Raw genomic sequence first — 111388 nt, 5'->3', positions numbered from 1 at the left:
ACGTTCTGCGAGAAGGAGATCAAGCCGCACATCGAGACCTTCATCGCCGACAAGCACGTCGACAGGCAACTGTGGAACCGCGCTGGTGACGTCGGTCTGCTCTGCCTGTCGATCCCCGAGGAGTACGGCGGCGGCGGCGGCACCTTCGCCCACGAGGCCATCTTGATCGAGGAGCAGGCACGGGTCGGCGACAGCTCTTGGGGGGCGTCTCTGCACAACGGGATCGTCGCCCACTACCTGGTCGGCTACGGCACCGAGGAGCAGAAACAGCAGTGGCCGCCCAAGATGGCGTCCGGAGAGGTCGTCGGCGCGATCGCGATGACCGAGCCCGGGACCGGCTCGGACCTGCAGAACATCAAGACCAAGGCAGTGCGCGAAGGTGACGAGTACGTCGTCAGCGGCTCAAAGACCTTCATCACCAACGGCTCGCAGGCCGACCTGGTGCTCACCGTGGTCAAGACCGATCCGGACGACCGCGCCGCCGGCATCTCACTGATGCTCGTCCCCGCCAACGCGGAGGGCTTCTCCCGCGGTCGGGTGCTCGACAAGATCGGGATGAAGGGACAGGACACCTCGGAGCTTTTCTTCGACAACGTCCGCGTCCCGGCCACCAACCTGCTGGGCCTCACCGAGGGCCAGGGCTTCGTGCAGCTCATGCAGCAGCTCCCCCAGGAACGGCTGCTCGTCGCGGTCTCCAACGTCGCTGCCATGGAGTTCTGCCTGGCCGAGACACTGGCCTACGTGCGCGACCGAAGCGCCTTCGGACGGCCGATCTGGGGGTTCCAGAACACCAAGTTCAAAATGGCAGAGGTCGCCACAGAAGCTCGCGTGGCACGGTCCTTCGTGGACGAGTGCATCCAGCTCCACGTCGGCGAGGGTCTGGACATCCCAACCGCCGCCATGGCGAAGCTGTGGTGCTCCGAACGAGCGCAGCGCGTCGCCGACACCTGCCTCCAGCTGCACGGCGGCTACGGGTACATGAACGAGTACCCCATCGCCCGCATCTGGGCCGACATGCGCGTCTCGCAGATCTACGCCGGCACCTCCGAGATCATGAAGGAGATCATCAGCCGGTCCCTGTGAGGACTGACCCCGCTCCGGCGGCACCGCCGGAGCGGGAGCCGGCGGGCCGGGTGTTGTGCGCCGAGCCCCGACGGGAGCCTCCGCGTTGGGCGAGAGCACAAGACGCCCACTCCACCGACGTGACAGCCTCGACATTCATCGTCTGAAAGGAGTGACATGAGCCAGCGAGTCGACTTCGTCTGCCGCGTGTTCCTCCCCGCCGAGAGCCCGAGAACCAAGATGCACCGCATCGAACGGCTCGATGACGTCGGTTTCGCCATGTTCATCAAGATGCACCACGCCCTGATCGACAGTCACACCGAGATGACGCTGCACAGTTGGTCAGCTCGCGGCCGTCAGTTACGCCTCGCTGCTCCTGGCTTCGATGGTGACCCACGTGGATCTCGCATCCGTCGGCGCTCTGCTGCCCGATCCCTTCAGCTTCAACCTCGTCGTCGGCGACGTCCCCAGCCCGACGGAGGACTCCTTCTTCCGCGGCAGCCGTCTCGGGGGTATGAACCCGGCATCGCCGCAGCTCGACGCCGCCACCCTCAACCTCACCCTGCTCTCGTACGCCGGAAGCAGCTGACTGCCTGCACGCAGATCCGTCAGATCGGCGGAACTGCCGGTCCGCTGCGCCGCTCGCGTCGAACCCCTCACCGAAGGATCCACATCCCATGACCTCGACCCACTACGACGTGCTGGTCATCGGCTCCGGCTTCGGCGGCTCGGTAACCGCCATGCGTTTGGCGGAGAAGGGATACCGCGCGTCGGGGTGCTCGAAGCGGGCAAGCGCTACGACACCGACGACCTGCCCGCCTCGTCCTGGGACACCCGTCGGTTCGTGCAGTCGCTCATAGCCCAACGTCAAGCGGCCTCTGGGAGGAGGGCGTTGAGTCGGCCGCGTAGGTCGAGGTTGCCGGGCATTTGGTCGTGCCAGCAGAGCCAGAGGGTACTGGTCCAGCTGAATCGCCCCGGGTTTCCCGGAGGCTCTCAATCCAGTGAAGGATGAGAGTCATGGCAGCACAGAGGAAGTACAGCCTTGAGCTGAAGGAGCGGGCGACGCGCATGGCGGTCGAGGCCCGTCAGGATCCGAGTTCGAAGATCGGGGCGTTCAAGCGGATCGGTGATCAGCTGGGTGTTCATCCCGAGGCTCTGCGAACGTAGGTCAAGCAGGCTGAGATCGATGGTGGGGTCCGGCCAGGGACCATGACCGATGACTCGCAGCGGATCGCCGATCTGGAGCGTGAGAATCGCGAGCTGCGACGGGCGAACACGATCTTGAAGCAGGCGTCGGCTTTCTTTGCGGCGGAGCTCGACCGCCCGTCGAAGTGATCGTGGAGTTCGTCGCGCAGCGTCGTGACGAGCACGGAGTCGAGCCGATCTGTGAGGCCTTGAAGGACACGGCCGCGCAGATCGCTCCGTCCACGGTCAGGGCTCGTCTCAGCCCTACCCGCCGGCCGTCGGCCCGGGCGGTCAGGGACGCCGAGCTGGTGCCGCTGATCCGCAAGGCGCACACCGACAACATCGGTGTCTACGGGGTCAGGAAGATCCACGCCGAGTTGGTCCGCCGAGGTGTGACGGTGGCTCGCTGCACCGTCGAACGGCTGATGCGGTCCGAAGGTCTGCGCGGGATCCCGCGGGAGAAGTCCCGCCGGACCACGATCAGCGACGGCGCTGAGACCGAACGGCCAGTTGATCTGGTCGATCGTGAGTTCGTCGCCAAGGCACCGAATCAGTTGTGGGTCGCGGACATTACCTACATCCGCACACACTCCGGATGGGTTTATGCCGCGTTCGTCCTGGACGTGTTCTCCCGGATGGTCGTGGGCTGGCAGGTCTCGACCCACATGCGCACCGACTTGGCCCTCGACGCGCTCGACATGGGCCTCTGGGCCCGGCAACGGGCCGGCCAAGACGTCACCGGTCTGACGCATCACTCGGACCGCGGAGTCCAGTATCGAGCGGTTCGCTACACCGAGCGGCTCGCTGAGGCAGAGGCCGTCGCGTCGGTCGGTTCCAAGGGCGATTCGTATGACTGTGAGACTGTCGATCGTCTCCTGGCGGCCTGACTCTTGCTGACGACTGACCCCGAAGTCTGGGTGTCCTGGCTGTTGATCTGTCGTCCGCCAGGAGGCGCTTCATCCATGGTGCTGGCCGGGCGGGCGTGACCTCATAGGAGCCTGATCGCAACAGTCTCATCACAGTCCCGTCCACCCGACCGGCCAGCGTCACTCACCGGTTGGAAGGGCAAGCACTATGAGCATGCAGCAGGTTCCGTCGCACCGTCGAGTCGTTGTCGGTGTCGACACCCACAAGTACGTCCACGTCGCGGTCGCGATCGATGACCTTGGCACCGTCTTGGATGACCGATCCTTTGTCGCCGATGCTGGCGGCTATGCCCAACTGGGCGGCCTCGTTCGGCGGGAAACTGATCTTCGGGATCGAAGGCACAGGATCGTATGGCGCAGGCCTGGCTGGCGCGGTCCGCCGCCGCGGGATCGGCGCAATGGAAGTAGTCCGCACCGACCGGCGTGACCGACGGCTGCGCGGGAAGTCCGACACCATCGATGCTGAGAATGCCGCCAAAGCAGTTCTCGCCGGCTTGGCCACTGCGGTCCCGAAGTCCGCCGATGGCGTGGTCGAGATGATCCGGCAGGTCAAGGTCGCCAAGGACATCGCCGTCAAGGCTCGAACGTCAGCGATGATCAGCCTCAAACAGGTCATCGTGAATGCGCCCGACACCCTGCGCCAAGAGCTGCAACCGTTGTCGAAGATGGCGTTGATCAACCGCTGCGCCGGCCTGCGTCCGGGGCGCGTCACCACCGTTGCTGCTGCCACGAAGCACACGCTGCGCGCGATTGCCCGACGTTGGCAGCAACTCAACGCCGAGATCGTCGAGCACGAGAAGATCTTGACCGACCTCACCTCCTCGGCTGCCCCCGAGTTGGCGAAGGCATTCGCCGTCGGTCCTGACACCGCCGCGGAAATGCTCATCGTGGCCGGCGACAACCCCGAACGAGTCCGGTCCGAAGCCGCGTTCGCCAGACTCTGTGGCGTCGCACCAATCCCGGCATCGTCGGGAATGACGACACGGCACCGGCTCAACCGTGGTGGTCACCGCCAGGCCAACGCAGCGCTCTACCGGGTCGTGATCGTGCGGATGCAGCACCACGAACCGACCAAGGCTTACGTCGCCAGAAGGACCGCAGAAGGCAAGACCAAAGCCGAGATCATCCGCTGCCTCAAACGGCTCCTCGCCCGCGAGCTCTGGGCGGCAATGCGCCCCATCCGCGACGCCCGTCAGAGCCTCCCGAACGCTGCTTGACGGATATAGGAGCATCAACGCGATGGCTGAGGCGCTGAACTCGCTGTTCAAGGCCGAGTGCATCCGCAACCCCGTCATGCGGCCGGCCGGCGGCTGGAAGTCCGTGCGAGACGTCGAGATCGCAGTGGCTGAATACATCGACTGGTTCAACCACCGTCGTCTGCACGGCGAGATCGGACACGTCCCACCAGCCGAGTTCGAGACCAACCACTGGGCCCGACACGGCGACCAGCACTACGCTGAAACACCCGTCCTCATCGAGGCCGGAACCAACTAAACGAGCCTCCAGCAAACCCGGGGCGATTCACATGTTGTCTGCGTCGGCGAACTGGCTGATGCGGGGTCGTGCCGTTGCCCTGATGGGGTGACGGCCAGGCGGAAGCCTGCCCAAAACCGCCCAGAACGGCCGATCAGAGGCCGGAACTGGGCCGATCAGACCACCCGAGGCCGCCACTGGCCGCGATTTTCGTCCGGCGCCCGAGGGACCCTCGATAATCAGCGGTTCCCTAATTCGCTGTGGTCCTCAACCTAATTCGCTGGGTCCTCAACGCAGCCATCGCCTGGACCCGACATCTGTCAGACATGCCCTAGATCCGTTCGACTCCGGTGCGCGGCAGACCGCTCATCACGAACCGCACCACGACCTCGGCCAACTCGCCCGCCGGAATCGCCCGCTCGGGCCGGTACCACTCCACCAGCGTGTTGATTACGCCGATCGACAAGCTCGCCAGCAACGTCGGGTTGCTGCCCTCCTGCAGGTCGCCTGTCGTGACGGCCTCCCTCAAGATGGCGGCCGCCGCGGCGTCGAAGGCACGCCGACGCTTGAGCAGGGACCGCTCGAGCTCAGAGTTCCCCTTGAGTCGAAGCAGGACCTCGACCGTCGCCTTGTGGTCCAGCCCGATCTGACACCCGCGACGCACCAGATAGGCGAAGCGCTCCAGCGGCGGAGTCTCGGTGGACTGGAACACGCCCTCCTGGAGCATCGACTCCAACGCCCCCATGGCGGCGTCGAGGCCGTGCCGGAGGATGGCCTCCTTGCCGGCGTGGTGGTAGTAGATCGCCGCTTTGGAGACACCGAGCGCCGAGGCCACCTGGTCCAGCGAGGTCGCGTCGTATCCCTGGCGACTGAACAGCTCGAAGGCGGTGGTCGCCACGGCGTTCGCATCGAGGGTCTTGCGGAGGGGATCTCGTGACCTGGAGGACGCTGCGCCTCGGGCCTTTGACGACATCTCCCGACCTTAACAGAGTTGTGGTGTTGCGCGCCGAATCCCCCATGCGGTAATCTGACTTACCAATCGGTAAGGGGTACAGCGCATGACCGTGACTGAGGAAGAGATGTTCGAGGAGATCGTCCGGACGGGTGGGCAGATCGAGCCTTCTGACTGGATGCCTGACAAGTACCGGGCGTCGCTGAGCAGGCAGATCGCCCAGCACGCCCACTCCGAGATCATCGGAATGCAGCCCGAGGGCGGGTGGATCACCCGCGCACCGAGCCTGCGGCGCAAGGCCATCTTGCTGGCGAAGGTCCAGGACGAGGCCGGGCACGGCCTGTACCTGTACGGAGCAGCCGAGACCTTGGGCACCGATCGGGCCGAGATGTTGGAGGGCCTGCATTCGGGCCGGCACAAGTACGCCATGAGCTTCGACTACGGCATGCCCACCTGGGGAGACGTCGCCGCGATGGGCTGGCTCGGCGACGGCGCCGCCATCGTCAACCAGGTTCCTCTCGCCCGGTGCTCCTACGGGCCGTACGCCCGAGCCATGGTGCGGGTGTGCAAGGAGGAGAGCTTCCACCAACGGCAGGGGTTCGAGGCGATGCAGGCACTGGTCGCGGGTACGCCGCAGCAGCGGCAGATGGCTCAGGACGCGCTGAACAGATGGTGGTGGCCGGCGCTCATGCTGTTCGGCCCGCCCGACGACGCATCGCCGCGCACTGCCGACTCCATGAGGTGGGGCATCAAGCGCTACACCAACGACGAGCTGCGTCAGCGCTTCGTCGACATGGCTGCCGCGCAGGCCGACGTGCTCGGTCTGACCATCCCCGACCCTGCTCTCAAGCTCCGCGACGACGGGCACTACGACTTCACGCTGATGGATCTCGAGGAGTTTACGGCGAACCTGCGCGGCGAAGGCCCCTACGCCACCCAGCGCCGCGAGCACCGCCGCGCAGCGCACCAGGACGGCGCGTGGGTCCGCGAGGCGATGCAGGCCTACGACGACCGCATGATGGCGTCGAGGGAGGCCAGCTGATGTCCACGTACACCGAGCCGCTGTGGGAAGTCTTCGTCCGCCCCGCGCGGGGGCTGTCGCACGTGCACGTCGGGAGCCTGCGCGCTCCTGACGCCGAGATCGCCGTGCTCAGTGCGCGAGACCTCTACACCCGCCGCAGCGAGGGAGTCAGCATCTGGGCGGTGCGTTCGACCGACATTGCCGCCTCCGACCCTGCGGAGCGCAGTGAGTTCTTCGAGACGGCGGCCACCAAGCCGTACCGCCACGCCTCGCACTATCACGTTCCGGACGGGCTGAACCTGTGAACGCCGCACCCACGCTCACCACGGAGCAGGCACTCACGTCGTACCTCCTTCGCTACGCCGACGACAGCCTCGTGCACGGCCAGCGCCTGTGCGAGTGGGTGGCACGCGCACCGCGGATCGAGGATGACGTCGCCCTGCTCAACATCGCTCTGGACCACATCGGCCATGCGCGCACGCTCCTCACCACGGTGGGCGAGCGCGAGGGTCAGGGCAGGACCGAGGACGACCTGGCGTTCGGGCGCTCCGAGATGGAGTTCTCCAATGCCCGGGTGCTCGAGCTGCCGAACGGCGACTTCGGCCAGACCGTGGCGAAGCTCGTGTGCATCGCCCTGTGGGAGACCGAGCTCTACGGCGCCTGGGCTGCCTCGGACGAGGCGGTCCTGGCCGAATTCGGATCCGGCGCCAAGCGCGAGTGCCGTTACCACCTCAGGTACGCCACCACGTGGGCCGCACGGCTGGCGGGCGGAACCCAGGAGAGCGCCGTGCGTCTGGAGAAGGGGTTCGCCGCCGTCTGGCCCCACCTGGGCGAATTGCTGGTCACCGACACCCTCGTGACGGACCTCACCGACGCAGGCGTCGTCCCGGACCACGCGCGGGTCGGTGCCGCCTGGACGGCCCGGTTGTACGCCGAGCTGGCCGGTCTCGGTCTCGCGCTTCCCGAGCTGGTGGCGCCCGCGGGGCCGCAGGGTCGCCAGGGAAACCACCTCGAGTCGTTCACCAGCCTGCTCGCCGAGATGCAGTACCTGCACCGCGCGCATCCGGGTGCGACATGGTGAGCACGACAGCGACGGCGCAGGCACGGCGCGTGGTGGAGTCCGTCCTCGACCCGGAGCTGGGTGACATCACGATCGGTGACCTGGGCCTGGTCCGCGACGTCAGGTGTGAGGACGGCCGGATCGTCGTGGAGGTGACACCGACCTATGGCGCGTGCCCGGCCTTCGAGGCCATCTGCCACGACATCGAGGTCGCCCTCACGGCCCACGGCCACCGCGACCCCAGGGTCATGCGACGAGCCCATCCGCCGTGGACGAGCGATTGGGTGACCGAGCGCGGCCGCGAGCTGCTCCAGGCCGGCGGCATCTCTCCGCCGTCGGAGCGCGCAGCCTCCGGAGCGGTGTTCGTGCCTCTGCTGTCGACTCGCACCGACGACGTCCTGCTCGACGTCGACGTCCCCTGCCCCGTCTGCGCCTCCACCGAGACCGAGACGGTCTCGTGGTTCGGATCGTCGGCCTGCAAGTCCTTGCACCGGTGCCGGTCGTGCCACGAGACGTACGAGGCCTTCAAGACGGTCGCCGCCACCTCCCCTGTCAGGAAGACCTCATGATCGACACCGTCGACGCGGCCCCAGCGCCCGGTAGCAGCACCGCCACCTTCCATCCCCTGGCCGTCGCGTCGATCGAGACGCTGACCGACGATGCGGTGGCCGTGACCTTCGCGATCCCCACGTCGCTCGCCGCGGGATACCGGTTCACGGCCGGCCAGCACGTGATCGTCCGTCGATCCGTCGACGGGGTGGAGCACCGACGGACCTACTCGATCTGCGCGCCCGAGGGTTCGGGCGACATCCGGATCGGCGTACGCCGCATCACCGACGGTGTCGTCTCGACGTGGATCACGTCTGAACTCCGGGTCGGCGACGTCGTCGAGGTCTCCACGCCGGCGGGCAGCTTCGGCCGATCGCTCGCGGATCGGGCGCCCGACCACGTCGCTATGGTCGCCGTCGGCAGCGGCATCACTCCGACGCTGTCCATGGTCGCGACACACCTGGCGACCACCTCGCACGCCCGAGCCACCCTCATCCTGGGCAATCGCAGCGCGTCCAGCACGATGTTCCTCGACGAGATCGCCTCGCTCAAGGACAGGTACCTCGACCGGCTTCATGTCATCCAGGTCTTCTCCCGTGAGGAGCGGATCGTGCCGTTGCAGAACGGCCGGATCGACCAGGACCGGACCGCATCGCTGCTGGCCGCCTTCGTGGATCCCGCCGAGGTCGACGATTGGTTCCTGTGCGGTCCGCTGGAGGCGATGAGCGCCGTGGAGACGGTGCTGCTGTCACGCGACGTCGACCCGCTGCGGATCCATCGCGAGCTCTTCCACGCCGGCCGCCCACTCGCCCGGCGAGACCTCTCCGCGTCCGACCAAGGCACGCAGGTCGAGGTCCTGTTGAACGGGAGCCGTACCGTGCTCACCGGCCGAGACCTTACCGGCTCGATCCTCGACGGCGTGCTCGCGCAGCGCGCTGACGCGCCGTTCTCGTGCCGCAACGGGATCTGCGGCACATGCAAGGCGCGGACCATCTCCGGAACCGTGGAGATGGAGTCGACGTGGGCACTGGACTCCTCGGAGATCGACGACGGCATCGTGCTGACCTGTCAGGCGCGACCGACCTCCGAACGTGTGAGCCTCGAGTTCCTGTGACAGCGACGACCGCCGGACGAGTGTCGGTCCAAACCGTGATCGGACCCTTCTCACCAGGAGCCGACTTTGGCCACCACGCACCATGAGTCGACAGGGCCCGTCGCGATGACGGGCCTGGCCTTCACCGGTATCCACGGGAACCGTCTCGTCGGCAATCGGTGGAGCCCGACGACACCGACCCTCCCTCCGCTGCTGATGCTGCACGGCGGGGGCCAGACACGACACTCCTGGGACGCGGCCGCGGCACGACTGTCCACAGCCGGCGCCGACATCACCACCTACGACGCCCGCGGCCACGGCGACAGCGACAGGGCGCCGGACGGCGACTACGGCCTCGAGACCTTCGCGAGGGACCTGGCCACGGCGCTGGAGACCTTCGCGACCCCACCCGTGGTGCTGGGCGCCTCGCTCGGGGGCCTGTCAGCGCTGCTCGCGGCCGGCGAGTTCGGTGCACCCGCCAGCGGGCTCGTCCTGGTGGACGTGGCGCCCCATGCGTCACGCGGCGGGGCACACCGCGTCCTGGAGTTCATGCGACGCCACACCGACGGGTTCGCCAGCCTCGACGAGGTTGCCGAGGCGATCAACGAGTACAACCCACGACCCCGCAAGCGCCGGCTCGAAGGCTTGCACAAGAACGTCCGTCAGGGTCAGGATGGGCGCTGGTACTGGCACTGGGATCCGGCATTCCTGGACCAGGGCAGCGACCCGACCCAGACGTCGCTGACGGACCGTCTCGACGCAGCTGCGGAGAAGCTCACGATCCCGACCCTCCTTGTCCGGGGCACCGACTCGGACGTGGTAACACCTGAGGCGGCGCAGGACTTCTTGGCCCGGGTGCCTACGGCGACGCTGGTCGAGGTCTCCTCGGGACACATGGTGGTGGGCGACGACAACGACGTCTTCACCACCAGCGTGCTGCCGTTCGTGTCGTCGATCGTCCGAGCTAGGCCTGCCAAGGGCTCAGCCGGTAGAGGTCGGCGGAGGCCTTCATGACCCACCTCTCCGCCGAGCCTGAGGAGACGCGGCGCGGAGCGACTGCCCCGCGGGATCAAGCAGCTCTGGCTCGCGATCCGTGACATCGAACACAAACGAGTCCGACAGCGCCAAGCAGAAGGGTCTGCCCAGGGGAAGCGGACCGCACCCGGCGCTCGTCGCGAGTGCCCTGATCCAGGGCTGGACCCAGCCCCTCAACGCACTCGTGATCGCCTACCCAGGCAGACTTCCGGAGTCCATCTGGAGATGATTGGAATCCGCAACCTACACAGACAACTTGACAGGCTCTGGCAAGGAGCGACTGCGGCCTCGGAACTCCACTAAGACTTCAGTCCCGCGCCGAACGGTGACGTCGTATACGCCACTGCGGCCGCGCAGAGCGCGCTCGGTCGCAGTGGCTACGAGTTCCTCGCCCTCCCGGGCCGGCGCGAGGAAAGTCACATCGGCACCGGCGCCCACCACCGGGACACCGTGTGTGTTGCAGGCGTAGGCGAAGGCCGTGTCAGCCAGCATGAACAGGTAGCCACCGTGGCAGATGCCGTGGCCGTTGACCATCGACGTGGTCACTAGCATGTGTGTCGTAGCGAGTCCCGGGGCTACCTCACTGACCCTGATGTTGAGGCTGCGGCTGACCGCATCCCCCTTCTGCATCGCGGCGGCCTGCTGCTGTGCCCGCAACACGGCGTCAGCGTCCTTCAATGGTGTTTCCCCACCCATCGACGACATCATGGGACCTCAACCGCCGCCCCCGGCTCTCGGAACCAATCGCGGATCTCGCGCTTGAGCAGCTTGCCCGTGGCGCCACGAGGCATTTGGTCGACGAAGACAATTCGCTTGGGCACCTCGAAGGTGGCCAGCCGGTCCCGGCAGAAGCGCCTCAGCTCTTCCTCCGCAACCTCGCTCTGAACGACTACGACGGCGACGACGACCTCCCCCCAGCGGTCATCCGGGGCACCAACGACCGACACCTCCCGCACGGCTGGGTGCTCGGCTAGGACGTTCTCGACGACGACTGGGTAGACGTTGTACGCGCCGGTGATGATCAAGAACTTCTTGCGGTCGACGAGGTACAGATAGCCGCGCTCGTCGAGCCGGCCGAGATCCCCAGTCTTGAGCCACCCCCCGCCGGGCAGCGCCTCTGATGTCTCGGCGGGCATGCCGAGGTACTCGGTCATGACCGCCTCGGACCGTACGATGATCTCACCGATGTCGCCGGGAGGCGACGTGTCGCCCTGCTCGTCGACGATGCGAAGTTCCGTGTGCAGCGTTGGCCGCCCGCAGGACTGCAACAAACCGGGGTCGTGTTCGAGGGCCCAGCGATGGTCGCCGTCGTGGAGCATCGCGAACCAACCGCCGACACCCTCGGTCGACCCGTACCACTGTTGGAGCGCACACCCGAACTCGTCGATTGCCCAGCGGACCAACGCCGGCGAGGCCGGGGCCGAGCCGTACATGATCATCCGTAGGCTCGAGATATCGGTCGCTGGCCGATCTGGGTGGTCGAGGATGTCGAGCATCATCGTGGGCACCAGCAATGTGGTGGTGACCCGCTCTGCTTCGATTAGCCGCAGCGCCTCGTCAGCCGAGAACTGAGGCATCAGCACGATGGTGCCGCCGACGAAGACGTTCCACGTCGCCAACAGGATCGGCACGCCCGCGGCCGGCAGACAGTGCAGGAACACGTCATCAGTGCGCGCTCCGCTCTGTAACCATGTGTTGAGTTGGGCCGCCACGACCGATCGTTGGCTCCAGACCACGCCCTTGGGTAACCCCGTCGATCCAGTGGTGTAGTGGATCGCGATCGCGTCCTCTTCCGCGATGTCCGGCCAGTCCTCCGAGACTAATGGTGCGTGCTCCGCCAGCAGGGCCTCATAGTCCAGTTCTTGGGTATGCTCGCCGTAACCGATGATCCGCCGCAAGTCCGGCAGGTTCGTCAGATCGACCTGGCTCAGGAGCTCCTCGGGACTACCCCCCTCGACCACCAGTGCGGACACCCGCGCGTCACGGAGGATATGCTCAACTTCGCGCGCCGAGTAGCGCCAGTTGATAGAGGTGCGGATCGCACCGGTGGTCGCGGCGCCGAACCACACCTCCACGGTTGGAAGGCCGTCCCTGCCGAGGGTTGCAACTACGTCGCCTTGGTGAACCCCGAGTGCGGCCAGGGCTGCGGACAGCCGACCGACCCTGTCAACGGTCTCTCCCCAGGTGCACCGGCTCTCGCCGGAAACGTACGCTGTCCGTTCCGGCCAGGTCCGCGCCTGAGCCGCCAAATAGTCCCGCAGAAGCATCGAGCTACCCTTTCACGTTGCGGTTTGGTCCCGGTCGGGACAGGAGTTCATGTCTACTGTCGACTGGTTTCATCGCGGCCGGTCGGCAGACTACCGGTACGCAGAACTGCAACCGCGAGGAAGATCCCGCCATTGGCTCGGGTGGCCAGTTGCATTTCTGTGCAGCGCCGCCCCGCGTCTCGCGCCGAGCATCGGGGATGCTGCCCCGGCTCACGCGCTGTCCGACAGGTACGAGCGCACGATCGCGTCGTTCGCCAGCAGTAGCTCGGGAGTTCCGACCATGCTGATCCGGCCTCGTTCCAACACCACGCCGAGGTCGGCGATAGACAGCCCGGCCTTAACGTTCTGCTCCACGAGAAGCACCCCCATGTCGCCGCCGCGCAAGGCATCCAACGCTCGAAACAGGTCCCTGACCATCAGCGGCGCGAGCCCCAGCGAGGGCTCATCCAGGAGCAAAATCTTAGGATCTGACATGAGCCCGCGGCCGATGGCTACCATCTGTTGCTGCCCGCCGGAGAGTGCCCAGGCCGGTCGGTCGAGGAACGTCATCAGCTCAGGGAACAGCTCCGACACTCGGTCCAGTCGCTTACGCACGGCCGCAGCGTTGATTCCGCGGGCGCTGACCAGCAGGTTCTCCCGCACGCTCAACGATGCGAACAGCCGGCGACCCTCCGGCACCCAAGCGATCCCACGGCGAGATCGGGTTAGAGCTGAAGTCGATGTGAGGTCCTCGCCCGCCAGTTCCAGGCGGCCCGCCAGGCTCGGCAGGACCCCCATGATCGACTTCATGAGGGTCGACTTTCCGACGCCATTCGGTCCAAGCACCGCGACGATCTCGCCGGGCTCGATCGCCACGTCGACGTCCTCGAGCACAGGCCGGCCACGGTAGCCACAGGCCATGCTGGTGATGCGGAGGGTCATATCGTGCCTCCTGTGTAAGCTGCGATGACGACAGGGTCGCGGGTGACATTGTCAGGAGCCCCCCCTGCGATCAGCCGACCTAAGTTCAGCACGTACATTTGGTCGGATATTCGGCGGACGAGGCCGAGGTTGTGTTCCACCAGCACGATGCCCATGCCGTGCTCGCTGACCAAGCGCAGCAGCAGGTCACCAAGCCGGTCGGCCTCGCGCGAGTTGAGTCCAGCGGCCGGCTCGTCGAGGAGCAGTAACTCGGGTCGCCCGGCGAGCGCCCGGGCTATCTCCATGAGCCGTAACTGACCGTAGGACAGCGATCCCGCGAGGCGGTCCCGCACATCCGTCAAGCCTACGGTGGCGACGGCTTCCATGGCCGCCTCGTTCATCTCCCGCTCCAGGCGACGCTGGGACGGCGTGCCTAGCATGTCCTGCAGGAATCCGAGGCGGACCCGGCCATGCGTTCCGAGGAGGACGTTGTCCTGCACAGTGCGGCCCGGCATCACCCGGCTCGTTTGGAACGAGCGCCGAATGCCAAGTCGAGCGACGCTGTGCGGGCGTCCAAGCGGGAGGTCACTGTCGTCAGCCCGCCCGCGCCCTCGCGTTGGGCGCTGCAGTCCTGACGCGATGTCGAGCAAACTCGACTTCCCCGCACCGTTCGGGCCGACCAGGCTGGTGATGGCACCAACGCGGAAGCACAGGGTCACGTCATCAAGGGCACGAACCCCACCGTAGTCCATCCCGATCTCGGTCAACTCCAACTGCTTCACCGCGCGGACCTCCGCCCGATGAGGCGTCGGCCGACCGACCAGAGGTTCGTCGGGCGCGTCATGAGAGCCCGGCGCAACCTGTTGGCTGGCCGCGCGGGCTCTTCGGACTGCACGATCATCAGCACGATGAGAAGCCCACCGAACACCAGGCCCACGTTCTCCTCCACATTCTCGAACGCGATCGGCAACCACTCGAACCCGCCCACCGCAACGACCGGCCAGACCAGCGCACCCATCCCGCCGAGCACTACAGCGACGATGAACTCGAGGGTCAGCGATAGCGAACTGAGCTCAGGGGTGATGAACCGCACCGTCGACGCGAAGATGATTCCGCCTACTGCCGCGAAGACCGCGGACAGCACGAACATTTGACGCTTGACCCGCACGACGTCGACGGCCTGAGCAGCGGCCATCTTCTCGTCCAAGCCGATGGAGCCAGCGGCTCGACCGGTGCGCGAACCGCGGATGTTCCAGGCCAAGGCGAGCCCGACAGCTAGCGCTACCCATGCGAGCGCATACGCATTCTCCGGCGTGTCCGCCGCGACGCCGCCTACCGACAAGGGTGTAACGGTCAACCCGTCGTCCCCGCCCGTGATCTCCCGGAGTGCGAAAATCACACTCTCTACGATCAATCCAAGCCCGAGCGTCGCAACGGCAAAGAAGAAGCCAGCTAAGCGCAGTAGGACCCGGCCGAGCAGCCCCGCCACCACGCCGACCGCAGTGACGGCCACAACGGCTGCCAGCCACGGAGGCAGACCCGGCTCGGGTCCAGCCAGGATGGCGTAACCGTAGGCGCCGCCGGCGAAAAAGGCGGCGTGCCCCAACTGTAATTGGTGTGTGATGCCGAAGATCAGTGCTAGTCCTACCGTGGCGAGACCGAAGGCCGGGATGACGGTCAGCGTCTTGAGGTTGTAGGTCTGCCCGAGCACTGGGACAAGCAGTGCGTAGAGAAGGGCGCCAGTGACCAAGACGCCGGTGAAGACGCGCCAAGCGCCTGGGGCGAGCATCAGTGCTGCTCCTTAGAAGAGGCGAGGATTCCGTTGGGCCGGACGAGCAGGACGAGAATTAGCAGCCCGAAGACCGACACGTCCTTCCAGTCGACTGAGTAGTAGCCGGCGGTGGCCGCCTCGGCAATCCCGAGGAGTAGCCCCCCCACTAAGGCGCCGAACGGCCTGTGAATGCCGCCGACTAGCGTGGCGACCAGGCCCTTGACCGCGAGCAAGGTTCCACCGGCGTAGTTCAGGAACAGCACGGGTGAGACGACGAACCCGACTACCGCGACCAACATGAAAGCAATCCCGTGGGCGCCTGTGACCGTGCGGCGGGCATTGATGCCGACCGCGGTGGCCACTTCGGCGTCCGAGCTCACTGCACGCATGTCCCGCCCGACGGCGGTCCTCCACAGAACGAATGCCCAAGCGCCGAAGACCACCGCGGCAAGCAGCGTCACGTACAAGGCCTGGCCCGGCACGACGCTGCGATCGAAGAACACAGTGAAGACCTTCGGCACGCCAGGGAACTGGGGCAGAGAGTAGATGTCGGTGGACCAGAAAAGCTTCCACAGGTTCTGCAGTACTAACGCAAGCCCGAAGGACAGCACGAGCACCCGCAGCGGCGACCGACTGCGCATACGTCGAATGAGCAGCATATCCGTGGCCGCGCCGATGGCGCCGCCCGCTACGGCGACGCCCAGGAGGCCGGTCCACAACGGTAGGCCAAGGCTGACTACGAGGGTGTAGCCCAACAGCGCGCCCAGCACTGCGCTCTCGCCTAGAGCGAGGTTGATCGTCCCGGTAACGCGGAAGATGAGGACAAAAGCCAGTCCCACCAGTGCGTATAGCAGACCGTTCTGAACGCCCGAGAGAAGGACGGTGAGCAGGAACTCCATACGCTCTCAATCTCGACAGGTGGGTCGCTGAGGCAGGAAATGGCCGCGCGCGACAAGGTGTCGCCGAAGAGGCGCCGCCGTGCCCTGGATCACGATTCACCTTCGGGCATGTCCAGCATCGAGTCCAAGTGGAACCGGCCGTCCCGGTAGATGCCCATGATGATCGATTCCGGACCCATGCCGCGGTGCTGTTCCGGTCCGAAATTGTATATGCCGTTGGCGCCCGGCAAAGCATCTTGACTTTCGAACCAACTGACGATCTGATCCGTGCCGCGCCCCTCCTCGAGCACAGCGCTGCCGATCTGCGTGAGGGCGTCGTAGGTGGCGGCCGAGGCGAAGCTCGGCTCCTCGCCTGGGAACTTGGCCCGCAGCGCTTCGGTGAACGCCGCAGTGGCCTCGCTGCAGGCGTAGCCCTCCGGCAGCTCATCCGTGGCTGCAGCAAGCGGACAGAAGCCGGCCACATACAGCTTGTCGTTGGAGACCGCACCCTGCATGCCCTGCTCCACGGCGGGCAGGGCCTGCGAGTGGAGGGCGACCGCAGGCATCTCCAGGCCGGCCTGCTCATAGGACGCGGCCATCACGATGCCCGCTCCGCCGGTCGCGCAGAGGACGACCATGTCCGCGTCTTCCGGTACCTTGGCCATCTGTGTGGCGGCCGACTGGGCGTCGATAGCCATCTCGTCCCGACCGAGCACCTCAAGCACGCGGGCGTCCTCGTACTCGGGAAGTTCGAGGAACTCGCGACAATCGTTGCCGGTCGCGTCGGCGGTATTGATCACGTATGCGTCGGAGTAACCCTGCTCTTTACCCCAGGCGAAGATCCCCGACATGACGTCCTCGGTTGTCGAGAGAGCGCCGAACATGGTTGGGTTTCCGCCCATGTCGCGCTCCCCGTAGCCGCCGCCAAGGTAGTAGAGGATCTTGCCGGACTGGCGCACCAGGGGGTCGATGGCGATGACCGAGGCCGAGATGGTCGGGCCGACGACCGCATCTACGTCCTCACGGTCGACAAGGCGTTCGTAACAGGCGATCGTTTTCTGGGGATTGCTGGCTCCATCGCAAGTCACCGCTTCGAATGTCACGTCACCACTGGCGCGTGCGTTCAACTCGTCGAGCGCGACTTGATACCCCTGCTTCGTAGGCTCAGAAAACACCGAGGCATTACCAGTCTCCTCGACAATGACGCCGAACTTGAAGACTCCGTCGCCCTCAGACTGGTCCGCCCCGCCGCAGGCCGCTGCGATCGATAGCGTCAGGAGGAGCAGCCCGACGGGCACGAGCTTTCCTCCCCGTGGCCCTCTTGAAGAAATCTGTGTACGCAAGGTGAACTCCTGCCTCATGGGTCGTCACGCGGTCGCATGCCGCTTTGGTACCAGCGCCATCGACTCCGCAACGACCTAACCGAACGGTCGGTTAATGATGCCCGGGGTCTCCTAATGTGTCAAGGGTCACCATACGTCCGGTCGCCGGTCGCCATCAGGCGACCGAGAAAATACAACAGCCCGTAGGGCGCTGTCGCGTGAGCACCTACGCCATTAGGTGTGCCTGGGCAATCGCGATGCGCTGACGGTTAGGTCGCAACGGGCACTCGAACGTCAATGAACGAGAACTCGGGGTTGCGTGCCTTGCTCGTGGCCTCCTCGATTTCCGGGCCCGCGCGACATCCAGGTGGACGGACCCGCCTGCGGCCGGCGGCATCTGATGCCTGTCTTCCCTTCCCGGCCATCCGATTCTTGGCCGCCCGCGCTCCACGCAATCGGCTCCGCCGCCGGCGTCGACCTGCGGGTCGTCGCTCCGTGATTCTAGGCGGCCCGCCATCACCCATTGTGCGCACCCGATGTCCCATCGACGCCATAGCGTTGACGACATGTCAGATATATCCAAAGTCGCTTGATTCGCACCCGCAAGCGTGGTGCGCGCAAAAATCCTGCAGCTCAACGGCACCGTCGACCCCTCCATCAATGCGAAGGTCGACCGAGTCGCCATCGCCCTCCGGGCCTCGAAACCTCGCGCTGATCGCATCGGGTTGCCGGCGGTTCGACAGAGCTCGGACCAACTCCCTCCTGGAGGGACGGCCTTGACGAACATTGAGAGGTCTATCGTTGCCCCCGATAGCACCGCACGATCATCCCGTCGCACCTTCAACCGCCGTCGTGTCGCCCGCTGATGTTGGAACGCTCGACCGGCGATCGCTGCGTGATCACCTTCATGCTGAACATGAAGTCGCGTGGACGGTTGACGCAGCCGTGATCGCGATCGACGTCGACATGTCCGGCCGCACGAAACCAGGTTCCCACCAGGCCCCGACTGAAGAGACTGTCGCGGGATCGCGATCACAAACCGCCCACTTGATGATCCGGTGGGGCCGCCGCAAAGTGCGCCGACTCGACCACCACGAAGGTGGCGTCGGCCGAGCCTGCCTTTCGACCTGCTGAGTCCCAAGCATCGGCGTGGAGCAGGAGCCGACGTCCTGTGCGCTCGACGACCTCTGCGTTGAACTTGTAGGGCTGGTACAGGCGGAACGGCGCTTGATACTCGACTGTCAGACTTCGTGTGACGGCGAGCGTGCCCACCGTGTACAGCGCGAACCCGAAGAGGTCGTCGAACGCGAGCGCCACCGCTCCCCCGTGCGCGATACCTGGCGCACCGACCTGGCCGTCGCCGAAGCTATGGGTCGACTCGACGCCGTTCGCTGTGCGAATGACCTGCATCCCCAGTCCAGACGGATTGTCCGGACCGCAGCCTGCGCAGTTCAGCGAGTGCGGAGGCAGCACCTGCGCCGCAAGGCCGTGGCGACGACCAGGTAGATATCGCCAGTGACGCGAACAACCGCGAGTGCGCAGACGTCAATGCTTGGTGGTCCGATCACCTTGTCTTGCTGGATTGCGTAGAGGTAGGGCCACCCCGATCGAGTTCGAGCTACTCTCCCAGAACAACTCCATCCCAGCCTGAGACCCACCGAAAGAGGAAACGAGACTGGGGGGCAGGTCACAATTTCACCTATCTGTGCTGCACTGACAGCCTGCAGGAGGAACGACTTGCTCGCGCCGTTCGCGCCCAGGAGCGCGACGCCGGCGCTCTCCGGAACACGCGTTTTCGCGAGACGGAGCGATTTACGCCCCGGTGAAGACGGCTCGCTCCTTGGCGAGGAAGGCGTGCAGTCCGGCTCGGAAGTCCGCCGTCGCCATGGCAGCGGCCTGCCCGCGGGCCTCCTGGTCCAGCGACCGCGTCACGTCGGCCCCCGCCAGGACGTCGTCCACCAGGTCCATGGACTGGGCGAACGCCCGGGTCGGGCCGGAGGCCACCTCCTGCGCCAGGGAGCGCACGGAGGAGAGGAGCTGGTCCTGCGGGACGCACCGGCCCACCAGTCCCCGGCTGAACGCCTCGGGACCGTCGATGGGCCGGCCACTGAGAATGAGGTACTTGGTCACGGCCTCGCCCATGCGCTGGGTCAGCAGCACGTGGAAACCGCAGTCAGGGATCGCACCGAGTGCGCCGAACGGCGACGCGATGCGCGTGGTCTCGTCGACGAACGTCACGTCGGCGAACAGCGCCAGACCGACTCCCGCCCCCAGGCAGTGCCCCTGCACGGCCGCAAACGTGGGCGCAGGGAACGTGTGCCACCCCAGCAGCGCCCGGTTGATCATCTCGAGGGACGCCCGGACGTCCTCGTCCGGTCCGATGCCCTTGAGGTCCCGGCCGACGCAGAACGACGTCCCCTCCGCCCGCATCACCAGTGCCCTCACCCGATCCCGGCGAGCCGAGTCGAGCGCTTCCATCAACGTCTCGAAGGCCTCGAGACCGAGGGCGTTGAGGTGATCGGGCCGGTCCAGGACGATCTCACCCACACCGCTCGCGTCACAGCTGTAGTTCACCGACATCGGCATTCCTCTTCAGCAGGACCTTGAGTCGCGAGGTCATCGTCAGGTCGTCGTGCTGATTCACCGCGCACCAGTCGAACGTCGCCACACCGGTCGACTCGTCGCGCACGCTGAGCTCGGCTGCGGTGATGACGCACCGGATGGTGTCCCCGATGAAGGTCGGCCTGGGGTACCGGACGCGATCGGTGCCGTAGTTGGCCACGATGGCCTCCGCGTCGGCCGGCACCCCCAACCCACCTGTGTAGGCCAGGACCTGCAGCCCCGGGACGAGTCGCTGACCGAAGGCGGAGCGCTTCGCGTACTCGACGTCGCTGTGAAGCACGAACCAGTCGCCGGTCAGGGCGCACCAGTTGACGACATCGGCCTCGGTGATCGTGCGTCCGCGCGTCGTCTCCTCCATGCCGATCTCGAGCGCGTCGAACCACGTGTCGACGAGCCGCCTCACCCGCGGACCGCCGTCGGCTGCCCGGATCGCGAACGGACCAGGCTCTTGACCTCACCGCGTGCGATCTTGCCCAGGGCCGTCAGCGGCATCTGCTCGACGAAGTGGATCGTCTTCGGGACCTTGTAGCCCGACAGGTGCGACCGGACGTGGTCGCGCAGCAGCGACTCCATGTCGACGGCCTCCTCGGCCACCTGCTTCAGCACGACCACGGCCGTGACCGCCTCACCCCAGCGTTCGTCGGGCACACCCAGCACGGACGCAGACTCGACGCTCGGGTGCAGCATCAGCACCTCCTCGACCTCCCGCGCGAGCACCGACTCACCGCCGGTCTTGATGCGCCCGCCCAGCCGCTCGACGTAGTAGACGTAGCCGTCGCGGTCACGACGACCCAGGTCACCGGAGTACAGCCAGCCGTCACGCCAGAGCCGCGCGTTCGCCTCCGGCTGATTGAGATAGCCCGGGATGTAGGCGTCTCCACGAAAGGTCATCTCGCCGATCTCGTCGATGGCAACCTCGTTGCCGGCCTCGTCCACCAGTCGCATCTCGACCCGCGGCTGGACCGTCCCGCAGGACCGCAGGATGTGCTCACGGTCGGGATTCTCCAGGGCCAGTCGGTGGTCGCGGCTCGACAGCGACAGTCCGATCCCTCCTTCGGTGCCGATGCCCCCGATCTGCGACAGATCGCAGTCGAACGTCTCCGAGAAGTCACGGATCTGATCGACGGGGATCGGGTTCGACCCATAGGCCACGTGCCGGATCGACGACAGATCGTGTCCTGCCCCGGCGCCGCGGCGGTGCTCGACCAGCATGCGCATCACGGTCGGGACCGAGACGAAGACGGAGACCTTCTCACGCTCGATGGCCTCGAAGACCACGGCCGGATCGGGCGAGGTGGGGACGACCAGCGGCTGCCCCAGGGCCATGGGGTGCATGGTCGAGAACTGTCCACCCTTGTGGAACAGCGGCAGCATCACGCAGAACACGTCATCGACTCGGGTCTCGGTGGCGACCACGAGGCTCGCGGCCAGTGCGAGGTCGTTACGGCTCGTGATCAGCGCGCCACGCGCCACTCCCGTCGTGCCCGACGTGTAGGTGAGCGCGTACGGCAGGTCCTCATCGCCGTGGGACTCGAACGGCAGGTCGCGCGCGGCCAGCAGCAGCGACTCGTACTCCTCGCCCAGCTCGATCGTGGGCAGGCCGATCGCCGAGGCGAGCTCGACCGCCACGTCGCGGAAGTGCGCATCGTGGATCAGGACGCGCGCCTCGCTGTCGACCAGCTGGTACGACATCTCGTCGCGATGGTGCCGCGTATTGAGTCCGGTCCACCGCATCCCCGCCCTCGAGACCGCGAACATCAACTCGACGTACTCGCTGCGGTTCTCGGACAAGATCGCCACCGTCTGCTGCTCGCCGAGGGCGAAGTGGTCCAGCAGCACGCGCGCGAGACGGTCGACGCGATGGTCGAACTCCTGCCAGGTCCTGCGCGACCGCTGATCGACGAGCGCCACGCCACCGGGGCGCCGACACGCATTAACGCGTGGAAGGTCACCTATGATCAAAGCCATCAAAAGTCTCCTAACCAATCGGTTAGTAGACTACATCTAGATCCATGCGATTGTGAAGTGGATCACCGCAAAATGGACAAAGGACGGCTCATGACGGGATCAGTGGCGATTATCGGAGCGGGCGTGATGGGCACCGGCGTCGCACGCCTGTGCCTGGAGGCCGGGCTGAGCGTGCGACTGGCCGACCATTCGCCAGACGCGCTCGCTCGCGGGGTGGACCTGGTGCGATCACGCCACGCCGCGGTCGCCGGCCAGATCGTCGGCATGGACGTCGACGAGGCGCTGGTCAACTGCAGCGTCGTGGTCGACGCCACGCCCCAGATCGCCGCCGAGAAGCAGTCGATCGTGCGTCGCGCCGTCGAGCTGGCCCCCCGTGAGGCCCTCATCGGCACCATCACGCTCGGACTTCCTCTCGAGCGGATTGATCCCGATCACGATGCCCAAGCGCGGCTGGTCGGCCTGCACTTCATGAACCCCCCTCACCGACTTCGATTCTGCGAGCTGGTGACGCGTCGCGACGTCTCGGCCGTCAACGCCCGGGCCGCCGCAGACTTCCTCGACAACCTCGGGGTCCGGCACGTCCGGGTGAAGGACGTCGCCGGCTTCATCCTCAACCGGATGTTGATCCCGTTCCTGTTCGATGCCGCACGCGCGGTGGACGCGGGCCTGGGTGAGGCGCGCGACGTCGATCTCACCTTCACCGCGGGGTGCGGGCACCCGATGGGCCCCTTGAGCATTCTGGACCTGATCGGGCTCGACGTGGCTGTCGCTCTGGGTGACGCGCTGGTCTCAGAGACCGGCGACGTCGCACGGTTTGAGCCCCCAGCCCTCCTGCGTCGCATGGCCCTGGCCGGCGAGCGCTTCGACGTCCGCCCGGTGCAGGTCGCGCCGACGACCTAGGGCGTGTCTGACAACGATCGGCTTCCTGGCCGGGGATCGTGGTTATGTCGCGATTCCAGATGCTTTCGGATGGGCAGTGGTCGTTACTCGAGTCGATGTTGCCGTCTCGGACCGGATGTCGGGGACGGCCGTTCGCGGATGCGCGGACGATGGTCGAGGCGATCATCTACCGGTCGTATCGCACTGGAATCTCGTGGCGTGATCTGATGGAAGTTTCTAGGCCGTGGCAGACGCGATGTGGACGTGGCATCGCCGGATGGCCGCCGACGGGGCGTGGGACGTGGTGCTGAACAAGCTGACGGCTGCTGCGGGCGCTACGGGGCTGGTGGACTGGTCGATTCGCCGATTGCTCGAGGGCATCAGCACGCCATCAACGTTGCCCGCCTCACAGGGGGCTGGGTCGAGTTGCACGCACCTGACCGACGAGCCGCCTGACCATGCCGTTGGTCGTTCCTGCGGCGGGCTGAGCATCAAGATCCATGAACTTGTCGATGGCCAAGGGCTCCCGCTCGTGGTGCTGCTGGCGGTTGGCCGGGCCGGGAACTCGCCCGTGCTCTTCGCCATGATGGAACAGCTGCGCATCGCAGTCCCGTCGGACCCGCCCTAGCTGTGATGTCCAGGGACGTTGTTTCTTTGGATAGGTGAATGCCTCCGGGTGAGAGTGGAGCTGTCTAGGTTCCGTTTCGCACCGAGGAGGCCTTCATGGTCCACGCTAACGCTGCCCTCACACCACGAGCACGTCTTCGTCTGGCCCGTCTGATCATCGAGGACGGCTGGAAGCCGTCGGAGGCGGCCAGGATGTTCATGGTCTCGACCGTGACCGCCCGCAAATGGGCAGCCCGGTTCCGTGCTGAGGGACCGGCCGGGATGGTCGACCGGTCGAGCCGGCCCAGGTCTTGTCCGCACCGCACTCCCGAGCACGTCAAGCGTCAGATCGTGACCCTGCGTTGGCGCCACCGGCTGGGGCCAGTGCAGATCGGAGGCCGGCTCGGACTCGCGCCGTCAACGGTGCACGCGGTGCTGGTGCGCTGTCGCTTGAATCGGCTCCGCCACATCGATCGGGTCACCGGGGAGCCGATCAGGCGTTACGAGCACCCGCGTCCGGGTTCGCTGATCCACGTCGACGTCACCAAGTTCGGCAACATCCCCGACGGCGGCGGCTGGCGCTACGTCGGAAAGCAGCGCGGCTATCGAAACAAGGCTCAGACAGCGTTGCGGACGGCCGGACACCAAAAGGCCACCCGAACATCGGCACGGCATTCCTCCACACGGTGATCGACGACCACTCCCGCGTCGCCTACGCCGAGTTCTGTCCCGATGAGACCGCAGCCAGCGCCATCGGTGTCCTGCAGCGAGCCGTCGAGTGGTTCGCCGACCGCGGCGTCACCGTCGAACGCGTCCTGTCCGACAACGGCAGCTGCTACCGGTCACACGCCTGGCGCGACGCCTGCCAAGCCCTCGAGATCACCCACATGCGCACTCGCCCCTACCGACCGCAGACCAACGGGAAGATCGAACGATTCCACCGCACCCTCGCCGATGGCTGGGCCTACGCACGGTTGTACAGATCAGAGGCAGAACGCCGAGCCGCCCTGCCGGGCTGGCTGCACTTCTACAATCACCACAGGCCCCATTCCGCACTCGGAGCGCTACTGAATCGCCCCGGGTTTGCTGGAGGCTCGTTTAGTTGGTTCCGGCCTCGATGAGGACGGGTGTTTCAGCGTAGTGCTGGTCGCCGTGTCGGGCCCAGTGGTTGGTCTCGAACTCGGCTGGTGGGACGTGTCCGATCTCGCCGTGCAGACGACGGTGGTTGAACCAGTCGATGTATTCAGCCACTGCGATCTCGACGTCTCGCACGGACTTCCAGCCGCCGGCCGGCCGCATGACGGGGTTGCGGATGCACTCGGCCTTGAACAGCGAGTTCAGCGCCTCAGCCATCGCGTTGATGCTCCTATATCCGTCAAGCAGCGTTCGGGAGGCTCTGACGGGCGTCGCGGATGGGGCGCATTGCCGCCCAGAGCTCGCGGGCGAGGAGCCGTTTGAGGCAGCGGATGATCTCGGCTTTGGTCTTGCCTTCTGCGGTCCTTCTGGCGACGTAAGCCTTGGTCGGTTCGTGGTGCTGCATCCGCACGATCACGACCCGGTAGAGCGCTGCGTTGGCCTGGCGGTGACCACCACGGTTGAGCCGGTGCCGTGTCGTCATTCCCGACGATGCCGGGATTGGTGCGACGCCACAGAGTCTGGCGAACGCGGCTTCGGACCGGACTCGTTCGGGGTTGTCGCCGGCCACGATGAGCATTTCCGCGGCGGTGTCAGGACCGACGGCGAATGCCTTCGCCAACTCGGGGGCAGCCGAGGAGGTGAGGTCGGTCAAGATCTTCTCGTGCTCGACGATCTCGGCGTTGAGTTGCTGCCAACGTCGGGCAATCGCGCGCAGCGTGTGCTTCGTGGCAGCAGCAACGGTGGTGACGCGCCCCGGACGCAGGCCGGCGCAGCGGTTGATCAACGCCATCTTCGACAACGGTTGCAGCTCTTGGCGCAGGGTGTCGGGCGCATTCACGATGACCTGTTTGAGGCTGATCATCGCTGACGTTCGAGCCTTGACGGCGATGTCCTTGGCGACCTTGACCTGCCGGATCATCTCGACCACGCCATCGGCGGACTTCGGGACCGCAGTGGCCAAGCCGGCGAGAACTGCTTTGGCGGCATTCTCAGCATCGATGGTGTCGGACTTCCCGCGCAGCCGTCGGTCACGCCGGTCGGTGCGGACTACTTCCATTGCGCCGATCCCGCGGCGGCGGACCGCGCCAGCCAGGCCTGCGCCATACGATCCTGTGCCTTCGATCCCGAAGATCAGTTTCCCGCCGAACGAGGCCGCCCAGTTGGGCATAGCCGCCAGCATCGGCGACAAAGGATCGGTCATCCAAGACGGTGCCAAGGTCATCGATCGCGACCGCGACGTGGACGTACTTGTGGGTGTCGACACCGACAACGACTCGACGGTGCGACGGAACCTGCTGCATGCTCATAGTGCTTGCCCTTCCAACCGGTGAGTGACGCTGGCCGGTCGGGTGGACGGGACTGTGATGAGACTGTTGCGATCAGGCTCCTATGAGGTCACGCCCGCCCGGCCAGCACCATGGATGAAGCGCCTCCTGGCGGACGACAGATCAACAGCCAGGACACCCAGACTTCGGGGTCAGTCGTCAGCAAGAGTCAGGCCGCCAGGAGACGATCGACAGTCTCACAGTCATACGAATCGCCCTTGGAACCGACCGACGCGACGGCCTCTGCCTCAGCGAGCCGCTCGGTGTAGCGAACCGCTCGATACTGGACTCCGCGGTCCGAGTGATGCGTCAGACCGGTGACGTCTTGGCCGGCCCGTTGCCGGGCCCAGAGGCCCATGTCGAGCGCGTCGAGGGCCAAGTCGGTGCGCATGTGGGTCGAGACCTGCCAGCCCACGACCATCCGGGAGAACACGTCCAGGACGAACGCGGCATAAACCCATCCGGAGTGTGTGCGGATGTAGGTAATGTCCGCGACCCACAACTGATTCGGTGCCTTGGCGACGAACTCACGATCGACCAGATCAACTGGCCGTTCGGTCTCAGCGCCGTCGCTGATCGTGGTCCGGCGGGACTTCTCCCGCGGGATCCCGCGCAGACCTTCGGACCGCATCAGCCGTTCGACGGTGCAGCGAGCCACCGTCACACCTCGGCGGACCAACTCGGCGTGGATCTTCCTGACCCCGTAGACACCGATGTTGTCGGTGTGCGCCTTGCGGATCAGCGGCACCAGCTCGGCGTCCCTGACCGCCCGGGCCGACGGCCGGCGGGTAGGGCTGAGACGAGCCCTGACCGTGGACGGAGCGATCTGCGCGGCCGTGTCCTTCAAGGCCTCACAGATCGGCTCGACTCCGTGCTCGTCACGACGCTGCGCGACGAACTCCACGATCACTTCGACGGGCGGTCGAGCTCCGCCGCAAAGAAAGCCGACGCCTGCTTCAAGATCGTGTTCGCCCGTCGCAGCTCGCGATTCTCACGCTCCAGATCGGCGATCCGCTGCGAGTCATCGGTCATGGTCCCTGGCCGGACCCCACCATCGATCTCAGCCTGCTTGACCTACGTTCGCAGAGCCTCGGGATGAACACCCAGCTGATCACCGATCCGCTTGAACGCCCCGATCTTCGAACTCGGATCCTGACGGGCCTCGACCGCCATGCGCGTCGCCCGCTCCTTCAGCTCAAGGCTGTACTTCCTCTGTGCTGCCATGACTCTCATCCTTCACTGGATTGAGAGCCTCCGGGAAACCCGGGGCGATTCAGTGGTGGCTTACCGTGCGACGACGCGATGTGACTAGTCGCCGCGCGCTGCCACGAACCGAGGTGCTGGTCCCTTGCCACTGTCACGCCAGGGAGCGCGGCCACATCGGCTCTGACCTGCGATGCGGCCCTCAGTTCGCGCTCCAACCTCGGGCCTCGGCACGCTTACGCGCGATCTGAGCGAGCCGATCCGACGCGGCTTGCTGGTATCGCATGGCGGCTTGGCTGGTGGAGTGACCTCCGAGCGCCATCAGCTCCGCCAGCGTGGCTCCGTGGCGCGCGGCCTCGGTGAGCGCACCGTGGCGCAGGTCGTGGAACCTCAGGTCCGAGCGGGCGGCGATGCGGCGAGCCTCGTACCAGCCGTAACCCCCGGCTGCCGGCTCGCCTCGTAGCTTCCTGGAAACCTTGCCGTAGAACGCACTCGGCGACAGATGATTGCCGTTCGCGCCAGGGAAGACCAGCCCATCACGGCCGGGCGCGGCGAACTCACGTAGATGCTCCGCTACAGCGTCAACGATGTCGGGCGGGATCGGGACGTCACGGATGCCAGCATCACTCTTCGGGGCCTTCGCCACCACTCCGGCCGAGCGTGAGCGAACGACGCCTCGACGGACCCTGATCACCGCGTTCTTCACGTCGATGTCGTGTCGGCGAAGTTCGGCCAGCTCGCCGAAACGAAGGGCGCACCCGTCGGCCAAGAGGATCATCAAGCGGTGACGGTCGGGCATGTTCGCGACGATGACCGCGATCTCCTCGGCAGTCGCTGGACTCACCCGCCGCTTCGCACCGGTCGAGCCGCCACCGGAGATGCCGCACGGGTTGAAGGGGATCAGCGGACGGCCGTTGTTCTTCGCTGGATCTGCCGCCGTGCGCAAGATCGCGCGCAGCAACGAGTAGGAATGCGCCTGGTAGGTGGGCCGATCCGAAGCCGCGGTGTCGTACCAGTGGCTCACCATCTCCGGAGTGATCTCTCGAAGGGGCGTTCTCCCGAAGAACGGCAGAATGAAGCGGTCCAACAGGTCCTGGTAGTGGTCTCGCGTGCGGTCCGCCAGGGGCTGCCCCTTGACCCGCCTGTTGGCCAACCAACGCGGCGCGTACTCCCCCAACGTCAATCCGGGCGTACGCCGCACCGCTGCCCGAACCCCGGGAGGCGTCCACTCACCACTCGAGACGGTGCGCCGCTCATCGACGAGCCACGCTTCGGCGTCAGCCCGACTTTCGAACGTGATTGGTGCCGTGTGACGAACGCGAACACCGTTGGCATGCGTCCGGCCTTCGGGGTCCGCGTAACGAGCACGGAACCGCCCGCTGGGCAGTCTGGAGATCTCTCCAAATTGTCGGCGCTCGTCCCGTCGGGCCATCCGATCTTCACCTCGGTTTCGTGGGGCACACGTGGGGCAGCGTGGGGCAGACGTGGGGCAGAAAAGTCGACATCTGGGCGTTCGTGTCCGGCATTGTCCATCCACAATTTCACTGCAATGACAAGGATAATCACGATCGCTGGATAGATCCAGCGGCGACCGCCGAAACGCCGTATTTCTGGTTCAAACCCAGTATCGCCCACAGAAAGAAGCCGCAGGTCTCACGGCCTGCGGCTTCGTCGTGTGCCGCTCTCGTCCGCGACACGAGAATGTCACCGCGTGGCTCGCGGACCTGGCGACCGGGCACGCTATCTTCTACTGACTCACCAGTAACGACACCACGGAGGAACCGGCGTGACGAGCCGTGCCCACTTGCCCCGCAGGCGCCTCGGACTTGTCGTCCTCACCGTCGCCGGCACCCTGACCGCACTGGTCACCAGCGCCGGCGCCGCCGCACCCTCCACGCCCGCCGCGGCCAGTCCGACGGTCACGCCGCTGGTCGCCCCGTCGGCGCCCGAGAAGATGCTCGTCATCGGCGACTCCTACTCCTCGTACTACGGCGACCGCCACAGCCGCTATCCCGGCTGGTGGGCGATGGTCGCCTTCCAGCTCGGTCTCGAGCCGCAGCTCGACGCCATGGGCGGCACCGGATTCCTGTCGCGCAGCAGCAGCTGCGAGCACACGCGGTTCACGTCGCGCCTCGACACGGTGCGCGACGTCGCCCCCCGGATCCTCGTCGTGGAGGGCGGGCGCAACGACTGGCGCCGCTGCACGAAGGACGGCCGGGTCGTCGAGGCCACTCGCACCGAGATCGAGCGTGCCGCCGAGGGCTTCTTCGACGAGCTCGCCGTGGTCTGGGACGAGCTCGGCCGGTCGCACGACGACGTCCTCGTGCTGACCCCGTGGGGCACCACCAAGGAGCGCAAGGGCCGGATCATCCGGCCCATCGTGCGCGAGGCCGCCGAGCGCCACGGCTTCTCCTGGGTCGAGACGCAGCCACTGACCCTCGAGCAGGCGCCCGACGGCGTCCACCCCAACAACGAGGGCAGCCGCTTCCTCAGCGAGCAGTTCCTGCAGAACTCCGGTCTCGCCGACCGTCTCCCGCGCGCCTGACGTCGTCGGGCAGGATCGAGCCATGTCGATCGAGAGCGTGCGCGAGTTCCTGACCGGTCACGGCCGGGCGGGTGACATCCTCCAGACCGCCGGCTCGAGCGCCACGGTGGCCGAGGCAGCCGAGGCGTTCGGTGTCGAGCCGGCCCGCATCGCCAAGACCCTTTCGTTCCGGGGCGACTCCCCCGACACGTGCGTGCTCGTCGTGATGGCCGGCGACGCGCGCACCGACAACGCCGCCTTCAAGGCCACCTTCGGCCGCAAGGCCACCATGCTCAGGGCCGAGGAGGTCGAGGGGCTCACGGGTCACCCCGTGGGCGGCGTGTGTCCCTTCGCCAACCCGGCGAACGCCACGGTGCACCTGGACACCTCTCTGAAGCGCTTCGACACGGTGTTCCCGGCGGCCGGCAGTGCCGACTCGGCCATCGAGCTGACTCCCGCCGAGCTCGAGGACCTGTCGGACGCCGCCGGGTGGGTCACGGTGAGTCGTCTGCCCTGATCAGGGCGCGCCGCACGCCGCGCAGTGCGGCGAACCCACACGTCGGGGCGCGCCGCACGAGGCGCAGTCCGCGATGACGTCGCGGCCGCAGCCCGCACAGTGCGGTCCGCCGTCCAGACCGGCGTCGTGCAGCGGGAACCCGCAGAACGGGCACTCCCCCTTGCGCACCCGGCGGCCGGGCACCCGAGCGGCGAGGTGCTTCTGCAGCACCCGGAACGCCACCACGGTGGCCACGACGCCGAGGGCCGACAGCACGAACGGCCCGAGGTCCAGGGGATCGACGTAGTCGGTGATGTAGTCGACCGCGAAGACGAGCGCCATGATGGCGCCGACCGCAGCGCCGGCGAACGCGAGCGTGAGATACCGGGACTCGCGTCGCCGCAGCCGGGCCATCAGCTGGTACGCGCCGAACGTCCACCCGGCAATGAAGGCGAGCCTGATGCCGGCGACCAGCCAGGCCTTCAGGCCCGAGCGGTTCTCCTGGTCGTAGGCCTCCCGCGCCTGCTGGGCCTCCTCCTCGGCCGTGCCGGCCGCCGCGGTGGCGGCCTCCAGCTCGGCGTCGACCCGTTCGTACTCGGCCTGGGCCTCCTCGTACTCCTGCCGTGCGTCGGCGGCGCCCTCCCCCTCCTGCAGCGCGACCTTGTACTCCTCCCGCTCGAGGTCGAGCTGAAGTCGTGCCTCATCGCGTTCGGTCTCGGCGTCCCACCGTGCCTGGTCCGCCTCCGCCTGTCGACTCTCGGCCTGGACCACGGCCCTGTCGTCGACCTGCGGCAGCGCGCCGTCGACCCAGGCGGGAACCTTCGCGTAGAACCACACGGCGCCCACGAGCAGGAAGGCGGCCAACAGCACCGCGAGCAGCTTCTCGCTGCGGGTGGACTCGATCTGCTCGGTGTCGACTCGGGTGCTCATCGGGACTCCTTCGTGGGGCGCGTGCGCGGGCGGAACGTGACGTCGAGCTCGCAGTCCAGTGCCGCGGCGATCCGCAGCAGCGTGTCGAGCTTGGGTGGGCGCGAGCCGGACTCGAACCGTGCGATCGCCGACTGGGTCGTGCCGCACAGATCGGCGAGCTCACGCTGGGAGAGCCGCCGGAGCGTTCGCTGCTCGACCACCTGCCGGGCGATGCCCTCGTAGAAGTCGTCGTGCTCGATCGGTCCTCGCATGCCGGGACCGTATCGCATGCGTGCTATGCCTGTCCATAGCACGGGCGCTATGCCCGCAGGCGTGTCGCCGCGAGGAATTACGGTGAGTCCATGGATCCCGTGCAGCGCATCCCCGAGAACCAGGCCGTGCCCTTCGACGACGTGAACATCGCGGCCGCCGACACCCCGCTGATGGACGCCGTCGCGGCACTCGGCGGCGCCCAGGCGGGCGAGATCCGCGAGTACCTGCAGCCGATCGGCGCGCTCGCCGGCACGGCGGAGGCGCGCGAGCACTGGCACCTGGCCAACGAGTACCCGCCGGTCCACGAGCCCGTCGATCGCTTCGGGCGCCGGATCGACGAGATCCGCTTCCATCCCTCGTGGCACTGGCTCATGGAGCGCGGAGTCGGCTTCGGCCTCACCGCTGCGCCGTGGACCTCCGACCACCCCGCCGCGCACCTGCGCCGGGCCACGGGCTTCTACACCTGGGGCCAGGTCGAGCAGGGCCACATGTGCCCCATCACCATGACCTATGCGGTCGTGCCCGCGCTGCGCACCGACCCCGAGCTGGCCGCGCAGTGGACGCCGGGGCTGGCCTCCACCACCTACGACTTCGGGCTGCGCGCGCCGCAGGAGAAGGCCGGCCTGCTGGCCGGCATGGGCATGACCGAGAAGCAGGGCGGCTCAGACCTGCGGATCAACAGCACCATCGCGAAGGCCACCGACGTCCGGGGCGAGTACCGGCTCACGGGCCACAAGTGGTTCACCTCGGCCGCGATGAACGACGTCTTCCTGGTCCTGGCCCAGACCGACTCCGGCTCCACCTGCTTCGTGGTGCCGCGGGTGCTGCCCGACGGCTCGCGCAACCCGCTGACGATCGTGCGACTGAAGGACAAGCTGGGCAACAAGTCCAACGCCTCCAGCGAGCTCGAGTTCGACGACACGTGGGCCGTGCGCCTCGGCGAGGAGGGACGCGGGATCCGCACGATCATCGAGATGGTCTCGGCCACCCGGATGGACTGCATCCTGGGATCGGCCTCCATCATGCGCAAGGCGTTCGCCGAGGCCGCGTGGCACACCCGGCACCGTTCGGCCTTCGGCGCGCGGCTCATCGACCAACCCGCCATGGTGGGCGTACTGGCCGACCTCGCACTGGAGTCCGAGGCGGGCATGCTGGCCGGCCTGCGCCTGGCCGCGGCGATGGATCGCCCCGACGACGAGCACGAGCGCAACCTCCGGCGCATCGGCCTGGCCCTGTCCAAGTACTGGGTCTGCAAGCGCACGCCGATGATGGTCGGCGAGGCGCTCGAGTGCCTCGGCGGCAACGGCTACGCCGAGGAGTCGGGCATGCCGCTGCTGTTCCGCGAGTCCCCGCTCAACTCGATCTGGGAGGGCAGCGGCAACGTCAACGCCCTCGACGTCCTGCGAGCGCTCTCGCGCGAGAACGGCACCCTCGACGCCTGGCGCACCGAGGTCGGCACCGTCCGCGGCGAGGACGCGCGCCTCGACGCCGCGGTCGACGAGGTGCTCCGCCGCCTGGCCGATCCCGCCGACGCCGAGGCCTCGGCGCGCTGGGTCGCCTCGCGCATGGCGGCGATCCTGCAGGGCTCCCTGATGATCCGGTACTCCAGTCCCGCCGCGGCCGATGCGTTCTGCGCCTCACGCCTCGGCGGGCAGTGGGCGGGCACGTTCGGCACGCTGCCCAGCGGTCTCGACCTGCGTGGCATCGTCGAGAGGGCTCAACCGGCCGTGTGAATTCAGGCTGGGATTCCAGCACTTGCCCCTCTCGCGTCTCGCGATACGGACGACAGTCCCATATTTCGAGACGTCCGTTTGTTGGACCCCCGTCTCACTGGACAGACTGTCTGCATGCTCGCCGCACAGACCACCTGGCTCGTGGAACGACTCCACGTCGACCTCGGTCGTGCGCGCTCCATGATGTGTCGTTGATCTGCCCCACCCCGCAGCCCCCGCGCTGAGCGATGACGCTCGCGCCCAGCCACGCGACAGAGAGCACCGATGACCACCACCCCAGCAGCACCTGCCCGTCCCCGCCGCCGTAAGGGCGAGGGTCAGTGGGCCCTGGGCTACCGCGAGCCCCTCAACGCGAACGAGCAGTCCAAGAAGGACGACAACCCGCTCAACGTCCGCGCCCGGATCGAGAACATCTACGCGCACCGCGGCTTCGAGAGCATCGACGGCGGCGACCTGCGCGGACGCTTCCGCTGGTGGGGCCTCTACACGCAGCGCAAGGCCGGCATCGACGGCGGCAAGACCGCCACGCTGGAGCCCGAGGAGCTCGACGACGACCGCTTCATGATGCGCGTGCGCGTCGACGGTGGCCAGCTCTCGCTCGAGCAGCTGCGCGCGATCGCCGACGTCTCGGTCGACTTCGGTCGCGGCACGGCCGATGTCACCGACCGCCAGAACATCCAGTACCACTGGATCGACGTGCGCGACGTCCCCACGATCTGGCAGCGCCTCGAGTCCGTCGGCCTGTCGACGCAGGAGGCGTGCGGCGACTGCCCGCGCGTCATCATGGGCAGCCCCGTCGCCGGCGTGTCGGCCGACGAGATCATCGACGGCCGGCCGGCGATCGACGCGATCGAGAGCCGCTACATCGGCGACCAGGCGTTCTCCAACCTGCCCCGCAAGTTCAAGACGGCCATCAGCGGCCACCCCGGTCACGACGTCGTCCCGCAGATCAACGACGTGGCGTTCATCGGTGCGGTCCACCCCGAGCACGGCCCCGGCTTCGACGTCTGGGTCGGCGGGGGCCTGTCCACCAACCCGCACCTCGCCCTGCGCCTCGGCGCCTGGGTGCCGCTCGACGAGGTTCCCGCGGTCTGGGAGGGCGTCGTCAGCATCTTCCGCGACTACGGCTACCGCCGGCTGCGGTCGCGCGCCCGCCTGAAGTTCCTCGTGCAGGACTGGGGCATCGAGAAGTTCCGCGAGGTGCTGGAGACGAAGTACCTCCAGCGCACGCTCATCGACCTCGACGCTCCCCCGGTGCCCGACACCCCGGTCGACCACGTGGGCGTGCACCGCCAGGTCGACGGAAGGTTCTACGTCGGCGCCGCCACCACGGTGGGCCGGATCTCCGGCCCGATGCTGCAGCAGCTGGCCGACGTCGTGGAGGCGCACGGCTCCGACCGCGTCGCGCTCACGCCCATGCAGAAGATCGTCGTCCTCGACATCGAGGAGGATCGCGTCGAGTCGCTCGTCGCCGCGCTGGCCGAGCTGGGCCTGCACGCCCGTCCGTCGCAGTGGCGTCAGCACACGATGGCCTGCACCGGCATCGAGTACTGCAAGCTCGCGATCGTCAACACCAAGGACCGCGCGGCCCACCTCATCGACGAGCTCGAGCAGCGCGTGCCCGAGCTGGACTCGCCGATCACGGTCAACGTGAACGGCTGCCCGAACTCCTGCGCGCGGATCCAGACCGCCGACATCGGCCTCAAGGGCCAGCTCGTCATGGACGAGGACGGCCGGCAGGTCGAGGGCTTCCAGGTCCACCTCGGTGGCGCCCTGGGCCTGGACGCCGGCTTCGGCCGCAAGCTCCGCGCCCACAAGGTCACCGGCGACCAGCTGCCCGACTACGTCGAGAAGCTCTCGCGCACCTACCTGGCGCACCGCGAGGACGGCGAGTCCTTCGCCGCGTGGGTCGCCCGGGCCGACGAGGAGGTGCTCCGATGAGTGAACGCCTCGTCCCCTATTCGTGCCCGTACTGCGCCGACGAGGACCTGCGTCCCCACGGCGAGACGCACGGCGAGTGGGAGTGCCGCAGCTGTCTGCGCGCGTTCCGGCTCAAGTTCCTGGGCCACCTGGCCCGCACCACCACCGATACCGACATCACCAGCACCGCACCGCAGGAAGGGAGGAATGCACGATGACCGCACCCGCACTGATCGCCCTGGCCCATGGCAGCCGCGATCCGCGATCGGCCGAGACCATCAACGCCCTCACGGAGGTGGTGGCGTGCATGCGCCCCGATCTTCGCGTGGAGTCCGCGTTCCTGGACCTGTGCGGCCCCAGCTTCGACGAGGTCGTCGAGCGGCTGGTCGCCGAGGGCTTCAGCGAGATCGTCGTGGTCCCGCTGCTGCTCACCGAGGCCTACCACGCGAAGGTCGACGTGCCCCAGGCCGCGAAGGCGGCCTCGGCCAAGCACGACGTCCGCATCGAGGTCACCAAGGTCCTCGGCATCGAGGGCACGTTCCTCAACGTCCTGGACCGCCGCCTGCGTGAGGCGCTGCGCGAGAACCGCGTCCGCGAGCTCGACGCCCTCGTGCTCACCGGCGCGGGCTCGTCCGACCCGATGGCCAACGCGATGGTCTCCCGCGCCGCCCGTGCGTGGGGTGCCCACCACAAGCTGCCCACGATCGCGGCGTTCGCCTCCAGCGCCCCGCCGGCGGCCAGCGAAGCCGTGCGGGCCCACCGGGCCGACGGTCGTCGGCACATCGCCGTGGGCATGCTGTTCCTGGCGCCGGGCGTCCTGCCCGACCGCGCGAAGGAGCTGGCGCTCGAGGCCGGCGCCGTGGCGGTCGCCGAGCCGCTGGGCGTGGCCGACGAGGTGGCCGAGGTCATCCTGGCCCGCTACGCCGTGGGCGCGGTGGACCTCGTCCCGATGGACGCCCTCTTCGCGGACGTCTGACCGTTCGAGAGCAGGAAGGGGCGCCCGGTCACATCGTGGCCAGGCGCCTCTTCTGCTCCTCCACGTCGAAGTCGGCAGTCGGCCAGTCCAGGCCGAGCCCCTCGAGCGTCTCGCCGAGCATCGTGGCGATGGCCCAGTTGCGGTACCACTTGCGACTGGCCGGGACGACGTACCAGGGCGCGTGGTCGGTGGAGCAGCGCTCGAGCGCGATCTCGTAGGCCTGCTGGTACTGCGGCCACAGGGCGCGCTCGTCGAGGTCTCCGACGTTGTACTTCCAGTACTTGGTCGGGTCGTCGAGCCTCTCGCCCAGTCGCTCCTTCTGGTCGTCGGCGCTGATGTGCAGGAAGCACTTCAGCAGGACTCCCCCGCCGTCGACGAACTGCCTCTCGAAGTCGTTGATCTCGTCGTAGCGGCGTTCGATCTCCTCGGCGGGCACGAGCTGGCGCACCCGACCGATCAGCACGTCCTCGTACTGCGATCGGTCGAAGACGCCGATCATCCCGGGCTCGGGCAGCTGCGGCCGGATCCGCCAGAGGAAGTCGTGCTGCCGCTCCTCCTCCGTGGGGGCCTTGAACGCGGTGATCTTGAGGCCCTGGGGATCGACGAGCCCGGCCACGTGCCGCAGGGTGCCGCCCTTGCCGGAGGTGTCCATCCCCTGCAGGAGGATCAGGACCTTCCGGTCGGTCGTCCCGGCGCGGCCGTTGGCGAAGAGCAGCTCCTGGGAGTCCATCAGGCGCTCGCCGATGCCCGGGAGCAGTCGCAGCGCATCCTTCTTCGTCCCCTCGAAGCCCGGTGTGTCATCGGCGGGCCTCGTGGACAGGTCGATCGGTCCGGTGGTCGCGAGGAGGGAGCGCAGGTCCGTCATCTCGGCAGTATGCCCCAGGTCGCCCTACCGTGGTGCCATGCCGGATTTGGACGAGCTCGCCGACCTGTACGCCTACCCCGACTCCCACAAGCCGTGGCTGCGGACCAACTTCGTCGCCTCCGTCGACGGCGGGGTCCAGGATCCCCAGGGCCTGTCGGGCCATCTCGGCGGTGAGCCGGACGCCACGGTGTTCAAGGTCCTGCGCAGCCTGAGTGACGTGGTGCTCGTGGGCGCGGGAACCGCCCGCGCCGAGGGGTACCGCCCCATCTCGGGCGACTCGATCCACGAGTCGCTGCGCGAGGGCCGCCCTCGCGTGCCACGGCTCGCCGTCGTCAGCCGCAACCTCGACATCCCCGAGTCGCTGCTGACCCCGGGACTCATCATCCTCACGCCGGCCTCCTCCCCCGCCGAGGCCCGCCAGCGGCTCTCGCAGACCGCCGAGGTCGTCGTCGCGGGTGAGAACGCCGTGGACTGGCCCGCGGTGCTGGACGCCTTCGCCGCCCGCGGCCTCAACCGCATCCTGTGTGAGGGCGGCCCCGCGCTGCACGGCACCCTGGTCGATCTGGACCTCGTCGACGAGGCCTGCGTGACCGTCTCGCCCCACCTGGTGGGCGGCCCGGCCAAGCGGATCACCGAGGGAGCGCGGGCCGTGGAGCTGCCCATGCGACTCGGCCACGTGGTCGAGCAGGACGGCGTCCTGCTGACGCGGTGGGTCCGCGACCGTCGCGCGGCCTAGGCTGGGGGCATGTACAACGTGGCCCTGCTGGTGGAACGCCAGCTCATCGCCCTGGACGCCGATCAGATCCTCGCCCTGCATGAGGGTGTCGACGACGACGTCACGTATCACATGCTGCTGCCGGTCGACTCGTCCCCGGCAGCGCTGAGTGCGTCCATGACGGCGTTCGGCGGGGCTCAGTTCGTCCCGCTGGAGGAACCGGCCGCCTACACCCGCATCGAGGACGAGCTGCGCCAGGACGGGCAGGCCGAGCTCGAGGCCTCCGCGGCCCTGCTCACCGAGCGCGGCCAGAAGGTCACCACCAAGCTCGTCGAGTACGACCCGATCGACGCGCTCGTGGACGTCGTGAAGGAGAAGTCGTGCGAGGAGGTCATCATCCTGACCGAGCCGCACGTGGTGCGTGAGTTCCTTCACCTCGATTGGACGTCCCGAGCGAGAAGAAAACTGGACGTCCCGACGTTGCACCTGTTGGAACACCTGACTTTCGACGAACAGGCGGAGATGTGAGCAACCAGACTGACAAGACCTATGCGGTCGACCGTCCCGACGACGAGTGGCGCAAGGACCTCAGCGCCGCGGAGTACCACGTGCTGCGTCAGGCCGGGACCGAGCGACCCTTCAGCAGCGACTACGAGCACGACGCCACCGAGGGTGTGTACCGGTGTCGCGGCTGCAACGCCGAGCTCTTCCGCAGCGAGACCAAGTTCGACGCCCAGTGCGGCTGGCCGTCGTTCTACTCCCCCCTGGCGGAGGACCGCGTCGAGTACATCGAGGACTCCACCCTCGGCATGAAGCGCACCGAGGTTCGCTGCGCCAACTGCGGCTCGCACCTGGGCCACGTGTTCGCCGGCGAGGGCTTCGCCACCCCGACCGACCTGCGCTACTGCATCAACGGCATCGCGCTGGACCTGCAGGCGGACTGACAACCCGCGCCCCCGGGCGCACGAGATGTGCAGCGGTGTCCACCCTTCTTCGCGCCTGGCGCGGGGATGCGGTGGGCACCGCTTGCTCGTGTCCGAGCCCTCGTCCACAGGCCTGAGACGGAGGGCTGACGTCCCCGCGGGCCGTCGCTAGAGTGCGTAACTCGAAGTGACGTAGTTCGGGGGAACGATGCGGATACTGACGTGTGCCTTCGTGGCGACACTCGCGCTCACGATGAGCGCCTGCGGCGAGGACGACCCGCCGCCTACTGAACCGACCAGCGCGGCCACGACGCCCGCGAACCCTGACGCCACCCTGCCGCCCATGCCCGCGGCGGCGCAGGAGTTCACGCCGAGTGGCCTGTCGACTTTCACGCGCCACTACGTGAAGTTGATGGGTTACGCCGCCTCCACCGGCGATGTGGATGAACTGCAGCGGCTATCCGATCCGGACTGCGAAGGATGCGCGGAGTACATCAAGTTCTTCGAAAGCACGTATGACGACGGCGGGTTCATACGGCAGGAGTGGTCCGCCCCGAGCGGCTCCAGCGTCCGATTTGACGATCGGACTGCTCCTGACGCCGAGTCGTTCGTCACCACGACCTTGGAAATCTCCGCCGGAGAATTTAAGGAGAACGCCACGGCACCACTGAAACGCACTGCGGTTTCGAACGACACGGTGACTTTCGCGCTCCGCCACAACGAGGGTTGGACGGTTTCGCAACTTTGGCTCGGAGCCTACGAGTGATCGCGATTCTTGCCGGCCTGATCCTCACTTCACTGTCTGGAGACGTCGAGGTCATACCTAATCCGACAAGCCCAGAGGTCCGCTTGGAGGACGTCGAAAGAGTGCCACCTCAGACCCCGGGGCCGATCCGCGTCCGGAACCCAGGTGGGCCTGAACCAGCCCCGACCGAGCATGTGCCGGAGCCCTTCTACTGCCGTCCCGAGGCGCCATTCCCCCAGGACGACTGCATCACGCGGCCCGAGCCGGCGGACCCTACCGAGGCCCCGGATCGGGAGGTGACGCCCGGCGACGTTGTGGAGGCGGTCGAGCGCGTCGGGCTGCCCCGATTGCGCGTGGCGGTCCAGCCGGCCGGGTCGACGCTGGTGAACCTGGAGACGATCTTCCACACCAGCGCGGCACCGTTCGAGGAGACCGTGGACATCCTCGACTCCACCGTCGACCTGCGGGCGACGCCCGCGAGCTACACCTGGCACCACGGCGACGGCACCGCCCAGACCACCACCAAGCCTGGCCGGCCCTACCCCGCGCTCGACGTCATTCACCGGTACCGGCGGGCGGGCGGCGTCAGCGCACGCGTGGACGTCACCTACCGGGTCACCTTCCGCGTCGACGACGGCGGATGGCAGGAGCTCGACACCACGATCACCGCCGCCGGCCCCGCCACGATGCTGCGCGTCCGCGAGGCACGCCCCGTGCTCACCCGCTGACTCCGCGAGTGGCGCAGAAGCGCCCGCCACTCGACGAGTGGCGGGCGAGATTGCGCCACTCGCCGAAGGTGCGGCGGGCGGCGGAGGGCTCAGGGCCAGAGCGCGGTCAGCTCGGAGACCGAGAGGGCGCGGCCGGTGTAGAACGGCAGCTCCTCGCGCACGTGGTGGCGGGCGCCGGTGGCGCGGAGCTCACGCATGAGGTCGACGATCCGGTGCAGCTCGTCGGCCTCGAACGCCAGCAGCCACTCGTAGTCGCCGAGGGCGAACGAGGCGATCGTGTTCGCGCGGACGTCGGCGTAGTCGCGCGCGGCCTCGCCGTGCTCGCGCAGCAGGTGACGACGCTCGTCGTCGGGCAGCAGGTACCACTCGTACGAGCGCACGAACGGGTACACGCAGATGTACTTGAGCGTGTTCTCGTCGGCCAGGAAGTTCGGCACGTGCGAGCGGTTGAACTCCGCCGGGCGGTGCAGGCCCGCGTTCGACCACACGGGCGCGAGGTGTGAGCCGAGCTCGGTGCGGCGGAACGCGTTGTAGGCGTCCTGCAGGGCGTCGGCCGTGGCGGCGTGCCACCAGATCATCAGGTCGGCTTCGGCGCGCATCCCGCTCACGTCGTACGTGCCTCGCACCACGACGTCGTCGAGCTTCTCGAAGAGCGCGTCGACCTCGGCCGCCATCGCGGCACGGTCGCCGTCGCCCAGCGGACGCTCGATCCGGAACACCGAGTACATCGCGTAGCGGATGGTGGAGTTGATCTGCTCAGGGTCGACCTCGTGCGAACTCATGCGTCCATTCTCACCCGGCCACGGTTCGCTCGGCCGCGGCCCTCCCGGTGGCCACGACGGCAGCGATCCCCACACCCTCGTAGGCCGCGCCGCAGACCTCGAGCCCGGGCACCGTCGCCACGTCGTCGAGCACCGTGCGCACCAGGTCGCGGTGTCCGACCTCGTACTGCGGCAGACCCCCGCCCCAGCGCTGCACCGTCGAGGCCGTGACCGAACCGATCGCTCCCCCGGGCTCGACGACCGAGCGCAGGTCCGCCACGGCCAGGTCGACCAGGGAGGCGTCGTCGCGTTGCAGCACCGCGGTGTCGCCCGCGCGCCCGATCGACGCGCGCAGCACCGTGGCGCCGCCGGCGGCCTCCGCGAGCCACGCCCACTTGCGCGACGAGAACGTCGCGGCCTTGATCTCCAGCGGCTCGACCGGGGGCACGAGGAAGCCGGTGCCCGACGGCAGGTCGGCGCCCTCGACCAGCAGCGACACGACCACCATCGAGGCGTAGTCCAGACCCGCCAGGGCGAAGGCGGCCCGCGGGGCGACCTCGGCCAGGAGCCGGGACGCCGCCGGCGCGGGAGCGGCCATCACGACGGCGTCGAAGCGCTCGCGCACGGATGCCGTCGTGGGCCCCACGACGAGTTCCCACCCCGTACCGTCGCGGCGGATCGACCGCACGGTGGCCCCGGTGCGCACCTCGAAGCCGCCGGCCTCGACGACAGCGCGCGGAACCCGGCCCACCCCGCCGCGGACCCCGACGAGCGCCGGTCCCGAGGGCTTCGGCGCCGCGGCCCGCGCGGCGGCGCCGGCCAGCAGGTCCGGACCGAGCTCGGAGATCACCGGCGCGGCCGCGCGGAGCGAGAGCCGGTTGGCGTGGCCCGCGTAGACGCCGCCGAGCAGCGGCTCGACGAGGCGGTCCACCACCTCGCGTCCCAGCCGGTCGCCCACGAACTGCGCCACGGAGACGTCCTCGTCGGGCACGGGCAGCGGCGTCGACGTGATGGGGCCCACGAGCACACCGGACGCTTCGAGCGCAGCGAGGTCGGACGGCACCCCCATGATCGTGGGCGGGAGCGCGCGCAGGGCCCCGCGGCTCCACACCATCGACGGGATCGGCTCGGGCGCCACGACGTCGGCGGAGAGGCCGACGGCATCGACGAGGTCGAGGGCCTCGGGTCGGCGGGCGAGCATCGCCTCGGCGCCCACGTCCACCGTCAGGTCGCCGAGTCGCGCCTGGCGGACCTTGCCGCCGATCTCGGGCGAGCCCTCCAGCACCACCGGCTTCGCACCCGCGGCAGCCAGGTGGAAGGCCGCGGAGAGTCCTGCGATCCCGCCGCCCACGACGGCGACGCGCACGTCAGGCCTCCGGCTCGTAGGCGTGCACGAAGTCGACCAGCCGCGTCAGCGCGTCGGCGTCGGTCGCGGGAAGCACGCCGTGCCCGAGGTTGAAGACGTGGCCCTTGGCGGCACGTCCGGCCTCGATCACCTCGGCGGCGCGGGCGTGGACGACCTCGGTGGGCGCGAACAGCAGTGTCGGGTCGAGGTTGCCCTGGACGGCACGATCGCCGACCCGGCCGATCGCCTCGGACAGCGGGACGCGCCAGTCGACACCGACGACGTCGGCGCCCGCCTCGCCCATGCGCGACAGCAGCTCGCCCGTGCCGACGCCGAAGTGGATCCGCGGCACGTCGAGGTCGGCGACGGACGCGAGGACCTCCTCGGAGTGCGGACGCACGTAGGTGTCGTAGTCGGACGGCGACAGCGCCCCGGCCCACGAGTCGAACAGCTGGACCGCGGAGGCACCGGCCTCGATCTGGAGCCGCAGGAACTGGCCCGCGATGGCCGCGATCCGGCCGAGCAGCGCGTGCCACAGGTCGGGATCGCCGTACATCAGCTCCTTCGTGCGCCGGTGGTCGCGCGACGGGCCGCCCTCGACGAGGTAGGACGCGAGCGTGAACGGCGCACCGGCGAAGCCGATCAGCGGCGTCCCACCCAGCTCGCCTACAAGGCCGCGCACGGCATCGGTGATCGAGGTGACGTCGTCGGGCTCCAGGTCACGCAGGGTGCCGAGCTGGTCGGCCGAGCGGATCGGGTCGGCCACCACGGGCCCGGTGCCCGGGACGATGTCCAGGTCGACGCCGATCGCCTTCAGCGGCACGACGATGTCGGAGAAGAAGATGGCCGCGTCGACGCCGTGGCGGCGCACCGGCTGCATCGTGATCTCGACGACCATGTCGGTGCGGAAGCACGACTCGAGCATGGGCACGCCCTCGCGGATCGCGAGGTACTCCGGCAGGGAGCGTCCCGCCTGCCGCATGAACCAGACCGGCGTGTGGGAGGGCTCGAGTCCACGGCACGCACGCAGGAACGGGCTCGTGAGGGCGCTGTCGACGGAGGCGTCGCGAACATCGTTGGTCACGTCACGAGTCTGTCACGCCTGCGTGTCGAGCCTCCCGCCCCCGCATTCCGTGCCTAAGATCACGGTGTGGGCGCCCGAACCAAGCTTGAAGGCATCCCGGCACCGTTCACGCGGGCTGTCGAGGAAGTGAAGCGCGCCGTCGCGCGCCCGGAGCTCGAGCTCGGCGAGATGCCCGCTCCGCAGCGCATCGCCCCGTTCGCCCACGCCATGACCGCCGACGTGGTCGTCGCGGACGTCGAGCTGGGCACCGGGCGCTTCATCCTGCTGCACGACCCGGCCGGCAACGACGCGTGGAACGGCACGTTCCGCTGCGTCACGTTCGCGCGCGCCGACATCGAGCAGGAGATGGCCACCGACCCGCTCATCACCCAGGTCGGCTGGAGCTGGCTGACCGACGCACTCGACGACGCGGGCGCCGAGCACACCAACCCGGCCGGCAGCATCACCGTCGTCCGCTCGGAGGGCTTCGGCGCGATGACCGACGACGAGACCGACGCCCAGATCGAGGTGCGCGCCTCCTGGACGCCCCACGGCGGGCTCGAGCCCCACGCCTCGGCGTGGATGGAACTGCTCGGCAAGCTCGCCGGCCTGCCGCCCCTGGCGCCCGGCGTCGTCCCTCTCACCCGTAGGCGCGCCTCCCGTTGACGAACGAACCCGAAGAGATCATCGACGAGGCTCCTGAGCCCGTCCTCCCCCGACTCGGCCTCCGCGAGCCGCTCACCCCGGTGGTCGACACCGACGACGCGCTGGCCCGCGCTTGCGCCGAGATCTCCCTAGGCGAGGGACCCATCGCCCTGGACGCTGAGCGCGCCTCGGGCTACCGCTACTCCCAGCGCGCCTACCTCGTGCAGGTGCGCCGCGAGGGCTCGGGCAGCTGGCTCATCGACCCGATCGCCTTCCCCGACCTCAGCGAGCTGGGCCTGGCCTTCGGCGACGCCGAGTGGATCCTGCACGCCGCCACCCAGGACCTGCCGTGCCTGGCCGAGGTCGGGCTGCGCCCCGCCTCGCTGTTCGACACCGAGCTCGCCGGCCGGCTGCTGAACCTGCCACGCGTCGGCCTGGCCGCCCTCGTGGAGCACTACCTGGGCATGAGCCTGGCCAAGGAGTTCTCGGCCGCCGACTGGTCCACCCGGCCGCTGCCCGAGCCGTGGCTGGAGTACGCGGCACTCGACGTGGAGGTCCTGCTCGAGCTGCGCGAGCTCGTGCTGGCCGACCTGAAGGCCGCCGGCAAGGACGGCTGGGCGCGCGAGGAGTTCGACGCGCTGCTGTCGTTCACCGGGCCGCCCGAGCGCAAGGACCCGTGGCGACGCACCTCGAGCATCCACAAGATCCGCAGCCGTCGGGCCCTGGCCATCGTCCGGGCCCTGTGGCACGCCCGCGACGCGATCGCCGAGGACCGCGACATCACTCCCGGCCGCATCCTGCCCGACGCGTCGATCGTGTCGCTGGCCACGCACGCCCCCGACTCGTTCACCGCGCTCAAGAACGACCCCACGATGCGCCGTCGCGGTCCGCGCCGCTTTCTCGACGAGTGGTTCGACGCGATCGAGGAGGCCCTCGGCCTGCCCGAGGACGAGCTGCCCACCTCGGGCCAGCGCTCCGACGGCCCGCCGCCGCCGCGCGCCTGGGCCGACAAGGACCCGGTCGCGGCCGCCCGCCTCGTCCGGGTGCGCGCGCAGGTCACCCAGATCGCCGAGCAGCAGAACGTCCCGGCCGAGAACCTCATCGGCCCGGCCATCGTGCGCGCGCTCGCCTGGCAGCCGCCCGCCGACCTCGACGCGGCGTCGATCGCCGAGGAGCTGCGCGAGCGGGGCAGCCGGAACTGGCAGATCGAGCTGGTGGCCGCGCCGATCGCGGCCGCGCTCGTCGACCCCTGATTCGCGGCGTACCCGCACGACACCGGACATCTGCTCACGCAGTCACCGGCCCGGGTTTACGCTCGAATGCATGGCCGACTTCCACAAGCCGTCGTTGCCCGGGGCAGCCGTGTTCGACTCGCTGCCCGACCCGGACGACCCGGCCGAACGCACCGCCGCCGGCCACCGCATCGCCTCACTGCTGGTGCGAGGGGCCCGCGACCACGCCGATCGCGACCTCGTCGAGCGGGTGCTGCACCTGGCCGACTCCGAGGGCATGGGGGTCATCGCCGAGCTCTGGGCCAAGGCCCCTCCCGAGACCGTCGCGGGCGCCCTGTGGCGGCTCTACGCCCTGCGCACGTGGGTGCACCACAACCCCGTGCAGGCGTCGCGCGAGTTCGCCGCGGGCCGTGCCTACGCACCCGTGCAGGAGGTCCTCGCCGGCGTGGTCGACCCGCCCGGACCGAACGAGGTCGTCGAGCTCGTGGACACGGTCGTGCGGGGCATCGTCGCCGCCGACTTCGACGTCTCGCTGGACCGCGCGGCGGCCTTCGCGCACATCGTCGGCGTGGGCCGCGGCCAGATGGAGGGCGGCGATGCCACCAGCGCCGCCCGCCTCGTCGACACGGCACGCCACCTGCGGGCGGCCGCCGAGGCGGAGCGTCGCGGCGAGCTGCACTGAGCCGGTTCCTGAGTTGCCCCGGTCACCTTTGAATTTGGATCCGATGCATTAAAATGGTGAGTGCGCCGGGTCGAGGTAGCCCCGGGTCCCAACATCAGCCGCTACGAGCGGCCACGCGCCGTGAGGCGCTCCCGACCCGGCGCGCCCCTCCCCCTTCACGCCCTCCGATCAGCGCGGCGCGAACGTCGTGTACGAGTGCGCCGGCGCCAGCAGGTCGTCGAGGCCGGCGGAATCCTCCGCCGTCGGGACCCAACTCGCGGCGGCCACGTTCGAGGCCACCTGCTCCGGCCGCGAGACGCCGGCGATCACCGAGGAGACGGCCGGCCGCGAGGCGAGTCCGCCCATCGCCAGCTCGAGCAGCGTGATGTCCCTCTCGTCGGCGAAGGCCTGCAGCGCGTCGATCCGCTCCCAGTCCGCGCCCTCCCACCGCGCGCGCTGTCCGGCCAGGCGCGTGCCCGCCTCGGGCTCGACGTCGCGCGAGTACTTGCCGGTCAGCAGCCCGTACGCGAGCGGGAAGTACGGCAGCAGGCCCACGCCCAGCTCCACGCACGCCGGTACGAGCTCGACCTCGGCCGCGGGGTTGTAGAGCGAGTACTCGTTCTGCGCGGTGGCGAAGTGTGCGAGCCCGGTGGTCCGCGAGATCCAGTCGGCGTCGACGAGCTGCCACGCGGTGAAGTTCGAGCAGCCGATCGCACGGACCTTGCCCTCGTCGACCAGCTCGGTCATCGCGCCGAGGGTCTCCTCGACCGGCGTGCCCGGATCCGGGGTGTGCAGCTGGTAGAGGTCGATGACGTCGGTGCCGAGGCGGCGCAGGCTCGCCTCCGCCGCGCGGCGGACGTACGCCGCGCTCCCCCGCCGCCCGCCGTCGTCGCCGTTGCGCCCCTGCATGTCCATGCCGAACTTGGTGGCGACGACCACCTCGTCGCGACGCCCCTGCAGGGCGGCGCCGAGCAGGGTCTCGCTCTCACCGAGGGAGTAGGTGTCGGCCGTGTCGAAGAACCGCACCCCGTGCTCGAAGGCCGCGTCGACGACGGCGGTCACCTGGTCGCCGTCGATGCGCGCCCCGAAGGCGTTGCAGCCGATCCCCACGGGGCCGACGTCGATACCGCTCGTTCCCAGGACATGTCGTGTGCTCACGCACCCACCGTAGGACGGTTACACTCGGCGGGTGATCCGGACCACCCATGCCGTGCGACGTCTCGTCGCGGCTCTGGCAGCCGTGCTGCTGGCCGGCATGCTCGGGCTGGGTGCCCTCGCCGGATTCTCCGGTGCCGAGCGGCGTGCCACGGGCACGACCATGTCGGCCGGGGACGAGCCCGCGCAGCCGCGGGTCACGGTCGCCAAGGCGACCTCGGACGACCACTCCGTGTCCGTCGACCTGCCCGCGGGCACGCTCGACACCACGCTGTCGCTGGTCGCGGCAGCCCTGGTGGCGCTCGCCGCCGCCCTGGTCGCCGCGCAGGTGGGCCGGGCGGTTCCCGCGCCGGCCGGGCGCGCCCCGCCGCTGGCCTGACCGGCCCCGGTCCGTCTTCGCCACCCCTCGTACTTCGCCGTCCTCGGCCCCCATCGAAAGTCACCCATGTCCTCCAAGACCAACTTCTGGCGCGGCCTCGTCTGCCTCGTCGTGATCGTCGGCTCGCTCGCGATCGCCTTCACCATGAAGCCCAACCTGGGCCTCGACCTGCGCGGCGGCACGCAGATCACGCTCGAGACCAAGTCCACCGACCGCATCGAGGCGAACGCCGAGTCCACCGACCGGGCCCTCGAGGTCCTGCGCGGCCGCGTCGACGCCCTCGGCGTCTCCGAGCCGACGCTGGCGCGCTCCGGCGACACGCGGATCATCGTCGAGCTGCCCGACGTGCAGGACCCCAAGAAGGCCGCCGAGGTCATCGGCCAGACGGCCACCCTGGAGTTCCGCGAGGTCAAGGCCCCCGCCGACGAGGCCACCAAGCCCGCGAAGGGCGAGGTCGTGCTGCCCGACGAGCAGGGCCAGAACATCCTCCTCGGCCCGGTCGCCTTCGACGGCAACGGGATCAGCGACGCCAATGCCGCGCTGCCCCAGCAGGGCCTCGGCGAGTGGGTCGTCAACGTCGAGTTCAACGGCACGGGCCGTGCGCCGTGGCGCGACCTGGTGACCTCGGCCTGCGCCAACACCGCGGCCGGCAACCGGATCGCGATCATCCTGGACAACGAGGTCATCTCGTCGCCCGGCATCGTCCCCGAGCTGTGCCAGTCCGGCGGCGGCAGCTCGACCAGCATCACGGGTGACTTCACCCAGGCCAGCGCCGACGAGCTCGCCGCGCTGATCAAGGGCGGCGCCCTCCCGGTCCCCGTCGAGATCATCGACCAGCGCACCGTCGGCCCGACGCTCGGCCAGGCCGCCATCGACGACTCCATCCAGGCCTCGATCATCGGCCTGTTCCTCACCGGACTCTTCATCATCTTCATCTACCGCGCGACCGGCGTCATGGCCACGGTCGCGCTGTGCGTCTACGCACTCGTCTCCTACGCCGCGCTGGTCCTGCTCGGGGCCACGCTGACCCTGCCCGGCCTCGCGGGCTTCGTGCTCGCGATCGGCCTGGCGATCGACGCCAACGTGCTGGTCTACGAACGAGCGCGCGAGGAATACCACGAGAATCCGAAGTCCGGCCTGCTCTCGGCCCTGACCACCGGCTTCTCCAAGGCCTGGTCCGCGATCATCGACTCCAACGTCACGACGATCCTGGCCGCGCTGCTGCTGTTCTTCCTGTCGGCCGGCCCGGTCAAGGGCTTCGGCATCACCCTGACCATCGGCGTCATCGCCTCGATGTTCTCCGCCCTGGTCGTGGCCCGCTGGCTCACCGAGTGGCTGGTCAAGCGCCGCTGGATCCGCTCGCACCCGCAGGTCAGTGGCATCGGCGGCATCTCCGGCGTGCGTCGCTGGCTGAACGAGCACGGTCCCTACCTCGTTCGCCGCGCGGGCATGTGGGTCGCCATCTCCCTCGGTGTCGCCACCGTGGCGATCGGCGGCATCCTCGTGCGCGACCTGAACCTCGGCGTCGAGTTCGCCGGCGGCCGCCAGATCGAGTACTCGACCGCCGAGGCGGTCACCCCCGACCAGGCCCGCGAGGCCGTGGCAGACGCCGGATTCCCCGAGGCGGTCGTGCAGTCCTCGTCCGCCGACGGCGGCGAGAACATCTCGGTGCGCCTGCCCAAGATCAGCGAGGACCAGGCCGAGCAGGTGCGCTCGTCGATCGCCGAGATCGGCGGCGAGACCGTCCAGGTCCGCTCCGACACGATCGACCCCACGCTGGGCAAGGAGCTGCGCAACAAGGCGCTGCTGGCCTTCCTCATCGCGGTGGCCGCGCAGATGGCCTACCTGGCCTGGCGCTTCCGCTGGACCTGGGCCGCGGCCGCCATCGTCTCGATGGCCTCGGTCGTGCTCGCGGTCGTGGGCGTCTTCGCCTGGTGGGGCAAGCCGATCGACGGCGTGTTCCTGGCAGCCATCCTGTCCATCATCGGCCTGGCCGTGAACGACTCGATCGTCGTCCTCGACCGCATCCGAGAACGCACCCGGACGCGCGACATCCCGTTGCGCGAGATGGTCAACGAGGCGATTCTGTCGACCCTGCCGCGAACCATCAACACCGCGATGGGCGCCACGTTCATCCTGGCGGCGCTGATGGTGCTGGGTGGCGACTCACTGCGCGACTTCTCGATCGCGGTGCTGCTCGGCCTGCTGTTCGGCCACTTCTCCACGGTGTTCACCGCAGCCACGCTGGGTGTCCTGCTGGAGGAGCGCTGGCCGTACAACCCGGACAAGGACCCGCGCCACAAGGCCGACCCGTACTCGCACATCCTCGACGGGCGCGGCACGCCCGACGAGGGCGCGGTGGTCTGATCCAGCGGTAGCGTGCGCTCATGACCACCCCGCCGGACGAGCCGTACCCCGATCCCGACCCGGGTGCGGGCGACCACGACCCGACGCTGCGGTTCGGCGGGCCCCCGGGCCCGCCGAACCCCCCGCCGCCCCCTCCTCCGCCGTCGTCCCCGCCGCCGCTTCCGCCGGGAGGATGGGCGGGGCCGGGAGCGCCGTACGGCATCGACCCCAAGACCGGCATCCCGTTCTCGGACAAGTCGAAGATCGTCGCGGGCCTGCTGCAGATCCTGATCCCCCTGGGCATCGGACGGTTCTACACGGGGCACACGGGGATCGGCGTGGCCCAGCTGCTGGTCACGGTCTTCACCTGCGGCGTGGGCGCGATCTGGCCGTTCGTCGACGGGATCATCACGCTCGTGTCGGATTCTCGCGACGGGAACGGGCGCCCGCTCCGGTCCTGATCGGGCGCGTCAGACCCGCGGTGCGATGATGGGGTCATGGCCATCGCGAACCACGTGGTCGACCTCATCGGCGACACACCCCTAGTCCGGCTGAACTCCGTCGTACCCGAAGGCGCGGCCACCGTCGTGGCCAAGCTCGAGTACCTGAACCCCGGCGGCAGCGCGAAGGATCGCATCGCGGTCAAGATGGTCGACGAGGCCGAGGCCTCCGGGGCCCTCAAGCCCGGCGGCACGATCGTCGAGCCCACCTCGGGCAACACCGGCGTCGGCCTGGCCCTCGTCGCCCAGCAGCGCGGCTACTCGTGCATCTTCGTCTGCCCCGACAAGGTCAGCGAGGACAAGCGCAACACGCTGAAGGCCTACGGCGCGCAGGTCGTGGTGTGCCCCACGGCGGTCCCGCCGGACCACCCCGACTCGTACTACAACGTCTCCGACCGTCTCGTGCGCGAGACCGAGGGGGCCTGGAAGCCCGACCAGTACTCGAACCCGGCCGGCCCGGCCAGCCACTACGAGACCACCGGTCCGGAGATCTGGCGCGACACCGAGGGTGCGATCACCCACTTCGTGGCCGGCGTCGGCACCGGCGGCACGATCTCGGGAGCCGGCCGCTTCCTCAAGGAGCAGCGGTCCGACCTGAAGGTCATCGGCGCCGATCCCGAGGGCTCGGTCTACTCCGGCGGCACGGGGCGGCCCTACCTCGTGGAGGGCGTCGGCGAGGACTTCTGGCCCACGGCCTACGACCCGGCGATCCCCGACGAGATCATCGCCGTCTCCGACGCCGACTCCTTCGACATGACGCGCCGCCTGGCCCGCGAGGAGGGCCTGCTGGTCGGTGGCTCGTGCGGCATGGCCGTGGTCGCCGCCGTGCGCGTGGCTGAGCGCCTCGGTCCGGACGACCTCGTCGTGGTGCTGCTGCCCGACGGCGGACGCGGCTACCTCTCGAAGATCTTCAACGACGACTGGATGGCCTCCTACGGCTTCCTGCGCACGCCGCTCGACGGCCACCCGGCCGACCTGCACGTGATCGACATCCTGCGCCGCAAGAGCGGGGCCATGCCCGCGCTGGTGCACACGCACCCGTCCGAGACGGTGCGCGACGCGATCGAGATCCTGCGCGAGTACAACGTCTCGCAGATGCCCGTCGTCGGCCCCGAGCCGCCGGTGGTCATCGGCGAGGTCGCCGGCAGCGTCAGCGAGCGCGAGCTCGTGAGTGCGGTCTTCGAGGGCCGTGCCCAGCTGACCGATGCCGTGGCCCAGCACATGGAGCCGCCGCTGCCGATCATCGGCTCCGGCGAGGACCTGTCCGCCGCGCTCGACGCCTTCAAGGGCAGCGACGCGCTGATGGTGGTCGACGAGGGCAAGCCGCTCGGCGTCCTGACCCGTCACGACCTGTTGGGAGTTCACGTATGAGCGACGGCGGCGGCTTCTCCACGCGCGCGATCCATGCCGGTCAGGATCCCGATCCGCGCACCGGCGCGGTGAACATCCCGATCTACGCCAGCTCCACGTTCGCCCAGGACGGCGTCGGGGGCATGCGCGAGGGCTTCGAGTACGCGCGCACCGGCAACCCCACCCGCCGGGCGCTCGAGGCGAACCTCGCCGCGCTCGAGGGCGGCACGTACGGACGCGCGTTCTCCTCGGGCATGGCGGCCACCGATGCGGCGCTGCGCGCGATCCTGCGCCCCGGCGACCACCTCGTGATTCCCGACGACGCCTACGGCGGCACGTTCCGGCTCATCGACAAGGTGTTCTCGCACTGGGGCATCGAGCACACGCCCGTGCCGGTCAACGATGCCGACGCCATCGCGGCGGCGATCACCGACCGCACCAAGCTCGTGTGGCTCGAGACGCCCACCAATCCCCTGCTCAACGTCGCCGACATCGCCGGGACCGCCGAGGTCACCCGTGCAGCCGGGGTGAAGCTGCTCGTCGACAGCACGTTCGCGTCGCCCTACCTCCAGCAGCCGCTGGCGCTGGGCGCCGACATCGTCCTGCACTCCTCCACGAAGTACCTGGGCGGCCACAGCGACGTCGTCGGCGGCGCGCTCGTCACGTCCGACCCCGCGCTCGACGAGGCCTTCGCGTTCCTGCAGAACGGCGCGGGCGGCGTGCCCGGGCCGTTCGACGCCTACCTGACCCTGCGCGGCATCAAGACGCTCGCGGTCCGGATGGACCGTCACTGCGACAACGCCGAGGCGATCGCGCGGATGCTGGTCGACCACGACGCGGTCAGCCACGTCAGCTACCCCGGTCTGCCCGACCACCCGGGCCACGAGGTCGCGGCGCGCCAGATGCGCCGGTTCGGCGGGATGATCTCGCTGCGCCTCGCCGGCGGTCGCCAAGCGGCACTCGACCTGTGCTCGCGCACCCGGGTCTTCACCCTCGCCGAGAGCCTCGGCGGCGTGGAGTCGCTCATCGAGCACCCGGGGGCCATGACGCACGCGTCCACGGCCGGATCGCAGCTCGAGGTCCCCGAGGACCTCGTCCGGCTGTCGGTCGGGATCGAGGACGTCGAGGACCTGCTGGAGGACCTGCAGCAGGCCCTGGCCTGACCTTCGCGGGCACCCGGAGAGGTGGGTCCGCCTCGTTAGTCTGGAGGCCATGTCTCGCAACGGCTCCTTCTCCGGACTGTCCTGGCTCCAGCTGGTGGCCGGTGCACTCGCGGCGATGACGTCGGCCTGGGTCGCGTCCTACCTCGGCGTTGCAGGCACGATCATCGGCGCGGCGGTCGGCAGCCTCGTGGCGTCGATCGCGAGCGCGTTCTACGTGCGCGGGCTCGACCGCGGCACCACGTTCATCACCGAGAGCGGCACGGTCGTGTCACGATCGGCGCCAGCGGGCGAGGAGCACGGCGACGGCGGTGAGATCCTCGTCACCGAGCACGAGTCCACCGTCGCCGTCGAGGAGTCCGAGCGCGCCCTGTCGTGGAAGCGCATCCTCGTCTGGGCCGGACTCGCGCTCGGCACCGCACTGCTGGCCATCGGCGCCTACGAGCTGGCCACGGGGGCGTCCTTCGGCAACACCGACAACCCCACGATCGGGCGGCCCTGGCAGGACCGAGGCACCGGCTCCGACCCGCAGGACGAGCCGGATCCCACCGCGTCCACGGCGCCCACGGACGGTCCCTCCGACGACCCGACCACGGCTCCGACGACCGCTCCCACCACCGCGCCGACCACCCCCGCGCCCGCGCCGCAGGCACCCGATCCCACGACCCAGCCCACCGTCGAGCCGACGCCCGAGGCCACGCCCGGCGCCCAGGACTGACCCGGGAACATTCCGCACCCCTGTGCCGTTGTAGGCGGTGACGAGAGGAGCGGAACATGACCATCTGGATGAAGCCCACGCTGACGGACGAGAAGATCGAGGCGATGGAGCCGTTGGAGGCGTTCCGCTACGCCGAGGACCTCCTGGAGTCCCGCTTCCCGCGTGAGGCAGCCCGCGTGCTGCGGCCCGTGGCCGAGCTCGAGCCGCGCAACGCCGCCGTGTGCGAGCTGATGGGCCGCGCCCACTTCGCCGCCGCCCACCTGGGCCCGGCCGAGCAGGCGTTCCGGACGCTCACCGAGCTCGAGCCGACCAGCGCCTGGGCGCAGAAGGCCCTCGGCCTGGCGCTCGATCGCCAGAGCCGCCACCGCGAAGGCGCGGTGCACCACCGGCTCGCCGCGGCCATGGGCGCCAGCGAGCGCGACGCCACGCGCGTCGAGCTGGTCGACCGCCCCGGCGCCTGATGTCGGACACGGCCCCGTCTGTTTGGATGGGGCCGTGTTCACCGTCGGAAGCACCCTGCCGGACGCCCCCGGAAGATCGGGCACCATCGAGACCCCTCACGGCTCGATCCGCACGCCCGCGTTCATCCCGGTCGGCACCAAGGCGACCGTGAAGGCCGTGCTCCCCGAGTCGATCTCCGAGCTCGGCGGGCAGGCCGTGCTGGCCAACGCCTACCACCTGTACCTGCAGCCCGGCGCCGACATCGTGGAGGCCGCCGGCGGCCTCGGCGCCTTCATGAACTGGCACGGCCCCACCTTCACCGACTCCGGCGGCTTCCAGGTGCTGAGCCTCGGCGCCGGCTTCAAGAAGACCCTGGCGATGGACGCCGTGGGCACCGAGGCCGACGACGTGATCGCCCCCGGCAAGGACCGCCTCGCCCACGTGGACGAGGACGGCGTCACGTTCAAGAGCCACCTCGACGGGTCGAAGCACCGGTTCACCCCCGAGGTGTCGATGGGCATCCAGCACCAGCTCGGCGCCGACATCATCTTCGCGTTCGACGAGCTGACCACGCTGATGAACAGCCGGGATTACCAGGAGGACTCGCTGCGACGCACCCAGGCGTGGGCGCAGCGCTGCCTCGCGGAGATCGAGCGGCTGCGGGCGGCCCACCCCGACCGCCCGCGCCAGGCCCTCTACGGCGTGGTGCAGGGCGCGCAGCACGAGGACCTGCGGCGGCAGGCCGCCCGCGGCCTGGCCGACCTGGCGTTCGACGGCTACGGGGTCGGCGGCGCGATCGAGAAGGAGAACCTCGGCACGATCGTCCGCTGGGTCACGGACGAGCTGCCCGACGACCGACCGCGTCACCTGCTGGGGATCGGCGAGCCCGAGGACCTCTTCGCCGGGGTCGAGGCGGGCTGCGACACGTTCGACTGCGTCACGCCCACCCGGGTCGCGCGGTCGTCGCGCGTCTACAGCGCCACCGGCCGCTACAACCTCATGGTGGCGGCGTCACGGCGCGACTTCGGCCCGATCGAGGAGGGCTGCGACTGCTACACGTGCGCCCACTACACGAAGGCCTACCTGCACCACCTGTTCAAGGCGAACGAGTACAACGCCGCGACCCTGTGCTCGATCCACAACGAGCGCTTCTTCGTGCGGCTCGTGGACTCGATGCGCACGGCGATCGAGGACGGCGACTTCGCGGCCCTGAAGTCCGAGTGGCTGGGCCGCTACCTCGGGGGCCGGGCGGCTCAGGCGGCCAGGTAGGTGGGCTCGCGCCGCTTGAGCCACGCGATGACCCGCACGGTGAGCGGCATCAGCAGCAGCTCGACGCCGACCTTCAGCACCACGCCCATGACGAAGTAGTTCACGAAGGCGCCGAACGTGGAGACGCCGATCGCCGACGCGGCGATCGCGCAGAAGATCAGCGTGTCCGCGACCTCGCCCACGCCGGTGGAGCCGATGAGGCGGGCGACGAGACGGCGCTCGGCCGACCGCTGCTTCATCCGCACCAGCACCCACGAGTTGAGGAACTGGCCGACGAGGTAGCCGGCCAGGCTGGCCAGGACGATCTGCGTGACCGGGCCCAGCACGGCCTCGTAGGCCGCCTGGTTCTCGTACCAGGAGGCGCCGGGCAGCAGCTGGACGACGAAGAACGTGCCCGCGGCGAGCGCGGCGGCGGCGAAGCCGGTGAGGATCGCCCGACGGGCGGCGCGCAGTCCGTAGACCTCGGAGATCACATCGCCGAGCACGTAGGCCAGCGGGAACAGCACGACTCCCCCGTCGACCACGAGCGGCCACAGCTGCACCGGACCGAGCATGACCTGGCCGGAGCCGATCTCTACCGCCTTGCTGGCGACGATGTTCGAGACGACGATCACGACGCAGAACAGGGCGAGCAGGATGTCGTAGTGCGACGAGCCGCGGGACGCGAACCGGACGACGTCGGGGCTCGGAGCAGGCGTGGTGGACACGACCGCCATCCTCCCACGGCGCGCCCCGTGCCCTCGCGTCGTGGGCCCGGTGGGAGAATCGTCACATGAGCCTGCCGACCACCACCGACGTCCTCGTCGTCGGCGCCGGGCCTGCCGGCTCCTCCGCCGCCGCGTGGACCTCGCGGCTCGGGATGGACACCGTACTGGCGGACGCCGCCACCTTCCCGCGCGACAAGACCTGCGGCGACGGCCTCACCCCGCGTGCCATCGCCGAGCTCGAGCGGCTCGACCTCGGCGACTGGGTCCGCGGGCACACCGTGAACCGGGGCCTGCGCGCCGCCGGCTTCGGCCAGGAGCTGCTGCTGCCGTGGCCCGGTGGCTCGCTGCCCGACCACGGCTCGGCCGTCCCCCGCACCGAGCTCGACGCGCGGATCCGCGAGCGCGCGCTGGATGCCGGGGTGACCGGCGTCGACGGCGCCCGCGCCGTGGATGTCGAGCGGGCCGCTGACGGCTCGGTCGCCGGCGTCGTCTTCGACACGGCGCAGGGCCGCCACACCATCGCGTGCCGGCGCCTCGTGATCGCCGATGGCGTCCGCTCCCCGCTCGGCCGGGTGCTCGGGCGCGAGTGGCACCGCGAGACCGCCTACGGCGTCGCGGGCCGCAGCTACGTGAAGTCGGGCCGCGGCGACGACCCGTGGATCTCCTCGCACCTCGAGCTGCGGGGCGAGACGGGAGAGCTGCTGCCCGGCTACGGGTGGATCTTCCCGCTCGGCGACGGCCGGGTGAACCTCGGCGTGGGCGCGCTGGCCACCGCGAAGCGCCCCGCGAAGATCCAGATCCGTCCGCTGATGGAGTACTACGCCACCTTGCGCCGCGAGGACTGGGACCTCGGCGCCGACCTCGAGCTGCCCACGTCGGCGCTGCTGCCGATGGGTGGCGCCGTGTCGGGTGTGTCCGGGCGCAACTGGATCGTCATCGGCGACGCCGCGGGCTGCGTGAACCCGCTCAACGGCGAGGGCATCGACTACGGTCTGGAGACCGGCCGCATCGGGGCCGAACTGCTGGCCACGGGCGACTCCCCCGAGGCGGCCTGGCCCGCGATGCTGACGGCCCACTACGGACCCGCCTTCTCGATCGCGCGCCGCCTGGCCGGGCTGATCACCGTGCCGCACCTGCTGCCCACGGCCGGCCCGATCGGGATGCGCTCGCACACCCTGATGACGATCGCGCTGCGCGTGATGGGCAACCTCGTCACCGACGAGGACCGCGACCTCACGGCCCGGGTCTGGCGCTGGGCGGGCCGCCGCTCCATCCGCCTCGACGAGCGCCCGCCGTTCACCGCCTGACCTCCGTCGCGCCCGTTCCGAAAGTGGTGGGTGGAGGCCGGTAGCCTCGCAGGGTGCTGAGGATCTCGACCGTCAACGTCAATGGCATCCGCGCCGCGTGGCGCAAGGGGATGAAGGAGTGGCTCGAGGGCCGCGACGCCGACATCATCACGCTGCAGGAGGTCCGCGCCCCCGACGCGATCGTGCACGAGATCCTCGAGGGCACCGGCTACCACGTGGTCCACACCGAGGCCGCCGCCAAGGGACGCTCGGGCGTCGCGGTGATCAGCCGCCTCGAGCCCACGAGTCACCGCGTCGGCAACGGCGACGCGTTCTTCGACGACACCGGCCGCTGGATCGAGTCCGACCTCACGCTCCCCGACGGCTCCGTCCTCACCGTGGTCAGCGTCTACGTCCACTCCGGCGAGGCCGGCACGCCGCGCCAGGAGGAGAAGTTCCGCTTCCTCGACCAGATGACCAAGCGCATGGCCGAGCTCGGCGGCATGGACGGCCACGCGCTGATCACGGGCGACCTCAACGTCGGCCACACCGAGCTCGACATCCGCAACTGGAAGGGCAACGTCAAGAAGGCCGGGTTCCTGCCCGAGGAGCGCGCCTACTTCGACCAGTTCTTCGGCGACCTCGGCTGGTACGACGTGCACCGCCACCTGGCCGGGCCGGTGGACGGCCCGTACACCTGGTGGTCGATGCGCGGGCAGGCCTTCGACAACGACACGGGCTGGCGCATCGACTACCAGATCGCGACCCCCGAGCTGGCGCAGTCCGCTCGTGTGGCCACCGTGGATCGCGCCGCCAGCTGGGGCGAGCGCTGGTCCGACCACGCGCCGCTGACCATCGACTACGACCTCTGAACCGGACGGGATCGCCCCCGCACACAGGTGCGGGGGACGCGCCGTCCCCCCGGATGCACGCCCCCCGCTCGGCCCGCGGCGTCGCCGTGGGCACCACCCCGTGAGGTGGTTCTTCCTGACTATACCGGCGTAGTCGTTCCGGCGGGTGTAGCGCCACGGCGCGTTCATCCGACATTCACCGCTTCGAGTCGTCTTCGGAGCCTCCCGACGCCCGTCGCCGTGTCGTAGGGTGGTGGCAGTTGCACGACGTTGGACAGCAAAAGGATGCGGTTCCCTCCGGGGCGTGGTTCCTCTCGCGGTTGGATGTGCGTCGCGACCGTCGGGCGTGAAGAGCGCGTCCGACCATCGCCAGAAGGATCAAGAGGAGAAAGACCATGGCCACCGGTACCGTCAAGTGGTTCAACGCTGACAAGGGCTTCGGATTCATCGCCCCCGACGACGGCGGCGAGGACGTGTTCGCGCACTACTCGGCGATCCAGTCGGGCGGCTACCGCTCGCTGAACGAGAACCAGAAGGTCGAGTTCGACGTGGAGCAGGGCCAGAAGGGCCTCCAGGCCGCGAACATCCGGCCGCTCTGAGTCCACCCGGACCCGAACGCCAAGAACCCCACCACCGAGAGGTGGTGGGGTTCTTGCTGTCAGTGCCGGGAGGGAGCCGGACTCACAGGGCGGCGAACCGCCTCACCTGCTCGTGGCTCCGAAGTGGTCACGAGAGGTGACGAAGGACGATCCGGGCAGCCGCGCGGGTCGTAGACCCAGAGGCGCTGCATTCCCCATTGACGTCGGCGTGCCGAGTCGTCCCCCACCGACGACGATAACCACAGCGGGCCCGAAACGCCAGTGAAATCTCAGCCGGATATCGCGACACGCACGATCCGGTCGTCCGACCGGCCGGGCTGGCCGCGCCCGTCGGTGTTGGAGGTGCCCAGCCACAGCGTGCCGTCGGGCGCGGCGGCCACGGCGCGCAGTCGCCCGAGCTCGCGCGTGAAGAACGCGCGCGGCTCACCGGCGGAGGTGCCCTCGATCGGGACCTGCCACAGCCGCTCCCCGCGGAGCGCCGCCACGAAGGCCCGGTCGCCGCTGATCGCGAGTCCTGCCGGCGACGCCTCCGAGGTGGGCCAGGTGACCTTCGGGCGGACGTAGCGGTCGTCGTCGCTGTCCCCCTCCACCATCGGCCAGCCGTAGTTGCCGCCCTTGACGATCCGGTTGAGCTCGTCCTGGCTGCGGTCGCCGAACTCGCTCGCCCACAGGCGCCCCGAGGCGTCCCAGGCCAGTCCCTCGACGTTGCGGTGCCCGTAGGACCACACCTCGTTGCCGAACGGGTTCCCCTCCACAGGGCGGCCCTGGGTGTCGATGCGCAGGATCTTGCCGTTGAGCGAGGAGCGGTCCTGCGGGGTGGCGGTGTTCGCCGCGTCGCCGACCGCGACGAAGAGCCGGCCCCGACGGTCGAACGTCAGGGCGCCACCTTGGTGGTTGAACGCCTTCGCCAGGCCGGTGAGGATCGGCTCGGCGGCTCCGATGCGGTCGCCGTCGAACTCCAGGCGCACCACGCGGTTGTCGTCGGGCCCCGTGAGGTAGGCGTAGAGCGCCGACTCGTCGGGCGCCACGGCGAGCCCCTGCAGGCCGCCCTCGCCGCCGGGGGCCACGCCGGGGACGTCGCCCACCTTCGACACGTCGCCGTCGGCGGTGACCCGCACGATCGAGGCGTCGTCGCGCTGGGTGACCAGGGCCGATCCGTCGGCGAGGAACACGATCGCCCACGGCACGTTGAGGCCCGACGCGATCGTGCCGTCGATGCGCGGGTCGATCGGCGTGGGGGCGGGCGGCGTGCTCGCGGTGGTGGGCGGGGGCTCGGAGGCCGTGGTGGTCGCGGTGGAGGGGCTGGGGCGGGGTTTCGGGTCGTCGCCGCTGCAGCCGGCCAGCCACGCGGCACCCAGCGCCGCTCCCCCGACGATGACGCTCCGGCGATCCATGACCCGATCATGCCGCAAGCAGCGGACGGGCCCAACCAACGGAATGTCACAGTGGAGATGGACGTTGAAGAAGCAGTAACCGACGAAAGGCCATCATGACCACGATCAACCTGACTGCCGACACGTTCCAGGACACCGTCACCGGTGAGGGCATCACCCTGGTGGACTGGTGGGCCGGCTGGTGCGGACCGTGCATGCAGTTCGCCCCGGTCTACGAGGCCGCCAGCGAGCGTCACCCCGACATCACCTTCGCCAAGATCGACACCGAGGCCGAGCAGGAGCTGTCCGCGGCGGTCCAGATCACCTCGATCCCCACGCTGATGGCGTTCCGCGACGGCGTGCTGCTGTACGCCCAGCCCGGCGCGCTGCCGGCCGAGGCGCTCGACCAGATCATCGGTCAGGTCCGCGACCTCGACATGGAGCAGGTGCGCCGCGAGATCGACGCGCAGGAGGCCCAGGCCCAGGCGCCCGAGGTTCCGGAGGCCTCGCAGAACTGAGACACTCGGGGCCATGAGTCGTGTGACGTGCCCCGTGGTGTCCGAGCGGATCATGACCGCCGAGGAGGCGGTCCGATTCATCCGTCCCGGCGACAACGTCGGGATGAGCGGGTTCACCGGCGCGGGCTATCCCAAGGCCGTGCCCCCCGCGCTCGCCGCCCGCGCCCGGGCCGCGCACGACGCCGGCGAGGACTTCCGGATCGGCCTGTGGACCGGTGCCTCCACCGCTCCGCAGGCCGACGGCGTCCTGGCCGAGGCCCACGCGATCTCCAAGCGACTCCCCTACAACTCCGACCCGCTGCTGCGCCGCCAGATCAATGCCGGCGAGGTCGACTACGTCGACGCCCACCTGAGCCACTCGGCCCAGCAGATGTGGTTCGGCTTCTACGGCCCGCTCGACGTCGCGGTCATCGAGGTGACGGCGATCCTGCCCGACGGACTCCTCGTCCCGGGCAGCTCCGTGGGCAACAACAAGACCTGGCTCGACCAGGCCGACCGGGTGATCCTCGAGGTCAACCACTGGCAGCCGCGCGAGCTCGAGGGCTTCCACGACATCTACGGTGGCACCGCGCTGCCGCCCCACCGGCGACCGCTCACGCTCACCGAGCCGATGCAGCGGATCGGCGAGCCGTACCTGAAGGTCGACCCGGCGAAGGTCGTGGCCGTGGTCGAGACCCGCGAGCCCGACGCCGGTGCCGCGTTCTCCGCACCGGACGAGGTCTCGCGCGCCATCGCCGGCCACGCCCTGGAGTTCCTGCGCGGCGAGGTGGGCGCGGGCCGGATGCCTCCCGAGCTGCTGCCGCTCCAGTCGGGCGTGGGCAACGTCGCGAACGCGGTGCTGCAGGGCCTCGACGACAGCGAGTTCACGAGCCTCGTGGCGTACACCGAGGTGCTCCAGGACGGCATGCTCACCCTGCTCGACTCGGGCACCCTGCGGGCGGCGTCGACGGCCTCGTTCGGCCTGTCCCGTGAGGGGATGGAGCGGTTCCACGCCGGGATCGACGGCTACAAGGGCCGGATCCTCCTGCGCAGCGAGGAGATCTCCAACCACCCCGAGGTCATCCGCCGGCTCGGCGTGATCGCCATGAACGGCATGATCGAGGCCGACATCTACGGCAACGTGAACTCGACCCACGTCATGGGCAGCGCGGTGATGAACGGCATCGGCGGCAGCGGCGACTTCGCGCGCAACGCCTACCTGAACTTCTTCCTGACGCCGTCGACGGCCAAGGGCGGCGCCATCTCGACGATCGTGCCCATGGTCAGCCACGTCGACCACACCGAGCACGACGTGCACGTCATCGTCACCGAGCACGGGCTCGCCGACCTGCGCGGCCTGTCCCCGCGGGCCCGGGCCGAGCAGATCATCGCCCACTGCGCCCACCCGGACTTCCGCCCGCAGCTGCGCGACTACCTCGAGCGCGCCCTCGCGGCCCGCCCCGACGCCCGGCACACCCCGCACCTGCTCGGCGAGGCCCTCTCGTGGCACCAGCGCTACCTGGACACGGGCCGCATGTGACCCGGCGGTCGGTCGGGCTGTGCGTCGCCCTGCTCGCGGGCGCGCTCCTGGTCGGCGCGTGCACGTCCCCCGCTCCCGGAAGGACCGACTTGTCCGACGCCTCCCTGCCCACCGTCTCCGCCTCCCCGAGCCCGAGTCCCGCTCCCCCTCCGGACTTCGGCCGGCTCGACCGGCTGGTCGACGCCAGCGCGTCCACCTGCACCCTGGTGCTGCGTGGTGGCGAGGTCGTCCACGAGCACCCGGCCGGGTCGCGGCACGCCACGCGGCGCGTCTACTCGATCACGAAGTCCGTCGTCGGCGTGCTACTGGCGGTGGCCGCGGCCGACGGGACGCTCGACCTCGACGACCCGGTCGCTCGGCACGTGCCCGGGTGGCCGACGCGTCGCGCTACGTCACGGTGCGGCACCTCATGTCGATGACGTCGGGGCGCGAGTGGTCCGAGGCGCTCGACCGGGCGATGATCCGCGCGAGCGACCAGACCGCCGCGGCCCTGGCCGTGGGCCAGCAGGAACCGGCCGGGACGGCATGGCGCTACGACAACCTGGCCAGCCAGGTGCTGTCGGCCGTGCTGGGCTCGGCCGTCGGCGACGTCGAGGCGTTCACGCGCGAGCGCCTCTTCGAGCCCCTCGGCCTGGCCGACACGAGCTGGAACCGCGACGCGGCGGGCCGGCTCACGACCTACGCCGGGATCGTGTCGTCGTGCGCCGACCTCGCCCGGCTCGGCGTGATGATGCGCGACGGCGGGGTCTTCGACGGGCGCCGGATCCTGTCGGCCGAGGCGGTGTCCGAGCTGGTCACGACCTCGTCCGAGGGCAACGCCGCCTACGGGCTGCTGTGGTGGAACAACGCCGAGGGACGTGTCGTCGAGGTGCGTCGCGCCGCCGGCTTCGACGTCGACCGCGAGCCGTTCCGGGGCCGGCTGGCGCCCTCGGCGCCCGCCGACGCCTTCTGGGCGCTCGGCTGGGGCAACCAGCTGCTCGCCGTGGTGCCGTCGCAGGACGTGGTCGCCGTCCGCCTCGGGCCGAAGCCCGCGGGACCCGACGACCTCACGTTCGACGGCTTCACCGCGGCCGTGCTGGCCGGCTGGGACGTCAGGCAGCCGTGATGAAGGACCGCATGCCGACCGAGCCCATGTCGATCTCGGTGTTGAAGAAGCCGATCTCCTCGTCGGGCTCGAGCAGGCCCAGCGCCGCCACCATCGGGCGGTAGTGGTCGTCGGTCGGCACGGCGATCCGTGCGGCCGACCACGAGCGGTACGGGTCCACCAGCTTGGCGACGTCGCGCGTCACGAGCGAATCGGCGGTCTGGGCGTCGAACTCCTCCGCCCAGTCCCACGCCGGGCCGCCGCCCCAGCGGACGCGGTTCAGCGCGTGCACGATGTTCCCGCTGCCGATGAAGACGACACCGCGGCGGCGCAGGTCGCGCAGGCGTCCGAACAGCTCGTACAGCTGCGGCAGCGGCATCGAGTAGTCGATGCTGATCTGCAGCACCGGCACCTGCGGTGCGGGCGCGAGGAACTTCAGCACGCTCCAGGTGCCGTGGTCGAGGCCCCACTGGCTGTCGAGGCGCGCCTCGTACTCGACGAGGTGCTCGGCCAGGATACGGGCGACCCGCTCGTCGCCGTGGGTCTCGTACTTCACCCGGTAGAGCTCGTCCGGGAAGCCGCCGAAGTCGTAGATGATCGGGTTGCGCGGCGCGTCGGTGATGTGGGTTCCGCCGGGAGTGAGCCAGTGCGCGCTGATCACGACGATGGCCTGCGCGGCGGGCAGGCCGGCGCCGACGCGCTCCCACTCGCGGGTGAAGGTGTTGTCGGCGAGGGCGTTCATCGGGTTGCCGTGACCGACGAACAGCACGGGCATGCGCGGGCTGGGGACCAGACGGTTCGTGAGGTCCGACAGCGAGTGCGTGGGCACCGTCTCGGGGCGCAGGTTCATCATCCACTCCTGTTAGTTGATGATTCAACTATACCACATGGACGGCCATTTGAAGGGGTGCGCGACAATGGAGGGATGGCCACGCCGACCGAGTTGCAGATCGCACTGCGGCACCCGGTCAGGTTCGTCCAGGACCCGGACGACCCGGCTCGCTCGACGTTCGTCTTCGACACGCCTCGCGGTCTGGTGGAGGCCACCGCCAACGAGGCCGTCGGCCCGCTGAGCGGTGGGATCCGGGCCCTCACCGCCGACCCCAGCGTGCGTGCCTGGGCCACGCCCTCGATCATCGCGCTGCGCCTCATGGCCACCGGGACGCTCGCCTCCCCCGGGCCCTCGGAGATGCAGCAGATGCTCGACGCCGGCCGGGCCATCGGTCCCACGGCCGCTGAGGGACAGACGTCGATCCGGGCGTTCCTGGCGGCGCTGGTCGCGGGTGCGCCCGCCGTGGCCACCACGCCCCAGCGGCGGCGCGAGACCGAGCAGCCGCGGCCCACGATCGAGCGGCCGACCAGCTTCTCCTACCGGCTCGACGTCACGCTCACCGAGGAGGCCGACGCCATGGCCGACCTCGAGCTCCACGTCCGCCCGCAGGCGATGAACCGCGCCTCGGTGCCGGCGCCGACGGTACTGACCCGCGACGACCACCACCTGGGTCCCGCGGCGCGCCCGGCCCTCGTCGCGATGCTCGAGCGCCTCGCGGCCAGCTGGCCGCCCGCGGCGCAGCTCGCCCGCGAGGGCCGCGTCCGGGTCACTCCCGAGGAGCTCGGCGAGCTCGGCCAGGGGCGTCCCCAGGTGGCCGCGCTGGCCAACCGCATCGACATCGAGTGGCCCGAGGGCCTGCGCCACGACGTGCGCGCCACCGGCGTCGTCAGCCGCGTCGACGCCGAGGAGCCGCGCCTCGAGCGCGACCACGACCGGCCCCGCGCCTTCACCTCCGACCAGCTCTTCCGCTTCGACTGGAGCGTGTCGGTGGGCGGCGAGCACCTCACCCGCGCCGAGGTCGAGCAGCTCGCGGAGTCGCAGTCCGGCATGCTGCACCTGCGCGACCGCTGGGTCATGGTCGACCAGCAGCAGGTCGCCCGCGTGCTGGCCGGTCACGGCCGCACCCTCGACCCCGGCGAGGCCCTGCGTGCTGCCGTCACCGGAAGCCTCGAGATCGACGGCCTCGAGACCGAGGTCGACACCGTGGGCTGGCTCGAGGACGTCCGCCGCCGCCTGTCCGAGCAGGACGCGGACATCACCCCGGCCTCCCAGCCCGAGTCGCTCGACGGGCAGCTGCGCGAGTACCAGCTGCGTGGCCTGCGCTGGATGAGCCAGCTGGTCGATCTCGGGCTCGGCGGGATCCTGGCCGACGACATGGGCCTGGGCAAGACCCTCATGCTCATCGCGCTGCACCTGCACCTGGACTCCCCCGAGCCCACGCTCGTGGTGTGCCCCGCCTCGGTCCTGGCCACGTGGGAGCGCGAGATCGCCCGCTTCGCCCCCGGCGTCCCGGTCTACCGCTACCACGGCCCGCGCCGACACCTCGCCGACGCCAAGTCCGGCTTCGTCGTGACGACCTACGCCACGATGCGCTCCAGCGTCGAGGAGCTGCGCCGCCACCGGTGGAACCTCGTGGTCGCCGACGAGGCCCAGCACGTGAAGAACCCCGGCAGCGGGGCCGCGCAGGCGCTGCGCCGGATCGACTCCGAGGCCCGCATGGCCCTGACGGGCACCCCCGTGGAGAACCACCTCGGCGAGCTGTGGGCGCTGCTCGACTGGACCACGCCCGGCCTGCTCGGCACGCGCGAGCAGTTCCGGCGCGAGTGGTCGCGCCAGATCGAGCGCGATCACGACACCGACCGTGCCGCCGGGCTCTCGCAGCTCATCCGTCCGTTCGTGCTCCGCCGGCGCAAGACCGACCCCGGCATCGCGCCGGAGCTGCCGCCGAAGATCGAGACGGACCACCGCGTGCCGCTGACCCGCGAGCAGGTCGGCCTCTACGAGGCCGTCGTCCAGCGGACGATGTCGGAGATCGCCGACTCCACCGGCATCCGCCGTCGCGGCCTCGTCGTGAAGCTGCTGACGCAGCTCAAGCAGATCTGCAACCACCCGGCGCAGTTCCTGCACGAGCCGGAGGCGCGCCTGACCGGCCGCTCGGGCAAGCTCGAGACGTTCGACGAGCTGGTCGAGGAGATCGTCGACGAGGGCGGCGCCGCACTGGTGTTCACCCAGTACGCGCAGATGGGTCGCCTGCTCGCCCGCCGGCTGGGCGAGCGCAAGGTGCGGCACGACTTCCTGCACGGCGGCACGCCCGTGTCACGCCGCGAGCAGATGGTGAGCGCGTTCCAGGACGGCGAGACCGACGTGTTCGTCCTGTCGCTGAAGGCCGCAGGAACCGGCCTGAACCTGACCCGGGCCGACCACGTCGTCCACTACGACCGCTGGTGGAATCCCGCCGTCGAGGACCAGGCCACCGACCGGGCGCACCGCATCGGGCAGACGAAGAACGTGCAGGTGCACCGCCTCGTGGCCGAGGGCACGATCGAGGAGTCGATCGCCGAGCTGATCAGCGCGAAGCGCGCGCTGGCCGACGCGGTGGTCAACGCCGGCGAGGCCGCCCTGACCGAGCTCACGGACGCCGAGCTCGAGGTCCTGGTGCAGCTGCGCCACTGAGCGTGATCTCGATACGCGGCTCGCTGCGCTCGCCAGCTACTCGATCACCGGGTCCTGACCGCGGCGATCGAGTGCCGGCGAGCGCAGCGAGACGGTGTATCGAGATCAGGCGATCAGGCGGTGCCGCCGAGGCGGCGCGATCCCACGGGGCGGCGCTGCGCGATGGTGAGCACCATCGACAGGTCCAGCTCGAACTCGTTGAGGGCGCGCGCCATGCCGCCGTGCTCCCCCAGCCCCGAGGGGTCCACGGTGAGCAGGTGCAGCATCGACGGGCCTCCGGGCTCGCGCACGCGCAGCTGGGTGCCGGGCCGCAGGCCCATGCTGGCCGGGAAGACGATCGCGATGTCGGAGGCGCCGAGCTCGCGGCCGGCCGCGATGAGGCCGATGGACAGCTCGTCGGCCAGGTCCTCGGTGTACTCCCGGGCGCAGACCGTGACGGCCACGAGCTCGGAGTCGGACTGCACCACCGTGTCGACCGCACCGGCGGTCGCGTTCACGTCGTTGAGGCGCCGCGCCCGCGAGCCGCGGTAGGCGGTGAAGCCGGCCTCCTTGGCGGCCCGTTCCGCCACCTCCTGGACGAAGTCGCCGAACAGCCTCTCGGTGCTCCACAGGAAGGCGCGGGTGGGACCGTCGGCCCGACCGCTGGTGCCGTTCTGCGGGCCCATCGAGAGCATGCGCGCCACGTCGAGCGCCTCGCTGAGGAAGCCGAACTGCGGCGTGAGCTGGAGCCCGTCCATGACCGACGGGGGCGGCAGGTCGCGCGAGGCCTCGGGGAAGAGGTCGGCGTACGCCCGCAGCTCGGACTCGAGCCACGGATGCTGCACGGCACCGGCCAGCTCGGCGCACGCCCACTTGAGCGCGGAGGTGACCGGGCCGTCGGCGACGAACTCGGAGAAGCGGCAGTCGACGCTGTACGGATCGACGACGCGGCGCCACATCCGGCCGGCGTCGACCTGACCGCGGATCGAGGGCGTGACGGCCGTGCGCTCGACGTAGGTGCGCGGCACCCCTTCGGACGACGCGCGGCCCATGGCGCCGGCCACGATCATGCCGAGCAGGTCGGACAGGCCCGCGTGGCGCGAGCCGCGATCGACCCGGGGCACCCACTCGAGGTGATGGACCGTGGTCAGCATCGTCAGCATGGAGACGCGCCAGCCCGGGTCGTGGCGCAGGACGTGGGGCATGATCTCGATCGTCGAGTCGCCGAGGGCGACGAAGCCTGCCACACCGCGGACCTGGATCGTGCCGGCCGCGTCGTCGATGACGAACGGCTCCTCGGCCAGGCCCAGTCGCGTGGCCAGCTCGGTCGATCGCAGCCGCAGCTCGTCGAGGTCGGCCGCGGTGCCCGCGAACGGCTGGGCGGGTCCGCCCTCGAGCAGGGTCTGTCCGGTCATCATCATCATCCACGCACCAGGAAGTCGAGAGCGATCGCGGTGTCCTCGTGGGACTGGCCCATCAAGGAGTCGACGGCCAGGGCACGGCCCGTCAGCGTCCGCGTACGGAAGGGGTAGTTCGGCGGAGCATTGCGCGAGTTCACGCGCAACAGGTCGGCCAGCTGGTCGGGGCGCGCGCCGAAGCGGTCCCGGATCTGCGGCCAGATGTCGTGGTCCCACACGCGCTGGAGGTCCTCCCAGCTCGTGATGTTCCACAGGTAGAGGTGACCGAGCTCGTAGTCCTGCCCGAGGCGCTCGGTGATCTCGTCGTTGAGGTAGCCCAGCAGCGCCACGGCGGCCGCCTGGGGAGTCCAGTGCTCCGCGTCGATGTCCGGGGCGGTGGCGATCTCGATGCTGACCCCCAGGTGCTGGGCCAGGAAGTCCAGGTCGGCGTAGGCGTCGATGCGCTCGAAGCGTCGGCCGATCGCCGAGTCCAGCGGGGCGACCGCACGGTCCACCGAGTTCATCGTGGCGAGGATGTTCACGTCGTACGGGAACGTCCACGGCTGGGGCAGCATGTAGGAGTCGCCCGAGATCATCCAGATCGGCTCGGTCACCGGGTCGCCGGTGGGGCTGCGCTGCACCTTCGGCAGGTTCACCGGGATCGCCGAGCGCGAGTCGCCGTCGCGGCCGCGACGGTAGGACGTGTCCATGAAGGTCATGAAGTCGCCGAGGATCTTCGGGACGTTGCCGCGGTTGATCTCGTCGATCACGAGCAGCGCCGAGCCGCGGCCCTGGCGGTCGAGGCGGATCGCGAGGTCGAGCAGGCGGCCCGCGAACGGAGCGAGGCGGATGCCCTCGCCGGTGGGGCGCAGGCCCACGACGAAGTCCTCGTAGCCGTAGTCCTGGTGGAAGGTGACCCAGTCGGTGATGACCGGGGGCGCGATCGGCGAGGCCTCGAACCCTGACGTGAACGGCTGGTCGATGCGGTGCGGGTCGATCTCGACGGCCTCGCCGCCGGTCCACGCGTCGTCGAGGATCTGGCGGACCTGGGCCACGGCGTGGGTCTTGCCGGTGGCGGGCGGACCGTAGACGAGCACGCTCTTGCGGTCGCGGAAGGCGTCGAGGATCTTGCGCGCGAGCGGGGTCAGTGTCTGCACCGATCCGCTGCCGACGGTGATGACGCCCGACTCCGAGCCGGTGAACAGGGGCTGGCAGGAGGACGGCCAGCCGGCGGGCAGGGAGGCTCCGGTCGTGTGCCCGGCGAAGTACTGGCCCGACTGGGTGCGCGCGACGTACACGTGCAGCCCGCCGAGCTCGGCCAGGACCGCCTTGGCGTCCTCGACCGAGGTGGGGATGCGCAGGTCCGGCCAGCCATGGAGGGGCAGCCAGGCGGGGTGGCGCTCGTGCCGCTCGTCGTTGCGGTTCTGGGCGTGGAGCTCGTACACGCCGTGCCGGCGGTGGGCCTTGAACACGAGCGGGGCCGACACGTCGGGGTCGCCGACGACGCGCGGCACGATGCGCACGTCCTGCCAGGCCTCCGGGGAGATGTTGCGGTCCAGGCCGACGAACTCCATGAGATCGGGGATCTGGCGGATCTCCAGGGTCGTCCGGCCACGGAGACCACGCGAGGACTTCTCCATCGTGTAGTAGTCCTCGGCGCCGATCTCGCGCCACCAGATGCGCTCCACCTTCATGCGTCCCGCCCTCCCCTCGTCCGCCGCTCCCGGCCCGGCTTTCGCCGTGTGACCGTGAGACGGCACCGCACCTGTCCCATGACGCGACTCTGGTCACATTTCTTCCATGCGTCACACGTGGGTGTCCTGCGTACGATGCGAGTGTGGGCTGGTTCACACGCGGTCGGCACCGCGAGCGCTACGTGGCGCTCGCCGTCCCCACCCTCGACGGGAGCACGTGGCCGGCTGCCGACCCCGCGGCCCGGACCGGGTTCGGCGCCGCGACGACGCACCGCCTGGGACTCGACGCGGCCTTCACGCCCGAGGCCCACGAGGTCGCGGACCTGCTGACCGCCCGCCTCCTGCCTCTGCTGGCCCTGGACGCCTCACCCGAGGACCTTCCGCACACCGTCGACCTGCTGCGCAGTGCCGCCCAGGCCGGCGCCGGGCTGGGCCTCGTGGACGCCCGCGATGCATCGCTCGGGCCCGAGCGGATGGGGGCCGACGTCGCCGGCGCCCTGGGCGAGGCCGAGCAGGACCTCCCGCCGATGCCCTCCGCCCTGAGGCGCCAGGCGCGCTTCCTGATGCACTCCGGCCACCACGTCGCGCGTCTCGGGCCCGAGGTCCTGCCCCGGCTCGAGGCGCAGCTCGCGGGCCCCGTCGACGTCGACTGATCGCCGCCGGTCCCCGCTCGGCCCACGAGGGACGACCGTTCGTCGCAGGATCCGGACGCTCGTCGCACGCGCGCCGCGCCCTGACCGCCGCTCTCCTGTGCCACCTCTAGCGTCGAGTGTGACCGCGATCACTGTGACGTCGGTCACGATGTCCCTTCACCGTGGAGGTGTTGCTGTGAGCAATCCGACCGAATCCGACTCGGCCCCCGGGCCGACCGACCGGGAGTCGGCGTACATCGCCGTCCTCGCGTCGCCTGAGTTCCAAGAGCTGAAGCGCAAGCACCGCAACTGGGTGATTCCCGCGACCGCTGCCGCCCTCGTCTTCTACTTCATCTACGTCTTCGCCTCGACGTACGCCGTGGACTTCATGAGCCAGAAGGTGTTCGGGAACATCAACGTCGGCCTCATCTTCGGGCTGCTGCAGTTCGTCGCCACGTTCGCCGTGACGATGGCGTACGTCCGCTACGCCGACCGCGAGCTGGACCCGCGCTCGTCGAAGATCCGTGCCGAGATGGAAGCCGAGGGCCTCGCATGATCACCTCCTCCCTGGCCTCGCTCGCGCAGGCCACCGAGACGGAGCAGGTCGGCAACACCGCCCTGAACATCGCCATCTTCGCGGCGTTCGTCGTGCTGACGCTGGTGTTCGTCATCCGGGCCAGCCGCACCAACAAGAGCACCTCGCAGATGTACACCGCCGGCGCGTCCTTCACGGGGCGTCAGAACGGCTTCGCCATCTCGGGCGACTACCTGTCGGCGGCCTCGTTCCTGGGCATCGCCGGGGCCATCGCCCTGACCGGCTACGACGGATTCCTCTACAGCATCGGCTTCCTGGTCGCGTGGGTCATCGCCCTGCTGCTGGTGGCCGAGCTGCTGCGCAACACCGGCCGCTTCACGATGGCCGACGTCCTGAGCTTCCGGATGCAGGAGCGGCCCGTCCGCACCGCCGCTGCGGTGTCGACGCTGGTCGTCTCCTTCTTCTACCTGCTCGCCCAGATGGCCGGCGCCGGTGGCCTCGTGGCCCTGCTGCTGAACATCAACGACTCCTTCGGACAGGCCCTCGTCATCGCCGGCGTCGGCGCGCTGATGATCGTCTACGTCCTCGTGGGCGGCATGAAGGGCACCACCTACGTGCAGATCATCAAGGCGATCCTGCTGATCGGCGCCGCGCTGCTGATGACCGTGTGGGTCCTGGCGCAGTACGGCTTCAACTTCTCCGACCTGCTCGGTGACGGCGCCGCCGCCGGTGCCGCCCTGGAGCCGGGCAAGAAGTACGGCATCGACGACATCAGCAAGATCGACTTCATCTCGCTGTCGATCGCCCTGGTGCTCGGCACCGCGGGCCTGCCGCACATCCTGATGCGCTTCTACACGGTGCCGACGGCCAAGGAGGCCCGCAAGTCCGTGGTCTGGGCGATCTGGCTGATCGGCCTGTTCTACCTGTTCACCCTGACCCTGGGCTACGGCGCCGCGGCGCTGGTCGGCCCCGAGCGGATCGCGGCGGCACCCGGCGCGGCCAACTCGGCGGCACCGTTGCTGGCCTACGAGCTGGGCGGCACCCTGCTGCTGGGCATCGTGTCGGCGGTGGCGTTCGCGACGATCCTCGCGGTGGTCGCCGGTCTGACGATCACGGCGTCGGCCTCGTTCGCGCACGACATCTACGCGAACGTGATCCACCGTGGCAACGCGCCGGACGGCCAGGAGGTGAAGGTCGCCCGCATCGCGGCCATCGTGATCGGCATCGTGGCGATCTTCGGCGGCATCGCGGCCAACGGTCAGAACATCGCCTTCCTGGTGGCGCTGGCGTTCGCGGTGGCGGCCTCGGCCAACCTGCCGACGATCCTCTACTCGCTGTTCTGGAAGCGGTTCAACACCCGCGGCTGCCTCTGGAGCATCTACGGCGGCCTGATCATCACCGTCGGGCTGATCATCTTCAGCCCCGCGGTGTCGGGCTCGGAGACCGCGATGTTCCCGGATCAGGACTGGTCGTGGTTCCCGCTGGCCAACCCCGGCCTGGTCTCGATCCCGGCCTCGTTCCTGCTCGGCATCCTGGGCACGCTCACCAGCAAGGAGCACCTGGAGTACAAGGCCGCCGAGATGGAGGTCCGCGCCCTCACCGGTGCGGGCGCGGAGGGCAAGGCGCTCGACCACTGATCGCCTGAGACAGCTGCACCGAGAAACGACGATGGGGCGGACCCGAGAGGCCGCCCCATCGTCGTTCTCGCGCGTCAGGAGCGCACGAGCCTGCGCGCCAGGTCGCGGTGCAGCGCCTCGACCTGGCGTTCGTCCAGCGGCCCGCCGGCGCGGAGCCGGCGCAGCGTCGAGCGGATCGACAGCACCCGCACCCCGTCGACCTCGAGCGGGCGCATCGGCAGCTCGCCCTCGACGAAGCAGTAGCTCGTGTGCACGGGCGTGTCCGGCAGCGGCCCCGTCGAGACGGCGGCCTGGAGGGCCTCCGCATGCTCGGCCATCTGCTCGGCCAGGCGCGTGTGGCGCACCCCGTCGATCTCGAAGGTGCTGCCGTCGCGACACGCGCGGACCTTCTTGCCCGGGTAGCACCGGGGCTCGATCAGGTGCACGCCGGTCGAGGTGACGGCAATGACCGGCAGGTCGCCGGTCTGGCCGGGGATGCGCCGGTGGAACAGGAACAGCACCCGGTCCCCGAACGCGTCGATGAGGATCGAGGCGAGGACGTCGGTGGCGTCCGCCCGCTCCGGGGACTGCTCCGGCACGTCGGCGGCATCGCCGCGGACCACGGTCAACCTGGGGCGCGACAGCGGGTCGACGCTGCGCACCGTCCTTCTGCTCATGCCCTTGAGACGCCCCTCGCGGCACCCCATGACGCGGTTTCGCGATCTTTGGTGCGAGCGGTCGGAGTTTCCCGTGCTCACGGGGGAATCCTGCACGGTCGCCCACGGTGTCGGACCGACACGGCAGACTGAGCCCGACATGACCTTCCACCTGCACCGCGCCGAGCGCACCGACGTGCTGGCCGACGGACTGGCCACCCTGCTGGCCGAGCCCACGGACGATCCGTTCGCCACCGAGCTCGTCGTGGTCGCGGCGCTCGGCACCGAGCGGTGGCTGTCCCAGCGCCTGAGCCATCGGCTGGGCGCGTCACCCGGCGGCGGCGACGGGGTCACCGCGGGCGTGCGGTTCGCGCGGCCGCACTCGATCGTCGCCGAGCTCGTGGGCGAGGACGAGCAGGACCCGTGGCGGCCCGACGCGCTGGTGTGGCGGGTGCTCGAGGTGATCGAGGCGGGCCTCGACGAGCCGTGGCTCGCCGCGGTCGCGCGACACCTCGGCCAGGGTCGGGCCGGGCTCGAGCGCGAGCTGCGCCGCGATCGCCGGCTGGGGGTCGCCCGCTCGCTCGCCGCGCGCCTGCATGCCTACGCGCGCCAGCGCCCCGCGATGACCGAGGCCTGGTCGGCCGGGCGCGACGAGGACGGCACCGGTGCGCCCCTGCCGGTCGACGTCCGTTGGCAGGCCGAGGTGTGGCGCCGCGTGCGGGCCCGGCTCGAGGCACCTTCGCCCGACGAGCGCATCGGCGCCACGATCGCCGCGCTGGCCGGCTCGCCGGAGGCGGTCGACCTGCCCTCCCGGGTGAACCTCTTCGGCCACAACCGGCTCCCCCTGGGCGAGCTTCGGGTGCTGGCGGCGCTGGCCGAGCACCGCGACGTGCACCTGTGGCTGCCGCACCCCTCCCCCGCGGCGTGGGACCGCCTCACCGACGCCGCCGGCATCGTCCCGCGCGACGCCGACGACACCGCCCAGCTGGTGCACAACCCCCTGCTGGCCGCCCTCGGCCGCGATGTCCGCGAGCTCCAGCGGTCCCTGGCCGCGGTGGCGCCGGGCGCCACCGTGCACCCTGCCCTGACCGTGGAGCGGCCGGGCACGCTGCTGGGCCGCCTCCAGGCCGACGTGGCGGCGGATCGCCCCGGCTCGGCCGGACCCGCTCCCTCTCCCGGCGACCGCACCGTCCAGGTGCACGCCTGCCACGGTCGCGCGCGCCAGGTCGACGTGCTCCGCGACGTCGTCGTGGGGCTGCTGCAGGACGACCCCTCGCTCGAGCCGCGCGACGTGCTCGTGATGGTTCCCGACATCGAGTCGTACGCGCCGTTGTTCCACGCGGCGTTCGGCCAGGCCGAGATCCTCGGCGACACGCCCCACCACCCCGGGCACCGGCTCCGGGTCATGCTCGCCGACCGCGCCGCGTCGCGCACCAATCCCCTCCTCGGCCTCACGGTCGCGGTGCTCGAGCTGGCCCGGCGCGGGCGCGCCACCAACGCCGAGGTGCTCGACCTGCTCGGTGCCGAGCCGGTCCGGCACCGCTTCGACCTCGACGACGACGCGATCGAGCGCATCGCCGGGTGGGTCGAGTCCAGCGCAGTCCGCTGGGGCTTCGACGGACCCCACCGCCAGCGGTTCGGCCTGCGGGTCGAGCAGAACACGTGGCGCACGGGCCTCGACCGCCTGGTCGCCGGGGTGGCTGCAACCGAGGACCCGGCCCGCCTCGTCGCCGAGGTGCTGCCGCTCGACGACGTGCCCAGCGGCGACGTCGACCTGGCCGGCCGCCTCGTCACGTTCCTCGACGGACTCGAGCGCGCCGTCGACGCGTTCGCCGGGAGCGCCACGATGGCGCAGTGGTCCGCACGGATCGACGCCATGCTCACCGACCTCGCCGACGTCCCGTTGCGCGACGCCTGGCAGCGCCAGCAGGTCGACCGCGAGCTCGAGCGCCTCGACGACGACACCACGGTCCTGCGCCCCGGGGAGGTCCTCACGATGGTGCGCGAGCGCTGGGCGGGGCGCCCCTCGCGAGCGAACTTCCGCACGGGCAGCCTCACGGTCTGCACGATGGTGCCGATGCGCTCGGTGCCGCACCGGGTGGTGTGCCTCGTCGGCCTCGACGACGGCACCTTCCCCCGTGCCACCCACGTCGACGGCGACGACGCACTGGCCCGCCGGCCGCTCACCGGCGAGCGCGACGCGCGCGCCGAGGACCGCCAGCTCCTGCTCGACGCGGTGATGTCGGCCACCGAGACACTCGTCGTCACCTACACCGGCGCCGACGAGCACCGCGGCCAAGCACGCCCGCCGGCCGTCCCGCTGGGCGAGCTGCTCGACCAGGTCCGCCGCACCGCCGGCGACGTCGACGTGGTCACGCATCACCCGCTGCAGCCGTTCGACCCGCGGAACCTGCGCCCGGGTGCGGTCACCGGCGATCCACGGCCCTTCAGCTTCGATCCCGCCGCCTTGGCCGGGGCCCGCGCCAGCCTGCGGCCGCGGCTGGAGCCCTCGCCCTTCCTGCCCGATCCGCTGCCGGCCCCGCCGCGCGAGGACCTGGCGCTGGCCGACCTCATCGCCTTCGTGCAGAACCCGGTGCGGGGGTTCTGGCGGCAGCGGCTCGACGTCCTCCTGCGCGGCGAGGAGCAGCTCCTCGACGAGGACCTGCCGATCACGCTCGACGGGCTCGAGCGCTGGCGGATCGGACAGCGCCTCCTCGACGACGCGGTCCGGGGCGTGGCGCCGGCCGACGCGTGGTCGGCGGTCTGGCGCGCCGGGATGATGCCGCCCGGTCGCCTCGGCGAGGCCGTCGGCAACGATGTCGGCACGCGCGTCGCCACGCTCGTCGGAGGCACCACGGCGCTGCGCGCGGGCGACGCCGAGTCCGTCGACATCGACGTCGCCCTGCCCGACGGCCGCCGCCTCACCGGCACGGTCGAGGGCGTGCACGAGGACCGTCTCGTGACCGTCTCCTACTCCACCGTCCACGGCCGGCACCGCCTGCGCGACTGGGTGCGGCTGCTGGCCCTGGGCCTCCAGCGACCCGAGGTCCCCTGGGTCGCCCACCTCGCCGGCAAGGTCGGGCGCGGCACCGCCCAGGTCGTCACGCGCTCGCCCGCCAGCCGCGACGAGGCGCTCGGCCTGCTCGCCGATCTCGTCGACCTGCGCGACGACGGCCTGCAGCGTCCGCTGCCGCTTCCCGTCGAGCTCGCCCGCCTGTTCGCGTTCCAGCAGCGGGCGCGCGGACCCCAGGCCGCGGCGCGCATCGCCGCCCGCGAGTGGCAGCGCGAGGCCAAGGCGTTCGGACCGCCCGCCGACCGCGACGCCGAGGAGATCGTGCGCGTCTGGGGACCCAAGGCACCGTTCGAGACCCTCGTCGCCGGCGGGTTCACCACGCTGGCCGCCCGGCTGTGGGACGGCGCGCTCGACCACCAGCAGGAGGCCCAGCTGTGAGCGACCTGCCCCTGACGGCGCCCGAGCTGAGCGCGTTCGACATCACCGACCCGCTGCCGCAGCGCACCACCCTGCTCGAGGCCAGCGCCGGCACCGGGAAGACCTGGACGATCGGCGCGCTCGTGGCCCGGTACGTCGCCGAGGGCGTCGTCACCCTGCCCGAGCTGCTCGTGATCACCTTCGGTCGTGCGGCCAGTCGCGAGATGCGCGAGCGGGTACGCGACCAGCTCGTCTCGGCCGAGGCCGCGCTCGGCGACCCGGCCGCCCATCGCGCGGGCGACGACCCCCTCCTGCGCCTCCTGGTCGACGTGCCGGAGACCGAGCTCGCCGCTCGTCGGGCCCGGCTGCGCGCGGCGCTGGCCGACTTCGACGGCGCCACCATCGCCACCACCCACCAGTTCTGCCAGACCGTGCTGCGCAGCCTCGGCACCGCCGGCGACTCCGACGGGTCCGCCGAGCTGACCGACGACCTCACCGAGCTGGTCGACCAGATCGTCGACGACCTCTACGTGGCCAAGTACGCGAACGAGGACGGTCCCGCGCTATCGCACGGCCAGGCCCGGACGCTGGCCCACGCGGTCGTCGCCGATCCCCACGCCGCGCTCGTGCCCGCCGAGGCGGACCCCGACTCGCCGGCCGGGGTCCGGGTGCGGTTCGCCCACGCCGTCCGACGCCGCCTCGACCAGCGCAAGCGCGAGCTCGGCCTGCTCGACTACGACGACCTGCTGCGGCGGCTCGAGAGCGTCCTGGAGGACCCCGACTCCCCCGCCCGCACGCTCATGCGGAACCGCTGGCGCGTCGTCCTGGTCGACGAGTTCCAGGACACCGACCCCGTGCAGTGGAACGTGCTCGACCGGGCCTTCAGCGGCGTGGCCACGCTCGTGCTGATCGGTGACCCGAAGCAGGCGATCTACGCCTTCCGCGGCGGCGACGTCCAGACCTACCTGCGCGCGGCCGCCACCGCCACCGAGCGCCGCACCCTGCCGGTCAACTGGCGCAGCGACGCTCCGCTGGTCGACGCGCTCGGCGCCACCTTCGCTGGGGCACAGCTGGGGCACCCCGACATCGCCGTCCGTCCCGTGCGGGCCCGGCACGACGGCAGCCGCCTGGCGGGACTGCCCCACCCGGCCGCCTTCCGCCTGCGCGTCCTCGACCGCGAGGACTACGAGGACTCCCAGGACCTCCCGGTCGCCCTCGCGCGCCAGCGGATCGTCGAGGACCTCGCGGTCGACGTCGCCGAGACGCTGGCGTCCGGCGCCACCTACGACACGGGCTCCGAGGTCAGGCCGGTGGCCGCCGGCGACATCGCGGTCCTGGTCGCCACGGGCGTCGAGGCCGACCTCGTCCGGCGCACGTTCGCCCGTCACGGCATCCCCGCGGTCCTCGGCGGTGGCAGCAACGTCCTGGTCAGCCAGGCCGCCGACGACTGGCTCACGCTCCTCGAGGCGATGGAGTCCCCGCAGCGGTCCGGCCTCGTCCGCGCGGCCGCCCTCACCGACCTGCTCGGGCACGACGCCACCAGCCTCGTGGCCGGCGGCGACCGGCTCACCGACGCCATCGCCACGCGCGTGCGCGACCTGGCCGACCTGCTGGGCACGCGCGGCGTGGCGGCGGTGGTGGAGTCCCTCACCGACGAGGTCTTCGCCGCGCGCATCCTGGCCCGGCCCGACGGCTACCGCCGGATGACCGACCTGCGCCACGTGGCCCACCTGCTCCACGAGGTGGCGCTGCGCGAGCGGCTCGGCCTGTCGGGGCTCGTCCAGTGGCTGCGACGCCGGCGCACCGAGGCCGGCGAGTCGCCCGAGCTCACCCGCCGCCTCGACAGCGATGCCAAGGCCGTCCAGGTGCTCACGATCCACGCCAGCAAGGGCCTGGAGTTCCCGATCGTCCACCTGCCGTTCCTGTTCAACCGGTGGCGCCCCGACCGCGACGAGCGCCCGCGCTTCCACGACGCCTCCGGCAGCAGGTTCCTCGACGTCGGCGGGCCGGGTCACGCCGACTTCGCCGCCCACTCGCGTGCCGCCCAGGCCGAGGACGCGGGCGAGGTCCTGCGACTCGCGTACGTGGCGATGACCCGCGCGAAGTCCCAGCTCGTGGCGTGGTGGGCGCCCACCCGCGACGCGCGCAACTCCGGCCTGCACCGCCTCCTCTTCCGGCCCGACCCCGCCCGCCCGGAGGTCCCCGACGAGGTCACGACCCCCGACGACCCCACGGCCTGGTCGGTGCTGCGTGGCTGGAGCGAGCGGGGTGGCCCCGTGCTGGAGCGCGTCGCCGAGCGCACGAGTCCCGTGCCCCCGGCGCCCGGCGAGACCGCCGATCTCGGCGTGCGCACGTTCGACCGCGACCTCGACCTGGCGTGGCGACGCACCTCCTACTCCGGGCTGATCCGCGCGGAGCAGGAGTCCACGCCGCACGTCGGCAGCGAGACCGAGGCCGAGGGCACCACCGACGAGTCCGAGACCCTCGTCGTCGCGGAGGTCGGACCCGACGAGCGGCTCTCGCCGATGGCCGACCTGCCGAAGGGCGCCACGTTCGGCAGCCTCGTGCACGCCGTGCTGGAGGAGGTCGACGTCGCGGCACCCGACCGGCGCGTCGAGCTCGAGCTCCGGATCCGCGAGCAGCTCGCGCTGTGGCCCGTCGAGGTCGACGTCGACGCCGCCGTGGCCGCGTTCGAGGCCGTCCTCACCACGCCGCTGGGCCCGCTGGCCGACGACCTCGACCTGGCCACTGTGCTCGCCGAGCGGCAGTTCAAGGAGCTCGACTTCGAGATCCCGATGGGTGGCGGCGACCACCCCGGCGCCACGATGGGTCGCCTCGCCGACCTGGCCGACCTGATCGAGCAGCACCTGCCGGCCGGTGACCCGATCCGGCCGTTCGCCGACCGCCTGCGCTCCCCGGCGCTGGCCGAGCAGTCGCTGCGCGGCTACCTCACCGGCTCCATCGACCTGGCCCTGCGGCTGCCGTCGGGCCGCTTCCTCGTGGTGGACCACAAGACGAACTGGCTCGGCGCCCCCGACGCACCGCTCACGATCGGCGGGTACCGGCCCGACGCCCTCGCCGAGGCGATGAACTCGGGCACCTACCCGCTGCAGGCCCTGCTGTACGCCGTCGTGCTGCACCGGTTCCTGCGGTGGCGCGTGCGCGGCTACGCACCCGAGGAGCACCTCGGCGGCGTCCTCTACCTCTACGTGCGCGGCATGGCGGGACCCGACACCCCGCGGCACGAGGGCGTTCCGTACGGGGTGTTCTCGTGGCAGCCGCCCACCGCGCTGGTGATCGCGCTGTCCGACCTGCTCGACGGAACCCGCCCGGAGGCCGCACGATGACCCCGCACGCCACGATCGACGACTTCGTCGCCGCTGAGGTCCTCACCACCGGCGACGCGCTGATGACCGCACGCCTCGGGCGGATCACCGGCGAGTCCGCTCCCCTGCCGCTGCTCGCCCTCGCGTTCGCGCTGCGGGCCGTCCGCCACGGCTCGACGTGCTTCGACCCACGCCAGGACCCCGAGGTCCCCGGCCTCGCCTGGCCCGAGGCCGACGCGTGGCTCGAGGCCGTCGGCACGAGCCGACTCGGCCGCGTGCTCGTCGTCGAGCACGACCTGCTCTACCTCGACCGCTACCGCGAGCTCGAGGTCGCCCTGTGCGACGACCTCGCGGCCCGCGCGGCCACGACGCCCCCGGCACTCGACGAGCAGCGGCTCACCGCCGATCTCGACCGGCTCTTCCCGGGCGACGAGCACCTCGACCAGCGGGCCGCGGCCGAGCGGGCGGCCCGCGTGGGGACGATCGTGCTCACCGGCGGGCCCGGGACCGGCAAGACGACCACGGTCGCCGGCGTGCTGGCGATCCTCCAGGCCCAGTCGCTGGCCACGCGCGGGCGACCGCTGCGCGTGGCGCTCACGGCGCCCACCGGCAAGGCGGCCGCCCGCATGCGCGAGGCGGTCGTGGCCACCGCCGCGCGCCTCGCCCTCACCGACGACGAGCGTGCGTGGCTCACCGGCCTGCCGTCGTCCACGATGCACCGCCTGCTCGGCTGGCGCCACGACAACCACACGCGGTTCCGCCACGACCGCACCCGGCGGCTGCCCCACGACGTGGTGGTGGTCGACGAGACCTCGATGGCGTCCCTGGAGCACGTGGCCCGGCTGCTGGAGGCGCTGCGCCCGGACACCCGCCTGATCCTGGTGGGCGACGCCGACCAGCTGGCCTCGGTCGAGGCGGGCGCGGTGCTGCACGACGTGGTCGCCGGCTGGTCCTCCGAGCACGTCGTCCGGCTCACCCGCAGCCACCGCTTCGGTGCGGGCATCGGCCGCCTGGCCGCCGCGGTCCGCGACGGCGACGCCGACACGGCCGTCGATCTCCTGACCGCCGGGGAGCCGTCGATCCGCCTCGTCGACCCCGCCCGCGCCCACGCCGAGCTCGAGTCCACCCTGCTGCCCCTGGCCCGCGACCTCGTCGCCGCCGGACGGGCAGGCGACGAGAGCACGGCCCTCGCCCGGCTGGCCCGCGACCGCCTGCTGTGCGCGCACCGCGACGGTCCGCACGGGGCCACCACCTGGAACGACCACGTCACCGCCTGGCTTCGTCCCGAGGTGGGCTACGACGAGTGGTACCCGGGCCGTCCGGTGCTGGTCACCCGCAACGACGCCCCGCTCGCGGTGTTCAACGGCGACGCCGGCGTGGTCGTGGCCCGCGAAGAGCACGTGCAGGTGGCGCTCGACGGCGATCCCGTGCGCGAGCTGGCCACCTCACGCCTGCCCGACGTGCAGACCGGCTACGCGATGACGATCCACCGCAGCCAGGGCAGCGAGTTCGACCATGTCACGGTCCTGCTGCCGGGAGCCGAGTCGCGCGCCATGACGCGCGAGCTGCTCTACACCGCCATCACGCGGGCCGTCGCCGGTGTGACCGTCATCGGCACCCCCGAGGACATCCGGACGGCGATCGGGCGGCGAGTCGCCCGATCCAGTGGGATCGCGGAGCGACTCGCCGCCCGTTCGGCGGTGCGCTGAGTCAGCGCTCGGCGCCGGTCATCGCCTCGGCGGCGTCGAGCGTCTGCTCGCCGAACGACTCGTCCTTCCTGGCCGCCTCGATCGTGTGACGCAGCGGCTTCTCGTGCACGAACCACAGCACCGCGGCCGACACGAGGGTCAGCGGCGCGAGCCACAGGAAGATCGGCATGAGCGCCTCGTTGTAGGCGCCCACCACGATGTCGTGGATCTCCTGCGGGAGCTGGGCCACCGAGTCGGGCGTCAGCGACGACGACCCGCCGCCGGCCGCCGGCAGCTTCGTGCTGAGCGACTCCGTCAGGCGCGACGTGAAGATCGAGCCGACCGCCGCGGCACCCAGGGTGCCGCCGACCTGGCGGAAGAAGTTGTTCGCGGCGGTCGCCGTGCCGACGATGCGGTGCGAGAACGAGTTCTGCACGATCAGCGTGAGGACCTGCATGCCCAAGCCGATCCCGATGCCGAGCACGAGCAGCGAGCCCTCGATCACCCAGCGGGAGTCGCCGATGTCGATCGTCGAGAGCAGGAACAGGCCCAGGCCGGTGACGAGCGCGCCCGCGATCGGGTACCAGCGGTAGCGACCGGTGCGGCTCACGGCCTGCCCGACCGTGATCGACGTGACGAGCATGCCGCCCATCATCGGGATCATCATGAGACCGGCGTGGGTGGCATCGACGCCGACCGACATCTGCAGGTAGGTCGGCAGGTAGGACAGCGAGCCGAACATCGCGACGCCCAGGATGATGACGCCGACGGTGGTGAGGTTGAAGTTGCGATCGCGGAACAGCGCCAGCGGCATGACCGGCTCCTCGGCGCGGCGCTCCACGAGCACGAACGCGATGGCGGCGACGACCGTCGTCACGGCCAGGCTGATGATCTGAGGGCTGTTCCAGTCGTACTGGTGGCCGCCCCAGGTCGCTCCGAGGATGAGGGCGCTGGTGGCGACGGCGAGCAGCGCCATGCCCAGGTAGTCGACGCGGGTGCGGGCACGCTCGACGGCGGGGATGTGCAGGAGCATCACGACGGCGGCGAACGCCAGCACGCCCAGCGGCACGTTGATCCAGAAGGTCCAGCGCCAGCCGGGGCCCTCGGTGAACCAGCCGCCGAGCAGCGGGCCCGCGACCGACGACAGGCCGAACACGGCGCCGAGGATGCCCATGTACTTGCCGCGGTCGCGCGCGGGCACGACGTCGGCGATGGCGGCCTGCGAGAGCACCATGAGGCCGCCGCCGCCCAGACCCTGCACCGCGCGGCCGGCGATCAGGACGGTCATGTCCTGGGCCAGCGCACCGACGAGGGAGCCGATGGTGAACAGGACGATCGCGAGCAGCAGCATCGGCTTGCGGCCGAGCCGGTCGCCGAGTCGGCCGTAGATCGGCATCGTGACCGTCATGCCCAGCAGGTAGGCCGTCATGACCCAGGCGATGTGGTCGGCACCGTCGAGGGAGCCGACGATGGTCGGCAGGGCGGTCGACAGGACCGTCTGGCTCAGGGATGCCAACAGCATCACGAGCATGAGCGCGGCGAAGACGAGCCGGACGGTCCGCTTCTGGTGGGGATCGGTGATGGTGGTGCTCATAGCGTGGTGGAGGTGACCTTTCGGAAGGTGGCGATGGCCGTCTCGAGGGCGGCGGCGCGGTGCGTGTTGAAGTGGTCGGGGTCGGTCGTCCACGCGAGCGTGACGACGGCTCCGGCCAGCAGGATCAGGGCGCGAGACTCGTGCAGGTCGGTCGGCAGCCTCTCGATGCCGAGCCACGGCGTGTCCACGTCCTCGACGAGGCGCGCCGCGACGTGCTTGCGGCTGTCGGTGAACACCTGGGTGAGCCGGGTGCGCAGGCGGGGGTTCGCGGCGGCCAGCCGGCGGCGCTGCACCAGGTCGACGCCGGGGCCGATCGTGCTGGCGGCGACGTCGGCGACGAGGTGACTCACGCGCAGGACCGGGGTCATGCCCGCGTTCTCACGGAAGGCCGCGAGCGTCTCCTCGCTGACCGACGGCGGACGGACGCCGATGATGGCGTCCTCCTTGGACTCGAAGTAGTTGAAGAACGTCCGCGGCGAGATCCCGGCCTCGGCGGCGATCTGCGCGACGGTCACCGCGTCGGGGCCCGACTCGAGGGCGGCCGACGCGGCAGCGTGGTGGATCGCCGTCCAGGTCTGGCGCTGGCGTTCGGCCACGAGCGGGCTGACGACTAAGGATTGCACAACTGCATCCTATGCACTTGTGCACCCGTTGCACCACTGCAAACCTACTGTAACTCAGGGTTGCGCCTGTGCATTCGGTCACTTACGGTCGAGGGGTCTCGTGCACGCCCCCGCCGCCGAGACGGGCCCCGGGCCCTGTGCAGCCCGGGGCCCACGGCGGCTCAGCGCAGGTCGCCGAGCTCCGAGCGGTCCACCGTCGTGCCCACCATCTGGCGCAGCGTGTCGCTGACGTCCCAGATCCCCACGTTCATGCCCGCGGTCACGCGGGACTCGTCGTCGAGCCAGTAGGCGATGAACTCGTTGGCCGCGAGGTCGCCGCGGATCTCCACCGCGTCCTTCGGTCCCGGGCGCCCGACGTACTCCATCGAGAACTCGAACTGGTCGGTGTAGAAGTACGGGAGCCAGTCGTGCACGGTGTCGCGACCCAGCAGCACGTCGGCGACGGCCCTCCCCTGACGGATCGCGTTGTCCCAGTGCTCGACCCGGAGCCGGTCCTCCAGGGTGACGTTCCACGCGCTGGCGGCGTCGCCGATCGCCAGCACCCGCTCGTCCTGGGTCTGGAACCGCTCGTCCACGACGATCCCGTCGTCCACCTCGAGCCCGGAGTCCTCGGCCAGCGCCACCGACGGCATCGCGCCGATCGCCACGAGCACATGATCGGCGTCGATCGTCTCGTCCGACGTGCGCACGCCGACCGGTCCGTCGGCGCCGACGAGCACCTCCTCGACCGAGACGCCGGTCCGCAGGTCGACGCCGTGCGAGCGGTGCAGCTCCGCTACATGGGTGGCCAGCTCGTCGCCGAGCACCTTCTGCAGCGGCAGGTCGTCGCGCTCGAGCACGGTGACCCGGACGTCGTGGCTCCGCGCGGCCGCGGCGACCTCGAGGCCGATCCAGCCCGCACCGACGATCACCAGGTGGCCGCCGGAGCCGATCGCCTCCAGCACCCGGTCCTTGTCCTCGAGGGTGCGCAGGTACAGCGCCCGGTCGGCGCCCGGCAGGTCGGGGACGCGCGGCTCCGCGCCGGTGGCCAGCACCACGAGGTCGTAGTCGAGCCACTCCCCCGAGTCCAGCCGGATCCGCCCGGCCTCGCGGTCGAGCTCGGCCGCTCGCGCCCCGGTCAGCAGGCGAACGTCGTTCTCCCCCCACCACTCCTCGTCCAGCACCGTCGGGTCGGTGTCCTTGCCCAGCAGGAGGTCCTTCGACAACGGCGGCCGCTCGTACGGCGCACGGTCCTCCGCCCCGACGACGGTCACCGATCCCTCGTAGCCCTCCTCCCGCAGTCGCTCGACCGCTTTGGCGGCTGCCAGTCCTGCTCCGACGATCACGAGTCGCTCCATGGCCCCATCGTCCGCTGGTCCTGCGCGGATGCAACCCCGGACGCACGAAGCGGCGTGCCGCTGGTCCTGCGCGGATGCAACCCCGGACGCACGAAAGCGGCGCGGCCGTCCCCTTCCCCAGGGACGACCGCGCCGCGGTTCGTGGACGATCAGCTGCAGCCGCTGGTGCTGCCGCAACCCTCGCAGACGTGGCAGGAGCCAGCCGGCCGCATCTTCGTGCCGCAGGTCATGCACAGCGGGCTGTCGACCGCCGCACCCGTGATCTCCTCCAGCAGCTCGGCCGAGGTGTGCGCCTGGCCGGTGGCCGGACGCGCCGTCTCGATCTGGACCGCCACCGCGTCGGCGTCGGCGATCTGCGCCTCGGCCTTCAGCTCGGCGGCCTGCTGCGGCGACGCGCCCGCGGGCTCGTCGGTGACCAGCTCGGCGGCCGTGGAGCCGTCACCCTTGGCCGGCTCGTACGAGCCGGTGTCCAGGTAGCGCTGACGCTCGTCGACCGAGAAGATCGACATCGCCGAACGGGTGTCGAAGTCGATGTAGTCCAGCGCCAGGCGGCGGAAGACGTAGTCCATGATCGACTGCGCCATGCGGACGTCCGGGTCGTCGGTCAGGCCGGCGGGCTCGAACTTGAGGTTCGTGAACTTGCTCACGAACGTCTCGAGCGGCACGCCGTACTGCAGGCCGATCGACACCGCGATGCTGAACGCGTCCATCACGCCGGCCAGGGTCGAGCCCTGCTTGCCGAGCTTGAGGAAGATCTCGCCCAGCGTGCCGTCGTCGTGGGCACCGGAGGTCATGTAGCCCTCGGCACCGCCGACGCTGAAGCTCGTGGTGATCGACGCACGCGACTTCGGCAGGCGGCGACGGATCGGCTTCTCGACGATCTTCTCGACGACCTTGACCTCGGCCTGGGGCGCCTCGGCCGACGTCTTGTCGTCCTGCGACTTCTGGCTGGACAGCGGCTGGCCGACCTTGCAGTTGTCGCGGTAGACCGCGAGCGCCTTCAGGCCGAGCTTCCAGCCCTGGAAGTAGACGTCGGCGATCTCCTCGACCGTGGCGGTCTCGGGCATGTTGACCGTCTTGCTGATGGCGCCGGACAGGAACGGCTGGCAGGCCGCCATCATCCGCACGTGGCCCATCGGCTTGATGGCACGCTCGCCGACGGCGCAGTCGAAGACCTCGTAGTGCTCGGGGCGCAGGCCCGGCGCGTCGATGACGTGACCGTGCTCGGCGATGAACTCCACGATCGCCTCGATCGTCTCGCCGGTGTAGCCCAGCTTCTCCAGCGCGGCCGGGACCGTCTGGTTGACGACCTGCATCGAGCCGCCGCCGACGAGCTTCTTGAACTTGACCAGCGAGAAGTCGGGCTCGATGCCGGTGGTGTCGCAGTCCATCATGAAGCCGATGGTGCCGGTGGGCGCCAGGACCGAGGCCTGCGAGTTGCGCCAGCCGTTCTTCTCACCGATCTTCAGGTTGGCCGCCCACTGCTTGGTGGCCTCCTTCTGCACGGCGATGTCCATCGCGTGCTTGGTGCGGATCTCGTCGTTGGCCGCCTGGTGCTTGCGCATGACGCGCTGGTGGCCGTCGACGTTGGCCGCGTAGCCCTCGTAGGCGCCGACCACACCGGCCAGCTCCGCGCTGCGGCGGTAGGACGTGCCGGTCATCAGCGAGGTGATCGAGCCGGCGAGCGCACGGCCGCCGTCGGAGTCGTACGCCAGGCCCGAGGCCATCAGCAGGGCGCCGAGGTTGGCGTAGCCGATGCCGAGCTGGCGGAACTTGCGGGTCGTGTCGCCGATCGCCTCGGTCGGGAAGTCGGCGAAGCAGATCGAGATGTCCATCGCGGTGATGATGAACTCGACGCTCTTGACGAACTTCTGCGTGTCGAAGGTGCCCTCGGTGGTGAGGAACTTCAGCAGGTTCAGGCTGGCCAGGTTGCAGCTGGAGTTGTCCAGGTGCATGTACTCGCTGCACGGGTTCGAGGCGGTGATGCGGCCCGACTCCGGCGTGGTGTGCCAGTCGTTGATGGTCGAGTCGTACTGGATGCCCGGGTCGGCGCAGGCCCACGCGGCCTGGGCCATCTTGCCCCACAGCTCGCGGGCGTCGATCTCCTCGATGACCTCGCCGCTGGTGCGGGCGCGCAGGCCGAAGCCGGTGCCCTCCTCGACGGCCTCCATGAACTCGTCGTTCACGCGCACCGAGTTGTTGGCGTTCTGGTACTGGACGCTGGTGATGTCCGAGCCGCCCAGGTCCATGTCGAAGCCCGCGTCACGCAGCACGCGGATCTTCTCCTCCTCGCGCTCCTTGGTCTCGACGAACTCGACGATGTCGGGGTGGTCGACGTCGAGCACGACCATCTTCGCGGCGCGACGGGTGGCACCACCGGACTTGATCGTGCCGGCGGAGGCGTCGGCGCCACGCATGAAGGACACCGGGCCCGAGGCCGTGCCACCGGAGGAGCGGAGCAGCTCCTTGCTGGAGCGGATGCGCGAGAGGTTCAGGCCGGCACCGGAGCCGCCCTTGAAGATGAGGCCCTCCTCGCGGTACCAGTTCAGGATCGAGTCCATCGAGTCGTCGACGGCCAGGATGAAGCACGCGCTCACCTGCTGCGGGCTGGACGTGCCCACGTTGAACCACACCGGGCTGTTGAAGCTGAAGACCTGGTGCAGGAGCATGTACGTCAGCTCGTGCTCGAAGATCTCGGCGTCGACGTCGCTGGCGAAGTAGCCGAAGTCCTTGCCGGCCTTCACGTACGTCAGCACGACGCGGTCGAGCAGCTGGCGCAGGCTCTGCTCACGCTCGGGGCTGCCGACGGCGCCGCGGAAGTACTTCGTGGTGACGATCGTGGAGGCGTTGAGGCTCCAGAAGTCGGGGAACTCCACGCCGCGCTGCTCGAAGACGGTCTCGCCGGTCTTCCAGTTGGTCTGGACGACATCGCGTCGCTCCCACGTGGCCGCGTCGTACGGGTGCACGCCCTCGGTCGTGTGGACGCGCTCGATCTTGAGGCCTGCCTTGGAGGACTTGCGGCTGGTGCGAGGGGCGGGTCCCGAGTTCCCGCCGACCGTCTCGGTCATGTGGTGCTCCTGTCCTGGTGTGCTGCGTGAGGTTGGTGTGGCTCTGTGGTGAAGATGACTGAGTGTGGAGAGAGTGGGGCGTCGAACGGACCGGAACGGGTCAGGACCCGTGGTCGGACGACTGGGGGGACGACGGCCGGGTCGACGCGTCGAGCACCTGCTCGATGTCGGCGTGGTCGGCGATCAGACCGGCGATCTCGGCGACGAAGTCGTCGGCGGAGTCGAAGGACTTGTAGACCGAGGCGAAGCGCAGGTATGCCACCTCGTCGAGGTCGCGCAGCGGCTCGAGGATCGCCATCCCGATGTCCTGGGTGTTGATCTCGGCCTGGCCCGAGGCGCGGAGGGCGTCCTCGACCTGCTGGCCGAGGCAGGCCAGGTCGTCGGTGGACACCGGACGGCCCTTGCAGGCCTTGGCGACGCCCGCGATCGCCTTCTCGCGGACGAACGGCTCGGTGGCCCCGGAGCGCTTCACGACCATGAGCTGCATCTGCTCAATCGTGGTGAAGCGCTTCTCGCACTGCGAGCAGGCGCGGCGTCGGCGGATGGAGCCGCCCTCGTCGGCCACGCGCGAGTCGAGCACGCGGGTGTCGGTGTTGCGGCAGAACGGGCAGTGCATCGTCTTCCTCCTCGCGTGGGCAGACCCGGGTCCCCGTGGACGAACCTGGGGACGAGCTGTGGACATCTCCGCACAGGGTGTGGGCAACAGGGGGAAGCCTGTGGACCTATATGTGGAGAATCACATCCGTGTAACTACTAGATGTAGTGGTTACTGTACGCGGCGCATCGACGCCAAGCAACAACTTCGCAAAGAAGTCCGACAGAAACGGGATCGGGCCCTGATCGGAGGACGTTTGCGCAGGTCAGGGCGGGGTCTGGAGATTTCGAGTCGCGGATTCCGGGCGTGTCGGCGAACATCGAGGGGTCACCCCCAACAGCCAGGCCCCCACGGGGCAGCGCCGGACCGAAGGGAGCCACGATGTCCCACGACCACCTGCTCCGACCGGCCCCTCGATGACCTCTCAGATCACGATGGTCCTGCCCCTCTCGCCCGAACTGCGATCGGCGCGCCTGAACGCCCTCGCCTCGGTCGCCGTGCGCCTGCGCGACGTCGGCGCCGCGCGGGTCGCGGTCGACCAGGCACTCGCGCATCCTGACGCCGCCACCCACGACCTGCTCGCCTCCACCGCACGCATCGCGGGCCTCGCCCCCGGGCACGAGGCCGAGCCTGAGGACGGCAACCACGTCCTGACCACCCTGGCCGCCTGCTGCCACCCCGCACTGCCCGAGGCCGCCCGGATCGCGCTCATGCTCACGACCGCCGCCGGACTGCCCGTCCCCGACACGGCCGGCGCGTTCTCGGTTCCTGACGACACGATGGCGCAGCGGATCGCCTGGGCCGAGAACCGTGCCCGCGGGGCTCTCGGTGCCGCCATCCCCGAGCGCGAGGCGGAGAGCCACCTCGGCCGGGTGCTCGACGTGCTGCTGCTGATCTTCGACGACGGCATCGTCCACCCGAACTACTCCGTGGACCTGCCTCGCGAGGCACTCGAGACCGCGCGTGCGGTGGTCCAGCTGTTCCCCGACGAGCAGGAGCCGAAGGCGCTGCTGGCCCTCATGCTGCTCACCCGCGCCCGCCGCGACGCCCGCCTGGACGACGACGGCAGCCTCCGGGCGCTCTCGCGCCAGGACCGCAGCCTGTGGCGCCAGGACGAGATCCAGGAGGGCCTCTTCCTGCTCCGCGGCAGCCAGCGCGACGGCCGCACGGGCCCCTATCAGATCCGTGCGTCGATCCAGGCCGCCCACGTCACGGCTCACGAGGCGAGGGACACCGACTGGAACCGCCTGTTGGCCCTGCACGACCGGCTCATGCAGGTCTCCCCGTCCGACGCCGTGGCGCTGGGCCGGGCGTGCGCGGTCGCGGAGGTGCACGGCCCCGAGACGGCCCTGGAGAGCGTCGAGCGACTGGGCCTGGACAACCACCTCTTCCACGCCACGCGGGCCGAACTGCTGCGCCGGCTCGACCGCACCGATGAGGCCGACCGCGCCTGGAGCGCGGCCGTCGCGCGGGTGCGCAGCGCCACCGAGCACCAGCGGCTGCGCGGCGAGCTGGAGCGCTAGGCAGGTCACATCCGCTGCGGTTGCGAGCGGTGGCGAGCGCCCTACGGTGGAGGCATGGCCACCAAACCCAAGTACACGGTTCCCGGTCTCAGCATCGCCGATGGCGAGAGCATCGCGAAGACGCTGCAGGACCGGTTGAACGCACTCAACGACCTGATGCTGACCCTGAAGCATGTGCACTGGAACGTCGTGGGTCCCCACTTCATCGCCGTGCACGAGATGATCGACCCGCACGTCGTGGAGGTCCGCGACATGGTCGACGAGACCGCGGAGCGCATCGCCACTCTCGGCGCGGTGCCCCTGGGCACGCCCGCCGCGATCGTCGAGGGCCGGTCGTGGGACGACTACCCCCTCGGCCGGGCCACCACCACCGAGCACCTCAAGGCCCTCGACCAGGTGTACATCGGCCTGATCGACGACCACCGCAAGGCGCAGGCCGCCGTCGCGGACCTCGACCCGGTCACCGAGGACATGGTCATCGGGCAGATCAGCACGCTCGAGCTGTTCCACTGGTTCGTGCGCGCGCACCTCGAGAGCGCCGGCGGCGATCTCAAGAGCTGACCGCACCACCCCGAAAACGCACGTCTGCCCCGGTCCACGACCGGGGCAGACGTCTGTCCGGCTCAGACCAGAGTGTGGGGATGGGCCTGGTGGCCCTGCGCCCGACGGTCCTGAAGGACCGCGACCCCGTGCCCCGCGAGCGCGGCGAGGACCTGCAGCGCCATGGAGGTGACGACGACCGCTACCGCGAGCCACCAGTAGACCGGGCCCTCCCCCAGACCGCTCAGCAGGACGAGGGCCAGGGAGGCGAAGCCCAGGACTCCCCCGGCCACGACCCATGCCAGGGCGCCCATGTCGGCGGGGCGCACCCGCTGCCAGACGTATCCGGCCACCGCAAGGGCCAGCAGCAGGCCGACGGCGATCGGGGTCGAGATCTCGGTCAGGGCACTGCCGAGCCAGACCGACGGAGTGTCGACGCCGTGGGCGCCGTCACGGACCGGCACCAGCCACGTGACGGCACTGGCTGCCAGCAGCAGGCCGGCACGGCTGAGCACCTGACCACGGAACCTGGTCATCACGTGGATCTGGTGACCATGGGCGACGATGGCCATGGGCGAACCTCCTCGACGTCGGTGTCACGACTCACGCTACGCCGCCGCGGTCCGGATCGGGCCGACTCGGCGATGAACGCGTGTCGAACACGCGGGACCACCCGCGAGAAGACGCACACGGCGCCCACCGGCCCCTTCCCCGAGGCATCGATGGGCGCCGTGTGCGGGCGCGGTGGAGCGGGAGCTCAGTCCTGGACGGGAACCGCCAGCGTGGAGCCGATGGGCAGCGGCGCGCCGTCCTCGAGGGCGTTGAGCTTGACGATCTCGTCGACCGTGGCGCGGATGTCCGCGTTCGGACGCGCCTCGGCGGCGATGCTCCACAGGGTCTGGCCCGGCTGCACCGTGACGGTGGTGACGATGCCCGGGTCGGAGGCCGATCCCGTGGCCACGACGGCCGACCCGAAGACGATCACCAGCGTCGTGATGATCGCGAGCGCCACCGCGACGATGGCGACGCGGCCCCGACCCGTGAGACGCACGGGCGTCGAGGGCGCCGCCGCGGCGGACGCGTACGTCGTACGGGTGACGACGGGACGGCGCGCCAGGTCGAGCGGGGCGAACGGGGTGTGGTCGAGGGTGATGCTCATGATGGCCTCCGGGGAAGTTCGGCAGTGTCGCGCGGCGTTCGATTCGATCACGTGTTCTATCGAACACATGAACGACTGTACGACGGAGCTCCGACAAAATCGAACACCGTCGAAAACTTGTTCGAACGGCGTGTCGTGCGGCGCGCGCTCCGCGCCGTTAGCGTCGGGGCATGTCGATCGTCCGCACTTTCCTCACCGCCTGGCGCCAGGCCTCCGCCCGCCAGGCTCCCCTGCTGGCCGCGGGCGTGGCCTTCTACCTGTTCCTCTCCCTGTTCCCCGCGCTGATCGCCGCCGTGTCGATCTACGGCCTGGTGGCCGACCCCGCGACCGTCGCCGACCAGACCGCGCGGATCTCCGACACCCTGCCCGCGGACGCCGCCTCCTTGATCAACGGGCAGATCGAGCAGCTCACCTCGGCGCCGTCGAGCTCGCTCGGGCTCGGCGCCGTGATCGCGATCGTGCTGGCCGTGTACGCGGCATCGGGCGGCATCGGCAACCTCGTCACCGCGATCAACCAGCTGTACGGACTCCAGGACACCCGGTCCTTCATCGCGCGCAAGGCCCTCGCCCTCGGGCTGACCGCCGCCGGGGTCGTGTTCGGGCTGGTCGCCATCTCCCTCGTCGCGGTGGTGCCCGCTGTCCTCGACGTGGTGGACGTCGTGCCGGGGTTCCGCCTGCTCGCCAACGCCCTCCGATGGGTCGTGCTCGCGGGCGGCATCACCATCGCGATCGGCGTGCTCTACCGCGTCGCGCCCGACCGGCCGTCGACGAGCGGCATCGTCAACCGGGGCGTGCTGATCGCGGCCGCCCTGTGGCTGCTGGTCTCCTTGGGCTTCTCGCTCTACGTCGACCTGTTCGGCAACTACTCGAAGACCTACGGAGCGCTGGCCGGTGTCGTGGTGCTGCTGCTGTGGCTCTGGATCGGCATGTACGCCATCTTGCTCGGCGCCTGCGTCGAGGCCGCCCGCGAGCACATCGTCACCAGGGAGACCCTCAGCGAGGACGAGCACCTGGCGCGCCAGCGGTCGCAGGACGCCGAGGTCGCCGCAGGCCTCGACCGGTTCACCGAGGAGCTGGACGACAAGCTGCGCCACTGAGGGCACGGCCGAGGCTTGGTACCTTGGGAACAGCGTCGCGTGCCGGTGGCAGTCCGTGCCAGGCATGGAGGCGTGGGATCCGAAGGAGTCGACGATGACCTCGTCGCTGCCTTCGCCCTCGCGTGACTGAGGGCGAGAAGACCAGGCTGATCGCCTGGAGCCGGGAGCTGCGCCGTGTCCACGCGCGGCTGCGCGAGGCGTTGACAGTGACGCGTGCCGCCGTCGCCGCGGGCGAGGCCGCCGGCCCCGCGACGCGCGACCTGCTGCTGTTCTGCCACGGCTTCTGCACGGCCCTCTCGGGCCACCACCGGGCCGAGGACCACGAGCTGTTCCCCGCGATCGCGGCCGCGCACCCCGACCTGGCCGACACCCTGCGCCTGTTGCGCCAAGACCATTCGATGATCGAGTACCTCGTCACCGGCCTGCGGGACGCGGTGGACCGCTCCGCCTCGGCTGCCGAGCTCGGCCGGCACCTCGAGGGCATCGCCGCGGTCATGGAGAGCCACTTCCGTTTCGAGGAGCGCCGGCTCCTCTCGGTCCTGGAGACGCTGGAGCTCGACGCCGACTCCCATAGCGCCCTCGGGCCGCTGTGAGCCCCGCTCAGCCGAGGAGTCGGCCGAGCAGGAAGGCGATCGCGCCGACCACCACCACGAGCGCGATCGCACCGCTGACCAACTCGACCGGCCCGAGGCCGTGGTCGGGCACCCCGTGCTGACGCAGGTCGACCTCGAAGTCCGGCAGCAGCAGCTGCAGGTCGACGGTGGCGTGGTCGGCGACGCCGTGCTCGCGCAGCACCTCGCGGGCGCAGGCCTCGACCTGCGCCAGATCATCGACGGTGGACGTGCCCACCCCGGACACGTCGACCGTCCACCGGTCGCCCTCGCGCGTTCCCACCACCACATAGCTCACGTCCCACACCCTAGGCCACGGGCGGACACGCCGAGTCGAACACGTGTTTGATCCGCGGCTCCGCCGGGACTACGGTCGGGGCATGAGCGAGAACCTGGACGAGCCGGTCGACCTGACCGGGCTGACCAAGCGTCAACGGCGCATCCTGGTGTTCCTGAAGGACCACATCGAGTCCCACGGCTACCCGCCGAGCATGCGCGAGGTCGGCGCCGCGTGCGATCTCGCCAGCACGTCCTCCGTCTCGCACCAGCTCCGCATGCTCGAGCGCAAGGGCTTCATCCGTCGCGATCCCAACCGGCCGCGCGCGCTCGAGATCTACCTCCCCGACTCCAAGCCCGCGATACGCTCGCGTCCGGCCGAGGTCGACGAGACCGGCAGCGGCGACGCGGTCCCCCAGCCGGCCTACGTGCCGATGGTCGGACGCATCGCGGCCGGTGGCCCGATCCTGGCCGAGGAGCGCGTCGAGGAGGTCATGCCGCTGCCCCGCTCGCTCGTCGGCGACGGCACCCTCTTCCTGCTCGAGGTCAAGGGCGACTCGATGGTCGAGGCCGCGATCTGCGACGGCGACTACGTCGTGATCCGCCAGCAGCAGGTCGCCGAGAACGGCGAGATCGTGGCCGCCATGATCGACGGCGAGGCCACCGTGAAGACCCTCAGCCGCAAGAACGGCGAGGTCTGGCTGCTGCCGCAGAACGCCTCCTACGACCCGATCGACGGCACCGACGCCCAGATCATCGGCAAGGTCACCGCGGTCCTGCGCCGGGTCTGACGGGCTCTGCCTGACCGCCAGGCGTCAGTCGGCCGGCTCGACCGGACGCGAGGCCCACGCGCTGGCGACCATGTCGTCGAGCGTGTGGGTCAGCTTCCAGTCGAGGTCGCGCGCCGCGAGGGCGCCTGAGGCCACGATGCGGGCCGGGTCGCCGGGACGACGTCCCATCACCTCGGGCTCGAACGCGATGCCCGTGGCGTCGGAGACCGACTGCATGATCTGGCGCACGGAGACCCCCTCGCCGTTGCCCAGGTTGTAGACCCGCTCGAGCTCGTTGCCGGCCAGCAGCCGGCGCACCGCGGTGACGTGCGCCTCCGCGAGGTCGGCCACGTGCACGTAGTCGCGCACGCAGGTGCCGTCGGGGGTCGGGTAGTCGTCGCCGAAGATCCGCGGGCGGTGTCCCTGGGCGAGGGCCCGGATCACCAGCGGGAAGAGGTTGTGCGGGCTCGAGTCGTAGAGGTCGGGCTCACCCGATCCCACGACGTTGAAGTAGCGCAGCGACGTGTGGCGCAGCCCCGTGGCGTGGGCCTGGTCGCGGATCATCCACTCCCCCACGAGCTTGGACTCGCCGTAGGGCGACTCCGGCCGGGTGGCGGTGTCCTCGGTGACCGTCTCCACGTCGGGGGTCCCGTAGACCGCCGCCGTGCTGGAGAACACGATCGCGTTGATGTCGAGCCGCTCCATGGCGCGCAGCAGGCTCAGCGTGCCCCCGGCGTTCTGACGCCAGGTGTGGGCGGGCCGCTCGACCGAGACCCCGGCGTACTTGAACGCGGCCAGGTGGATGACCGCCTCGATGTGGTGCTCGGCGAGCTGGTCGACCAGCTGCTTCGCGTGCAGGACGTTGAGGTCGATGAACGGGACCTCGGGTCGCACGAACTCGCGGTGGCCGCTGGAGAGGTCGTCGACGACGACCGACTCCAGGCCGGCGCGCTCGAGGGCCCGGACGACGTGAGCACCGATGTAGCCGGCTCCGCCGGTGACCAGGATCGCCATGCTGGCAGCCTAGGACGCCGGGCTACTGCCGGAACTTCAGGGTGCCCACGGACTTGTTCTTGCCCCGCGTGACCTTGACGGTCTTCGGACCGGAGAACCCGCGCGAGATGCCGCGCCACGAGTCGGCGTTGACGACGATGCGGTAGCGCCCCGACGTCAGGCCGGTGACCTTGAAGCGGCCGCCGCCGTCGGTCATCGCGGTGCGGTAGACCTTCTTGCCGTCGGTGGAGGTCAGGCGGATCATCAGCTCGGTGCGCGGCTTGACCTTGTTCGCCGTGACACGACCGCTGACCGAGCCGCCCTTGTAGTTCTTCAGGCCGACGCGCATCGACGAGCCCTTGACGTACACGCGCTTGTACGTGCCGGACGTCCAGGCCCGGCAGTGCTGGCGGTACATCTTGTAGTTCTTGGCCTTCCACTTCTCGAACCCGCGATCGAGTCCGTTGAAGTAGCCGTCGTTGTTCTTGTAACGGCTCTTGTACCAGGCGTGGCAGCCGGTGCGGCGGCCCATCTCGAACCAGTAGTAGCCCTCGCCCAGACTCACCTGGCGGCCGCTGCCGGCACGGACGACGTCGGACGCGAGGATCGCGCGGCCCGTCGCGTACTCGCGGATCGTCAGGTAGCGGTCGACCTTGGCCGAGCTGGAGCGGCCCTGGTAGCCACCGGCGATGACTGAGACCTTGGTGCGGTGCCGGCCGATGTTCTGCACGCGGCCGGAGAGACCACCGTTGGGCAGCTGGAGCATGCGGCCCGTGGAGCTGGCCTCGGCACGCTGGTTGACCATCGTGTGGCACGAGCCCCAGCCGCGGTCGTTCGCGCCGAACCACAGGCCACCGGCGGGCTTGACGGCGTAGATGCGGTTGCCGGAGGTGGGCAGGAACCCGACCTCGTAGCGACCGCTGGAGTTGGTGCGGGTGCGTCCGTAGACGTTGGCGCAGGACATGAAGTCCAGGTCGCGCAGCACGCGCGAGGAGCGGGACCAGTAGGGAGGACGGCCCACGATGGTGACCTCGGAGCCGGCGACCGGCTTCGAGCCGTTGACGACCTGGCCGCGGATCGACGCGTAGCGCGCGTTGGCCACGTAGCGGTACTTCCCGCCGCGGGTGACGCGGATCGTGGTGCCCGCGCTCATGTCACGTGCGCCGCCGGCGAAGGCGCCCGCGCCGTTGCCACGGAACCACCACGAGCGGCGCTCGCCGCCGGAGGTGCCGATGATGTGCAGCTTGTAGCTGGCGGACGGGGAGTTGTTCGCCCCCATGCGGACGCGGAAGGAGAAGCGGCCGCCGTTGCGCTCGACGTCGTTGGCGGTGGAGATCAGCACGTTGCGGTTGCGCGAGCCCAGGCGCCAGAGCTCGACCTTGACGCCGGTGGCGGCCGCGCCGCCGGTGCGGGCGACGGTGCCGGAGATGGTGCCGTAGGTGACCTTGGCCTGCTGCGTGATGGGGCGCGCAGCCGCGCCACTCATCCGCACGACCGCCTTCGGCTTCGCGCGCCACGTCGTGTTGCGGAAGGTGACGTACCTCGACGACCGGGCCTTGACCTTGAAGCTGCGCTTCTGGGAGGAGACGCCGTCGACCCAGATGTGGCCCTTGCACGTCTTCTTCTTGGTGCAGCGCGCCCAGACGGCGCCGTACCCGGCGTCGGTCATGGCCACGAGGGCGGTCTTGGTCGACAGTGTGCCCGCGGCCTGCGCAGGTGCGACGGCGACGAAGAGAGATCCGACGAGCGCCAGGCATGCAGCGGCGAGCGAGGGAAGACGGAACGGCATGGGATCCCCGAGCTGGTTGAGCGATGAGTCGGGGCCACGGTATCAAACCGAGGCCTGATTCCCCGCCTTCGCCGTTTCGTCGAGGCGGCGCAGTGCCGCGGTGACCACAGATCGGTCGGTGGTCCGCCACAGCGGCGGCAGGGAGGAAGCCAGGAATCCGCCGTACCTCGCGGTGACCAGGCGCGGGTCCAGGATCGCCACCACGCCGCGGTCGGTGGAGCGCCTGATCAGGCGTCCGACCCCTTGGGCCAGCAGCAGCGCGGCGTGCTGCGCGGCCACCTGCATGAAGCCGTTGCCGCCGCGACGCTCGACGAGGCGCTGGCGGGCGCTGCTGAGCGGGTCGTCGGGGCGCGGGAACGGGATGCGGTCGATGATCACGAGGGTGCACGTGTCCCCCGGCAGGTCGACGCCCTGCCACAGGCTCAGCGTGCCGAACAGGCACGCGCTCGGCTCCTCGGCGAAGCGGCGGGCCAGCTCGGGCAGCTGGGCGTCGCCCTGGCAGAGGATGTCGAGGTCGGGCAGCGACTCGCGAACGTACTCGGCCGCCCGCTCGGCGGCGCGCCGCGAGGAGAACAGCCCGAGGGTGCGGCCGCCGGCCGCCTTCACGAGGGCGGTGATCTCGCCCAGCTGCTCGGCCTCGAGCCCGTCGCGGCCGGGCGCCGGCAGGTGGCGCGCGACGTAGAGGATGCCCTGGCGCTGGTAGTCGAAGGGCGAGCCGACGTCGAGACCGGTCCAGTTCTCGCCCTTCATGTCGAGCCCGAGGGACGCGGCGACGGGACCGAACGAGCCACCGAGGGTGAGCGTCGCGCTGGTGAGCACGACGGTCTTCTCGCCGAACAGCTTCTCGCGCAGGGCGCCCGAGACGTCGATCGGCGCGATGCGCAGGTGCAGGCCGGTGCGGCCCTCCCCCAGCCACAGCACCTCGGTCTCGCGACCGGCGGCCATGCGCTCGGCCACGCTGCGGACGTCGTCGATCGAGGTGCGCGCCTGCTGGCGGCCGGGATCGGCCTCCTCGCCCTTCTCCTTGGTGAAGTTCGAGAAGCACGCACGGGCGCTGTCGCGGACGAGGGCGAGCGCGCCGGCGAGGGCGGGCTCGATCGCGTCGATGCGGCCGGGCTGGACGTGCGTGAGTGCATCGGCGAGGGCGTCGGCGGCGTCACTGAGGTCGTCGGCGGTGCCCCCGTCGTCGAGGTACGACCGGGCCCGGCGGGCGGCTCGCTCGATGAGGCCGGGGTCGAGCTCGTCGGTGGACGCCTGGGTGACCCGGGCGGCGAGCTCGTGCGCCTCGTCGACCACCACGGCGTCGAACTCCGGGAGCATCGGGATGCCCTCGATCGCGTCGATCGCGAGCATCGCGTGGTTCGTGACCACGACGTGGGCGTTGGCGGCGTCCTCGCGGGCCCGCTCGGCGAAGCACTCGGCGGCGTACTCGCAGCGCGCGGCGCCGAGGCACTCGCGCGAGGAGACGCTGACCTGGCGCCAGGCGCGCTCACCGTGGGTGGGCGCGCCGTCGCGGTCGCCCGCGTGGCCGCCCTGGGCCTGGTCCTCGGCCCACTCGCGCAGCTGCACGACCTCGGCGCCCAGCGAGCCCTCGGGGACCTCGACCAGGACGCCCTGGTCGTCGGGTGCGCCCTGGCGGACCCGGTGCAGGCACGCGTAGTTGGCGCGGCCCTTGAGCACGGCGTGGTGCGGCACCGTGGACATCGTGCCGCGCGCTGCCTCCTTGAGGGCCGGGATGTCGCGCTCGACGAGCTGGTGCTGCAGGTTGAGCGTGGCCGTCGCGATCACGACGCGCTTGTCGTGCAGCAGCGCCGGCACGAGGTAGCCCAGCGACTTGCCGGTGCCGGTGCCGGCCTGGACCAGCAGGTGACGCTCCTCGGACAACGCCTTTGCGACCGCCTCGGCCATCGCGACCTGCCCGGGGCGCTCGGATCCGCCCACCGCCGCGACGGCGGCACCGAGAACGTCGGTCACACCGGGTCGGGAGGGCATGGCAGAACGCTACCTGTCCGCCGGAGCCGCGGACTCACCGATCCACAGGGACCGGTTCAGTGGGCCCGGGCGAACTGCTCGAGCTCGGCGGCGAGCTCGGGGTGGACGCGCGCGACGACGTGCGTGCCGTCGGCGACGTGCTCGAGCTGCTCGATCTCGGCGTGCAGGTGCAGCTGGTTCACGAGGTCGCCGCGCGAGTACGGCACCACCGCGTCGACCAGCACCTCGGGCACCGGCAGGTCGGCCTCGATCGCGTTCAGCAGCTCGTCGATGCCCTCACCCGTGCGGGCGCTCACGACGACCGCGTGCGGCTCGCGGGCCAGCAGCGCCTTGAGCACCAACGGGTCCGCCTGGTCGGCCTTGTTGATGACGATGACCTCCGGGACCCGGACGGCCTCGATCTGCGCGAACACCTCACGGACCGCGGCGATCTGGCCCTCGGGGTCGGGGTGCGACCCGTCGACGACGTGCAGGACGAGGTCGGCGTCGGCCACCTCCTCGAGGGTGGAGCGGAACGCCTCCACTAGCTGGTGCGGCAGGTGCCGGACGAAGCCGACGGTGTCCGAGAGCGTGTAGACGCGTCCGTCCGATGTCTCGGCGCGACGCGTGGTGGGATCGAGGGTGGCGAACAGCGCGTCCTCGACCAGCACGCCCGCACCGGTCAGCCGGTTGAGCAGGCTCGACTTGCCGGCGTTGGTGTACCCGGCGATCGCGACCGACGGGATCTTGTTGCGGCGGCGCTCGGCCTTCTTGGTCTCGCGGGTGCCGCGCAGCTCCTTGAGCTCGCGGCGCAGCTTCGCCATCTTGGCCTGGATGCGGCGGCGGTCGGTCTCGAGCTTCGTCTCACCGGGACCACGGCCGCCGATGCCCTCGCCGCCCGCGGCCTGGCCGCCGGCCTGCCGGGACAGGTTGCCGCCCCAGCCGCGCAGGCGCTGGGTCTGGTACTGCAGCTGCGCCAGCTCGACCTGGGCCTTGCCCTCGGCGCTCTTGGCGTGCTGGGCGAAGATGTCGAGGATCAGCGCCACGCGGTCGACGACCTTGACCTTGACGCGGTCCTCCAGGTTGCGCAGCTGGCTCGGCGCCAGCTCGCCGTCGCAGATCACGGTGTCGGCACCGGTCGCGCGCACGGCCTCGCGCAGCTCCTCGACCTTGCCGCTGCCGATGTAGGTGGCGGGGTCGGGCTTCTGGCGGCGCTGGATGAGCGCGTCGAGCACCTCGGAGCCGGCCGTCTCGGCCAGCGCCTTGAGCTCGGTCAGGGAGTTCTCGGCGTCCTTGACGGTGCCTTCGGTCCACACGCCGACGAGCACAACGCGCTCGAGCCGCAGCTGGCGGTACTCGACCTCGCTGATGTCCTCGAGCTCGGTGGACAGTCCGGCGACACGGCGCAGCGACGAACGGTCCTGCAGGTCCATCTCCCCCTGCTGGAGGTCGGGACGGGTCTCGTCGCTCATCCGCGCCACTCCATCGTTCCGCCGGCCACGATCCGGGCCGGTCCCCGCAGGACGGTGCGCTCCGGCTCGACGGTCACGTGCAGGGTTCCGCCGGGCACGTCGACCCGGTACTCGGTGGGATCGTGTGCTCCGTCGGCACGCGCGGTGGCGATCGCCGCGGCGCACGCCCCGGTGCCGCAGGAGCGGGTCTCGCCCGACCCGCGCTCGTGGACGCGCATCCCCACGTGGTGGGTGCCGCGTCGCTCGACGAACTCGATGTTGACGCCCTCGGGGTAGACCGACTCGGAGAACGCGGGCTGCTCCAGCAGGGTGCCGGCGTCCTGCACGCGGTCGACGAACGCGACGGCGTGCGGGTTGCCGGTGTGCACCTCGAGCGCCTCCCAGGTCTGGCCGGCGGCCGAGACCTTGGAGTGCGTGCCGGTGGTGAAGGCCCCCATGTCGACAGCGATCTCGTCGCCGACGACGGAGAGGAACTTCAGCCCGTCGCGCGTGTCGATCGGGAACTCCGGCCCCTCGACGAGACCCTGCTCGAGCAGGTGGCGCGCGAACACGCGGATGCCGTTGCCGCACATCTGGCTCAGCGAGCCGTCGGCGTTGCGGTAGTCCATGAACCACTCGGCGGGCGAGTTGTGGCCCAGCGCGGTGCAGCGCACGACGCGCATGACACCGTCGGCGCCGATGCCGCGGCGCCGGTCGCACAGGGCGGCCACGAACGCCGGGTCGAGGTCACCGTGGAGGGTGCCGTCGTGGTCGGGCAGCAGCACGAAGTCGTTCTCGGTGCCATGCCCCTTGAACCACGTGAATTCCATGTCCCCAGCCTACGGGTGATCGACGAGTGCCACCGCGCGCCCGAGCAGGTCGGGATCGTCGAACGGCAGCCAGTGGATGCGCGGGTCCTTGCGCATCATCCGGTCCTGACGCCGCGCGAACCGCCGGGTGCCGGACTTCGTCTCGGCGCGCGCCTCGTCCTCGGTCAGCTCACCGGCCAGCATCGCGAGCACCTGCTGGTAACCGAGCGCCCGCGAGGCCGTGGGCGAGGCCGCGAGGCCGGGCAGTCCCCTGATCTCCTCGACGATGCCGTCGGCCCACATCGCGTCGACGCGGGCGTCGATGCGCGCGTCGAGCACGTCCCGCGGCACGTCGAGCCCGATCATCACGACCTCCGGGTAGATCGACACCGGTTCGGGCATCGTGGCCGCGAACGGCTCGCCCGTCAGCTCGCCCACCTCGAGGGCACGGACGATCCGGCGCCCGTTGGTGGGCAGGATGGCCGCGGCGGCCCGCGGGTCGCGCCGGGCGAGCTCGGCGTGCAGCGCCTCGGGACCGACGTCGTCGAGGCGCTCGGCCCACCGCGCGCGCACCCGCGGGTCGGTGCCCGGGAAGTCCAGCGGATCGATCGCGGCGCGCACGTACAGCGACGAGCCGCCGACGAGGATCGGCACCGCGTCACGATCACGGATCTGCTCGATGGCGGCGCGCGCCGCCCGCTGGAACGCCGCGACGCTCGCCTCCTCGGAGTGGTCGAGGACGTCGAGCAGGTGGTGCGGGACCCCGGCGCGCTCCGCCTCGGTGGCCTTCGCGCTGCCCACGTCCATGCCGCGGTACAGCTGCACGGAGTCGGCGTTGACGATCTCACCGCCCACGGCGCGAGCCAGGCCGACCGAGAGCCGCGTCTTGCCCGAGGCGGTCGGACCCACGACGGCGACGACGGGACGGCTCGGTCTCATGGGGCCAGTCTTTCAGGCGGGGGCGGGCGACCCGAAGTACCGTGACGTGCGGGACCGCCGGGCGGTCCCTCCATCGACGAGAGGGGCACCCATGGGCTTCCTGGACAGGTTCAAGGGCAAGGACGCCGAGCAGCTGGTCGACCGGGCCAAGGAGGAGGCGGCGCGGCACGACGAGGACATCGACGCCGCGATCGACAAGGTCGCGGACCTCGCCGACAAGGCCACCGACGGCAAGTTCACCGAGAAGATCGACGACGCGGCGGCCAGGCTCAAGGAGGCCGCGGACCGGCTCGACGAGGACCCGACGACCTGAGGAAGCGCTGGCAGTGACGTTCCCGGGGTCCTCTACGGCGTGTCGGCCCCGGAAACGTCACGCTCAGGGGTCTCGCGATACCGGCGGCCGGCCCAGACGAAGTAGGCCAGCGCCAGGCAGAACACCACGATCGAGGTCCAGATGTTCAGCCGGAACGGGCCGATGTGGTTCACCGTGTCGATCCGCAGCGCCTCGATCCAGCCGCGCCCGAGCGTGTAGAGCATGACGTAGAGCGCGAACACCCGGCCGTGCGTCAGGGCGAAGCGCTTGCCCAGCCACACCAGCAGCGCCGCGGCCGCGAGGTTCCACAGCGCCTCGTAGAGGAACGTGGGGTGGAACGTGGCGAACTGCTCGTAGCCGTCGGGACGGTGCTGCTCGGAGATCTCCAGACCCCACGGCAGCGTGGTGGGACGCCCGAAGAGCTCCTGGTTGAAGTAGTTGCCGAGCCGCCCGATCGCCTGCGCGACGAGAAGGCCGGGTGCCAGGGCGTCGGCCATCTTGAGGAAGTCGATGTCGTACCGGCGGCAGGCGATCCACGCGCCCAGGCCGCCGAACGCGATGGCGCCCCAGATACCCAGGCCGCCCTCCCAGATCTTCAGCGCGTCGATCGGGTCCCGACCGTCGCCGAAGTAGAGCTGGGGGTCGGTGAGGACGTGGTAGATCCGTCCGCCGATGATGCCGAACGGCACGGCCCAGATCGCGACGTCGCCGATCGCGCCGGGGCGGCCGCCGGCCGCGACGAACCGGCGGTCGGCGATCCAGATCGCGGCGAAGACGCCGGCGATGATGCACAGCGCGTAGGCCCGCAGGGGCAGCGGCCCGAGGTGCCAGACGGCCTGTTCCGGCGAGGGGATGAAGGTGGCGATGGTCATGTCAGTCCCGTTCCACGCCGGTGCGCAGGTCGGTCACGAGGTCGCGGATGGCGGCGAGCCCGGAGGCCTCGTCCGGCTGGTCGAGCAGGCAGCGCACGAGCGCCGATCCCACGATCACCGCGTCGGAGAACTCGGCGATCTCGTGGGCCTGGGCACCGTTGCTGACGCCGAGCCCCACGCCGACGGGCTTGTCGGTGACCTTGCGCAGGCGGCCGACGAGCTCGGGCGCGAGACTGCTGGTCTGCTCACGCTGTCCGGTGACGCCCATGACCGCGGTGGCGTAGATGAAGCCGCTGGCGGCCTCGGCCGTCATCGCCAGCCGCTCGTCGGACGACGACGGCGACACGAGGTAGATGCGGTCCAGACCCTGCTCGCGGGAGGCGCGCTCCCAGTCGACGGCCTCGTCGGGAATGAGGTCGGGCGTGATGAGCCCCGCTCCCCCGGCGGCGGCGAGGTCGGCGGCGAACCGGTCGACTCCGCGGCGCTCCACCGGGTTCCAGTAGGTCATCACGACGGTGGGCGCGCCGGCGGCCGAGGCCTGCACGACGCGGAAGACGTCGTCGACCCGGGTGCCGTTGACGAGGGCGGCCTCAGCGGCGGCCTGGATCGTGGGCCCGTCCATCACGGGATCGCTGTAGGGCAGGCCCACCTCGACCAGGTCGACCCCGGCCTCGATCATGGCGCCGATGGCGGCGATGGAGCCGTCCACCGTGGGGAACCCGGCGGGCAGGTAGCCCACGAGGGCCGCGCGGTTCTCGGCGCGCGTGCGCTCGAACAGTTCGTCGATCACCGTCATCGGTCCGTCTCCGCCCGGTCGTTCTCGTCCAGCAGGCCGAAGTACTTCGCGGCGGTGTGCACGTCCTTGTCGCCGCGGCCCGAGAGGTTGACCAGGATCGTGGCGTCGGGACCCATCTCCTTGGCGAGCTCGACCGCGCCGGCCAGCGCGTGCGCCGACTCGATCGCCGGGATGATCCCCTCGGTCTTGCACAGCAGGTCGAACGCGGACATCGCCTGAGCATCGGTGGCAGGCCGGTACTGGGCCCGTCCGATGTCGGCCAGGTGCGCGTGCTCGGGGCCCACGCCCGGGTAGTCGAGGCCGGCGCTGATCGAGTGTGACTCGATCGTCTGGCCGTCCTCGTCCTGCAGCAGGAACGAGCGCGCGCCGTGGAGCACGCCGACCTCGCCGGCGGTGATCGTGGCGGCGTGGCGACCAGTCTCGAAGCCGTCGCCGCCCGCCTCGATGCCGATGAGCCGCACGCTCTCGTCGGGCACGAACGCCGTGAAGAGGCCGATCGCGTTCGATCCGCCGCCCACGCAGGCCACGGCCGCGTCGGGCAGCTTCCCGGTGAGCTCGAGGACCTGGGCGCGGGCCTCGTCGCCGATGCCTCGCGTCAGCTCACGCACCATCGTCGGGAACGGGTGCGGGCCCGCGGCGGTGCCGAAGAGGTAGTGCGTCGTGTCGACCGTGGTGACCCAGTCGCGCAGCGCCTCGTTGATCGCGTCCTTGAGGGTGGCGCTGCCCGTGGTGACCGGGATGACCTCGGCGCCCAGCATCTGCATGCGGGCGACGTTGAGCGCCTGGCGCTCGGTGTCGACCTGGCCCATGTAGACGGTGCAGTCCAGGTCGAGGTAGGCGCACGCCGTGGCGGAGGCGACACCGTGCTGACCGGCCCCCGTCTCGGCGATGCAGCGCGGCTTGCCGATGCGCTTGGCCAGCAGCGCCTGCCCGATCACGTTGCGGATCTTGTGGGCGCCGGTGTGGTTGAGGTCCTCGCGCTTGAGCAGGATGCGCGCACCGACGGCCCGGGAGAACCGGTGCGCCTCATACAGCGGGCTGGGCACGTTGGCGTACTCGCGCAGCATGCGGTCGAGCTCGGCGCGGAACGCCGGATCGGCCTGGGCGGCCTCCCACTCGCGGGTGATCTCGTCGAGCGGGGCGATCAGGGCCTCGGGCATGAACCGGCCGCCGAAGCGGCCGAAGTGGCCCGGACCGTCGGGAAGCGCCGATCGCGACGGCGATCGGCCGGAGGTGTCAGTCATGGTCGTCCTGGGTGAGGGGTCGGCGGGGAGCTGGTGGTCTCAGCTCGGCTGCCATCGGTGCTGCAGGGCCGGGTGGGAGCCGGCCGCGACCAGGTCCGCCACGGTGGCGCGGGGATCGTCGCCCCTCACGAGGGTCTCGCCGACGAGCACGACATTGGCGCCGAAGCGCGCGTACTCGATCACGTCGTGCGGTCCACGGACACCGGACTCGGCGACCTTCACCACCGAGTCGGGGATCCGAGGGGCGAGGCGCTCGAAGGTGCCGCGGTCGACCTCGAGGGTCTTGAGGTTGCGGGCGTTCACGCCGATGAGGTCGGCGTCGGCCGCGAGGGCTCGGCGCACCTCGGCCTCGTCGTGGACCTCGATCAGCGGGGTCAGGCCGATCGACCGGGCACGGTCGATGAGCGACTCCAGCGCGTTCTGGTCGAGAGCGGCCACGATGAGCAGGGCCATGTCGGCGCCGGCGGCGCGCGCCTCCCAGAGCTGGTACGACGTGGTGATGAAGTCCTTGCGGAGCACCGGCACGTCGACCTGGCCACGCACGGCGCGCAGGTCGTCGAGGGTGCCGTTGAAGCGACGCTGCTCGGTCAGCACGCTGATCGCGGCGGCGCCGCCGGCCGCGTAGTCGGCGGCGAGCTGGGCCGGGTTCTTGATGTCGGCGAGTGCACCCAGGCTGGGACTGGACCGCTTCACCTCGGCGATCACCGAGACGCCCTCGGCGCGGAACGCCGGCATGGGATCCAGGGCCGGCGGCTGCTTGTCGGCCTGACGCTTGAGGTCGTCCAGGGAGACCCGGCTCTGACGCTCGGCCAGGTCCTCGGCCACCCCCGCGAGGATGTCGTCGAGCACGGTCATCGCACTCTCCCTTCCCCTGTCGGGACTCGGCTCCGAACTGACCTCCAGCGTATCCCCGCACCGTCACCAAGCGGCACGCACCCTCCGTTTCGAGACAGCATCACTGGCAGGATCGATGTTCCGCACGGTGTACGGAGCGGCGCATCCTCCCTATGCTCGCCTCATGTCGACCAACGAGCCGCCCACCGGACCCGACCCGGAGACCCCGGGTGGTCCTGTCCCGCCCCCGCCGCCGTCCTACGGCGGCCCCGCCTACCCGCCGCCCCCGCCCGGTGACGCCTCCGGCGGCGGCTACCCGCCTCCGCCCGGGGGGTCCGGCTACGGCGGTGGCTACCCGCCTCCGCCCCCGGGCGGCTCGGGCTTCATCGAGCCCTTCAGCCCGACCGACGCGATCGGCTACGGCTGGCGCAAGTTCTCCTCCAACGCGGGCCAGTGGATCATCGCCGGACTGGCGATCTTCGCCGTCTCGGTGATCTTCGGCGTCTTCAGCTTCCTGGTGCAGCCGGACATCGACGCGACCGAGACCAACCCGTTCGCCGGTTTCAGCTTCGCCAGCATCGTCGTGAACCTGCTCTCGACGCTCGCGACGTACGTGATCTCCGCGTTCATCTACCGCGGCGCGCTCGACGAGACCGAGGGCCGGCCGTTCTCCCTCGCCGACACGTTCTCGCGGGTGCCGATCGGACCGGTCATCCTGACGTCGCTGCTGGTGTCGATCGGCATCACGATCGGCCTCGTGCTGTGCGTCCTGCCGGGCGTCATCTTCGCGTTCCTGTCCTACTTCGCCCTGCTGTTCGTGGTGGATGAGAACCAGTCCCCGGTCGATGCCATCACGTCGAGCGTGAAGCTGGTGTCGGCCAACCTCGGCCAGGCCCTGCTGCTGGCGCTGCTGAGCTTCGTGATCGTGCTGATCGGTGCGTGCCTGTGCGGCGTCGGCCTGCTCGTGGCCTACCCCGTGGTGACGATCGCCACGGCGTACGCCTACAAGAAGTTCCGCAACCAGCCGGTGGCGGCCTGATGCTGTGAGACACGGCGCGGCCGGGCGAGCAGCCCGGCCGCGCCGTCCTATGCTCGGCGGGTGACGAGCTACCCCCCGCCGCCCGGCCAGCCTCCCTACGGGCAGGGCTACCCCGCTGCTCCGGACGGCAACCAGGCCGTGTGGTCGCTGGTCATCGCCATCGTCAGCATCTTCCTGGCCTGCTGCTGTGGCGTGTTCTCGATCGCCGGTGGCATCGCGGCCATGATCCTGGCCAGGAACGAGCGCACCCGCGCTGAGCAGTGGAACGGCCCGTACGCCGACACCTCGATGGCGACCGCCGCCTACTGGCTGGGGGTGGCCGCGATCGTGATCGGCGTGCTGTCGCTCATCGGGACCGTCGTCAGCGTGGCGCTGGAGTTCGCGCTGGCGTGACCGGGCGCGGCAGCAGCAGGCTGCCCACCGCCGCCGCCACGGCGAGCGCCCCCGCCAACAGCCACGCCGACGTGTAGTCCCCCGAGGCGGCGCGCAGGGCGCCACTGGCCGCCGCTGCGACGCCGGCACCGATCATGTGCGCCGCGAACACCCAGCCGAAGACGATGCCGCCCCGCTCGGCCCCGAACGCGGTGCGGCACAGCACCACCGTCGGCGGGACCGTGGCGACCCAGTCCAGACCGAACAGCGCCACGACCAGGAGCATCGGCGGCTCCACCGTCGGGCCGAGCAGCGCCGGCACGGCCAGCAGCGCGAGGCCACGCAGCGCGTAGTAGACCGACAGCAGCAGGCGCGGGTCGTAGCGGTCGGTCAGCCAGCCCGAGCCGATCGTGCCGACGATGTCGAAGATGCCGACCACGGCCAGCAGCCCGGCGGCGGTCGTGGCCGCCATCCCGTGGTCGTGGGCGGCGGGCACGAAGTGGCTGCTGATGATCCCGTTCGTGGTCCAGCCGCAGACGAAGAACGTGCCCGCGAGCAGCACGAACGAGCGCGTCCGGAACACCTCGCGCAGCACCGTCACTGCGTGGACGACGGCGGCGGCCGCGGTCTGCGGCACGACGGCGGCCGCCTCGTCGTCGATCCCGCCGTACGGCTCCAGACCCACGTCGGAGGGCCGGTCGCGCAGCACCACCGCGACGACCGGCACCAGGGCCGCGCAGCAGGCCGCGATCGCCAGCGAGGCGGCGCGCCAGCCGAACTCGTCGACGATCGCGGCCAGCAGCGGCAGGAAGACGAGCTGCCCGGTGGCCCAGGCCGCGCCCAGGATGCCCAGCACGAGGCCGCGCCGGGCGACGAACCAGCGGTTGACGACGATCGCGCCGAACACGAGCGCGACCGAGCCGGTGGCGACGCCGATCACCAGGCCCCACAGCACCGACAGTTGCCACGGCGCGGTCATCGCCGTGGAGGCCAGGCAGCCCAGGGCGATCAGCAGGAGGGCGGCGACGGCGGTGCGGCGCACGCCGATCCGCTCGAGCAGCGCGGCAGCGAACGGCGCCGCCACCCCGTAGACGATGAGGTTGAGCGAGACGGCGATCGACGTCTCGGTGCGGCTCCAGCCGAGGTCCTCCTCGATCGGCACCAGCATCACGCCGAGGCTGGACCGGAACGCAGCCGACGCGAGGAGCACCAGGAAGGTCACGCCCGCGACGAGCCACGCTCGGTGGACCCGCCGCGAGGGCCGCCGCGAAGCCGGCCGACCGGCGATGGACGCACCCGCGCCCGCCGGGGTTCCCATGTCCTTCACGGTGTCTCTTCTCGTCAGGGGGCCAGCCAGGCGCCCCACGGCGTCAGCCGCGCGATGCCGAAGACGGCGGCCAGCACGCCCATCGCCGTCACGGTGCGGGCCGACCAGGTGAGGTAGCGCGCGGGCAGCCCGCGTGCCCGCCGGCCGAGCCACACCAGCCACGCCACCACGCCCACGCAGACCAGGGCGACGGCCAGCAGGTTGCTCGAGACGGCGGCCGCGACGTCGCCGCGCGTCAGCAGGTTCACGGCGCGCAGCCCCCCGCAGCCGGGACAGGGCTCGCCGGTCAGGAAGAGGAACGGGCAGAAGCCGTAGGCGCCCTCGACGTGGGGGTCACGGAAGTGCAGCAGCGCGAACGCCGCGAGGCCGGCGCCGCCGGCGATCAGCGGGGCGCGCAGCAGACGACCGCGCGAGGCGGTCGTCGGGATGACCTGATCGGTCAGTGATCCTTCACCCGGCTGGTGCCGTACCCGGCGACGGACATGACCTTGCCGAGCGGGAGCGCACCCACCGCCAGCACGACGCCGATCGTGAAGAGCACCCAGTTCGGCTCGGGGATCAGGGCGATCCCGCCGATCAGGAAGCCGGCGAGGCTGAAGAGGACGGCGGTCCAGGCGGCCGGCGACGATCCGTGCGACATGGGTGGTGCTCCTAGTGGTGCTCGGGGTGGTTCGGACGACAGCCTACTCGGTGGTCAGGCGGTGGGATCGACGCCGTCGTCCATCGCCTTCCACAGGTCGCTCGCGTCGGGCTCGCGGGCGGCCGGGGCCTCGTACTTGCGACCCATCGTGGCCCAGCGCGGACCGAGCCACGCGACGGCGGCACCCGCCACGACGATCAGCACGAAGCCGGCGATCGCGAACGTTGGAGCGGCGGTGGAGCTCCAGTCCACCGAGGCACCGGCGACGGCCGCCTCGTCGATCGCGCGCTGCTGCGCCGTCTGCAGCGCGTCGCTCGTGCGGCTCGAGATCGCGACGCCGACCACGCCCGCCACCGCGACGAGGGCGCCGATCACGCGACGCAGCCGGGGCCCGCCGGCGAGCACGCCGAGGGCGGCGGCCATCACCAGGATGGCGAGCCCGGCCGCGCCCGGGACGACGTCGGCTCCGGACACCGTGAGGTCGGTCTCGGGGATCCCCGCCGCGCGAGCGGTGGCCTCGGACCACGTGGCGCGCACGGCCAGCAGGGTGCCCGCGCCGAGCGCCAGCAGCAGGAGGACGGCGGGCCCGAGGAGGTTGCGGTTCACGTCAGCAGGTCCTGGTCGAAGCACGTGGTGGTGCCGGTGTGGCACGCGGCGCCGACCTGGTCGACGACGACGAGCAGCGTGTCGCCGTCGCAGTCGAGCCGGACCTCGCGCACGTGCTGGGTGTGGCCCGAGGTCTCGCCCTTCACCCAGTACTCACCGCGGCTGCGGCTCCAGAACGTGGAGCGGCCCGTGGTGAGGGTGCGGTGCAGCGCCTCGTCGTCCATCCAGCCGACCATCAGCACGGCGCGCGACGTCGCGTCCTGCACCACCGCCGCGACCAGGCCGGCGTCGTCGCGCTTCAAGCGGGCGGCGATCGCCGCATCCAGGGAGCTCACGTGCCCCAGTGTCTCAGGCGCGGCCCCGCGCTCCGCATCAGGCGAGGGTCGCCTGCGCCACCCACGACGCGTGCAGGCGCGCGTAGACGCCCTCGGCCTTGACGAGGTCGCGGTGGTGACCGTCCTCGACGAGACGGCCCTGGTCGAAGACGAGCACGCGGTCGGCGTTCTCCGCGGTGGACAGCCGGTGGGCGATCGTCACGCTCGTGCGGCCCTGCAGCAGCCGGTCGAGCGCCCGGGTGGCGCGCAGCTCGGTCTGGGGGTCGACGGCACTCGTGGCCTCGTCCAGGACGAGGAACGCCGGGTCGGCCAGCGCCGAGCGGACGAGCGCGACCAGCTGCCGCTCCCCCGCCGAGAGCGACTCGCCCCGCTGACCCACGCGGGTGTCGAGTCCGCGCGGCAGG

113 protein-coding genes, 4 pseudogenes and 2 other annotated features (2 of these 119 only partly in view) are annotated in these 111388 nt (G+C 70.3%); of the genes and pseudogenes, 61 read left to right on the top strand and 56 right to left on the bottom strand.

Features of this window, described 5'->3' with window-relative positions:
- Positions 1-1083 carry the 3' portion of an acyl-CoA dehydrogenase family protein gene (locus ACY1JX_RS17165; protein ID WP_462564728.1) on the top strand. The gene continues 39 nt to the left of window position 1, outside the view, so 1083 of the gene's 1122 nt are visible here — the last part of the coding sequence; its start codon lies off the left edge, out of view; its stop codon occupies positions 1081-1083.
- 135 nt (positions 1084-1218) lie between these two features.
- Here the strand turns inward: ACY1JX_RS17165 and ACY1JX_RS17160 are convergent, their stop codons facing one another.
- Positions 1219-1380, bottom strand: a complete 162-nt coding sequence (locus ACY1JX_RS17160) for a hypothetical protein (protein WP_462564727.1) — start codon at positions 1378-1380, stop codon at positions 1219-1221.
- Between the two features lie 79 nt (positions 1381-1459).
- Here ACY1JX_RS17160 and ACY1JX_RS17155 point away from each other — a divergent pair, with 79 nt between their 5' ends.
- From ACY1JX_RS17155 to ACY1JX_RS17125, 7 genes and pseudogenes are all read left to right on the top strand, one after another.
- Positions 1460-1651 carry a WS/DGAT domain-containing protein gene (locus ACY1JX_RS17155; protein ID WP_462564726.1) on the top strand — a complete coding sequence of 64 codons (192 nt, stop codon included), beginning with the start codon at positions 1460-1462 and terminating at the stop codon, positions 1649-1651.
- A gap of 88 nt (positions 1652-1739) precedes the next feature.
- Positions 1740-1909: pseudogene (locus tag ACY1JX_RS17150) on the top strand (FAD-dependent oxidoreductase); the annotation flags it as partial.
- A 170-nt stretch (positions 1910-2079) separates the two neighbouring features.
- Positions 2080-2229 carry a hypothetical protein gene (locus ACY1JX_RS17145; protein ID WP_462564701.1) on the top strand — a complete coding sequence of 50 codons (150 nt, stop codon included), beginning with the start codon at positions 2080-2082 and terminating at the stop codon, positions 2227-2229.
- Positions 2230-2271: 42 nt separating this feature from the next.
- Complete coding sequence (locus ACY1JX_RS17140) at positions 2272-2397, top strand: hypothetical protein (RefSeq protein WP_462564702.1); 126 nt, start codon at positions 2272-2274, stop codon at positions 2395-2397.
- Positions 2358-2486 (top strand) — a sequence feature (AL1L pseudoknot). (Overlaps the previous gene by 40 nt.)
- Entirely contained in the window at positions 2400-3134 is a 735-nt protein-coding gene (locus ACY1JX_RS17135) for an IS3 family transposase (RefSeq protein ID WP_462564725.1), read from the top strand. (Overlaps the previous feature by 87 nt.)
- A gap of 293 nt (positions 3135-3427) precedes the next feature.
- Entirely contained in the window at positions 3428-4390 is a 963-nt protein-coding gene (locus tag ACY1JX_RS17130) for a transposase (protein ID WP_462564703.1), read from the top strand.
- Between the two features lie 22 nt (positions 4391-4412).
- Positions 4413-4667: an IS3 family transposase gene (locus tag ACY1JX_RS17125; protein ID WP_462564704.1), complete on the top strand. Its 255-nt coding sequence runs from the start codon at positions 4413-4415 to the stop codon at positions 4665-4667.
- 310 nt (positions 4668-4977) lie between these two features.
- Here ACY1JX_RS17125 and ACY1JX_RS17120 read toward each other — a convergent pair whose 3' ends face one another.
- Positions 4978-5544: a TetR/AcrR family transcriptional regulator gene (locus ACY1JX_RS17120; protein ID WP_462564724.1), complete on the bottom strand. Its 567-nt coding sequence runs from the start codon at positions 5542-5544 to the stop codon at positions 4978-4980.
- 160 nt (positions 5545-5704) lie between these two features.
- Here ACY1JX_RS17120 and paaA point away from each other — a divergent pair, with 160 nt between their 5' ends.
- The 6 genes from paaA to ACY1JX_RS17090 all read left to right on the top strand — a co-directional run bounded on the left by paaA (position 5705) and on the right by ACY1JX_RS17090 (position 10335).
- Positions 5705-6640 (top strand): 1,2-phenylacetyl-CoA epoxidase subunit PaaA, encoded by a 936-nt coding sequence (gene paaA / locus ACY1JX_RS17115; RefSeq protein ID WP_462564723.1) that lies wholly within the window; start codon positions 5705-5707, stop codon positions 6638-6640.
- Positions 6640-6924 carry a 1,2-phenylacetyl-CoA epoxidase subunit PaaB gene (gene paaB / locus ACY1JX_RS17110; RefSeq protein ID WP_462564722.1) on the top strand — a complete coding sequence of 95 codons (285 nt, stop codon included), beginning with the start codon at positions 6640-6642 and terminating at the stop codon, positions 6922-6924. Before paaA ends, paaB begins: the two co-directional genes overlap by 1 nt.
- Positions 6921-7700: a 1,2-phenylacetyl-CoA epoxidase subunit PaaC gene (gene paaC / locus ACY1JX_RS17105; protein ID WP_462564721.1), complete on the top strand. Its 780-nt coding sequence runs from the start codon at positions 6921-6923 to the stop codon at positions 7698-7700. Before paaB ends, paaC begins: the two co-directional genes overlap by 4 nt.
- Complete coding sequence (gene paaD, locus ACY1JX_RS17100; RefSeq protein WP_462564720.1) at positions 7694-8248, top strand: 1,2-phenylacetyl-CoA epoxidase subunit PaaD; 555 nt, start codon at positions 7694-7696, stop codon at positions 8246-8248. The genes paaC and paaD overlap by 7 nt, the downstream gene beginning before the upstream one ends.
- Positions 8245-9342 carry a 2Fe-2S iron-sulfur cluster-binding protein gene (locus ACY1JX_RS17095; RefSeq protein ID WP_462564719.1) on the top strand — a complete coding sequence of 366 codons (1098 nt, stop codon included), beginning with the start codon at positions 8245-8247 and terminating at the stop codon, positions 9340-9342. Before paaD ends, ACY1JX_RS17095 begins: the two co-directional genes overlap by 4 nt.
- 105 nt (positions 9343-9447) lie before the next feature.
- Positions 9448-10335: an alpha/beta fold hydrolase gene (locus tag ACY1JX_RS17090; protein WP_462564718.1), complete on the top strand. Its 888-nt coding sequence runs from the start codon at positions 9448-9450 to the stop codon at positions 10333-10335.
- 264 nt (positions 10336-10599) lie between these two features.
- Here the strand turns inward: ACY1JX_RS17090 and paaI are convergent, their stop codons facing one another.
- The 11 genes from paaI to ACY1JX_RS17035 all read right to left on the bottom strand — a co-directional run bounded on the left by paaI (position 10600) and on the right by ACY1JX_RS17035 (position 22027).
- Positions 10600-11064 carry a hydroxyphenylacetyl-CoA thioesterase PaaI gene (paaI, locus tag ACY1JX_RS17085; protein ID WP_462564717.1) on the bottom strand — a complete coding sequence of 155 codons (465 nt, stop codon included), beginning with the start codon at positions 11062-11064 and terminating at the stop codon, positions 10600-10602.
- Positions 11061-12623 (bottom strand): class I adenylate-forming enzyme family protein, encoded by a 1563-nt coding sequence (locus ACY1JX_RS17080; protein ID WP_462564716.1) that lies wholly within the window; start codon positions 12621-12623, stop codon positions 11061-11063. Before ACY1JX_RS17080 ends, paaI begins: the two co-directional genes overlap by 4 nt.
- A gap of 210 nt (positions 12624-12833) precedes the next feature.
- Positions 12834-13544, bottom strand: a complete 711-nt coding sequence (locus tag ACY1JX_RS17075; protein WP_462564715.1) for an ABC transporter ATP-binding protein — start codon at positions 13542-13544, stop codon at positions 12834-12836.
- Entirely contained in the window at positions 13541-14305 is a 765-nt protein-coding gene (locus ACY1JX_RS17070) for an ABC transporter ATP-binding protein (protein WP_462564714.1), read from the bottom strand. Before ACY1JX_RS17070 ends, ACY1JX_RS17075 begins: the two co-directional genes overlap by 4 nt.
- Positions 14302-15312 carry a branched-chain amino acid ABC transporter permease gene (locus tag ACY1JX_RS17065; protein ID WP_462564713.1) on the bottom strand — a complete coding sequence of 337 codons (1011 nt, stop codon included), beginning with the start codon at positions 15310-15312 and terminating at the stop codon, positions 14302-14304. The genes ACY1JX_RS17070 and ACY1JX_RS17065 overlap by 4 nt, the downstream gene beginning before the upstream one ends.
- Positions 15312-16193, bottom strand: a complete 882-nt coding sequence (locus ACY1JX_RS17060; RefSeq protein WP_023647426.1) for a branched-chain amino acid ABC transporter permease — start codon at positions 16191-16193, stop codon at positions 15312-15314. Before ACY1JX_RS17060 ends, ACY1JX_RS17065 begins: the two co-directional genes overlap by 1 nt.
- Positions 16194-16282: 89 nt before the next feature.
- Positions 16283-17470 (bottom strand): ABC transporter substrate-binding protein, encoded by a 1188-nt coding sequence (locus ACY1JX_RS17055; protein ID WP_462564712.1) that lies wholly within the window; start codon positions 17468-17470, stop codon positions 16283-16285.
- 1056 nt (positions 17471-18526) lie between these two features.
- The gene (locus tag ACY1JX_RS17050; RefSeq protein WP_462564711.1) at positions 18527-18904 is read right to left on the bottom strand and encodes a PaaI family thioesterase; all 378 of its coding nucleotides are present in this window, start codon (positions 18902-18904) and stop codon (positions 18527-18529) included.
- Positions 18905-19306: 402 nt separating this feature from the next.
- Entirely contained in the window at positions 19307-20074 is a 768-nt protein-coding gene (locus ACY1JX_RS17045; RefSeq protein ID WP_462564710.1) for an enoyl-CoA hydratase/isomerase family protein, read from the bottom strand.
- On the bottom strand, positions 20052-20519 hold the full coding sequence (locus ACY1JX_RS17040) for a MaoC/PaaZ C-terminal domain-containing protein (protein WP_462564709.1): 468 nt from the start codon (positions 20517-20519) through the stop codon (positions 20052-20054). The genes ACY1JX_RS17045 and ACY1JX_RS17040 overlap by 23 nt, the downstream gene beginning before the upstream one ends.
- Positions 20516-22027 (bottom strand): class I adenylate-forming enzyme family protein, encoded by a 1512-nt coding sequence (locus ACY1JX_RS17035; RefSeq protein WP_462564708.1) that lies wholly within the window; start codon positions 22025-22027, stop codon positions 20516-20518. Before ACY1JX_RS17035 ends, ACY1JX_RS17040 begins: the two co-directional genes overlap by 4 nt.
- Before the next feature lie 147 nt (positions 22028-22174).
- On the opposite strand from ACY1JX_RS17035, the gene ACY1JX_RS17030 reads away from it, so the two are divergent.
- The 4 genes and pseudogenes from ACY1JX_RS17030 to ACY1JX_RS17015 all read left to right on the top strand — a co-directional run bounded on the left by ACY1JX_RS17030 (position 22175) and on the right by ACY1JX_RS17015 (position 24690).
- Positions 22175-22984 (top strand): 3-hydroxyacyl-CoA dehydrogenase family protein, encoded by an 810-nt coding sequence (locus ACY1JX_RS17030; RefSeq protein WP_462564707.1) that lies wholly within the window; start codon positions 22175-22177, stop codon positions 22982-22984.
- Positions 22985-23028: 44 nt separating this feature from the next.
- Entirely contained in the window at positions 23029-23274 is a 246-nt protein-coding gene (locus ACY1JX_RS17025) for a transposase (protein WP_462564706.1), read from the top strand.
- Positions 23241-23591 carry a transposase family protein gene (locus ACY1JX_RS17020; RefSeq protein ID WP_462564705.1) on the top strand — a complete coding sequence of 117 codons (351 nt, stop codon included), beginning with the start codon at positions 23241-23243 and terminating at the stop codon, positions 23589-23591. Before ACY1JX_RS17025 ends, ACY1JX_RS17020 begins: the two co-directional genes overlap by 34 nt.
- Before the next feature lie 95 nt (positions 23592-23686).
- A pseudogene (locus ACY1JX_RS17015) lies at positions 23687-24690 on the top strand (IS481 family transposase).
- Here ACY1JX_RS17015 and ACY1JX_RS17010 read toward each other — a convergent pair.
- From ACY1JX_RS17010 to ACY1JX_RS16985, 6 genes and pseudogenes are all read right to left on the bottom strand, one after another.
- Positions 24668-24922: an IS3 family transposase gene (locus ACY1JX_RS17010; RefSeq protein WP_462564704.1), complete on the bottom strand. Its 255-nt coding sequence runs from the start codon at positions 24920-24922 to the stop codon at positions 24668-24670. The pseudogene ACY1JX_RS17015 and the gene ACY1JX_RS17010 sit on opposite strands and share 23 nt — an antisense overlap.
- 22 nt (positions 24923-24944) lie before the next feature.
- Positions 24945-25907, bottom strand: coding sequence for a transposase (locus tag ACY1JX_RS17005; RefSeq protein WP_462564703.1), 963 nt, complete (start codon positions 25905-25907; stop codon positions 24945-24947).
- A gap of 305 nt (positions 25908-26212) precedes the next feature.
- Positions 26213-26935: pseudogene (locus ACY1JX_RS17000) on the bottom strand (IS3 family transposase); the annotation flags it as partial.
- Positions 26849-26977 (bottom strand) — a sequence feature (AL1L pseudoknot). Its footprint overlaps the pseudogene before it by 87 nt.
- Positions 26938-27063 (bottom strand): hypothetical protein, encoded by a 126-nt coding sequence (locus ACY1JX_RS16995; protein ID WP_462564702.1) that lies wholly within the window; start codon positions 27061-27063, stop codon positions 26938-26940. Its footprint overlaps the feature before it by 40 nt.
- Positions 27064-27105: 42 nt before the next feature.
- The gene (locus tag ACY1JX_RS16990; protein WP_462564701.1) at positions 27106-27255 is read right to left on the bottom strand and encodes a hypothetical protein; all 150 of its coding nucleotides are present in this window, start codon (positions 27253-27255) and stop codon (positions 27106-27108) included.
- Positions 27256-27436: 181 nt separating this feature from the next.
- Positions 27437-28666, bottom strand: coding sequence for a tyrosine-type recombinase/integrase (locus ACY1JX_RS16985; RefSeq protein ID WP_462564700.1), 1230 nt, complete (start codon positions 28664-28666; stop codon positions 27437-27439).
- A 354-nt stretch (positions 28667-29020) separates the two neighbouring features.
- On the opposite strand from ACY1JX_RS16985, the gene ACY1JX_RS16980 reads away from it, so the two are divergent.
- Both ACY1JX_RS16980 and ACY1JX_RS16975 read left to right on the top strand, forming a co-directional pair.
- Positions 29021-29779 carry an SGNH/GDSL hydrolase family protein gene (locus tag ACY1JX_RS16980; protein WP_462564699.1) on the top strand — a complete coding sequence of 253 codons (759 nt, stop codon included), beginning with the start codon at positions 29021-29023 and terminating at the stop codon, positions 29777-29779.
- A 22-nt stretch (positions 29780-29801) separates the two neighbouring features.
- Positions 29802-30275, top strand: coding sequence for a YbaK/EbsC family protein (locus ACY1JX_RS16975; protein ID WP_462564698.1), 474 nt, complete (start codon positions 29802-29804; stop codon positions 30273-30275).
- On the opposite strand, the gene ACY1JX_RS16970 is transcribed toward ACY1JX_RS16975, so the two are convergent.
- On the bottom strand, positions 30276-31184 hold the full coding sequence (locus ACY1JX_RS16970; RefSeq protein ID WP_462564697.1) for a zinc ribbon domain-containing protein: 909 nt from the start codon (positions 31182-31184) through the stop codon (positions 30276-30278). It lies immediately after the preceding gene.
- Positions 31181-31435, bottom strand: a complete 255-nt coding sequence (locus tag ACY1JX_RS16965; protein ID WP_286928363.1) for a helix-turn-helix domain-containing protein — start codon at positions 31433-31435, stop codon at positions 31181-31183. Before ACY1JX_RS16965 ends, ACY1JX_RS16970 begins: the two co-directional genes overlap by 4 nt.
- A gap of 90 nt (positions 31436-31525) precedes the next feature.
- Between ACY1JX_RS16965 and ACY1JX_RS16960 the strand changes: the two genes are divergently transcribed.
- The 4 genes from ACY1JX_RS16960 to ACY1JX_RS16945 all read left to right on the top strand — a co-directional run bounded on the left by ACY1JX_RS16960 (position 31526) and on the right by ACY1JX_RS16945 (position 36065).
- Positions 31526-33169, top strand: coding sequence for an acyl-CoA dehydrogenase family protein (locus ACY1JX_RS16960; protein WP_462564696.1), 1644 nt, complete (start codon positions 31526-31528; stop codon positions 33167-33169).
- A 264-nt stretch (positions 33170-33433) separates the two neighbouring features.
- On the top strand, positions 33434-35110 hold the full coding sequence (locus ACY1JX_RS16955; RefSeq protein WP_181756043.1) for a nitrite/sulfite reductase: 1677 nt from the start codon (positions 33434-33436) through the stop codon (positions 35108-35110).
- Entirely contained in the window at positions 35107-35307 is a 201-nt protein-coding gene (locus tag ACY1JX_RS16950) for a hypothetical protein (protein WP_078700833.1), read from the top strand. Before ACY1JX_RS16955 ends, ACY1JX_RS16950 begins: the two co-directional genes overlap by 4 nt.
- Positions 35304-36065, top strand: a complete 762-nt coding sequence (locus ACY1JX_RS16945; RefSeq protein WP_181756044.1) for a sirohydrochlorin chelatase — start codon at positions 35304-35306, stop codon at positions 36063-36065. The genes ACY1JX_RS16950 and ACY1JX_RS16945 overlap by 4 nt, the downstream gene beginning before the upstream one ends.
- Before the next feature lie 28 nt (positions 36066-36093).
- Here ACY1JX_RS16945 and ACY1JX_RS16940 read toward each other — a convergent pair whose 3' ends face one another.
- Positions 36094-36930, bottom strand: coding sequence for a PPK2 family polyphosphate kinase (locus ACY1JX_RS16940; RefSeq protein ID WP_462564695.1), 837 nt, complete (start codon positions 36928-36930; stop codon positions 36094-36096).
- A 37-nt stretch (positions 36931-36967) separates the two neighbouring features.
- Here ACY1JX_RS16940 and ACY1JX_RS16935 point away from each other — a divergent pair, with 37 nt between their 5' ends.
- From ACY1JX_RS16935 to ACY1JX_RS16915, 5 genes are all read left to right on the top strand, one after another.
- Positions 36968-37666: a pyrimidine reductase family protein gene (locus ACY1JX_RS16935; RefSeq protein ID WP_462564694.1), complete on the top strand. Its 699-nt coding sequence runs from the start codon at positions 36968-36970 to the stop codon at positions 37664-37666.
- A gap of 9 nt (positions 37667-37675) precedes the next feature.
- Positions 37676-38173 carry a universal stress protein gene (locus ACY1JX_RS16930; protein WP_286928355.1) on the top strand — a complete coding sequence of 166 codons (498 nt, stop codon included), beginning with the start codon at positions 37676-37678 and terminating at the stop codon, positions 38171-38173.
- Positions 38170-38589, top strand: a complete 420-nt coding sequence (gene msrB, locus ACY1JX_RS16925) for a peptide-methionine (R)-S-oxide reductase MsrB (protein ID WP_181756048.1) — start codon at positions 38170-38172, stop codon at positions 38587-38589. Before ACY1JX_RS16930 ends, msrB begins: the two co-directional genes overlap by 4 nt.
- Positions 38590-38800: 211 nt before the next feature.
- Positions 38801-39334: a DUF6318 family protein gene (locus ACY1JX_RS16920; RefSeq protein ID WP_462564693.1), complete on the top strand. Its 534-nt coding sequence runs from the start codon at positions 38801-38803 to the stop codon at positions 39332-39334.
- A 275-nt stretch (positions 39335-39609) separates the two neighbouring features.
- A complete protein-coding gene (locus ACY1JX_RS16915; protein WP_462564692.1) occupies positions 39610-40041 on the top strand; it encodes a hypothetical protein in 432 nt (143 codons plus the stop codon).
- An 89-nt stretch (positions 40042-40130) separates the two neighbouring features.
- Here ACY1JX_RS16915 and hemQ read toward each other — a convergent pair whose 3' ends face one another.
- The 3 genes from hemQ to hemE are packed head-to-tail and all read right to left on the bottom strand — an operon-like array spanning position 40131 to position 43129.
- Entirely contained in the window at positions 40131-40823 is a 693-nt protein-coding gene (gene hemQ / locus ACY1JX_RS16910) for a hydrogen peroxide-dependent heme synthase (RefSeq protein WP_286928346.1), read from the bottom strand.
- Between the two features lie 10 nt (positions 40824-40833).
- Entirely contained in the window at positions 40834-42168 is a 1335-nt protein-coding gene (gene hemG / locus ACY1JX_RS16905) for a protoporphyrinogen oxidase (protein WP_462564691.1), read from the bottom strand.
- Between the two features lies 1 nt (position 42169).
- Positions 42170-43129, bottom strand: a complete 960-nt coding sequence (hemE, locus tag ACY1JX_RS16900; protein ID WP_462565900.1) for a uroporphyrinogen decarboxylase — start codon at positions 43127-43129, stop codon at positions 42170-42172.
- A 168-nt stretch (positions 43130-43297) separates the two neighbouring features.
- Between hemE and ACY1JX_RS16895 the strand changes: the two genes are divergently transcribed.
- From ACY1JX_RS16895 to ACY1JX_RS16885, 3 genes are all read left to right on the top strand, one after another.
- Entirely contained in the window at positions 43298-43876 is a 579-nt protein-coding gene (locus tag ACY1JX_RS16895) for a DUF3000 domain-containing protein (RefSeq protein ID WP_181756054.1), read from the top strand.
- Positions 43873-45108: an HRDC domain-containing protein gene (locus ACY1JX_RS16890; RefSeq protein WP_462564690.1), complete on the top strand. Its 1236-nt coding sequence runs from the start codon at positions 43873-43875 to the stop codon at positions 45106-45108. The genes ACY1JX_RS16895 and ACY1JX_RS16890 overlap by 4 nt, the downstream gene beginning before the upstream one ends.
- A gap of 70 nt (positions 45109-45178) precedes the next feature.
- A complete protein-coding gene (locus ACY1JX_RS16885; protein ID WP_286928339.1) occupies positions 45179-45769 on the top strand; it encodes a hypothetical protein in 591 nt (196 codons plus the stop codon).
- A gap of 168 nt (positions 45770-45937) precedes the next feature.
- On the opposite strand, the gene ACY1JX_RS16880 is transcribed toward ACY1JX_RS16885, so the two are convergent.
- A complete protein-coding gene (locus ACY1JX_RS16880) occupies positions 45938-46906 on the bottom strand; it encodes an aldo/keto reductase (RefSeq protein ID WP_462564689.1) in 969 nt (322 codons plus the stop codon).
- 31 nt (positions 46907-46937) lie between these two features.
- Between ACY1JX_RS16880 and ACY1JX_RS16875 the strand changes: the two genes are divergently transcribed.
- The 8 genes from ACY1JX_RS16875 to tgt all read left to right on the top strand — a co-directional run bounded on the left by ACY1JX_RS16875 (position 46938) and on the right by tgt (position 55066).
- A complete protein-coding gene (locus tag ACY1JX_RS16875) occupies positions 46938-47282 on the top strand; it encodes a hypothetical protein (RefSeq protein ID WP_286928334.1) in 345 nt (114 codons plus the stop codon).
- Between the two features lie 66 nt (positions 47283-47348).
- The gene (gene secD, locus ACY1JX_RS16870; RefSeq protein WP_286928332.1) at positions 47349-49649 is read left to right on the top strand and encodes a protein translocase subunit SecD; all 2301 of its coding nucleotides are present in this window, start codon (positions 47349-47351) and stop codon (positions 49647-49649) included.
- Between the two features lie 20 nt (positions 49650-49669).
- Positions 49670-50089, top strand: coding sequence for a TM2 domain-containing protein (locus tag ACY1JX_RS16865; protein WP_462564688.1), 420 nt, complete (start codon positions 49670-49672; stop codon positions 50087-50089).
- Positions 50090-50125: 36 nt separating this feature from the next.
- On the top strand, positions 50126-51499 hold the full coding sequence (locus ACY1JX_RS16860) for a cystathionine beta-synthase (protein WP_181756060.1): 1374 nt from the start codon (positions 50126-50128) through the stop codon (positions 51497-51499).
- Positions 51496-52641, top strand: coding sequence for a cystathionine gamma-synthase (locus tag ACY1JX_RS16855; RefSeq protein WP_462564687.1), 1146 nt, complete (start codon positions 51496-51498; stop codon positions 52639-52641). The genes ACY1JX_RS16860 and ACY1JX_RS16855 overlap by 4 nt, the downstream gene beginning before the upstream one ends.
- A gap of 49 nt (positions 52642-52690) precedes the next feature.
- The gene (locus tag ACY1JX_RS16850; RefSeq protein WP_286928324.1) at positions 52691-53356 is read left to right on the top strand and encodes a hypothetical protein; all 666 of its coding nucleotides are present in this window, start codon (positions 52691-52693) and stop codon (positions 53354-53356) included.
- A 56-nt stretch (positions 53357-53412) separates the two neighbouring features.
- Positions 53413-53817: a tetratricopeptide repeat protein gene (locus ACY1JX_RS16845; protein WP_286928321.1), complete on the top strand. Its 405-nt coding sequence runs from the start codon at positions 53413-53415 to the stop codon at positions 53815-53817.
- Positions 53818-53851: 34 nt separating this feature from the next.
- Positions 53852-55066 (top strand): tRNA guanosine(34) transglycosylase Tgt, encoded by a 1215-nt coding sequence (gene tgt, locus ACY1JX_RS16840; protein ID WP_462564686.1) that lies wholly within the window; start codon positions 53852-53854, stop codon positions 55064-55066.
- Here tgt and ACY1JX_RS16835 read toward each other — a convergent pair.
- Positions 55051-55773, bottom strand: a complete 723-nt coding sequence (locus ACY1JX_RS16835) for a queuosine precursor transporter (RefSeq protein WP_462564685.1) — start codon at positions 55771-55773, stop codon at positions 55051-55053. The two genes, tgt and ACY1JX_RS16835, sit on opposite strands and share 16 nt — an antisense overlap.
- 65 nt (positions 55774-55838) lie before the next feature.
- Here ACY1JX_RS16835 and ACY1JX_RS16830 point away from each other — a divergent pair, with 65 nt between their 5' ends.
- The 3 genes from ACY1JX_RS16830 (at position 55839) to cspE (ending at position 58509) form a co-directional block, all read left to right on the top strand.
- A complete protein-coding gene (locus ACY1JX_RS16830; protein WP_462564684.1) occupies positions 55839-57080 on the top strand; it encodes a geranylgeranyl reductase family protein in 1242 nt (413 codons plus the stop codon).
- 53 nt (positions 57081-57133) lie between these two features.
- Positions 57134-57931 carry an exodeoxyribonuclease III gene (locus ACY1JX_RS16825; protein ID WP_286928313.1) on the top strand — a complete coding sequence of 266 codons (798 nt, stop codon included), beginning with the start codon at positions 57134-57136 and terminating at the stop codon, positions 57929-57931.
- Between the two features lie 374 nt (positions 57932-58305).
- On the top strand, positions 58306-58509 hold the full coding sequence (cspE, locus tag ACY1JX_RS16820) for a transcription antiterminator/RNA stability regulator CspE (RefSeq protein ID WP_078700805.1): 204 nt from the start codon (positions 58306-58308) through the stop codon (positions 58507-58509).
- A 269-nt stretch (positions 58510-58778) separates the two neighbouring features.
- On the opposite strand, the gene ACY1JX_RS16815 is transcribed toward cspE, so the two are convergent.
- Positions 58779-59903 carry a PQQ-dependent sugar dehydrogenase gene (locus ACY1JX_RS16815; RefSeq protein WP_462564683.1) on the bottom strand — a complete coding sequence of 375 codons (1125 nt, stop codon included), beginning with the start codon at positions 59901-59903 and terminating at the stop codon, positions 58779-58781.
- Between the two features lie 95 nt (positions 59904-59998).
- Here ACY1JX_RS16815 and ACY1JX_RS16810 point away from each other — a divergent pair, with 95 nt between their 5' ends.
- The 3 genes and pseudogenes from ACY1JX_RS16810 to ACY1JX_RS16800 all read left to right on the top strand — a co-directional run bounded on the left by ACY1JX_RS16810 (position 59999) and on the right by ACY1JX_RS16800 (position 63024).
- Positions 59999-60400, top strand: a complete 402-nt coding sequence (locus ACY1JX_RS16810; RefSeq protein ID WP_078700803.1) for a thioredoxin family protein — start codon at positions 59999-60001, stop codon at positions 60398-60400.
- Positions 60401-60413: 13 nt separating this feature from the next.
- Positions 60414-61919 carry an acetyl-CoA hydrolase/transferase family protein gene (locus ACY1JX_RS16805; protein ID WP_462564682.1) on the top strand — a complete coding sequence of 502 codons (1506 nt, stop codon included), beginning with the start codon at positions 60414-60416 and terminating at the stop codon, positions 61917-61919.
- Positions 61883-63024 (top strand): annotated as a pseudogene (locus ACY1JX_RS16800) (serine hydrolase domain-containing protein). The gene ACY1JX_RS16805 and the pseudogene ACY1JX_RS16800 overlap by 37 nt, the downstream one beginning before the upstream one ends.
- Here ACY1JX_RS16800 and ACY1JX_RS16795 read toward each other — a convergent pair.
- Entirely contained in the window at positions 63011-63853 is an 843-nt protein-coding gene (locus ACY1JX_RS16795) for a dioxygenase family protein (protein WP_462564681.1), read from the bottom strand. The pseudogene ACY1JX_RS16800 and the gene ACY1JX_RS16795 sit on opposite strands and share 14 nt — an antisense overlap.
- Positions 63854-63928: 75 nt before the next feature.
- Between ACY1JX_RS16795 and ACY1JX_RS16790 the strand changes: the two genes are divergently transcribed.
- A complete protein-coding gene (locus ACY1JX_RS16790) occupies positions 63929-66508 on the top strand; it encodes a DEAD/DEAH box helicase (protein WP_462564680.1) in 2580 nt (859 codons plus the stop codon).
- A gap of 113 nt (positions 66509-66621) precedes the next feature.
- On the opposite strand, the gene ACY1JX_RS16785 is transcribed toward ACY1JX_RS16790, so the two are convergent.
- Both ACY1JX_RS16785 and ACY1JX_RS16780 read right to left on the bottom strand, forming a co-directional pair.
- Positions 66622-67902 (bottom strand): 5-methylcytosine restriction system specificity protein McrC, encoded by a 1281-nt coding sequence (locus tag ACY1JX_RS16785; RefSeq protein WP_462564678.1) that lies wholly within the window; start codon positions 67900-67902, stop codon positions 66622-66624.
- Between the two features lie 5 nt (positions 67903-67907).
- A complete protein-coding gene (locus ACY1JX_RS16780) occupies positions 67908-69578 on the bottom strand; it encodes an AAA family ATPase (protein ID WP_462564677.1) in 1671 nt (556 codons plus the stop codon).
- A gap of 143 nt (positions 69579-69721) precedes the next feature.
- On the opposite strand from ACY1JX_RS16780, the gene ACY1JX_RS16775 reads away from it, so the two are divergent.
- From ACY1JX_RS16775 to ACY1JX_RS16765, 3 genes are all read left to right on the top strand, one after another.
- On the top strand, positions 69722-70231 hold the full coding sequence (locus tag ACY1JX_RS16775; RefSeq protein ID WP_462564676.1) for a hypothetical protein: 510 nt from the start codon (positions 69722-69724) through the stop codon (positions 70229-70231).
- A gap of 175 nt (positions 70232-70406) precedes the next feature.
- Positions 70407-70766 (top strand): DUF485 domain-containing protein, encoded by a 360-nt coding sequence (locus ACY1JX_RS16770; RefSeq protein ID WP_286928292.1) that lies wholly within the window; start codon positions 70407-70409, stop codon positions 70764-70766.
- On the top strand, positions 70763-72382 hold the full coding sequence (locus ACY1JX_RS16765) for a solute symporter family protein (protein WP_181756075.1): 1620 nt from the start codon (positions 70763-70765) through the stop codon (positions 72380-72382). Before ACY1JX_RS16770 ends, ACY1JX_RS16765 begins: the two co-directional genes overlap by 4 nt.
- Positions 72383-72456: 74 nt before the next feature.
- On the opposite strand, the gene ACY1JX_RS16760 is transcribed toward ACY1JX_RS16765, so the two are convergent.
- The gene (locus ACY1JX_RS16760) at positions 72457-73038 is read right to left on the bottom strand and encodes a hypothetical protein (protein ID WP_462564675.1); all 582 of its coding nucleotides are present in this window, start codon (positions 73036-73038) and stop codon (positions 72457-72459) included.
- A gap of 139 nt (positions 73039-73177) precedes the next feature.
- Between ACY1JX_RS16760 and recC the strand changes: the two genes are divergently transcribed.
- Genes recC through recD form a run of 3 tightly spaced genes read left to right on the top strand, consistent with a single transcriptional unit; the run spans position 73178 to position 81482 of the window.
- A complete protein-coding gene (gene recC, locus ACY1JX_RS16755; protein ID WP_462564674.1) occupies positions 73178-76468 on the top strand; it encodes an exodeoxyribonuclease V subunit gamma in 3291 nt (1096 codons plus the stop codon).
- On the top strand, positions 76465-79794 hold the full coding sequence (locus ACY1JX_RS16750; protein WP_462564673.1) for a UvrD-helicase domain-containing protein: 3330 nt from the start codon (positions 76465-76467) through the stop codon (positions 79792-79794). Before recC ends, ACY1JX_RS16750 begins: the two co-directional genes overlap by 4 nt.
- Positions 79791-81482, top strand: a complete 1692-nt coding sequence (gene recD, locus ACY1JX_RS16745; protein ID WP_286928282.1) for an exodeoxyribonuclease V subunit alpha — start codon at positions 79791-79793, stop codon at positions 81480-81482. Before ACY1JX_RS16750 ends, recD begins: the two co-directional genes overlap by 4 nt.
- Position 81483: 1 nt before the next feature.
- On the opposite strand, the gene ACY1JX_RS16740 is transcribed toward recD, so the two are convergent.
- The 5 genes from ACY1JX_RS16740 to nrdR all read right to left on the bottom strand — a co-directional run bounded on the left by ACY1JX_RS16740 (position 81484) and on the right by nrdR (position 88699).
- Positions 81484-83055, bottom strand: coding sequence for an MDR family MFS transporter (locus ACY1JX_RS16740; RefSeq protein WP_462564672.1), 1572 nt, complete (start codon positions 83053-83055; stop codon positions 81484-81486).
- Positions 83052-83678 (bottom strand): TetR/AcrR family transcriptional regulator, encoded by a 627-nt coding sequence (locus tag ACY1JX_RS16735; RefSeq protein WP_462564671.1) that lies wholly within the window; start codon positions 83676-83678, stop codon positions 83052-83054. The genes ACY1JX_RS16740 and ACY1JX_RS16735 overlap by 4 nt, the downstream gene beginning before the upstream one ends.
- A 161-nt stretch (positions 83679-83839) precedes the next feature.
- The gene (locus tag ACY1JX_RS16730) at positions 83840-85015 is read right to left on the bottom strand and encodes an NAD(P)/FAD-dependent oxidoreductase (RefSeq protein ID WP_462564670.1); all 1176 of its coding nucleotides are present in this window, start codon (positions 85013-85015) and stop codon (positions 83840-83842) included.
- Positions 85016-85164: 149 nt separating this feature from the next.
- Positions 85165-88083 carry a vitamin B12-dependent ribonucleotide reductase gene (locus tag ACY1JX_RS16725; protein WP_462564669.1) on the bottom strand — a complete coding sequence of 973 codons (2919 nt, stop codon included), beginning with the start codon at positions 88081-88083 and terminating at the stop codon, positions 85165-85167.
- A gap of 100 nt (positions 88084-88183) precedes the next feature.
- Positions 88184-88699, bottom strand: coding sequence for a transcriptional regulator NrdR (gene nrdR, locus ACY1JX_RS16720; protein WP_286928274.1), 516 nt, complete (start codon positions 88697-88699; stop codon positions 88184-88186).
- 395 nt (positions 88700-89094) lie between these two features.
- Between nrdR and ACY1JX_RS16715 the strand changes: the two genes are divergently transcribed.
- Both ACY1JX_RS16715 and ACY1JX_RS16710 read left to right on the top strand, forming a co-directional pair.
- A complete protein-coding gene (locus tag ACY1JX_RS16715) occupies positions 89095-90201 on the top strand; it encodes an RNA polymerase sigma factor (RefSeq protein WP_462564668.1) in 1107 nt (368 codons plus the stop codon).
- A 54-nt stretch (positions 90202-90255) separates the two neighbouring features.
- Positions 90256-90762, top strand: a complete 507-nt coding sequence (locus ACY1JX_RS16710; RefSeq protein WP_181756085.1) for a Dps family protein — start codon at positions 90256-90258, stop codon at positions 90760-90762.
- Positions 90763-90824: 62 nt separating this feature from the next.
- On the opposite strand, the gene ACY1JX_RS16705 is transcribed toward ACY1JX_RS16710, so the two are convergent.
- A complete protein-coding gene (locus ACY1JX_RS16705; RefSeq protein WP_462564667.1) occupies positions 90825-91313 on the bottom strand; it encodes a hypothetical protein in 489 nt (162 codons plus the stop codon).
- A gap of 185 nt (positions 91314-91498) precedes the next feature.
- Positions 91499-91900 carry a LysM peptidoglycan-binding domain-containing protein gene (locus tag ACY1JX_RS16700; RefSeq protein ID WP_462564666.1) on the bottom strand — a complete coding sequence of 134 codons (402 nt, stop codon included), beginning with the start codon at positions 91898-91900 and terminating at the stop codon, positions 91499-91501.
- A 170-nt stretch (positions 91901-92070) separates the two neighbouring features.
- Here ACY1JX_RS16700 and ACY1JX_RS16695 point away from each other — a divergent pair, with 170 nt between their 5' ends.
- Both ACY1JX_RS16695 and ACY1JX_RS16690 read left to right on the top strand, forming a co-directional pair.
- Complete coding sequence (locus ACY1JX_RS16695; protein WP_462564665.1) at positions 92071-92997, top strand: YihY/virulence factor BrkB family protein; 927 nt, start codon at positions 92071-92073, stop codon at positions 92995-92997.
- 122 nt (positions 92998-93119) lie between these two features.
- Positions 93120-93590 (top strand): hemerythrin domain-containing protein, encoded by a 471-nt coding sequence (locus ACY1JX_RS16690; protein WP_462564664.1) that lies wholly within the window; start codon positions 93120-93122, stop codon positions 93588-93590.
- 7 nt (positions 93591-93597) lie between these two features.
- On the opposite strand, the gene ACY1JX_RS16685 is transcribed toward ACY1JX_RS16690, so the two are convergent.
- A complete protein-coding gene (locus ACY1JX_RS16685; RefSeq protein WP_181756090.1) occupies positions 93598-93906 on the bottom strand; it encodes a hypothetical protein in 309 nt (102 codons plus the stop codon).
- A gap of 82 nt (positions 93907-93988) precedes the next feature.
- On the opposite strand from ACY1JX_RS16685, the gene lexA reads away from it, so the two are divergent.
- A complete protein-coding gene (gene lexA, locus ACY1JX_RS16680) occupies positions 93989-94675 on the top strand; it encodes a transcriptional repressor LexA (RefSeq protein WP_462564663.1) in 687 nt (228 codons plus the stop codon).
- A 24-nt stretch (positions 94676-94699) separates the two neighbouring features.
- Here the strand turns inward: lexA and galE are convergent, their stop codons facing one another.
- From galE to miaA, 6 genes are read right to left on the bottom strand one after another with little or no spacing between them, the layout of a single operon-like run.
- A complete protein-coding gene (gene galE / locus ACY1JX_RS16675) occupies positions 94700-95668 on the bottom strand; it encodes a UDP-glucose 4-epimerase GalE (RefSeq protein ID WP_462564662.1) in 969 nt (322 codons plus the stop codon).
- A gap of 22 nt (positions 95669-95690) precedes the next feature.
- Positions 95691-97436: a hypothetical protein gene (locus ACY1JX_RS16670; protein WP_462564661.1), complete on the bottom strand. Its 1746-nt coding sequence runs from the start codon at positions 97434-97436 to the stop codon at positions 95691-95693.
- Positions 97437-97478: 42 nt separating this feature from the next.
- Entirely contained in the window at positions 97479-99428 is a 1950-nt protein-coding gene (locus ACY1JX_RS16665) for an ATP-dependent DNA helicase (protein ID WP_462564660.1), read from the bottom strand.
- A 56-nt stretch (positions 99429-99484) separates the two neighbouring features.
- Positions 99485-100879, bottom strand: coding sequence for a GTPase HflX (hflX, locus tag ACY1JX_RS16660; RefSeq protein WP_462564659.1), 1395 nt, complete (start codon positions 100877-100879; stop codon positions 99485-99487).
- Entirely contained in the window at positions 100876-101688 is an 813-nt protein-coding gene (gene dapF, locus ACY1JX_RS16655; protein ID WP_181756095.1) for a diaminopimelate epimerase, read from the bottom strand. The genes hflX and dapF overlap by 4 nt, the downstream gene beginning before the upstream one ends.
- A gap of 9 nt (positions 101689-101697) precedes the next feature.
- Positions 101698-102606, bottom strand: a complete 909-nt coding sequence (gene miaA, locus ACY1JX_RS16650; RefSeq protein ID WP_462564658.1) for a tRNA (adenosine(37)-N6)-dimethylallyltransferase MiaA — start codon at positions 102604-102606, stop codon at positions 101698-101700.
- A 91-nt stretch (positions 102607-102697) separates the two neighbouring features.
- On the opposite strand from miaA, the gene ACY1JX_RS16645 reads away from it, so the two are divergent.
- The gene (locus ACY1JX_RS16645; RefSeq protein ID WP_462564657.1) at positions 102698-102919 is read left to right on the top strand and encodes an antitoxin; all 222 of its coding nucleotides are present in this window, start codon (positions 102698-102700) and stop codon (positions 102917-102919) included.
- Positions 102920-102951: 32 nt separating this feature from the next.
- Here ACY1JX_RS16645 and lgt read toward each other — a convergent pair whose 3' ends face one another.
- Genes lgt through trpC form a run of 4 tightly spaced genes read right to left on the bottom strand, consistent with a single transcriptional unit; the run spans position 102952 to position 106686 of the window.
- Complete coding sequence (lgt, locus tag ACY1JX_RS16640) at positions 102952-103791, bottom strand: prolipoprotein diacylglyceryl transferase (RefSeq protein ID WP_286928250.1); 840 nt, start codon at positions 103789-103791, stop codon at positions 102952-102954.
- Between the two features lies 1 nt (position 103792).
- On the bottom strand, positions 103793-104587 hold the full coding sequence (gene trpA, locus ACY1JX_RS16635) for a tryptophan synthase subunit alpha (RefSeq protein WP_286928249.1): 795 nt from the start codon (positions 104585-104587) through the stop codon (positions 103793-103795).
- Complete coding sequence (trpB, locus tag ACY1JX_RS16630; protein ID WP_462564656.1) at positions 104584-105831, bottom strand: tryptophan synthase subunit beta; 1248 nt, start codon at positions 105829-105831, stop codon at positions 104584-104586. Before trpB ends, trpA begins: the two co-directional genes overlap by 4 nt.
- 39 nt (positions 105832-105870) lie before the next feature.
- The gene (gene trpC, locus ACY1JX_RS16625; protein ID WP_286928245.1) at positions 105871-106686 is read right to left on the bottom strand and encodes an indole-3-glycerol phosphate synthase TrpC; all 816 of its coding nucleotides are present in this window, start codon (positions 106684-106686) and stop codon (positions 105871-105873) included.
- Between the two features lie 163 nt (positions 106687-106849).
- On the opposite strand from trpC, the gene ACY1JX_RS16620 reads away from it, so the two are divergent.
- Positions 106850-107704 (top strand): DUF2189 domain-containing protein, encoded by an 855-nt coding sequence (locus ACY1JX_RS16620; RefSeq protein WP_286928244.1) that lies wholly within the window; start codon positions 106850-106852, stop codon positions 107702-107704.
- A gap of 60 nt (positions 107705-107764) precedes the next feature.
- On the top strand, positions 107765-108097 hold the full coding sequence (locus tag ACY1JX_RS16615) for a hypothetical protein (RefSeq protein ID WP_462564655.1): 333 nt from the start codon (positions 107765-107767) through the stop codon (positions 108095-108097).
- Here the strand turns inward: ACY1JX_RS16615 and ACY1JX_RS16610 are convergent.
- The 6 genes from ACY1JX_RS16610 to ACY1JX_RS16585 form a co-directional block, all read right to left on the bottom strand.
- Positions 108066-109394 (bottom strand): MFS transporter, encoded by a 1329-nt coding sequence (locus ACY1JX_RS16610; protein WP_462564653.1) that lies wholly within the window; start codon positions 109392-109394, stop codon positions 108066-108068. The two genes, ACY1JX_RS16615 and ACY1JX_RS16610, sit on opposite strands and share 32 nt — an antisense overlap.
- A 23-nt stretch (positions 109395-109417) precedes the next feature.
- Entirely contained in the window at positions 109418-109651 is a 234-nt protein-coding gene (locus ACY1JX_RS16605) for a hypothetical protein (protein WP_462564652.1), read from the bottom strand.
- 191 nt (positions 109652-109842) lie between these two features.
- The gene (locus ACY1JX_RS16600) at positions 109843-110043 is read right to left on the bottom strand and encodes an HGxxPAAW family protein (protein ID WP_462564651.1); all 201 of its coding nucleotides are present in this window, start codon (positions 110041-110043) and stop codon (positions 109843-109845) included.
- A 54-nt stretch (positions 110044-110097) separates the two neighbouring features.
- Positions 110098-110649 carry a Trp biosynthesis-associated membrane protein gene (locus ACY1JX_RS16595; protein WP_462564650.1) on the bottom strand — a complete coding sequence of 184 codons (552 nt, stop codon included), beginning with the start codon at positions 110647-110649 and terminating at the stop codon, positions 110098-110100.
- On the bottom strand, positions 110646-110984 hold the full coding sequence (hisI, locus tag ACY1JX_RS16590) for a phosphoribosyl-AMP cyclohydrolase (RefSeq protein WP_462564649.1): 339 nt from the start codon (positions 110982-110984) through the stop codon (positions 110646-110648). Before hisI ends, ACY1JX_RS16595 begins: the two co-directional genes overlap by 4 nt.
- A gap of 37 nt (positions 110985-111021) precedes the next feature.
- Positions 111022-111388: the end of an ABC transporter ATP-binding protein gene (locus ACY1JX_RS16585; protein WP_462564648.1), read on the bottom strand. Its footprint extends 1406 nt past the window's final position; only the last 367 of its 1773 coding nucleotides appear in the window; its start codon lies beyond the right edge, outside the window; the stop codon is at positions 111022-111024.

This window comes from Aeromicrobium sp. JP4 (assembly GCF_054957925.1).
Note: the sequence above shows the minus strand (reverse complement) of the source record. Positions and strands in the feature narration are given on the sequence as shown.

Bases quoted from the DNA above. Each gene is read 5' to 3' on its own strand.
- recD (WP_286928282.1), top strand. From the start codon at position 79,791: ATGACCCCGCACGCCACGATCGACGACTTCGTCGCCGCTGAGGTCCTC.
- ACY1JX_RS16810 (WP_078700803.1), top strand. From the start codon at position 59,999: ATGACCACGATCAACCTGACTGCCGACACGTTCCAGGACACCGTCACC.
- ACY1JX_RS17060 (WP_023647426.1), bottom strand. From the start codon at position 16,193: ATGGAGTTCCTGCTCACCGTCCTTCTCTCGGGCGTTCAGAACGGTCTG.
- ACY1JX_RS16945 (WP_181756044.1), top strand. From the start codon at position 35,304: ATGACCGCACCCGCACTGATCGCCCTGGCCCATGGCAGCCGCGATCCG.
- ACY1JX_RS16710 (WP_181756085.1), top strand. From the start codon at position 90,256: ATGGCCACCAAACCCAAGTACACGGTTCCCGGTCTCAGCATCGCCGAT.
- ACY1JX_RS16695 (WP_462564665.1), top strand. From the start codon at position 92,071: ATGTCGATCGTCCGCACTTTCCTCACCGCCTGGCGCCAGGCCTCCGCC.
- ACY1JX_RS17065 (WP_462564713.1), bottom strand. From the start codon at position 15,312: ATGCTCGCCCCAGGCGCTTGGCGCGTCTTCACCGGCGTCTTGGTCACT.
- secD (WP_286928332.1), top strand. From the start codon at position 47,349: ATGTCCTCCAAGACCAACTTCTGGCGCGGCCTCGTCTGCCTCGTCGTG.
- ACY1JX_RS16730 (WP_462564670.1), bottom strand. From the start codon at position 85,015: ATGGAGCGACTCGTGATCGTCGGAGCAGGACTGGCAGCCGCCAAAGCG.
- paaI (WP_462564717.1), bottom strand. From the start codon at position 11,064: ATGATGTCGTCGATGGGTGGGGAAACACCATTGAAGGACGCTGACGCC.
- ACY1JX_RS16815 (WP_462564683.1), bottom strand. From the start codon at position 59,903: ATGGATCGCCGGAGCGTCATCGTCGGGGGAGCGGCGCTGGGTGCCGCG.
- hflX (WP_462564659.1), bottom strand. From the start codon at position 100,879: ATGAGCGACGAGACCCGTCCCGACCTCCAGCAGGGGGAGATGGACCTG.
- ACY1JX_RS17125 (WP_462564704.1), top strand. From the start codon at position 4,413: ATGGCTGAGGCGCTGAACTCGCTGTTCAAGGCCGAGTGCATCCGCAAC.
- ACY1JX_RS16790 (WP_462564680.1), top strand. From the start codon at position 63,929: ATGGCCACGCCGACCGAGTTGCAGATCGCACTGCGGCACCCGGTCAGG.
- ACY1JX_RS16610 (WP_462564653.1), bottom strand. From the start codon at position 109,394: ATGGGAACCCCGGCGGGCGCGGGTGCGTCCATCGCCGGTCGGCCGGCT.
- ACY1JX_RS16960 (WP_462564696.1), top strand. From the start codon at position 31,526: ATGGATCCCGTGCAGCGCATCCCCGAGAACCAGGCCGTGCCCTTCGAC.
- dapF (WP_181756095.1), bottom strand. From the start codon at position 101,688: ATGGAATTCACGTGGTTCAAGGGGCATGGCACCGAGAACGACTTCGTG.
- ACY1JX_RS16990 (WP_462564701.1), bottom strand. From the start codon at position 27,255: ATGGCAGCACAGAGGAAGTACAGCCTTGAGCTGAAGGAGCGGGCGACG.
- paaB (WP_462564722.1), top strand. From the start codon at position 6,640: ATGTCCACGTACACCGAGCCGCTGTGGGAAGTCTTCGTCCGCCCCGCG.
- cspE (WP_078700805.1), top strand. From the start codon at position 58,306: ATGGCCACCGGTACCGTCAAGTGGTTCAACGCTGACAAGGGCTTCGGA.
- ACY1JX_RS16995 (WP_462564702.1), bottom strand. From the start codon at position 27,063: ATGACCGATGACTCGCAGCGGATCGCCGATCTGGAGCGTGAGAATCGC.
- ACY1JX_RS17130 (WP_462564703.1), top strand. From the start codon at position 3,428: ATGACCGATCCTTTGTCGCCGATGCTGGCGGCTATGCCCAACTGGGCG.
- ACY1JX_RS17095 (WP_462564719.1), top strand. From the start codon at position 8,245: ATGATCGACACCGTCGACGCGGCCCCAGCGCCCGGTAGCAGCACCGCC.
- ACY1JX_RS17020 (WP_462564705.1), top strand. From the start codon at position 23,241: ATGGCCGCCGACGGGGCGTGGGACGTGGTGCTGAACAAGCTGACGGCT.
- ACY1JX_RS16865 (WP_462564688.1), top strand. From the start codon at position 49,670: ATGACCACCCCGCCGGACGAGCCGTACCCCGATCCCGACCCGGGTGCG.
- ACY1JX_RS16740 (WP_462564672.1), bottom strand. From the start codon at position 83,055: ATGAGCACCACCATCACCGATCCCCACCAGAAGCGGACCGTCCGGCTC.
- ACY1JX_RS16700 (WP_462564666.1), bottom strand. From the start codon at position 91,900: ATGAGCATCACCCTCGACCACACCCCGTTCGCCCCGCTCGACCTGGCG.
- ACY1JX_RS16955 (WP_181756043.1), top strand. From the start codon at position 33,434: ATGACCACCACCCCAGCAGCACCTGCCCGTCCCCGCCGCCGTAAGGGC.
- ACY1JX_RS16765 (WP_181756075.1), top strand. From the start codon at position 70,763: ATGATCACCTCCTCCCTGGCCTCGCTCGCGCAGGCCACCGAGACGGAG.
- ACY1JX_RS17045 (WP_462564710.1), bottom strand. From the start codon at position 20,074: ATGTCGGTGAACTACAGCTGTGACGCGAGCGGTGTGGGTGAGATCGTC.
- ACY1JX_RS16950 (WP_078700833.1), top strand. From the start codon at position 35,107: ATGAGTGAACGCCTCGTCCCCTATTCGTGCCCGTACTGCGCCGACGAG.
- nrdR (WP_286928274.1), bottom strand. From the start codon at position 88,699: ATGCACTGCCCGTTCTGCCGCAACACCGACACCCGCGTGCTCGACTCG.
- ACY1JX_RS16600 (WP_462564651.1), bottom strand. From the start codon at position 110,043: ATGTCGCACGGATCGTCGCCGGCCGCCTGGACCGCCGTCCTCTTCAGC.
- ACY1JX_RS16965 (WP_286928363.1), bottom strand. From the start codon at position 31,435: ATGCGAGGACCGATCGAGCACGACGACTTCTACGAGGGCATCGCCCGG.
- ACY1JX_RS16620 (WP_286928244.1), top strand. From the start codon at position 106,850: ATGTCGACCAACGAGCCGCCCACCGGACCCGACCCGGAGACCCCGGGT.
- ACY1JX_RS17030 (WP_462564707.1), top strand. From the start codon at position 22,175: ATGACGGGATCAGTGGCGATTATCGGAGCGGGCGTGATGGGCACCGGC.
- hemE (WP_462565900.1), bottom strand. From the start codon at position 43,129: ATGCGGCAGGCGGGACGCTCCCTGCCGGAGTACCTCGCGATCCGCGAG.
- ACY1JX_RS16760 (WP_462564675.1), bottom strand. From the start codon at position 73,038: ATGAGCAGAAGGACGGTGCGCAGCGTCGACCCGCTGTCGCGCCCCAGG.
- ACY1JX_RS16985 (WP_462564700.1), bottom strand. From the start codon at position 28,666: ATGGCCCGACGGGACGAGCGCCGACAATTTGGAGAGATCTCCAGACTG.
- ACY1JX_RS16855 (WP_462564687.1), top strand. From the start codon at position 51,496: ATGAGCGACGGCGGCGGCTTCTCCACGCGCGCGATCCATGCCGGTCAG.
- ACY1JX_RS16970 (WP_462564697.1), bottom strand. From the start codon at position 31,184: ATGAGCACCCGAGTCGACACCGAGCAGATCGAGTCCACCCGCAGCGAG.
- ACY1JX_RS17140 (WP_462564702.1), top strand. From the start codon at position 2,272: ATGACCGATGACTCGCAGCGGATCGCCGATCTGGAGCGTGAGAATCGC.
- ACY1JX_RS16725 (WP_462564669.1), bottom strand. From the start codon at position 88,083: ATGACCGAGACGGTCGGCGGGAACTCGGGACCCGCCCCTCGCACCAGC.
- galE (WP_462564662.1), bottom strand. From the start codon at position 95,668: ATGGCGATCCTGGTCACCGGCGGAGCCGGCTACATCGGTGCTCACGTC.
- ACY1JX_RS16795 (WP_462564681.1), bottom strand. From the start codon at position 63,853: ATGAACCTGCGCCCCGAGACGGTGCCCACGCACTCGCTGTCGGACCTC.
- ACY1JX_RS16940 (WP_462564695.1), bottom strand. From the start codon at position 36,930: ATGACGGACCTGCGCTCCCTCCTCGCGACCACCGGACCGATCGACCTG.
- miaA (WP_462564658.1), bottom strand. From the start codon at position 102,606: ATGAGACCGAGCCGTCCCGTCGTCGCCGTCGTGGGTCCGACCGCCTCG.
- ACY1JX_RS17145 (WP_462564701.1), top strand. From the start codon at position 2,080: ATGGCAGCACAGAGGAAGTACAGCCTTGAGCTGAAGGAGCGGGCGACG.
- ACY1JX_RS16715 (WP_462564668.1), top strand. From the start codon at position 89,095: ATGACCTCTCAGATCACGATGGTCCTGCCCCTCTCGCCCGAACTGCGA.
- paaA (WP_462564723.1), top strand. From the start codon at position 5,705: ATGACCGTGACTGAGGAAGAGATGTTCGAGGAGATCGTCCGGACGGGT.
- ACY1JX_RS16645 (WP_462564657.1), top strand. From the start codon at position 102,698: ATGGGCTTCCTGGACAGGTTCAAGGGCAAGGACGCCGAGCAGCTGGTC.
- trpC (WP_286928245.1), bottom strand. From the start codon at position 106,686: ATGACCGTGCTCGACGACATCCTCGCGGGGGTGGCCGAGGACCTGGCC.
- recC (WP_462564674.1), top strand. From the start codon at position 73,178: ATGACCTTCCACCTGCACCGCGCCGAGCGCACCGACGTGCTGGCCGAC.
- ACY1JX_RS17010 (WP_462564704.1), bottom strand. From the start codon at position 24,922: ATGGCTGAGGCGCTGAACTCGCTGTTCAAGGCCGAGTGCATCCGCAAC.
- ACY1JX_RS16850 (WP_286928324.1), top strand. From the start codon at position 52,691: ATGTCTCGCAACGGCTCCTTCTCCGGACTGTCCTGGCTCCAGCTGGTG.
- hemQ (WP_286928346.1), bottom strand. From the start codon at position 40,823: ATGAGTTCGCACGAGGTCGACCCTGAGCAGATCAACTCCACCATCCGC.
- trpB (WP_462564656.1), bottom strand. From the start codon at position 105,831: ATGACTGACACCTCCGGCCGATCGCCGTCGCGATCGGCGCTTCCCGAC.
- ACY1JX_RS17080 (WP_462564716.1), bottom strand. From the start codon at position 12,623: ATGCTTCTGCGGGACTATTTGGCGGCTCAGGCGCGGACCTGGCCGGAA.
- paaD (WP_462564720.1), top strand. From the start codon at position 7,694: ATGGTGAGCACGACAGCGACGGCGCAGGCACGGCGCGTGGTGGAGTCC.
- ACY1JX_RS17050 (WP_462564711.1), bottom strand. From the start codon at position 18,904: ATGCAGGTCATTCGCACAGCGAACGGCGTCGAGTCGACCCATAGCTTC.
- lexA (WP_462564663.1), top strand. From the start codon at position 93,989: ATGAGCGAGAACCTGGACGAGCCGGTCGACCTGACCGGGCTGACCAAG.
- ACY1JX_RS16785 (WP_462564678.1), bottom strand. From the start codon at position 67,902: ATGACCGGACAGACCCTGCTCGAGGGCGGACCCGCCCAGCCGTTCGCG.
- ACY1JX_RS17075 (WP_462564715.1), bottom strand. From the start codon at position 13,544: ATGACCCTCCGCATCACCAGCATGGCCTGTGGCTACCGTGGCCGGCCT.
- ACY1JX_RS16845 (WP_286928321.1), top strand. From the start codon at position 53,413: ATGACCATCTGGATGAAGCCCACGCTGACGGACGAGAAGATCGAGGCG.
- ACY1JX_RS17025 (WP_462564706.1), top strand. From the start codon at position 23,029: ATGTCGCGATTCCAGATGCTTTCGGATGGGCAGTGGTCGTTACTCGAG.
- ACY1JX_RS16805 (WP_462564682.1), top strand. From the start codon at position 60,414: ATGAGTCGTGTGACGTGCCCCGTGGTGTCCGAGCGGATCATGACCGCC.
- ACY1JX_RS16780 (WP_462564677.1), bottom strand. From the start codon at position 69,578: ATGAAGGTGGAGCGCATCTGGTGGCGCGAGATCGGCGCCGAGGACTAC.
- ACY1JX_RS16935 (WP_462564694.1), top strand. From the start codon at position 36,968: ATGCCGGATTTGGACGAGCTCGCCGACCTGTACGCCTACCCCGACTCC.
- ACY1JX_RS16705 (WP_462564667.1), bottom strand. From the start codon at position 91,313: ATGGCCATCGTCGCCCATGGTCACCAGATCCACGTGATGACCAGGTTC.
- ACY1JX_RS16830 (WP_462564684.1), top strand. From the start codon at position 55,839: ATGAGCCTGCCGACCACCACCGACGTCCTCGTCGTCGGCGCCGGGCCT.
- ACY1JX_RS16670 (WP_462564661.1), bottom strand. From the start codon at position 97,436: ATGCCGTTCCGTCTTCCCTCGCTCGCCGCTGCATGCCTGGCGCTCGTC.
- trpA (WP_286928249.1), bottom strand. From the start codon at position 104,587: ATGACGGTGATCGACGAACTGTTCGAGCGCACGCGCGCCGAGAACCGC.
- ACY1JX_RS17090 (WP_462564718.1), top strand. From the start codon at position 9,448: ATGACGGGCCTGGCCTTCACCGGTATCCACGGGAACCGTCTCGTCGGC.
- ACY1JX_RS16930 (WP_286928355.1), top strand. From the start codon at position 37,676: ATGTACAACGTGGCCCTGCTGGTGGAACGCCAGCTCATCGCCCTGGAC.
- ACY1JX_RS17005 (WP_462564703.1), bottom strand. From the start codon at position 25,907: ATGACCGATCCTTTGTCGCCGATGCTGGCGGCTATGCCCAACTGGGCG.
- ACY1JX_RS16860 (WP_181756060.1), top strand. From the start codon at position 50,126: ATGGCCATCGCGAACCACGTGGTCGACCTCATCGGCGACACACCCCTA.
- ACY1JX_RS16665 (WP_462564660.1), bottom strand. From the start codon at position 99,428: ATGCCCTCCCGACCCGGTGTGACCGACGTTCTCGGTGCCGCCGTCGCG.
- lgt (WP_286928250.1), bottom strand. From the start codon at position 103,791: ATGACCATCGCCACCTTCATCCCCTCGCCGGAACAGGCCGTCTGGCAC.
- ACY1JX_RS16885 (WP_286928339.1), top strand. From the start codon at position 45,179: ATGGCCGACTTCCACAAGCCGTCGTTGCCCGGGGCAGCCGTGTTCGAC.
- ACY1JX_RS16975 (WP_462564698.1), top strand. From the start codon at position 29,802: ATGTCGATCGAGAGCGTGCGCGAGTTCCTGACCGGTCACGGCCGGGCG.